The 89,765-nt window shown below is 67.7% G+C and carries 76 protein-coding genes and 1 pseudogene (1 of these 77 only partly in view); 33 read left to right on the top strand and 44 right to left on the bottom strand.

Annotated elements, in window-relative coordinates:
- Positions 1-96 precede the first annotated feature (96 nt).
- From ACWDSI_RS13285 to ACWDSI_RS13210, 16 genes and pseudogenes are all read right to left on the bottom strand, one after another.
- The gene (locus tag ACWDSI_RS13285; RefSeq protein ID WP_449756825.1) at positions 97-1,113 is read right to left on the bottom strand and encodes a DUF6158 family protein; all 1,017 of its coding nucleotides are present in this window, start codon (positions 1,111-1,113) and stop codon (positions 97-99) included.
- Positions 1,110-1,439, bottom strand: coding sequence for a ferredoxin (fdxA, locus tag ACWDSI_RS13280; protein ID WP_449746588.1), 330 nt, complete (start codon positions 1,437-1,439; stop codon positions 1,110-1,112). The genes ACWDSI_RS13285 and fdxA overlap by 4 nt, the downstream gene beginning before the upstream one ends.
- A 10-nt stretch (positions 1,440-1,449) precedes the next feature.
- Positions 1,450-2,472 carry an NAD(P)/FAD-dependent oxidoreductase gene (locus tag ACWDSI_RS13275; RefSeq protein WP_449756824.1) on the bottom strand — a complete coding sequence of 341 codons (1,023 nt, stop codon included), beginning with the start codon at positions 2,470-2,472 and terminating at the stop codon, positions 1,450-1,452.
- The gene (locus ACWDSI_RS13270) at positions 2,469-4,085 is read right to left on the bottom strand and encodes a benzoate-CoA ligase family protein (protein ID WP_449756823.1); all 1,617 of its coding nucleotides are present in this window, start codon (positions 4,083-4,085) and stop codon (positions 2,469-2,471) included. Before ACWDSI_RS13270 ends, ACWDSI_RS13275 begins: the two co-directional genes overlap by 4 nt.
- Before the next feature lie 4 nt (positions 4,086-4,089).
- On the bottom strand, positions 4,090-5,508 hold the full coding sequence (gene boxC / locus ACWDSI_RS13265; RefSeq protein ID WP_449756829.1) for a 2,3-epoxybenzoyl-CoA dihydrolase: 1,419 nt from the start codon (positions 5,506-5,508) through the stop codon (positions 4,090-4,092).
- A complete protein-coding gene (locus ACWDSI_RS13260) occupies positions 5,448-5,837 on the bottom strand; it encodes a hypothetical protein (RefSeq protein ID WP_449756822.1) in 390 nt (129 codons plus the stop codon). The genes boxC and ACWDSI_RS13260 overlap by 61 nt, the downstream gene beginning before the upstream one ends.
- Positions 5,838-5,935: 98 nt before the next feature.
- Complete coding sequence (gene boxB, locus ACWDSI_RS13255; protein WP_449746592.1) at positions 5,936-7,429, bottom strand: benzoyl-CoA 2,3-epoxidase subunit BoxB; 1,494 nt, start codon at positions 7,427-7,429, stop codon at positions 5,936-5,938.
- Positions 7,430-7,466: 37 nt separating this feature from the next.
- A complete protein-coding gene (locus ACWDSI_RS13250) occupies positions 7,467-8,297 on the bottom strand; it encodes an SDR family oxidoreductase (protein WP_449756821.1) in 831 nt (276 codons plus the stop codon).
- An 11-nt stretch (positions 8,298-8,308) separates the two neighbouring features.
- Positions 8,309-9,847, bottom strand: a pseudogene (paaZ, locus tag ACWDSI_RS13245) (phenylacetic acid degradation bifunctional protein PaaZ); the annotation flags it as partial.
- 29 nt (positions 9,848-9,876) lie between these two features.
- Complete coding sequence (locus tag ACWDSI_RS13240) at positions 9,877-10,611, bottom strand: enoyl-CoA hydratase/isomerase family protein (RefSeq protein ID WP_449756820.1); 735 nt, start codon at positions 10,609-10,611, stop codon at positions 9,877-9,879.
- Positions 10,608-11,465, bottom strand: a complete 858-nt coding sequence (locus tag ACWDSI_RS13235) for a 3-hydroxyacyl-CoA dehydrogenase family protein (protein WP_449756819.1) — start codon at positions 11,463-11,465, stop codon at positions 10,608-10,610. The genes ACWDSI_RS13240 and ACWDSI_RS13235 overlap by 4 nt, the downstream gene beginning before the upstream one ends.
- A complete protein-coding gene (locus ACWDSI_RS13230; protein WP_449756818.1) occupies positions 11,462-12,382 on the bottom strand; it encodes an amidohydrolase family protein in 921 nt (306 codons plus the stop codon). Before ACWDSI_RS13230 ends, ACWDSI_RS13235 begins: the two co-directional genes overlap by 4 nt.
- Before the next feature lie 46 nt (positions 12,383-12,428).
- A complete protein-coding gene (locus tag ACWDSI_RS13225; protein ID WP_449756817.1) occupies positions 12,429-13,739 on the bottom strand; it encodes an NAD(P)/FAD-dependent oxidoreductase in 1,311 nt (436 codons plus the stop codon).
- On the bottom strand, positions 13,739-14,059 hold the full coding sequence (locus ACWDSI_RS13220) for a 2Fe-2S iron-sulfur cluster-binding protein (RefSeq protein ID WP_449756816.1): 321 nt from the start codon (positions 14,057-14,059) through the stop codon (positions 13,739-13,741). Before ACWDSI_RS13220 ends, ACWDSI_RS13225 begins: the two co-directional genes overlap by 1 nt.
- Positions 14,060-14,109: 50 nt before the next feature.
- Positions 14,110-15,315, bottom strand: coding sequence for a cytochrome P450 (locus tag ACWDSI_RS13215; RefSeq protein WP_449756815.1), 1,206 nt, complete (start codon positions 15,313-15,315; stop codon positions 14,110-14,112).
- A gap of 80 nt (positions 15,316-15,395) precedes the next feature.
- A complete protein-coding gene (locus ACWDSI_RS13210) occupies positions 15,396-15,782 on the bottom strand; it encodes an SRPBCC family protein (protein ID WP_449756814.1) in 387 nt (128 codons plus the stop codon).
- A 448-nt stretch (positions 15,783-16,230) separates the two neighbouring features.
- On the opposite strand from ACWDSI_RS13210, the gene ACWDSI_RS13205 reads away from it, so the two are divergent.
- The 6 genes from ACWDSI_RS13205 to ACWDSI_RS13180 all read left to right on the top strand — a co-directional run bounded on the left by ACWDSI_RS13205 (position 16,231) and on the right by ACWDSI_RS13180 (position 23,796).
- Positions 16,231-17,289 (top strand): AraC-like ligand-binding domain-containing protein, encoded by a 1,059-nt coding sequence (locus ACWDSI_RS13205; protein WP_449756813.1) that lies wholly within the window; start codon positions 16,231-16,233, stop codon positions 17,287-17,289.
- 147 nt (positions 17,290-17,436) lie between these two features.
- Entirely contained in the window at positions 17,437-18,348 is a 912-nt protein-coding gene (locus ACWDSI_RS13200) for a PaaX family transcriptional regulator (RefSeq protein ID WP_449756812.1), read from the top strand.
- 37 nt (positions 18,349-18,385) lie between these two features.
- Positions 18,386-20,041 (top strand): sigma-54-dependent Fis family transcriptional regulator, encoded by a 1,656-nt coding sequence (locus ACWDSI_RS13195; protein ID WP_449756811.1) that lies wholly within the window; start codon positions 18,386-18,388, stop codon positions 20,039-20,041.
- A 145-nt stretch (positions 20,042-20,186) separates the two neighbouring features.
- Positions 20,187-21,665, top strand: a complete 1,479-nt coding sequence (locus tag ACWDSI_RS13190) for an aldehyde dehydrogenase (protein ID WP_449756810.1) — start codon at positions 20,187-20,189, stop codon at positions 21,663-21,665.
- Positions 21,666-21,707: 42 nt separating this feature from the next.
- The gene (locus ACWDSI_RS13185; RefSeq protein WP_449746604.1) at positions 21,708-22,820 is read left to right on the top strand and encodes an NDMA-dependent alcohol dehydrogenase; all 1,113 of its coding nucleotides are present in this window, start codon (positions 21,708-21,710) and stop codon (positions 22,818-22,820) included.
- A 154-nt stretch (positions 22,821-22,974) separates the two neighbouring features.
- The gene (locus ACWDSI_RS13180) at positions 22,975-23,796 is read left to right on the top strand and encodes an alpha/beta fold hydrolase (RefSeq protein ID WP_449746605.1); all 822 of its coding nucleotides are present in this window, start codon (positions 22,975-22,977) and stop codon (positions 23,794-23,796) included.
- On the opposite strand, the gene ACWDSI_RS13175 is transcribed toward ACWDSI_RS13180, so the two are convergent.
- Together ACWDSI_RS13175 and ACWDSI_RS13170 are read right to left on the bottom strand one after the other, a co-directional pair.
- Positions 23,783-25,183: a carboxylesterase family protein gene (locus ACWDSI_RS13175; protein ID WP_449746606.1), complete on the bottom strand. Its 1,401-nt coding sequence runs from the start codon at positions 25,181-25,183 to the stop codon at positions 23,783-23,785. The genes ACWDSI_RS13180 and ACWDSI_RS13175 overlap by 14 nt on opposite strands.
- Before the next feature lie 20 nt (positions 25,184-25,203).
- On the bottom strand, positions 25,204-27,012 hold the full coding sequence (locus ACWDSI_RS13170) for a pyruvate kinase (protein ID WP_449746607.1): 1,809 nt from the start codon (positions 27,010-27,012) through the stop codon (positions 25,204-25,206).
- A 122-nt stretch (positions 27,013-27,134) separates the two neighbouring features.
- Between ACWDSI_RS13170 and ACWDSI_RS13165 the strand changes: the two genes are divergently transcribed.
- The gene (locus tag ACWDSI_RS13165; RefSeq protein ID WP_449756809.1) at positions 27,135-27,932 is read left to right on the top strand and encodes a hypothetical protein; all 798 of its coding nucleotides are present in this window, start codon (positions 27,135-27,137) and stop codon (positions 27,930-27,932) included.
- Here the strand turns inward: ACWDSI_RS13165 and ACWDSI_RS13160 are convergent.
- From ACWDSI_RS13160 to ACWDSI_RS13115, 10 genes are all read right to left on the bottom strand, one after another.
- A complete protein-coding gene (locus ACWDSI_RS13160) occupies positions 27,905-30,058 on the bottom strand; it encodes an FUSC family protein (RefSeq protein ID WP_449756808.1) in 2,154 nt (717 codons plus the stop codon). The two genes, ACWDSI_RS13165 and ACWDSI_RS13160, sit on opposite strands and share 28 nt — an antisense overlap.
- A 28-nt stretch (positions 30,059-30,086) precedes the next feature.
- Positions 30,087-30,632: a TetR/AcrR family transcriptional regulator gene (locus ACWDSI_RS13155; protein WP_449746760.1), complete on the bottom strand. Its 546-nt coding sequence runs from the start codon at positions 30,630-30,632 to the stop codon at positions 30,087-30,089.
- A 161-nt stretch (positions 30,633-30,793) separates the two neighbouring features.
- The gene (locus ACWDSI_RS13150; RefSeq protein ID WP_449756807.1) at positions 30,794-31,633 is read right to left on the bottom strand and encodes an enoyl-CoA hydratase family protein; all 840 of its coding nucleotides are present in this window, start codon (positions 31,631-31,633) and stop codon (positions 30,794-30,796) included.
- Positions 31,634-31,646: 13 nt separating this feature from the next.
- Complete coding sequence (locus ACWDSI_RS13145) at positions 31,647-32,804, bottom strand: acyl-CoA dehydrogenase family protein (RefSeq protein ID WP_449756806.1); 1,158 nt, start codon at positions 32,802-32,804, stop codon at positions 31,647-31,649.
- A complete protein-coding gene (locus ACWDSI_RS13140; protein ID WP_449756805.1) occupies positions 32,801-34,888 on the bottom strand; it encodes an acetyl/propionyl/methylcrotonyl-CoA carboxylase subunit alpha in 2,088 nt (695 codons plus the stop codon). Before ACWDSI_RS13140 ends, ACWDSI_RS13145 begins: the two co-directional genes overlap by 4 nt.
- Before the next feature lie 10 nt (positions 34,889-34,898).
- On the bottom strand, positions 34,899-36,497 hold the full coding sequence (locus ACWDSI_RS13135) for an acyl-CoA carboxylase subunit beta (protein ID WP_449756804.1): 1,599 nt from the start codon (positions 36,495-36,497) through the stop codon (positions 34,899-34,901).
- The gene (locus ACWDSI_RS13130; RefSeq protein ID WP_449756828.1) at positions 36,494-37,675 is read right to left on the bottom strand and encodes an acyl-CoA dehydrogenase family protein; all 1,182 of its coding nucleotides are present in this window, start codon (positions 37,673-37,675) and stop codon (positions 36,494-36,496) included. The genes ACWDSI_RS13135 and ACWDSI_RS13130 overlap by 4 nt, the downstream gene beginning before the upstream one ends.
- A 2-nt stretch (positions 37,676-37,677) precedes the next feature.
- On the bottom strand, positions 37,678-39,414 hold the full coding sequence (locus ACWDSI_RS13125; RefSeq protein WP_449756803.1) for an acyclic terpene utilization AtuA family protein: 1,737 nt from the start codon (positions 39,412-39,414) through the stop codon (positions 37,678-37,680).
- Positions 39,411-40,247 carry a TIGR03084 family metal-binding protein gene (locus tag ACWDSI_RS13120; RefSeq protein ID WP_449756802.1) on the bottom strand — a complete coding sequence of 279 codons (837 nt, stop codon included), beginning with the start codon at positions 40,245-40,247 and terminating at the stop codon, positions 39,411-39,413. Before ACWDSI_RS13120 ends, ACWDSI_RS13125 begins: the two co-directional genes overlap by 4 nt.
- 78 nt (positions 40,248-40,325) lie before the next feature.
- On the bottom strand, positions 40,326-41,246 hold the full coding sequence (locus tag ACWDSI_RS13115; protein ID WP_449756801.1) for a PaaI family thioesterase: 921 nt from the start codon (positions 41,244-41,246) through the stop codon (positions 40,326-40,328).
- Between the two features lie 77 nt (positions 41,247-41,323).
- Here ACWDSI_RS13115 and ACWDSI_RS13110 point away from each other — a divergent pair, with 77 nt between their 5' ends.
- The 6 genes from ACWDSI_RS13110 to ACWDSI_RS13085 all read left to right on the top strand — a co-directional run bounded on the left by ACWDSI_RS13110 (position 41,324) and on the right by ACWDSI_RS13085 (position 48,597).
- Positions 41,324-41,815, top strand: coding sequence for a hypothetical protein (locus tag ACWDSI_RS13110; RefSeq protein ID WP_449756800.1), 492 nt, complete (start codon positions 41,324-41,326; stop codon positions 41,813-41,815).
- Between the two features lie 1,107 nt (positions 41,816-42,922).
- Positions 42,923-44,509 (top strand): fatty-acid--CoA ligase FadD1, encoded by a 1,587-nt coding sequence (fadD1, locus tag ACWDSI_RS13105; RefSeq protein WP_449756799.1) that lies wholly within the window; start codon positions 42,923-42,925, stop codon positions 44,507-44,509.
- Entirely contained in the window at positions 44,502-45,611 is a 1,110-nt protein-coding gene (locus ACWDSI_RS13100; RefSeq protein WP_449756798.1) for a TIGR03857 family LLM class F420-dependent oxidoreductase, read from the top strand. The genes fadD1 and ACWDSI_RS13100 overlap by 8 nt, the downstream gene beginning before the upstream one ends.
- Positions 45,608-46,675 (top strand): phosphotransferase family protein, encoded by a 1,068-nt coding sequence (locus tag ACWDSI_RS13095; RefSeq protein ID WP_449756797.1) that lies wholly within the window; start codon positions 45,608-45,610, stop codon positions 46,673-46,675. Before ACWDSI_RS13100 ends, ACWDSI_RS13095 begins: the two co-directional genes overlap by 4 nt.
- The gene (locus ACWDSI_RS13090; RefSeq protein WP_449746621.1) at positions 46,672-47,670 is read left to right on the top strand and encodes an NAD-dependent epimerase/dehydratase family protein; all 999 of its coding nucleotides are present in this window, start codon (positions 46,672-46,674) and stop codon (positions 47,668-47,670) included. The genes ACWDSI_RS13095 and ACWDSI_RS13090 overlap by 4 nt, the downstream gene beginning before the upstream one ends.
- A 96-nt stretch (positions 47,671-47,766) precedes the next feature.
- The gene (locus ACWDSI_RS13085; protein WP_449756796.1) at positions 47,767-48,597 is read left to right on the top strand and encodes a DUF4396 domain-containing protein; all 831 of its coding nucleotides are present in this window, start codon (positions 47,767-47,769) and stop codon (positions 48,595-48,597) included.
- 10 nt (positions 48,598-48,607) lie between these two features.
- Here ACWDSI_RS13085 and ACWDSI_RS13080 read toward each other — a convergent pair whose 3' ends face one another.
- The 8 genes from ACWDSI_RS13080 to ACWDSI_RS13045 are packed head-to-tail and all read right to left on the bottom strand — an operon-like array spanning position 48,608 to position 55,592.
- Positions 48,608-49,492 carry an SDR family NAD(P)-dependent oxidoreductase gene (locus ACWDSI_RS13080; protein WP_449756827.1) on the bottom strand — a complete coding sequence of 295 codons (885 nt, stop codon included), beginning with the start codon at positions 49,490-49,492 and terminating at the stop codon, positions 48,608-48,610.
- A complete protein-coding gene (locus tag ACWDSI_RS13075; RefSeq protein ID WP_449756826.1) occupies positions 49,492-50,760 on the bottom strand; it encodes a hypothetical protein in 1,269 nt (422 codons plus the stop codon). The genes ACWDSI_RS13080 and ACWDSI_RS13075 overlap by 1 nt, the downstream gene beginning before the upstream one ends.
- A gap of 8 nt (positions 50,761-50,768) precedes the next feature.
- Positions 50,769-51,326, bottom strand: a complete 558-nt coding sequence (locus tag ACWDSI_RS13070; RefSeq protein WP_449746624.1) for a nuclear transport factor 2 family protein — start codon at positions 51,324-51,326, stop codon at positions 50,769-50,771.
- A 5-nt stretch (positions 51,327-51,331) separates the two neighbouring features.
- On the bottom strand, positions 51,332-51,553 hold the full coding sequence (locus ACWDSI_RS13065; protein WP_449756795.1) for a ferredoxin: 222 nt from the start codon (positions 51,551-51,553) through the stop codon (positions 51,332-51,334).
- 10 nt (positions 51,554-51,563) lie between these two features.
- Entirely contained in the window at positions 51,564-52,913 is a 1,350-nt protein-coding gene (locus tag ACWDSI_RS13060; RefSeq protein WP_449756794.1) for a cytochrome P450, read from the bottom strand.
- Positions 52,910-53,710, bottom strand: a complete 801-nt coding sequence (locus ACWDSI_RS13055; RefSeq protein ID WP_449756793.1) for an SDR family oxidoreductase — start codon at positions 53,708-53,710, stop codon at positions 52,910-52,912. The genes ACWDSI_RS13060 and ACWDSI_RS13055 overlap by 4 nt, the downstream gene beginning before the upstream one ends.
- A complete protein-coding gene (locus ACWDSI_RS13050) occupies positions 53,710-54,945 on the bottom strand; it encodes a cytochrome P450 (RefSeq protein WP_449746628.1) in 1,236 nt (411 codons plus the stop codon). Before ACWDSI_RS13050 ends, ACWDSI_RS13055 begins: the two co-directional genes overlap by 1 nt.
- Before the next feature lie 56 nt (positions 54,946-55,001).
- The gene (locus ACWDSI_RS13045) at positions 55,002-55,592 is read right to left on the bottom strand and encodes a TetR/AcrR family transcriptional regulator (RefSeq protein WP_449746629.1); all 591 of its coding nucleotides are present in this window, start codon (positions 55,590-55,592) and stop codon (positions 55,002-55,004) included.
- 64 nt (positions 55,593-55,656) lie between these two features.
- On the opposite strand from ACWDSI_RS13045, the gene ACWDSI_RS13040 reads away from it, so the two are divergent.
- The 8 genes from ACWDSI_RS13040 to ACWDSI_RS13005 all read left to right on the top strand — a co-directional run bounded on the left by ACWDSI_RS13040 (position 55,657) and on the right by ACWDSI_RS13005 (position 62,694).
- Complete coding sequence (locus tag ACWDSI_RS13040) at positions 55,657-57,123, top strand: aldehyde dehydrogenase (RefSeq protein WP_449756792.1); 1,467 nt, start codon at positions 55,657-55,659, stop codon at positions 57,121-57,123.
- A gap of 71 nt (positions 57,124-57,194) precedes the next feature.
- On the top strand, positions 57,195-57,932 hold the full coding sequence (locus tag ACWDSI_RS13035; protein WP_449756791.1) for an SDR family oxidoreductase: 738 nt from the start codon (positions 57,195-57,197) through the stop codon (positions 57,930-57,932).
- Positions 57,929-58,810, top strand: a complete 882-nt coding sequence (locus ACWDSI_RS13030; protein ID WP_449756790.1) for an NAD(P)-dependent oxidoreductase — start codon at positions 57,929-57,931, stop codon at positions 58,808-58,810. Before ACWDSI_RS13035 ends, ACWDSI_RS13030 begins: the two co-directional genes overlap by 4 nt.
- Positions 58,807-59,193: a carboxymuconolactone decarboxylase family protein gene (locus ACWDSI_RS13025; protein ID WP_449746633.1), complete on the top strand. Its 387-nt coding sequence runs from the start codon at positions 58,807-58,809 to the stop codon at positions 59,191-59,193. Before ACWDSI_RS13030 ends, ACWDSI_RS13025 begins: the two co-directional genes overlap by 4 nt.
- Before the next feature lie 10 nt (positions 59,194-59,203).
- A complete protein-coding gene (locus ACWDSI_RS13020) occupies positions 59,204-60,592 on the top strand; it encodes an alpha/beta hydrolase domain-containing protein (protein WP_449756789.1) in 1,389 nt (462 codons plus the stop codon).
- A 4-nt stretch (positions 60,593-60,596) separates the two neighbouring features.
- Complete coding sequence (locus tag ACWDSI_RS13015; RefSeq protein WP_449746635.1) at positions 60,597-61,244, top strand: PaaI family thioesterase; 648 nt, start codon at positions 60,597-60,599, stop codon at positions 61,242-61,244.
- A 337-nt stretch (positions 61,245-61,581) separates the two neighbouring features.
- A complete protein-coding gene (locus ACWDSI_RS13010; RefSeq protein ID WP_449756788.1) occupies positions 61,582-61,764 on the top strand; it encodes a hypothetical protein in 183 nt (60 codons plus the stop codon).
- Positions 61,765-61,773: 9 nt separating this feature from the next.
- Positions 61,774-62,694: an amidohydrolase family protein gene (locus tag ACWDSI_RS13005; protein WP_449756787.1), complete on the top strand. Its 921-nt coding sequence runs from the start codon at positions 61,774-61,776 to the stop codon at positions 62,692-62,694.
- 4 nt (positions 62,695-62,698) lie between these two features.
- On the opposite strand, the gene ACWDSI_RS13000 is transcribed toward ACWDSI_RS13005, so the two are convergent.
- Together ACWDSI_RS13000 and ACWDSI_RS12995 are read right to left on the bottom strand one after the other, a co-directional pair.
- Complete coding sequence (locus ACWDSI_RS13000; RefSeq protein WP_449756786.1) at positions 62,699-62,968, bottom strand: DUF2277 family protein; 270 nt, start codon at positions 62,966-62,968, stop codon at positions 62,699-62,701.
- Between the two features lie 283 nt (positions 62,969-63,251).
- Positions 63,252-64,220, bottom strand: coding sequence for an NADPH:quinone oxidoreductase family protein (locus ACWDSI_RS12995; protein ID WP_449746643.1), 969 nt, complete (start codon positions 64,218-64,220; stop codon positions 63,252-63,254).
- A gap of 49 nt (positions 64,221-64,269) precedes the next feature.
- Here ACWDSI_RS12995 and ACWDSI_RS12990 point away from each other — a divergent pair, with 49 nt between their 5' ends.
- The 10 genes from ACWDSI_RS12990 (at position 64,270) to ACWDSI_RS12945 (ending at position 78,782) form a co-directional block, all read left to right on the top strand.
- Positions 64,270-64,968 carry a class I SAM-dependent methyltransferase gene (locus ACWDSI_RS12990; RefSeq protein ID WP_449756785.1) on the top strand — a complete coding sequence of 233 codons (699 nt, stop codon included), beginning with the start codon at positions 64,270-64,272 and terminating at the stop codon, positions 64,966-64,968.
- A gap of 171 nt (positions 64,969-65,139) precedes the next feature.
- On the top strand, positions 65,140-66,603 hold the full coding sequence (locus ACWDSI_RS12985) for a nitrate/nitrite transporter (RefSeq protein ID WP_449756784.1): 1,464 nt from the start codon (positions 65,140-65,142) through the stop codon (positions 66,601-66,603).
- On the top strand, positions 66,600-69,161 hold the full coding sequence (gene nirB, locus ACWDSI_RS12980) for a nitrite reductase large subunit NirB (protein ID WP_449756783.1): 2,562 nt from the start codon (positions 66,600-66,602) through the stop codon (positions 69,159-69,161). Before ACWDSI_RS12985 ends, nirB (ACWDSI_RS12980) begins: the two co-directional genes overlap by 4 nt.
- Positions 69,158-69,532 (top strand): nitrite reductase small subunit NirD, encoded by a 375-nt coding sequence (gene nirD, locus ACWDSI_RS12975; protein WP_449756782.1) that lies wholly within the window; start codon positions 69,158-69,160, stop codon positions 69,530-69,532. The genes nirB (ACWDSI_RS12980) and nirD overlap by 4 nt, the downstream gene beginning before the upstream one ends.
- The gene (locus tag ACWDSI_RS12970) at positions 69,529-70,713 is read left to right on the top strand and encodes a uroporphyrinogen-III synthase (RefSeq protein WP_449756781.1); all 1,185 of its coding nucleotides are present in this window, start codon (positions 69,529-69,531) and stop codon (positions 70,711-70,713) included. The genes nirD and ACWDSI_RS12970 overlap by 4 nt, the downstream gene beginning before the upstream one ends.
- Positions 70,703-71,482, top strand: a complete 780-nt coding sequence (locus tag ACWDSI_RS12965; RefSeq protein WP_449756780.1) for a sirohydrochlorin chelatase — start codon at positions 70,703-70,705, stop codon at positions 71,480-71,482. The genes ACWDSI_RS12970 and ACWDSI_RS12965 overlap by 11 nt, the downstream gene beginning before the upstream one ends.
- The gene (locus tag ACWDSI_RS12960) at positions 71,479-75,594 is read left to right on the top strand and encodes a molybdopterin-dependent oxidoreductase (RefSeq protein WP_449756779.1); all 4,116 of its coding nucleotides are present in this window, start codon (positions 71,479-71,481) and stop codon (positions 75,592-75,594) included. The genes ACWDSI_RS12965 and ACWDSI_RS12960 overlap by 4 nt, the downstream gene beginning before the upstream one ends.
- A gap of 31 nt (positions 75,595-75,625) precedes the next feature.
- On the top strand, positions 75,626-75,979 hold the full coding sequence (locus tag ACWDSI_RS12955; protein WP_449746650.1) for a molybdopterin oxidoreductase: 354 nt from the start codon (positions 75,626-75,628) through the stop codon (positions 75,977-75,979).
- The gene (gene nirB / locus ACWDSI_RS12950; protein ID WP_449756778.1) at positions 75,979-78,450 is read left to right on the top strand and encodes a nitrite reductase large subunit NirB; all 2,472 of its coding nucleotides are present in this window, start codon (positions 75,979-75,981) and stop codon (positions 78,448-78,450) included. Before ACWDSI_RS12955 ends, nirB (ACWDSI_RS12950) begins: the two co-directional genes overlap by 1 nt.
- Positions 78,447-78,782: a Rieske (2Fe-2S) protein gene (locus tag ACWDSI_RS12945; protein WP_449746652.1), complete on the top strand. Its 336-nt coding sequence runs from the start codon at positions 78,447-78,449 to the stop codon at positions 78,780-78,782. The genes nirB (ACWDSI_RS12950) and ACWDSI_RS12945 overlap by 4 nt, the downstream gene beginning before the upstream one ends.
- Before the next feature lie 39 nt (positions 78,783-78,821).
- Here ACWDSI_RS12945 and ACWDSI_RS12940 read toward each other — a convergent pair whose 3' ends face one another.
- From ACWDSI_RS12940 to ACWDSI_RS12930, 3 genes are read right to left on the bottom strand one after another with little or no spacing between them, the layout of a single operon-like run.
- The gene (locus tag ACWDSI_RS12940; protein ID WP_449756777.1) at positions 78,822-79,574 is read right to left on the bottom strand and encodes an SDR family NAD(P)-dependent oxidoreductase; all 753 of its coding nucleotides are present in this window, start codon (positions 79,572-79,574) and stop codon (positions 78,822-78,824) included.
- Positions 79,571-80,554: an alpha/beta hydrolase gene (locus ACWDSI_RS12935; RefSeq protein WP_449756776.1), complete on the bottom strand. Its 984-nt coding sequence runs from the start codon at positions 80,552-80,554 to the stop codon at positions 79,571-79,573. Before ACWDSI_RS12935 ends, ACWDSI_RS12940 begins: the two co-directional genes overlap by 4 nt.
- On the bottom strand, positions 80,551-81,945 hold the full coding sequence (locus ACWDSI_RS12930) for a flavin-containing monooxygenase (RefSeq protein ID WP_449756775.1): 1,395 nt from the start codon (positions 81,943-81,945) through the stop codon (positions 80,551-80,553). Before ACWDSI_RS12930 ends, ACWDSI_RS12935 begins: the two co-directional genes overlap by 4 nt.
- Positions 81,946-82,083: 138 nt before the next feature.
- Here ACWDSI_RS12930 and ACWDSI_RS12925 point away from each other — a divergent pair, with 138 nt between their 5' ends.
- Entirely contained in the window at positions 82,084-82,938 is an 855-nt protein-coding gene (locus tag ACWDSI_RS12925; RefSeq protein WP_449756774.1) for an SDR family oxidoreductase, read from the top strand.
- Positions 82,938-83,540 carry a TetR/AcrR family transcriptional regulator gene (locus tag ACWDSI_RS12920; RefSeq protein ID WP_449756773.1) on the top strand — a complete coding sequence of 201 codons (603 nt, stop codon included), beginning with the start codon at positions 82,938-82,940 and terminating at the stop codon, positions 83,538-83,540. Before ACWDSI_RS12925 ends, ACWDSI_RS12920 begins: the two co-directional genes overlap by 1 nt.
- 23 nt (positions 83,541-83,563) lie before the next feature.
- Here the strand turns inward: ACWDSI_RS12920 and ACWDSI_RS12915 are convergent, their stop codons facing one another.
- The 3 genes from ACWDSI_RS12915 to ACWDSI_RS12905 form a co-directional block, all read right to left on the bottom strand.
- Positions 83,564-84,424 carry an LLM class F420-dependent oxidoreductase gene (locus ACWDSI_RS12915; protein ID WP_449756772.1) on the bottom strand — a complete coding sequence of 287 codons (861 nt, stop codon included), beginning with the start codon at positions 84,422-84,424 and terminating at the stop codon, positions 83,564-83,566.
- 86 nt (positions 84,425-84,510) lie between these two features.
- Positions 84,511-88,503, bottom strand: coding sequence for an nSTAND1 domain-containing NTPase (locus tag ACWDSI_RS12910; protein WP_449756771.1), 3,993 nt, complete (start codon positions 88,501-88,503; stop codon positions 84,511-84,513).
- Positions 88,504-88,957: 454 nt separating this feature from the next.
- Positions 88,958-89,765: the 3' portion of a prenyltransferase gene (locus ACWDSI_RS12905; protein WP_449756770.1), read on the bottom strand. It continues 221 nt past the right edge of the window; only the last 808 of its 1,029 coding nucleotides appear in the window; its start codon lies beyond the right edge, outside the window; its stop codon occupies positions 88,958-88,960.

The following is an 89,765-nucleotide window of genomic DNA, read 5'->3' as shown; positions in this document are numbered from 1 at the left end:
GGTCGACCCACACCGTCACCAGCTACCGTGAGAACCCGGTCCCCGCAAACGCTGGAACCAACTAACCGAGCCTCCAGCAAACCCGGGGCGATTCAATCAGTACTGCTGGAACTCGGGGTCGACGTAGCCGCCGGCCTCCTCACCGCCGGGACCGCGGTCGGACGAGCGGTCGAACACCGGCGCGTAGAGCGGGTGCGCCGGGTCACGGATGATCCGTCCGCCCACCCGCTTTCGCAGGATCTCCCCGCCCGGGTCGGCAGCATAGCCGCGTCCTGCGAGCCATCCCCGCACCCGCGCCCGATGGGCCCGGTCGCCGCGGACGGTGTTGTACACGTAGTTCACGCCGCGTGCGGCCGCCTCGCTCTCGAGGTGATCGAGGATGAACGTTCCCGCGCCGTGAGACTGCCGGTGGGTTTCCACGGCGAGCAGTATCTCGGCGTCGCCCCAGGCGCTGTCCATCCAGCCGTACCCGACCACGCCGTCGGCGTCCTCGGCACGCCACCACTCGCCTGTCATCCGGTCGCCGGGACGCGACGCGAAATCGAAGACGCCTTCGGGTGCATGCCCGATGATGCGTTCGCGGTCGGTGTCCCAGGTGGGCGACTGCTCGTGAATCCACGACAGCGCCACCGATCCGGACGGGCCGTCGGCCTCACCCCCGCGGGCCACCATGCGTCCCGCTTCGGTGAGCACGCGGTCGGCGCGGTCGGCCGCGAGATAGCCGCCGGTGCCGTAGAGGGAGGCGAGCGTCTCGCGCGTGACGCCGCATTCACGCGCGGCCTGATGCAATTCGAGCTTGTGCATCCGTCCACCGGCGGTGTCGATCATCATCAGCAGCGCCCGCACCGGGTCGTCGCTGCGCGGTGGCGCCGCATCGCCCGCGCGGCCCTGCCACGTCCGTTTGGGGTGTCGGCGAAGGTACTCCTGCTCGAGGGCCAGCATGCGCCGGGTGTGGGTGGCGAACTGTTCGGCGGTGCCGTGCAGGAACACCCAGTTGCGGGTGTCGTGTGCCCGCTTGCCCTGCACTTCGAGTTCGGTATCCGACAGTTCCTCGACGGGACGGCCCACCATGCGCGGCGCGGTGTCGGCGACGACGCCGAAGTCGGTGCTCATTTCTCCGCCACCATCGGGGTGTCAACGCCGATCGGTCCCGTCTTGTGTGAGCCGCCGGGCGCACCGAGCGGTTGCGCACGCCCGGGAAGCAACTCGGTGAAGAATCGGCGTGCGTCCTCCACGAACTCCTCGTCCTCGGGTGCCACCCGGCGATCCTGGCTGATGGCCTCCACCGGGCAGACGGGTTCGCAGGCCCCGCAGTCGATGCATTCCTTCGGGTTGATGTAGAGCTTGCGTTCACCCTCGTAGATGCAGTCGACCGGACACTCCTCGGTGCACGACTTGTCCATCACGTCGATGCACGGACTGGCGATCACATAGGGCATCGGTACCTCCTCATGCCGGGACCGGCGCGGGCTGAGCGTCGGTCGAATGTCCGGGAAACAGTTGCGCCGCAGGGTCGATGTACACCGCGGCGTTGTTCACGGCCGTCGCCACCTCGCCGAACCCGACGGCGATGAGCCGCACCTTGCCGTCGTGGTCGGCGATGTCGCCGGCGGCGTAGATGCCGGGCCGTGTGGTGCGCATCGCCGGATCGACGACGATGTGCCGGTTGTCGTGCAGTTCGAGTTCCCAGTCACGCAGCGGCCCGAGGTTGGCCATGAATCCGAGGGCTGCCACGACACGCTGACACCCGACATCGCGGGTGGTGCCGTCGGCCTTGAGCGTGATACTGGCGGCCTGCAACGCGGCGTCACCGGTGAGCGAGCTGACCTCGGCATCGGTGATGACTTCGACCGACGACGCCATGACCTGCTCGACGGTGCCGTGGTGTGCCCGAAAAGCCTTGCGCCGGTGCACGACCGTCACCGATCGGGCGATCGGCTCGAGCATCAGCGCCCAGTCCAGGGCCGAGTCTCCCCCACCTACCACGAGTACGTCGGCGCCGGTGTACGGCGCCGCGTCGGGGACGAAGTAGTCCAGTCCCCGGCCGAGGAAGTCCTCGCCGGCGGGCAGCGCGCGCGGGGTGAAGGTCCCGATCCCGCCGGTGATCACCACCGCACCGCAGTCGATCCGGTCGCCCGCGGAGGTGGTCACCAGGTGCCTGCCATCGGACCCGGTGGTACACGTCTGCACCTCACGGCCGAGAAGGAAGAACGGATCGTACTGCGCGGCTTGCTGTTCGAGCCCGGCGATCAGGTCGCGGCCCTTGATCGCCGGAAAGCCGGCCACATCGAAGATCAGCTTCTCCGGATACATCGCGGTGACCTGCCCGCCGATCTGCGACAGCGAATCCACCACCACCGTCGACAGTCCGCGCACCCCTGCGTAGTAGGCCCCGTACAGCCCGACCGGTCCCGCGCCGACGATCACGAGGTCGGTGCGGCGGTCGACGATGGCGGTCGGTGTCATCGTCATGCTCCTGTCACGGTCGGCAGCATCTGCTGCCGGACACGGAATCGTTGCAGCTTACCGGTGGCGGTCTTGGGCAGTGTGTCGACGAAGATCACGTCCCGCGGCCGTTTGAACGACGCCAATTCCTCTCTGCACCAATCGATCAGGTCGTCGGCGGTGACCGTTCCCCTGGCGTCGTCGGTGAGCACCACCGCGGCGATGGGTTTGTCGAGGCCGGCCGCATCGGGCAGCCCGACCACCGCCGCTTCGGCAACCGCGGGGTGCGCGAGCAGCCGTGACTCCACCTCCGACGGTGACACCCAGATCCCACCGGCCTTGAGCAGGTCGTTGGAGCGTCCGAGGCATTGGTAGTAGCCGTCCTCGTCGCGCAGGTACGTGTCGCCGGTGGACAGCCACGATCCCTCGAACACGCTGCGGGTGGCCTCGGTGCGATGCCAGTACCCGAGGGCGATCGATTCGCCGCGGACGAAGAGCCGTCCCGGTGTGCCCGCTGACACCAGGTTGCCGTCGGCGTCGCGGATCTCGAGTTCGTAACCGGGCACGGCCTTTCCGGTGGTGCCCGGCCTGATGTCACCGGGTTGGTTGGACAGGAAGATGTGCAGTGCCTCGGTGGAGCCGATGCCGTCGAGGATGTCGACGCCGAATCGCCGCCGGAAGTTCTCCTGCAGCGCGGGTGGCAACGCCTCGCCCGCCGACACTCCCCACCGCACCGACGCGAAGGCGTCGTCGGGCAACGCCGAGTTGACGATGGTCGCGTAGAAGGTGGGCACGCCGAAGAACAGCGTCGGTTGTCCCTGGGCGAGGCGGTCGCCCACCGACTCCACCGTCGGCCGCAACGGCATCAGCAGTGCGGTCGCACCGGCCGCGAGCGGGAAGAACAGGCTGTTGCCGATCCCGTAGGCGAAGAACAGTTTCGCCACGGAGAAGCAGACGTCGTCGGGGCCGATCCCCAGCGTCTGCCGCCCGTAGGTCTCGTAGACCCATTTGATGTTCTCGTGCCGGTGCATCGCGGCCTTGGGGCTCCCGGTGGTGCCCGAGGTGTAGAGCCACAGTGCCCACGAGTCGGTCATGGTGGAGGCGATCTCAATCGGGCTGCGGTTCAACAGTTCTCGCCAGTCGTGGCGTGTCACTCCCGCAGGCGATGTTTCTGTCACGTCGCCCCCCGTCACATCGCCCACCGTCACATCGCGCACCGCCCCGTCGCGCACCGTCACGAGATGTGCGAGATCGGGTGCGTCGACCACCGCGGCGGCCACCGTGTCGGCGAACTCGGGGGTCGCCACCAGTGCCCGCGCGCCGGAGTCGACGACGAGCTTGTGCAACTCGGCGCCATTGAGCATGGTCGAGACGGGCACGGCCACCAGCCCGGCGTGGAACGCCGCCAGGATGGTCACCGCCATCTCGACGTCGTCGCTCATCACCAGCATCACCCGGTCGTCGGCATGCAGACCGATGGCGCGCAGCCCGGACGCGACCCGCGCGACCTCGTCGGACAGCTCCGCATAGGTGACCGTTCGCGTGCCGATCAGGGCGGTCTTGTCGCCCAATCCCTCGGCGACCCGCGCATGTACCAGATACTCGGCGGCGTTGAATCCCGCCGGAACCGTTGCCACCATCCCGCTACACCCGCTTCACGTCGAACTCGGCGCGATGGCCGGTGCCGTAGCGCCGCAGCGCACCGTCGGGTCCGGCCGCGTTGGGCCGGATGAAGATCCAGTTCTGCCATGCGGTCAGACGCCCGAAGATCTTGGTTTCCATCGTCTCCGGACCGACGAAGCGGTGATTGGCCTCCATCCCGGTCAGCGCGTCGGGCGACAACGATGCCCGCTCCTCGAGCACGATCCGCAGTTCGTCGGCGAAGTCGATGTCGTCGAGCGCCGAGGTCAGCAGCCCGAGTTCGTCGGCGGCGGGTGCGTCGAGCAGTATCCCGGCCGACTCGCGCACCGCGGCGAGGTCGCTCCCGTGCCCGTAGAAGCGCGACTCGAGCCGGGTGAGCCCGTTGCCCATCGGGTAGCTGCCGAAGTTCGCCGCGGTGAGCCGGATGACGGCCGGGTCGGCATCGGGGTCGATGTCCTCGTACACGCCTTCGAGCATGTACTGCCGATCACCGGCGTAGGCGATCTCGGCGAGGAAGCCGGCAAACGCGCTGCCCGGTTCGATGACGCTGATGAGGCTGCGGCTGGTCACGTCGAGACGTTTGAACGTCCGCTTGAGGTAGTGCCGGATCTCGTTGACGAGCCAGTCGCCGGCCAGTTCCTCGAGCTGCGCATCGTAGGCGGTGGCCACCTCGATGTCCCCGGTGACGCGAAACACCCAGGTGCCCAGGTCATTGTGGTTGGTACGCAGCCGGAGGATGGCATCGTCGAGTTCGCGGGCCAGTTGCAGCGGGAAGTAGGCGGCACCCTGTTCCCGCACGCCGTCGGCATCCGGTGGTGGTGGTGCATCGGGAACCGCGATGGTGAGGTCGACGCGGCGTGCGTCGGCGTCGAGGAGCGCGCTCACGTACGTGTACTCCAGTTGCGTGTCGGTCTCGGTGCGCCCCAACGGTGTCAGCGCCACGCCCGGGACACCGGAGGGACGCGATGAGCCGTCCACCGCCGCCTGCGCGCGACGGGCGACGGCCGCGTCGAAGTCCGATCGGGCGACGGTCTCGTCGACCAGGCCCCAGCTCACCGCCGTGGTGCCGCGGACGCCCTCGGCGCGGGTGGCGAACACGTCGGCGCGGTCCTTGCGCACCTTGCGCTTGTCGACGACACGGGTGAGGCCGCCGGTACCGGGCAGCACCCCGAGCAGCGGCACCTCGGGCAGCGACACGGCCGATGATCCGTCGTCGACGAGCACGATCTGTTCGCACGCGGCGGCCAGTTCGTAGCCGCCACCGGCCGCGGTGCCGTTCACCGCGGCGATGTAGGTCTGGCCGGAGTTCGCGGTGGCGTCCTCGATGCCGTTGCGCGTCTCGTTGGTGAACTTGCAGAAGTTCACCTTCCACGAGTGTGGCGACCCGGCGAGCATCCGGATGTTGGCTCCGGCGCAGAACATCCGCTCGAGGCCGCCGGTGACCACGACGGCCTTGACCCCGGATGCTCGAAACGCAGGCGCTGCACCGCGTCGTAGAGTTCGATGTCGACGCCGAGGTCGTAGGAGTTCATCTTCAGTTCGTAACCCGGGACGAGTCCGCCCTGCGGATCCACGGCGAGGGTGAGTGTCGCGACAGGTCCGTCGATGTCGAGTCGCCAGTGCCGGTACCGGGACGGGTCGGTGTCGAAGTCGACCGACGGTACAACGGCGGGCGGTACGACGTCGGGCTGGTGCGGGTCGTTGGCGTCGGGGACGATCTGGCCGACGGGAGAAGCTGTGGTGGCGGTCATGGAGAATTCACCTCTTGGGGGCTGGACGGTGAGGGTGTGGGGACGGGGATCGGGAACCCGCGATCGCGGGCGCGGGTTCCCGACCGGCAGGGACACGCTCAGAGAAGGGCCTCTTCGCGCAGATGGACGTAATCGAATTCCACCGGCTGATCGTTGATCCCGGTCTTGGGTGGCGCGATCCAGCCGGCGAATTCGCCGTACTCGTAGTGCGGGATCATCAGCGCGGCCACCCGCGCCCGGTCGTGGGCCAGCGGCAGCCATCGGGCCACGTTCTCGTCCCACTCCTTCTCGCTGATCACCCGTCCGTCGGGTGAGATGAAGTGCTCGGCAAAGGTGCCGACCTTGCGGTGGAATCCCTCGTGCGGCAACGTCAACCGATCGGGCAGGCCGGCGTCCTCGAGTGCCTGATTCCAGCGACGGACGCCGTTCTCGCAGTCGGCCATGTACTCGTCGCGCAGGTCGAGGTTCAGTGCCGTCAGGTAGGGCACGCGAATCTCGACGATCTCGCCGTCCTGCACGGTCCGCATCGGATAGGTCATGTCGGCGAGCACGTGATCGTCCTTGCGGCGGGTCTCCTGCCACCGTCCCTTGAGCCCGCCGGTGAAGTAGGCGGCGGCGTTGGTGGACTGCTCGGAGCCGAACAGGTCCATCGACACCGAGAACTGGAAGTTGAGGTACTTCTGCACCACCGAGAGCGGGATACCGCCGTGGTCGAAGATCGCCTCGTCGTCGGCGCCTGAGATGCCATGTTGCACCATCAGTTCCGCGGTGCGTTCCACGGTTCGCTGCACGCCGGTGGTGCCGACGAACATGTGGTGGGCTTCTTCTTTCAGCATGAATTCGCAGGTGCGGGCCAACGGGTCGAAGGCCGATTCCTTGAGGGTGCCGAGCTGATACTTGCCGTCCCGGTCGGTGAAGTAGGTGAACATGAAGAACTGCAGCCAGTCGGTGGTCTCCTCGTTGAAGGCGCCGAGAATGCGGGGCGAGTCGAGATCCCCGGAGTTGCGCTTGAGGAGCTGCTCGGCCTCCTCACGACCTTCGCGACCGAAGTACGCCTGCAGCAGGTAGACCATGGCCCACAGGTGTCTGCCCTCTTCGACGTTGACCTGGAACAGGTTTCGCAGGTCGTAGATGCTCGGTGCGGTGTTGCCGAGGATGCGTTGCTGTTCCACCGATGCCGGTTCGGTGTCGCCTTGCACCGTGATCAGACGCATCAATTCGGCGCGGTACTCCCCCGGCACCTCCTGCCACGCAGGCTGACCCTTGTGCTTGCCGAAGGGGATGATGCGCTCCGGGTTGCGGTCGGCGAGGAAGATGCCCCACCGGTAGTCCTCCATCGGCACGTGGTCGAAATGCGCCCACCCGTCACGGCCGACCGCGATGGCGGTGCGCAGATAGACATCCTTGGTCGGCAAGGTGGGCCCGAGGGTCTTCCACCAGTCGAGAAACTTTGGCTGCCAACGCTCGAGCGCCCGCTGGAGTCTGCGATCCTCGGCGAGATTGACATTGTTCGGGATGCGTTCGGAGTAGTCGATAGGACTCAGCGGTCCGGTCGGTGCGGGTGCCGCACCGGTGCGATCTTCCACGGTCACAGGGTTTCCTCTCATGGACTGGCTGCCTCTCCACATTCTACGTAACTATTGCGATACGTCTAGTGTTTTGTAGAACAAAGACGGTCGATTTCGTGCACTCCTCAGAAGAGTCCACCGTTCGCATCGACGACGGACCCGGTGACCACCCCGATTCGGGCCCCGCGAGCCACGTCACCACGGCGGCGATGTCATCGGCGGTGCCCAAGCGCTGCAACACGTTCGATGTCGACATCGCGTCGATTGCCCGCGCCGCGGTGGATGTCCGCAGGCGATCGGTGTCCGTGGCACCCGGCCGTACGACGTTCACCGTGATCCGCCGTCGGCCGAGTTCCTTGGCGGCAACCCGCGCCGCCGCCTCCAGACCCGCCTTCATCGCGGCATAGGACGCCTGGCGTGCCGGAGCCAGAAACGCTGCGGCACTGGACAACAGCACCACACGACCGTCGTCGGCGACGTGGTGTGCGCACCCTGCCAGGGTCAGCAGCGCCGATTCCAGGTTGGTCGCGAAGTCACGCTCGACGATCTCGGCGGTGAGCTCGCCGACCTTGGTGAAATCCCACGCACCCGCGGTGTGCACCACGGTCCGTAGTGCGCCAAGTCCGGTCGCCGCCGCGAATGCCTCCGCGACGCCCGCATCCGTCGACACGTCGGCGCCCACCGCTTGCGCCTGACCGCCTCCCTGCACGATCGACGCGGCGACGGCTTCGGCGCGGGCGGCGTTGTCGCGGTACCCGACCGCGACCGCATGGCTGTGCGCGAGCCGGCGGCTGATCGCGGCACCGATGCCGCCGCCACCGCCGATGACCAGCGCACTCGGGAGTCCGACAGCCCCGCCGACGCCCGAACTCGCCGGTTCGGGAGTGTTCACGCGAGTCCGCCGAGGAAGTCGGGGGTGCCCTGCACCGCGGTGCGCGCGAGGTGGTGATGCATGCCGCGGATTCCACCGAGTTCCTCGCCGCCGCCGGCGCGGCCGGGGCCACCGTGCACCGCGTGCGGAATGGCGGCGCCGTGCCCGGTCGATTCGCCCGCGTCGGCCCGGTTGAGGACCAGAAGCCGGCCGTGCCACGGCGCGAGCGCGGCCACCAGGGTCGTGGCCACGGTGTCGTCGGCGGTCACCACCGATCCGGCGAGGCTGCCGCGGCCCCGGGCGGCGAGCGTGATGGCGTCGTCGAGCGTGTCGTACGGCATCACCGTGCTGACGGGACCGAACGCCTCGACGTCGTGCAGATCGTCGGCGGCGGGATCGTCGGCCCTCAACAGCACCGGCGACATGAAGGCGCCCGAGGCGAAATCCGAGCGCGCGGCGAAGACTTCCGGCTGCGTGGACGGGTTACCGAAAACCGTTGTCGCGGACTTCTGCAGCCGTGCGACCGCGTCGCGGACGTCATCGCGCTGGGCGGTGCTCACCAGCGGGCCCATCCGCACGGACTCGTCGGCCGGGTCGCCGACGGTGACGGTGGCCAGCCGTTCACACAGCGCCGACACCACCTCGTCGATGCGATGGCGCGGAATCAGGGCGCGTCGGATGGCGGTGCACTTCTGTCCCGCCTTCTGGGTCATCTCGGTGGCGATCCCCTTGACGAACAGTGCGAATTCGGGGTCGTCGGGTGTGACGTCGGGACCGAGGATGCTGACGTTGAGCGAATCGGCCTCGGCGGTGAACCGGACGGCGCGCGCGGCGACCGCCGGGTGCACACGTAAGGCCGCGGCGGTGTCGGCGGAGCCGGTGACGGCCAGCGAATCCTGTTCGCCGAGTGCGTCGACGAGACCGTCGGGTCGGGCGCAGACCAGTTGCAGTGCCCCGTCGGGCAGCAGCCCGGACGCCACGATCTCGGCGACGACGGCGCGCGTGAGGAACGAGGTCTGCGTGGCCGGTTTGACCACACTCGGCACGCCCGCGAGGAAGGCGGGAGCGAATTTCTCGAGCATGCCCCACACCGGAAAGTTGTAGGCGTTGATCTGCACGGCGACTCCTCGCCGCGGCGCCCAGACGTGGCGTACCCCGAAGGTGCCGCCCCGGCCGACCGGATCGATGTCGCCGTCGGCGAGCAGGGGCCCGTCGGGCAGTGTCGCACCGAGTTTGGCGTACACGAACAGCACTCCGATGCCGCCGTCGATGTCGACGGCCGAATCACGGCGGGTGGCCCCGGTGTGTAGGGAGAGGTCGGTGAAGGCGGGGACGTGTGCGCTCAGGTGCTTGGCGAGGTCCTTGAGGATGTGCGCGCGCTGCGCGAAGGTGAGCTCGCGTAGCGCCGGGCCGCCGACGTCGCGGGCGTGGTCGAGGATCGCGGGGTAGTCGAGGGCGCGCACGGTGGCGCGTGCGACGGGGCTGCCCGTCGACGGGTCGAGCAGTTCGCGGCCTTCGTCGTCGGGCTGGTACCACGCCCCGCGGATGTAGCTGGGAAGGATCTCGGTCATGAATGCTCCTGTGGGTTTCGCGAGCGCCGTCAACGGCGTCGTTCGAGGAAGGCGGTCATCCGGTCGTGTTTGTCCGGATCGGCGAACAGCATCGCCTGGATCGCGAGGTCGAGTTGGGGATGGGCGTCGGGGGCTGCGTCGACGGCGAGTTTGGTCATGCGCATGGCGATGGGCGAACTACGGCCGATCCGCTGTGCCAGAGATGTTGCGGCACCGAGCAGTTCGTCGGGATCGACGATCGAATCGAGCAGTCCCACCGCATGGGCCCGTTCGGCGTCGAGGATTCGTCCGCCCAGCAGGATCTGTTTGGCCACGCTCTCCCCGACGAGCCGGGTGAGCCGGTAGCACGCACCCGCACCGGCGATGATCCCCAGACCCGGCTCGGGCTGGCCGATACGCGTTCTGGGCGTGCCGATCCGGATGTCGCATGCATAGGTCAGTTCGGCGCCACCACCGAGTGCGTGCCCGTCGATCGCCGCGATGGTCGGCATCGGCAGTGCGCGTATGCGTTCGAACAGCCCTAGGTTGATACCGGCCAGCGCGTCGTCGCGACCGCGCTCGCGCAGTGCGGCGATGTCGGCGCCGGCGGCGAAGAAGCCGTCGGTGCCGCCGGTGATGACGGCGACGCGCGGCGCGCGCTCCAGTTGTTCACAGACCTCGTGCAGTTCGCCGATCATGGCGGTGTCGATCGCGTTGCGCTGGTCGGGGCGGGCCAGCCTGATGTGGGCGACGTCGCCGTCGAGATCGACCTCCAGCGTGTTCACGCGTCGCTCCAGTCGAAGAAGCCGCGGCCGGTCTTCTTGCCGAGGTCACCGCGAGCGACCATGTCGCGCAACAGTTGCGGCGGCTCGAACCGGGGGCCGAGCTCGCGGCTGAGATACTCGGCGATGCCGAGTCGGACGTCGAGGCCCACCAGGTCGGAGAGCCGCAGCGGTCCCATCGGATGGCGGTAGCCCAGTTCCATGGCCCGGTCGATGTCGGCCGCCGAGGCGACCCCGTCCTCGAGCATGCGGATGGCCTCCAGCCCGATCGCGACGCCGAGGCGGCTGGTCGCGAATCCGGGCACGTCGTTGACCAGGATCGTCTCCTTGCCGATCTCCGCGCCGATCCGCAGTGCGGTGTCGACGGTCTGCGGCGAGGTGGACTCCGATCGGATCAGCTCCAGCAGCGGCATCGACCAGACCGGGTTGAAGAAGTGCATGCCGATGAGCAGTTCGGGAGTACTCAGCGCCCGGGCGAGCCGACCGATGGCGATCGAGCTGGTGTTGGTGCCGATCACGCGCGGCTCACGGGTTTCGATGTCGCGCAACACCGTCGCTTTGAGGTCCGGGATCTCGGGCACCGCCTCGATCACCACGTCCAGGCCCGGCGCGAGGTCGGCGGCCTTCTCGGCCACGGCGACACGTTCCACCACGGCGGACGCCTCAACGCTCTCCATCCTTCCGGCCGCCACGAGTTTGTCGGTCCGTCCGGCGATGGTCGCCACCACGGCGTCGGCGCGGCCGGCGTCGGGCTCCACGACGGTGACACCACGGCCGGCCGCAGCGAAGACGTAGGCGATGCCGACGCCCATCGTGCCGCCCCCGACCACGCCGACGTTCCCGCGGTCCGCGCTCATACCGCCATCCCCTGCGCCGTTGCCGACCGCGCAGCAGTGGTCGGCGGGGCGGGCCGCAGTTTCGTGGCGATGCGACCGAACACCCGCAGCGCGTTCCCACCGAGCACGCCGGCGAGTACGTCGTCGTCCAGGCCAAGGGCCGCAACGGATTCCGCGTTGCGGGCAACGCCCGGCACGCCGGGCCAGTCAGTACCGAAGATCATCTTGCGAGCCAATCGGTTGAGGTCGAATCGGGCGTAGTACTCGGGGAGTTTGCGGGGTGGCAACCCGGCGAGATCGAGCCACACGTTGGGTTTGGCCTGCGCCATGAACGCCGCGACGTCGTACCACCACCCACGCCCGCCGTGCGCGAAGACGAACTGGAGATCACCGAAGTAGTCGACGGGTTCCAGCAGCAGTTCGGGGTTTCCCATACTCGTCTTGGACCCGGGGAACGTGGAGGTGCCCGAGTGCAGGATCACCGGGATACCGAGGTCGGCGCACCTGGCGTACACGGGGTAGAGGTCTCGGTCGCTCGGGTCGAATCCGCCGTGCACGGGGTGCAGTTTGAGCGCCACGGCGCCGAGGTCGAGTTGCCGCTGCAACTCGTCGACCGGCGGGTAGTGCAGGTGGGGGTTGATGTTGGCCACCAACGAGAATCGGTGCGGATTCGCCTCGACAATCGGTAGCAGGTCCTCGATCCGCTGCATGCCCGTGGCCTTGGGGCTGTACTCGCAGAACAGCAGCGCGTGGTCGACCCCTTCCTCGGCGAACAACTCGTCGAGGCCTGCGGGATCCGGGCGGCCGTCCCGGTGGTACCCACGCTGCCACCGGTACCCCCGGGCGAAGTCGTCGGCCCACTGGCGCCATGCCGGCGAGAGTGTGCCGAGGACCGGCGCGTGCACGTGTGCATCGATCAACGGGTGGGCGTTCATCATGGCAATATGCTACGTGTCTCTGTCGTTTCTGTATATATAAGTAGAACTACAAGTGCGCTTCCGCCCTACCCGGTGCGGCGCGCCGGGCGAACTCCTTGAGAGTGAAGTCGGACGCCGCAGCCTCCGCCGGGGTGAGTTCCACGCCGGCGCCCAGAATCTTTCGCGCCGCCATGTGGTCGGCAGGGCAATTGACCGATTCCACACAAGCGAGCCGCCCGTCGCGGAATCGCAGGACCGAGAACTTCCCCACTGCACTGCCCCCTCTTGCACTGCTCCTTTCTGCACTGCTCCTTACTGCACTGTCCCCTGTTGCGACGATCTCGTCGTCAGGCCTGCCGATCCCGGCGATCTGCACGTTGAGATCGAATTGATGGGTCCAGAACCAGGGCAGTGCCGCGTAGCGGTCGGTGCTCCCGTGCGCGATCCGCGCGGCGACGCACCGCGCGTGATCGGTGGCATTCTGCACGGACTCCAGCCGCACCATGCCGGCGGTGTGCACGCTCGGGTAGGCCGCGCAGTCGCCGATGGCGCTGATCTTCGAATCGACGGTGCTCAGAGTCTCGTCGACGACGATCCCGTTCTCCACCGCGAGCCCCGCGGATCGCGCGAGTTCCGTATTCGGCACGACGCCGACACCGATCACCACCAGGTCGGCCGGCAGTACAGATCCGTCGACCAGTTCGACGCCGCGCACGTGCCCGTCGTCGGTGCGCAATCCGGCGACGGCGGTGTCGACCAACACTGTCGTGCCACGCATCTCGTGCACGCCGGTGACGAAGGCCGACAACTCCGGGGAGACCACCCGGCCCATCACCCGGTCGGCGGCCTCCACAACCGTCACCCGGCATCCGGCGGTGATGGCGGCGGCGGCCACCTCCAGACCGATGAAGCCGCCGCCGACCACCACCACTCGCTGTGCCGATCCCAGCGCGGCCCGCACAGCACGTGCATCGGCAACGGTGTGCAACGTGTGCACACCCGATGCCCGGACACCGGAGAGCGCAAGCCGCCGAGGACGCGAACCGAGTGCCAGAACCAGTGCGTCGTACTCGACCGCCTCACCCGTGCTCAGCCGGACCCGCGAATCGGGCCGTTCGATGACGTCCACCGCACACCCGGTGCGCAGGTCGATCTCGTGCCGCTCATAGAACGACTCGGGACGGAACGGCAGAGAGGCGTCACCGGCGTCCTTGGCGAGATCCAGATACGCCTTGGACAGCGGTGGGCGTTGATACGGCATGACACCTCCGGCCTCGACAATCGTGATTTCACCACCGAAGTCGTTCTGCCGCAACGACACAGCGGCCTGGAAACCGGCCTGCCCACCGCCGACGATCACGACCCGCCCGTTGACCATCACTGCTCCTCGGGCAGTTCGACGAGGAGACCGTCGTGGTCGTCGGACACCACCAGCTGACACGAGAGCCGGCTGTTGTCGCGCCGCTCGGTGACGGCGCAGTCGAGCATCTCGTCCTCATCGGCGGCCATGGCCGAAAACTCTTCGAGGCGTCCGGGATCGACGAAAACGTGGCAGGTCGCACACATGGCGTTCCCACCGCATTCGGCGACGATCCCGTCGAGACCGGCCGACACCGCGGCCTGCATCACGGTGGTTCCCGCGGTGGTGTCGACATAGTCTTCGGAGCCGTCGGCAGAGCGATAGATGATCTTGGGCATGGGCTGGTCCCTCGGTCTGGGGTGAGATGAGCTCGGGTGCGCCGGAGCGGTCAGCGCGGGTGGATTCGGACCGGCTGTGACTCGAGGCTGCGAATCAGGTTGTTGACGTGGCGAACCGGCTCTCCGGTCGGTTCGATCCGGTCCACCTTGGCGGTAAGCGCGGTCATCAGGGAGAAGATCTCCAGGTTGGACAGCGATTTGCCCATGCACGTATGCACGCCGAAGCCGAAGGCCAGGCTGTCGGCGGGGTTGCGCCGGACATCGAAGCGAGCCGGGTCGGGATATTTGCGCTCGTCGCGGTTCGCCGCACCGTAGGAGTGGTACATCCGGGTGTGTTCGGGCACGGTCACCTCGCCGAACTCGACGTCTTGCGTGGTCACCCGGGTGAACCATTGCGCGGGCGATTCCACGCGGACACCCTCGAGCACCGCCGACGGGATCAGGGACGGATCGTCGCGCACGATCTCCCATTGGTCGGGGTGTTTCGCGAACAGCATCATCAGGCTGCCGATGGCACTGGCCGTGGTGTCCAGCCCAGCCGTCGCGTACCCGCCGAGGATGCCGAACGCCTGCTCCGGGGTGATCATGCCCTTGTGCGCGGCCTCCCAGGTCTGCGCACCGATACTGCCGGGCCGGAAACCCTCCTCGCCCATGTTCTCCAGCACGAAGCCGTAGAGCTTCTCCATGCTGGGCAGTGTGTCGTCGAAGGTGCCGTCCGGGCCGCAGCAGTTGTAGGAGTCGGTGGCCCAGTGCAGAAGGTTGATGCGCATCTCGGAGCCGGGGTTCAGGCCGATGAGGTCGAGGATCACCCGGGTGGGCAGTTGCTGTGCGAAATCGGTCACCGCGTCGAACTCACCCTTGGCCACCACCTCGTCGACCAGCTGGTTGGCGGCGGCCTCGATCGTGTCCCTGTACTGCGACGCGGCCTTGGGGCCGATGGTCTGCATCATGACCCGGCGCAGTGGCGCATGGTCTGCGCCGTCGAGGCACGGGGCGAACGGCGCCCAGGCGGTGTTGAGGATGTCGTTCATGCCGATGCCGTCGCCGGACTTGAAAATGTCCTGATTGCCGAGCACTCGTTTCACACCGTCATATCGGGTCACCGCCCACATGTCGTACTTGGTCAGGTAGGCGATCTCGCCGATGTCGTGCAGGGCCCTGTAGTCGTCGTAGGGATCCAGGAGGGACTCTTCGCTGAACAGATCGATGTCGGTGCCGTACTGGATTCTCGGATCGACGGATGTGGATGCGGTCATGAGGGATTCACCTTTCGGTGTCGGGGGGTGTGGTGTCGGGGCAACGGTGAACGAGGTGATGTGTTGCCGTGCAGAAGATCTCAGGAGAGACGCTGTCGCAGTCCGGTCAGCGAATCGGCGATCGCCGGTCCCATCACCTCTCCGATGGCTGCCGGTTCGATTTCTGTGCTGTACACCACCAGGCTCGAATTGTCTTCGAGGACAATCACATCGACTGTGCCCAGATGATGTTCCACCGGGAGATCGCCACCGACCACCTTGTACTGGAAACGGCGCAGCGACGGATCCCGCGTCACGATCGCCTCCTCGACCTTGGTGCCGTCCTGCAGCACGATGGTGCGGCTCGACCCCTCCACGACGGAGTTCTCGATGAGCGGGAACCAGTTCTCGATCGGATCGTCGACGACGGCCCGCCATACCGCGTCGGCGGGCTGTTCGATCGTGATCTCGGAACGGAGAGTGGCCATGATGACTCCTCGGTTGGCGTACTGGACGATGCATCGGCCACGAGCCGATGTATGCCGCGGATCACATCCGGACTGGTTATGTGATTGACGACATGGCACTCATTGAAGTTCTCCGAGGTCGTTCGTGCTGTCACCCCAGCGCCGCCCGATTGTCACTTCCGCGCACGACTTGAGGGGTCCGACGCCGCGCCAATACCCACGACGGGGGAGCACAGCGGCGGATGGGCACCCGTCGCGCGGCACGATGCCGATAGTGGCCGTGCACGGATTCGACAGCCGCACCCGGCCGTGGGTGTAACGTCCATCACACTCCGGCGTGACGAGGACACGACACGCCGGCGCCAACGTCCACATCCCACGACAGCGTGACGACGCTCGAATCCCCAGCCCCCCAGCCCGGTTTGACCCCCAGCCCGGTTTGACCCCCAGCCCAGTTGGACCCACAGCGATGACGCCGACCCACATGACGATGGACCTACGCGGCCACCACGATCAATCGACTATCCCGACCGTTTCCGAGGTCGTCGATTCCGCTGCGCCCGTCCTGCAGCGCGAACAACTCGACGCCTGGAAGGAAGCTGTCAACGAGACGTTCTTCCCGTTACGCGTGGACGCGGCGGAATCGTCCCGATTCAGCTGGCGGCTACACACCGGATTCATCGGGTCACTACAGGTGACGCGGGCCGACGCCGATCCCGAACTCGTCGTTCGCACACCGAGACTCGCCGCGTCCGACGACAACGACCACTACCTCATCGCGCTGCAGATCCGGGGATCGTGCCGGTTCCGGCAGGACGGGCGCGACGTGGAGATCAAGCCGGGCGAGTTCACCATCTACGACTGCACCCGTCCGTTCGACGTGCAGTGGAACGCCCGCCACCGCACGATCGTGGCGATGTTCGACCGGTCGTCGCTGGAATTGAGACCCGACGAGGTCTCCCGTGTGACGTCGACACCGGTGTCGGGCGCCGCCGGCACCCCCGCACTCGTGCGCTCGATGCTGGGCCAGCTCTCGCGCGACCCCGAGGCATATCAGGGATTGTCGGCCAACCGTGTCGCGTCGACCTTCCTCGATCTGGTCTCCGCGGTCTACAGCGACCGGATGGAGTCGGAGACCGCGCACTCCGACGCGGCGGCACGCACACTGCTGATACGAGTCAAGGCCTACATCGAGGACCATCTCTACGACCCCGAGCTCTCGGTCGAGTCGATCGCGGCGGCGCACTACGTGTCGGTGCGCTACCTGCACCGGCTCTTCGAAGGCGAACAGATGACCACCGCGCGGTGGATCCGGCATCTGCGCCTCGAACAGTGCCGGCGAGATCTCGTCGACCCGTTGCAGGCAACCCGGTCGGTGAGCGAAATCGCCGCACGTAACGGAATTCTCAACGCGTCGCACTTCAGCCAGATGTTTCGCTCCGAGTACGGCGAGAGTCCCAAGGATCACCGTCGCCGCGCACTGGAGGCATACGCGAGAATCGCACACTCGCGGCGGTCAGAGGGTTGATCCCCACCCTCACCCCACGCGTGCTGCACAAACACCATATTCTACACAATCGAGTAGAATCAATAGTATCGTGTCACACATGCCTCGTCTCGGTTTCTCCCGTGCGGCCCAGTACTTCTTCTGTGCGGCCCAGTACGTTGTGGAATCGTGCACTCCCCTGACGCCGACGGCCCGGACATCGAGCGAGACGCAACCATGACGGTCACCACAGATCACCTCGACGCGCTGGGCGCGGTGGGGTCACGACGCAGGCAGGTGTCGGCCGCGAGCGCCCGCGCGCTGCTGCTCACCATCCTCGGCGAGTTCGTGTATCCACGCGGCGACGCGGTGTGGACGTCAACCTTCACCGGAGCGCTGGGCGCACTCGGCATCGAGGAGAAGTCGGCCCGCCAGGCGATCGCGCGTTCGGCCAACGAGGGACTGCTCGAATCGCACCGCGCCGGCCGGCGCGTCCGCTGGACCATCACCGACCCCGGCCGACTTCTCCTCGATGAGGGAACCCGGCGGATCTACTCCTTCTTGACCGACGACCAGTCCTGGGACGGGCGGTGGCTCGTCCTGTCCACCGCCATCCCCGAGACCCAGCGGCAACTGCGCCACAAACTGCGCACCCGCCTCACCTGGGCCGGCCTGGGTTCACCGAGTCCGGGTATCTGGATCACCCCCGACACCACCCACGAGACCGAGGTGCGCCGGGTCGTCGACGAACTGGGTCTCGACGATCGCGCCTACGCGTGGATCGGACCGCTGTCCTCGATCGGCTCACCGCAACGCCTCATCGCCGATGCCTGGTCGCTGGACGAGGTCGAGAGCTCCTACCTCGACTTCATCGACACCTACGCCACGATGACGGCCGACACCGGGTCGGCGGCGTTCACCGCGCAGGTCCGCCTCGTCCAAGATTGGCGACGATTCCCCTTCCTCGATCCCGACCTGCCGCGCGAATTGCTCGACCACGCGTGGCCGGGGCGGCGGGCGGCGCAACTCTTCCACACCAAGCACGCCGAATGGCATCAACCGGCCCAGGAATTCTGGGAGGATCTGTCCCACCGCGAGTGACCGCGATCGGACTCACCACCGACCGAGAGGAGTGCGCATGCGCAGTTCCACCACTCCTGCGCTGCGTACCGAGATCGTCACGTCGTGGCGCCGGTCGGCGGGTAGCGGACTGGCCCCGGACACAACCCCGGATATGGTGGTCGACGAGGATCTGGGCAACTGCGACCGATTGTTGCGGGTGGCTCGCCCCATCCTCGATCACGCCGGCGACCAATTGACCGACACCGGCGTCGCCCTGCTTCTGACCGACAGTGAATCCAGGCTCATTTCAAGAGTTTTCGGTGGCACCACGGTCGAACGGCACATCGATCGACTCGGCGCCGTACACGGCTCGTTCATGAACGAGGACGCGGTGGGCACCACCGCTCTCGGCACGCCGGTGGAGATCCGCAAACCCATCGCGGTCAACGGCGGCGAACACTACCTCGAGCGCTTCAAACACCTCAGTTGCTACGGGTACCCCATCCTGCATCCGGGCACCAACAGACTCGAGGGAATCCTCTGCATGACCTCGGTCAGCGACACGATCCACCCGTTGTTCGCGCCCTTCGTCCATCGCATCGCCACCGACATCCAGAGCAGTCTGCTCGACCACGCACGCAGCTCCCACCAGCTGCTCCTCGACGCCTTTCATCGCATCGGTAAACGCAGCATCGCGGCGGTCGCGATCGGCGACGACCTGCTGCTGACCAACAACACCGCCGGAGCACTGCTCGATCCGATCGATCTCGCGGTGTTGCGGTCATTCGCCGACTCGACCGAGACCATCCCGCCCACGTTGACGCTGAGTTCCGGCGCCACGGTGGACGTCGCGGTCGAGCGGGTTGCCGGCCCGGGCTCCGCGGTGTTCGCACTCACCCCGGAGACCGCGCACCGGCCGTCGATACCGCGGCGAACCGTGCACGAGGAGCCGTCGGCCACGCAGGTGTTCACCACGAGTCGTTTCGTCCCCGCGGCGGGACGGTCGCTGGCGATCACCGGTGAACCAGGTACCGGACGATCCGTCCTCGCCCGCTCGGCCACCGAGGGCTGCACGGTCGAGTTGGTGGACGTCGCGCGAGCGGTCGCCACCGGCTCTCCCGTCGACATCGCCGGAGCCGCGCAACGGGCACGGGACACCGGAGCGGTGCTCGTCGTCGACGACGTCGACCTCCTGTCAGCCACCGATACGACCACGCTGCGTCGCCTGCTCATCGACAAAGATCCACCGATCGTGATCGTGGCCGGTGCGGGCGATTCCGTGTCCGGGGCGGTTGCCGCGCTGTGCGCGCTGTGTGATGAACGCACCGACCTGGCTCCTCTCCGGCACCGGACACAACACATCGCGGCTGCCGCAGCATTCTTCGTGGACCGCCACGCCCCCGGCACGCACATACGTCCCCGAGTGATCGATGCACTCGCCGCCCACGTGTGGCCGGCGAACTACACCGAACTCGGCCACGTCATCGCCGACGCGGCTTCCCAGGCGCGCAATCAGGGTCGCAGCCACACGATCGACGTCGAGGATCTGCCGGCACACCTCCGCGAGGCGGGCAGGGCAGCACGGCTGAGTATGCACGAACGCGTGGAGCGCCAAGGGATCATCGACGCGCTGGCCGAATGTCGCAACAACAAGGTGCACGCCGCACGACGACTCGGAATCAGCCGAAGCACGCTCTACGCGCGCATTCGCGCCCTCGGCATCGACACCTGATCCGCATCGCCGAATCGGGCGTCGCCGTGTGGCGACTCCACCGGTGTCCGGATTCCGGACAGTTAACCACCCCACTTCAGTGTGAGGATGGCCACCAGAGCATCACTTGGTGACTCCAATCACTGTCATGGAGGTTCGTTGACATATGAGTACCGCTATCTCGCCCGGAGCGCTGCCCACCGGAACGGCTCGGCTCGACAAGTTGTTCATCGGTGGCGAGTGGGTCGACCCACAGGGGACCGGGCACATCACCGTCGTCTCACCCAACACCGGTGAACCGATCGGTGAAGTGCCCGACGGCACCGGCGCCGACATCGACAACGCGGTCCGCGCGGCGCGTATCGCCTTCGACAACCCCGCCACATGGTCGGGCCTGCCCGCCGCCGAGCGCGCCGCCCACCTGCGCCGCTTCGCCGACGAGATCGATGCCCGGAAGGACGATTTCGCCACCCTGGTGTCCTCGCAGAACGGAATGCCGATCGGCGTGGCCGGGCAGCTGGAGGCGGTGTACCCGGCCACCCTGCTCCGCTACTACGCCGGCCTCATCGAAGCCGCAGCGCCCGACATCCGCGAGGGGATGTTCGGCGGGCACATCGAGGTCCGCCGCGAACCGGTCGGCGTTGTCGGCGCGATCGTGCCGTGGAACTTCCCGCAGACGCTGGCCGCCTTCAAGTACGCGCCCGCTCTCGCCGCGGGCTGCACGCTGGTGATCAAGCCGTCGCCGGAAACCGTGCTCGATTCGTACCTGCTGGCCGAAGCCGCCCAGGCTGCCGAACTACCCGCGGGCGTGATCAATTTCGTTCCCGGTGGCCGCGAAACCGGAGCTCACCTCGTGGAGCATCCCGGCATCGACAAGGTGGCGTTCACCGGTTCCACCGCCGCGGGCAAGTCCATCGCCGAGACGTGCGGTCGGCTGCTGCGCCCGGTCACCCTCGAACTCGGCGGCAAGTCGGCGACGATCGTCCTCGACGACGCCGAACTCGACCTGGCGACCATCGGCAACGAGTTGTTCGTCGCGACACTCGCCAACAACGGGCAGACCTGCTTCCTGGGTACCCGGGTACTGGCGCCACGCTCCCGCTACGACGAGGTGGTCGACGTGCTGACCGCGTTCGCCTCGTCGATGAACATCGGCGATTCCCGCGAAGCCACCACCCAGATCGGCCCGATGGCCAGCAGTCGGCATCGCGAACGGGTGGAGGGCTACATCGCGAAGGGCAAGGCCGAAGGTGGCCGGATCACCACCGGCGGCGGACGTCCCGACGGCATGGACAGCGGATGGTTCGTGCAGCCGACGGTGTTCGCCGGGCTCGACAACAACGCCGTCATCGCTCGCGAGGAGATCTTCGGTCCCGTGCTCACCGTCATCGGTTACGACGACGACGCGGATGCGGTGGCCATCGCGAACGATTCCGATTTCGGTCTCGGCGGAACGATCTGGAGCACCGACGACGACCGTGCGCGCGACGTCGCCGCCCGCGTGCAGACCGGCACCATCGGGATCAATCGCTACATCCCCGATCCGGTGGCCCCGTTCGGCGGGGTCAAACACAGTGGCATGGGACGCGAGCTCGGCCCCGAAGGCCTGGCCGCCTACCAGAACCTCAAATCGGTCTACTGCTGAAAAGCGAAGCACACCAACACAAGAACAAGGGAGACAGAACTCATGAAGACCAAAGCCGCCGTCCTGTTCGAGGCGCACAAGCCGTTCGAGATCGTCGAGCTCGATCTCGACGGACCCAAGGAGGGGGAGGTACTGATCAAGTTCTCCGCCGCGGGGCTGTGCCACTCCGATCTGCACCTCACCGACGGTGATCTACCGCCGCGCTTCCCGATGGTCGGCGGCCATGAGGGTTCGGGCATCATCGAGGAGGTGGGCCCCGGAGTCACCAAGGTGAAGCCCGGCGACCACGTGGTGTGCAGCTTCATCCCCAACTGCGGCACGTGCCGATACTGTTCCACCGGACGACAGTCCCTGTGCGACATGGGTGCCACCATTCTCGAGGGCATGCTGCCCGACGGAACCTTCCGTTTCCACCGTGACGGACAGGATTTCGGCGGCATGTGCATGCTCGGCACCTTCTCCGAACGCGCCACCATCAGCCAGCACTCGGTGGTCAAGGTCGATGACTGGCTTCCGCTCGACAAAGCCGTCCTCGTCGGCTGCGGCGTCCCCACCGGTTGGGGATCGGCGGTGTACACCGGCAACGTGCGCGCCGGTGACATCGTGGTGATCTACGGCATCGGCGGCATCGGCATCAACTCGGTGCAGGGCGCCGTGCACGCCGGCGCGAAGTACGTCGTGGTGGTGGATCCGATCGCCTTCAAACGCGATACCGCCGTCAAATTCGGTGCCACGCATGCCTTTGCGACGGCGGCTGAGGCTCAGGAGAAGATCACCGAACTCAGCTGGGGTCAGGGCGCCGACTGCGCGATCGTGACCGTCGGAACGGTCGACGAGGACGTGGTGTCCGCCGCGATCGGTGCCATCGGCAAGGGCGGATCGGCCATCATCACCGGTCTGGCGAATCCGGAGAAGTTCACCGTCCACTGGCCCGGCATCGACCTCACGCTCAACGAGAAGTCGATCAAGGGTTCGCTGTTCGGCTCGGCCAACCCGCAGTACGACATCGTCCGGTTGCTCCGCCTCTATGATGCCGGACAGCTCAAACTCGACGAGCTCGTCACCCAGACCTACACCCTGGAGGACGTCAACCAGGGTTACCAGGATCTGCGCGACGGCAAGAACATTCGCGGCGTCATCATCCACGACGCCTGAGCGATCCCGCGCACACCTACCCGACCATCGGGCAGGTGTGCTTGCGGGCCAACCGAACCCGGCCCGGGTGTGGTGGTCGTCCCCGCCACACCCGGGCCGTTCCAACACACGACGAAACAGATGACCAGATCATGAAGAGAGCAGAGGTGAGCCGATGCCGACACTGCAACTGCGGGACCGGGCGTCGCTGAGCTACACCGTCCACGGCTACGGCGCTCCCCTGGTCCTGGTACATGGTTCGGCCACGGATTCCACCACGTGGGAACCGGTGATCGACATGCTGTCGGCGCGGCATCGGGTGATCACCTACGACCGCAGAGGTTATGGCCGGTCGGCGTCGCCGCCGGTGCGCGATCATCGCGTGCACACCCGCGACCTCGCCGCGATCCTCGGCATGGTCGGCGAACCGGCGCACGTCGTGGGGTGGAGCGCCGGCGGCAACATCGCGCTCGGGCAAGCCGTGGCCCACCCCGACTCCATCGCGACGCTGTGCATCGTCGAAGCACCGTTCCACGGACTCCGGCACGCCGACAGGTCGGTGCTCGCCGCGGCGTGCCGGATCAAGTACTCCCAGTTGCGGGGCAGACGGACCGCGGCGGCAGAGAACTTCCTGCGGTGGGCCTCGCGGCTGCGGCAGGGCTCCAACTCCTACGACTTACTCGACGACGAGCACCGTGAGGCACTCGTGCAGTATGCCGACAACATTCTGGCCGAATGGGATCCGCACCCGTACGGCATCATGATGGAACACGTCGACGCCGGTGCGGTCGCCGGGCTCGACCTGCCGATGACGTGGGTGCTCGGCTCCGACAGCCTGCCGTGGCTGCACGGGTTGGCACAGCGGGTGGCAACCGAACGCCCGGACATGTTGGTGCACGTGGCCCCGGGATCCGGCCACCTCGTGCACCACGACAACCCCGAGGCGTTCGTGCGCATCGTCGAGGACTCGATCCGCGCTGGGATCAGTTCGCGCTGACGGCCCTCTTCCGGGCCACGCGCCCTCCGGAGTCGCCCCGCCGGACTGCCCAATAGGTGAGTACCCCTGCGGCGGAATCGGGTTCGCGCTCACCGAGATCCTCGCCGCGGATGAACCGCCCCCACACCGCGCGCATCTCACGCCCGGCCGCAGCCACCTGTGGCCACGACGCCCCCGCCAGTATCCCTGCTCGGGTCCACTGCTCTTCGACGCCGAACAGCAGGGGCAGGTCGATGCAGTGGGTGGCCCCGAGTCCGCTGTCGGGGGCATTCCAGTGCAGGCGGTACTCCACCGCTGATCCGCCGGCCCGGACATGTCGTCGGGCCAGGCGGGTGGCCGGCTCGGAGTAGATGACGTGCGTCAGGGTGTCGGTGACGGCGGTCGTCACGGGCCGACCGAGCACCGGGACCCGGCTCATCCGCTCGGCGGCCGGAAACGCGGGCACGAACATGGCCATCTCGTCGCGGGTGTGCCCGATGAGCAGGTCGATATCGGCGGCCGATGTCTCCCAGGCCCGCTCCACCTCGTGCTGCGGCGGCAGCGGCGCGAAACCGTACTGCACACCGAACGGCATACCGCCCACCAGTCCGTGCCGGATTCCGGCGGCGATCAGCCGTTGTTGCACGCCGAGGATGTCGGTGATGCTCGACCTGGAATCGAAATGCCTTGTGCGGGCGAACATGTGATGCGCCATGGCGCGCCGGTGTTTCCGGATGCCCAACGGCGCACTCTGCACGATCGCGCGGCGAAAGCATCGCGCCGCCTCGGGTACGGCCATGAGGTGGGCCACCGCGTCGCCACCGGCCGATTGCCCCGCGACCGTCACCTGCCGGGGGTCACCGCCGAAGGCGGCGATGTTGTCGCGCACCCAGCCGAGCGCCAGCATCAGGTCGAGCAGGCCGAGATTGGCGGGACGGGCGTCGCTGCCGTCGCCGAGGAAACCCAGCACTCCGAGGCGGAACGTCACCGCGACGATGATCACGCCTTGCTCGATCACCAGTGGCGCGGGCTCGTGATGGGGTTCGTCGCCGGCGCCGAGAACGTAGGCGCCCCCGTGAATCCACACCATCACCGGCAGTGCGGCGGCGCCCGGTTCGGTCGGGGTGGTCACCGTGAGACGCTGACATTTCTCGTCGGTGGGCAGTTTGGTACCCGGCCCGCCGAGCAGGTCGTCGAGCAGTTCGCTGGGCACCTGGGGGCATGCCGGGGCGGGTTCATCGCTGCGATGCGGCACCGACCAGGGCTCGATCGCGTGCGGGACGGCGAAGCGGTCCGCTTGCGCGTAGGGGATGGCCCGCGAGCGGACCACCGCTCCGTCGACCACCCCCACGACGGGCCCGCACGGCGGCCGGAACACCCGTTCCTGCCGATCCGCGGACGCACTCATCGTTCCACTGTAGAGGGCGTTTACTCCTCGAGGTCCCAGGCCGACATACGACGCAGCAACGGCCGCTTCTTCTCGATGTGCCGACGCATCCGCGTCAGGATCACCACCAGCGCCTCGATTGCCTCCACGATGTGCGGACCCTTGTTCAGCATCACGCATTCCGCGCGGTTACCCGCCGCGGCGTCGGTGATCTCCGCGCGTGTGGGCAGTCCGCGGTCGGCGAGCGAATCGAGCACCTCGGTCGCCCAGATCACCGGGACATGCGCCGCCTCGCACAGCCACAGGATCTCCTCCTGCACCTCCGCGAGACGCTCGAACCCTGCTTCGACGGCCAGATCGCCGCGCGCGATCATCACGCCCACCCGCCGGTTCCGCATCAGTTGCAGCAGGATCTCCGGCAGCGCGTCCACCGCGGCGACGGTCTCGATCTTGACCACCAACCCGAGCTCGGCCGCGTTGCGGGCGGCGAGTTCACGCTGCGCGTGCGCCACGTCGTCCCTGCTGCGCACGAACGACACGTTCACCAGATCGGCGATCTCCACCACGCTGTCCAGGTCGGTGACGTCGTCGTCGGTGAGTGCGGGCAGCGGCAGGTACGTGTCGGGCAGGTTGATCCCCTTCTCCGCACGCAGCTTGGTTCCGTTCAACGCGGCACGGACCACTTCCACCCGGGCCTGCGAGGAGTCCTCGGCCACCGAGGACACCACGCCCTCGATCTTGCCGTCGTCGAAGAAGACGCGGTGACCCTCGCGCATCGCGGCCAGCGCCTCGGGGAGACTGCAGCCGAGCCGGTGATGGCCGTCGTCGGTGGGTTCGGCCGGTGTGAGGTCGGTGGTCAGCACGATCGAGTCGCCGCGAAACACCCGCAGCGCCTGCGGAAGCGGCGGCATCGGCCCGATCCGGGTGCTCGACCCGCCGTCGGCGCGCAGCGTGAGACCGGGGGTCAGGTACATGGTGCGGTCGGTGCCCAGCAACACGGCCGCCGACGCGATCTGCAGAACGGTGAGAATGCGCCGGCGCCCGCGTGCGTCGACAAGTCCGACGGTGTCGCCGAGGCCGAGCCCGGCGAGCCAGCCCTCGTCGACCACCCCGACCGCGTCGAGGACGTCCGAACGCAGCGGCGCGCGACCGGCCCAGAACCGGGCGGGCACCAGTACCTCGCCGAGCGCACTGCGCGTCGGCCGGACCTTGAGCACTTCGGGTCCCGGGGCGATCGGGCCGGTACGCAGTTTGGGACCGGCCAGATCCATCGCGATCTTCGTCTCGGGTCGCACCGCCCGCACGTGCGCAGCCATCGCCCGCCACGCCGTCGGGTCGTCGTGCGCACAGTTGATACGGGCCAGATCCATGCCGGCCGCGGCGCACCGCGCCACCAGTTCGCCGTCGACGGCTGCCTGACTCGGCATGGTCACCATCACGCGGGTGTTGCGCCCCGACGGTTTGGGTCCCAGCAGGGCGAGCGTGCTGGCGGTGAGGATGTCGCGACCGGAGTTCCATTCCGCCTGATCGACCACGGGTTCGTCGTTGCCGAGCGCATCGTCGACGATGCGGATCACGGCGTCGAGGTTACGCAGCACTCCCGATTCCATCCGACCCAGCGAGGAGAGCCCTTCGTCGGAGAGTTGGGTCTGCAATTCGCGTAGGTCGTGGGCGCGCAAGGCGCAGTAGTGCACCACATTCGCGGCGCTCTCCCGATGGCTCGGGTCCACCGACGCGATCTCGGCGGCCAGCGCCTTCTCCGCGGCGAGTGCCTCGTCGCGGAGCTCCGTGAGCCTGCCGCGGAGTCGGTCAAGACGTGTGCGTCGTTCTTCGACGATCGTGGCGGTCATCCAGCGAGGATAGAAGCGCACCGGTCGCCGGTCCACGTGGCGAAGGTGAACGCGAGACGTCGGGTCGGTTGCCGCAGTCCCCACCCCCATGACCGCCCGCCCCGGCGACTATTCTCGCGATCATGCGGTTGGCGCCCACCGAGCCCGATCCGGCCCTGCGCATCGAACTCCGACGCATCTGGCGGTACCCCCAGGACACTCTTGCCCTGTTGGCGTTCAATGCCGTGCTCGTCCTGGTGCTCTGGTACACCTTGCCGCGGTCGTGGTTCTTCACGTTCACCGGCCCCGAGGGCCTGCCCTATGCGCTGGCCGGGTGGATGTATGCCGACGTGTGCGCCACCAATGTGCTCGCCCCCGACCGCGACCGTGCCCTGTCGACCCTCGACGATCCCGACGCGTTCGCGCGACTGCTCCGGGCCAAGGCGATCGCATTGTGGTTGCTGATCGGGCCCGCCTGCACCGTGGTCGCCGTCGCGATAGCACTGACCACCCACGCGCACTGGCGTTTCGTGGTGGAGGTGATCCTGTCGGTGGCGGTGGTGCCGTTCGGCGCGCTGGCGGTGAGCAGCCTGGTGGGCCTGATGTTTCCGTACCATCAGCGTTCGCTGCGCTGGCGCTGGGAGAATCGACACCGGTTCTGGCACGTGATCGTGCGCTGGTCGATCCTGCTGGTGATCCCCTACGCCGTGTACCCCGTCGCATTCGGGATGATCGTGCTCATTCCGGTGGCGCTGTGGAAACTCGTCCGGCGGGTCGGCTGGGGTTCGACTCTGTCCGACGCCGAGTTCGCGGCCTGCGCGCTGTTGGCTGTCGCGATGACCGCTGCCATGTGGTACTTCTCGCAGCGTTTTGCGATGTGGTGGGTCCGCACGCACCGCGAACGGATCCGTGCCTATCTCGACGACGTCGATCTCGGCTGACGGCGCACTCTTCTCTCGCGGTGCCGGGCCCGGATCAGGGTGATGGCGTCGCCCATACTCCGCGTCTGCGACACCAACGTCTCGGCGTCGCGCACCGGGTCACCGGTCACCATCGCGACCACCGCCGGTTCGGGCGTCGCCGTGGTGCTCCCGGGGTTGTCGCCGTCGATCCGGTCGAGTACCCGGGTGACCATGTCACCGAGGCCGTCGACGGCGGTGTCGAGACGCCGGAGTCGGGGGTCGCGCGCTGCGGCCGACCGTGCCGAGGTCAGCAATGGTTCGGTCGCCGCCCACGCCATCGACCGCCCGAGCAATGTCGCCAGGTGCACCCGCGGCCGCATCTCACGCAGCATCGCCCGATGCAGCGGGCTCAGCGCGGCGACGTTTGCCGCCGCATCGCCGAGGATTGCGGCCTGCGCCGCGTCGAGTGCTCTGGCATCGGCCAGGATCTGGGCCCGGCCGCAGTTGTCGTCACCGCTGGCCGGATGGCGCAACTCCCCGGCCGACCGGGTCACCAGGGCGGTCAACGAATCGAAGTACGCCGCCAGCCGATGTCGCAGTTCCGGACTTGCCGGCCGGGACATGACCAGATAAACGACGACCACGCCGACCACCACTCCCGCGGCCGTCTCGGTGATGCGGGTGCCGAGGACGCGCAACTCCTCGTGGCCCACGAGGTCGAGCAGGATCACCACCATCACGGTGATGAAGAACGACAACCACAGGTAGGACACACCGGCCAAATAGAAGGCCAGCCAGACGAAGACGACGATCAGCACGTACTTGACCGCGGTGTCGTCGCCGGTGGCGAATGCGACCGCCGCGCCGACGACGACTCCGGCGACGGTGCCCCCGATCCGCTGCAGGCCTCTCGTCACGATCTCGCCACGCGACTGCACCCCGAGGACCACCACGAACGCTGTGAGCACCGCCCAGTACCACCTGGTGTCCGACACGGCGACACCGACGACGGTCGCGATCGTGATCGCGGCCATCATCTGGATCGTCAGACGGTCCCAGGACGCGCGCATCGCGGACGGGTGACCCCCGGCGTCCGGGTCGCGGCGTTCACCGTGGGGCCCGCCGCCGCGGCACACGGCGATCTCACGGACGTCGATACCCGCCCGCACCGCGCCGAGCAGCGCCGCACTCACCCGATCGGCCCCGACACGTGGGGCAAGCGCCTCGGCCCGCCCCCGGATACCGATCAGCGCCGCGCGATCCATGTCGGGTTCGAGGGTCTCAAGCAGCAGGTCGGAGGCTTCCGGCGCCACCGCTGCCGGGGAGATCGGGTCGCCGGCGTGTACGAGCAGCGCCGCCTGAGCGGCACTCAGGTGCCAGGCCAGCAGTCGCTCGTCGAAGAGGTGTCCGTTGACGTTCAGACAGGTCTCCGCGTGATACAGGGCATTCCATCGCACACAGGACAGGACGGCACCGGCGAATCGGTCGACGAGGTTGCCCATGCGTTTGTCGGAGGCGGGCCGTTTGTCGGAGGCGGGCGGTGTTACCCGACCACTCAACCCCACCACCATCGCCCCCTCCACCATTACCTTCGCCGATACCCGGACCCCGGTCAGCAACTCGTCGATCTCCGCCGCGGGACGGTCCCGCATCACCACGGTGCGCATCACCAGCGCCACCACGACCGCGATGAGGATCACCGCGTACATCACGGGCAGGTCATGCACGTCGATGCCGAGCAGCACCCCGCAGAAATACGAGAAGAAGGCGTAGAAGCCGAGCGCCACGCCGCGCACCCCGTATCGGCCCAGCCAGGAGGCCAGTCCGCAGATCAGGACGAATGCGATGGCGCGGGCGATCGGCCACGGATGCAACACGGCGACCAGTGTTATCGCCATAATGCCCGGTACCGGCAGCCAGAGCGTGGTGATGACGCGCTCACGATGGGTGCCGTCTTTCACCCGGGCGACGCCGAACAGGGCCAGGAATCCGGCGGGGATCTCGGCGGATGCGGGCACATGCCACCAGATGCGCAGCAACGCCACCGCGGCGACCGCCACAGCCACCGCCGCCGCGCACGCGGTGGCCTTGCGGAATCGGATCAGGCCGGGGTCCGCCCGGTGCGCCAGCACGGTGAGGCGCTCGCGAACGGTGACCGGGGACATCGCTCGAGATTAGTGCGTCCCGGCGGTCTCACCCGTCGATCGAGCGTGTGATCATGTCCACCCAGGTGTCGACCACCTGTGCACGACGCCGGGAATCGTCCGACAGAGTGTCGGCGAGTCCGAGGCCGCGAGCGAGATCGAGGGTCACCTGCGCCACCCGGTGCGCGTGCGGATCGGTTCCGGTGGGATCGAGGATCGACACCGTCACATGGTGTGCGGCACGGGCAAATCGGGCCTCCATCGGCAGGATGAGTTCGCGTAGTGCGTTGTCGGAGGCGGCAGCCGCCCACACCTGCAGCGCCGCCTTGAACTCAGTGCCGGTATAGGTGGCAACGGCGCGGTCGACGGCGATCCGGATGCGATCGGGCGTCTCGCAATCGGGTACGACCATGGTCTCGGCATCGAGCGTGAGGTCGTCGAAGATCTGCTCGAGGGTCGCGGTGATCAGCGCCTCCCGGGTCGGGAAGTGGTGTTGCGCGGCACCGCGTGACACGCCTGCGCGCTGCGCCACCGCGGCGACCGTGGCCGTTGCCCACCCTTCATGCGCGAGGACCTGAATCGTGGAGCGCAGCAACCGTTCCCGAGTCTGGCGGGATCGCTGCTGCTGCGGTTGCCGGCCGGGTGATTGCCTGCCCTGAGGGTGCCGGTCCTGCGGTTGCCGGTCCTGCGGTTGCCGGTCCTGCGGTTGCCGGTCCTGCGGTTGCCGGTCCTGCGGGACGGCGCTCGTGTCGGTGGTCACGAGTTGTCGCGATCGGTGAGATCCCAGGACGGCCGCCGTTTGGAGAAGAACGCGGTCATCCCTTCGCGTGCGTCGTCACCGGCGAAAAGCTCGGCCGACTGCGCGGCCCGACGTCGGGCGTCGGCGCTGAAGCCGCGCAGGATCGCGTCGGTGGTGAGCGCCTTGGACGCGGCGAGCCCGGTCGCCGACGCGCGCCGAACGCCGTCGAGCACGGTTGCCAGGGTGTCGTCGAGTGCCTCGGCACTGTCGAGCGCCGCCGTGACGACGCCGCACCGCTCCGCGGCCGTGGCATCGAAGGTCTCCCCGGACAGGAAGTAACGCCCCGCCGAGCGCGCGGTCATCTTGGGTAGCAGCACCAGCGAGATCACCGAGGGCGCCAGACCCAGGCGTGACTCGGTCAGCGCGAAGGTGCAATCGGGTCCGGCGAGCGCGATGTCGGCGGCGCCCACCAGGCCGAATCCGCCGGCCCGGACATGGCCGTTGATCCGGGCGATCACCGGAGTGGGCAGTTCCAGCATCGTCCGCATGAGGTCGACCATCGACTGCGTACCGGCCGCCGACGCCTCTTCGACGGATGCGCCGCGGCTCAGTGCCTCACCGAGATCGGCTCCGGCACAGAATGTTCCACCTGTGTGGGTGAGCACCACCGCGCGTACGTCCGGATCGTCGCCGGCCGCTCGCAGTCCGGCCAGGAGTTGTTCGACCAATGCGATGCCGAGTGCGTTCCGGTTGTTCGGCGAGTCCAGCGTCAGCGTCATCACACCGCGCTCGATCCTCACGTGCACCACCTCGGTAGAGCTCACATCGGCAGCGGAGACTCCCGTTGGTGTGCCCATCGTCGTCACCTTTCTAGTAGGACTTCGGCAGCCCGAGGCTCGTCTGTGCGACGAAGTTCAAGATCATCTCACGACTCACCGGCGCGATGCGGGCGATTCGGGCGAGACTCAGCATGGGTGCCAGTCCGTACTCGCTGGTGAGGCCGTTGCCGCCGAGCGAATGGACAGCCTGATCGACGATCTTCACGCACGCCTCGGCAGCGGCGTACTTGGCCATGTTCGCCGGCTCGGCGGCGGCCCAGTCGTCACCGGCGTCGTAGAGCGTCGCCGCCTTCTGCATCATCAACTTGGCCATCTCGAGCTCGATCTTGCCCTGCGCCAACGGATGTGCGATCGCCTGGTGCGCGCCGATCGGTGTCTTCCACACCGTGCGGTCCTTGACGTAGTCCACCGCCTTGCCCAGCGCGAAACGTCCCATGCCGATCGCCGACGCCGCCCCCATGATCCGCTCCGGATTCAAGCCCGCGAAGAGTTGACTGATCGCGGCGTCCTCGGAGCCCACGAGGGCGTCGGCGGGAAGCCGGACGTCGTCGAAGAAGAGCAGAAACTGCTTCTCCGGGTTCTGCAGTTCCATCTCGATCTGGCGGTACTCGAAGCCGGGCGTATCGGTGGGCACGATGAACAGCGTCGGTTTGAGCCGGCCGGTCTTCGCGTCCTCGGTGCGTGCGACGATCAGCACGGCCTGGGCCTGATCGACCCCGGAGATATAGATCTTGCGCCCGTTGAGAATCCAGTCGGAGCCGTCCCGGGCCGCCGTGGTGGCGATGTTGTGGGAGTTGGACCCCGCGTCGGGTTCGGTGATGCCGAAGGCCATGGTGGTCGAACCGTCGGCCAGGCCTGGAAGCCACCGGTCCTTCTGGGCGTCGGTGCCGAAACGCGCTATCACGTTGCCGCAGATGGCCGGTGAGACCACCAGCATCAGCAGGCCGGCACCCGCCGCGGCGAGTTCCTCCATGACGATGGACAGTTCGTACATGCCCGCCCCGCCCCCGCCATATTCCTCGGGCAGGTTGACCCCGATGAACCCGAGTTTTCCTGCCTCCGACCATAATTCGTCGGTCTTGCGGCCTTCTCTGGCGCATTCACGGAAGTATTCCTGCCCGTACTTGCCGGCGAGTGCGGCGACGGCTGCGCGCAGTTCGGTGCGTTCGGGTGTCTCGACGAAGGTCATGCGTGAGTCTCCTGTGCTGCTGGATCGGGTTCACTCGAATCCGCGCCGATGACGGCGAGTACGTCGCCAACGGCGAGTTGGCGGCCCGGTGCGACGGCGAGCGTGGTGACCACCCCGTCGGCCGGAGCGTGGACGGTGTGTTCCATTTTCATCGCCTCCAGCCAGATCAGCGGCTGTCCGGCGGAGACGCGGTCGCCCTCGGCGACGGCCACCCGGATCACCGATCCGGGCATCGGGGCGAGCAGCGATCCCGGGCGGGTGACCGCCGTCGGATCGACGAACCGCGGCAGGCGCCGCAGATGGACCGACGCACCGGCAACGTCGACGTAGACCTCGTCGCCGTACCGCGACACCCGGAACCGCCGCTGCACACCGTCGTCGGCGAGAACAATTGAGCCGCCCCACCCGCTGGTTGAGCCACCCCCTCCGCCGGTAGAGCCACCCCCTCCGCTGGTTGAGCCGCCCCGCCCGCTGGTTGAGCTTGTCGAAACCACCTCCAGCCCCGGCACATCCGGCAGCTCCACGCCACCGCGGGTGAATCGGTAGCGCACTGTGAACTCGCTGTCGTCGGCGCCCGCGAAGGTCTTCTGCTGGTAGCCCGACACCAGGTTGCGCCAACCGCTGCCGAGACTGCGCTGCACCGTCGCCGATGCGCGGTTATCGGCCACGTCGGCAAGGGCGGCCGCCACCGCGGCGGCCGTGCGCGTCCGGTCGTCGGCCAGCGACCGTGACAACACGTCGAGCCCGATCTCGTCCAGATACCCGGTGTCGGTCTCGCCGGCCAGGAAGCGGCGTTCGCGCAGGATGTTCACCAGCAGATCGCGGTTGGTCACCGGGCCGTGAATCCGGGCCTGCGACAACATCCGAGCCAGGATCGACGCGGCGCCGCCACGGGTGGGTGCCCACGAGATCACCTTGGCGAGCATCGGATCGTAGAACGTCGAGATCTCCGACCCTGATTCGATGCCCGCGTCCACCCGGATCCCGGGGCCCTCCCCGGGGAGCTCACCGAAACGCGCATCGTCGTCGATGTGCAGTTCGTGCACCATGCCCGACTGCGGCTGCCAATCCGCGGCCGGGTCCTCGGCATAGAGGCGCACCTCGATCGCGTGACCCCGAGTGGAGGGCGGATTCGGGTCGAGCCGATCACCCATCGCCACCCGCAACTGCCACGCGACGAGGTCGGCGCCCGTGGTCAGTTCGGTGACCGGATGCTCCACCTGCAGACGGGTGTTGGTTTCCAGGAAGTAGAAGCGCCCCATCTCGTCAGCAAGGAACTCGACGGTGCCCGCACCGGTGTAACCGATGGCCTGCACCGCATGGCGGGCGGCGGTGAACAGTCGCTCCCGCAGGTCTGCACCGAGCCGTTCGACCAATGGTGCCGGCGCCTCCTCGATCACCTTTTGGTGCCGACGCTGGATGGAGCATTCACGTTCGCCGACCGCCCACACACCGCCGTGGGTGTCGGCGAGCACCTGCACCTCGATGTGGTGCCCGCGTTCGACGTACGGCTCGCAGAACACGGTGGGATCGCCGAACGCCGACTGGGCCTCGCGGGCGGCGGCAGCCAGCTGGTCGGGCAGGTCGGCGAGATCTCGCACGATGCGCATCCCCCGGCCACCACCTCCGGCGGAGGCCTTGATCAGCAGCGGCAGGTCCGTCTCGGTGACCGCGGCGGGGTCGAGGTCACCGAGCACCGGCACCCCCGCGTCGGCCATCAGCTTCTTGGCGTTGACCTTCGATCCCATGGCCGTGATGGCCGCAGGGGGCGGCCCGATCCACACCAGACCGGCATCGATCACCGACTGCGCGAATTCAGCGTTCTCCGAGAGGAATCCGTAACCGGGATGGATGGCATCGGCGCCGGCTGCGCGTGCCGCGGCGATGATCGCGTCACCGCGCAGATAGGTCTGCGCCGACGTCGATCCCGGTAGCCGCACCGCGAGGTCGGCGCCCCGCACGTGCGGGGCGTCGGTGTCGGGGTCGGAGAACACCGCAACAGTGCCCAAGCCCATATCGCGGCATGTCCGGAACACCCGGCATGCGATCTCGCCACGGTTGGCGACGAGGACTCTGGTGATCATCGATCGCCTCTCACATCCGGAAGACGCCGAAGTTCGACGTCCCCTCCACCGGACCGCTGTGGATCGCCGACAAACACAGTCCGAGAACGGTTCTGGTGTCACGCGGATCGATCACACCGTCGTCGTAGAGCATCCCGGACAGGAATGCCGGCACCGACTCCGCCTCGATCTGCGCTTCGATCATCTGCCGCATGGCGGCGTCGGCGTCCTCGTCCACGGTGCCGCCGCGCGCCTCGGTGGCCGCCCGCGACACGATCGAGATCACACCGGCGAGCTGCGCGGCGCCCATCACCGCCGATTTCGCGCTGGGCCAGGCGAACAGGAACCGCGGATCGTAGGCCCGACCGCACATCCCGTAGTGCCCGGCGCCGTAGCTGGCCCCGACGAGCAGTGAGATGTGCGGGACCGTCGAGTTCGACACGGCGTTGATCATCATGGAGCCGTGTTTGATGATGCCGTTCTGCTCGTACTCCTTGCCCACCATGTAGCCGGTGGTGTTGTGCAGGAACAGCAGTGGCGTGTTGGCGCGGTTGGCGAGCTCGATGAACTGGGTGGCCTTCTGAGCCTCCTGACTGAACAGCACACCCTGCGCGTTGGCGAGGATGCCCACCGGGTAGCCGTGGATGTCGGCCCATCCGGTGCACAGCGAGTTGCCGTACTCGGGTTTGAACTCGTCGAAGTCGCTGTCGTCGACGATGCGGGCGATCACGTCGCGCGGATTGAACGGGATCTTGAGATCGGGTGGCACGATGCCGAGCAGATCGTCTGCGTCGTAACGCGGTTCGAGTACGGGGGTGCGCGGGTCGGGTCCCGCCTTGCGCCAGTTCAGCCGCGCGACGATCCGACGTCCGATGCGGATGGCGTCCTGTTCGTCGGCGGCGAAATAGTCGGCGAGGCCGGACTGGCGTGCGTGCATCTGCGCCCCGCCCAGTGATTCGTCGTCGCTCTCCTCACCGGTGGCCATCTTCACCAGCGGCGGACCACCGAGGAACACCTTCGACTGCTCGGCAATCATCACCACGTGGTCGCTCATGCCCGGCACATAGGCTCCTCCCGCAGTGGAGTTGCCGAACACAAGCGCGATGGTGGGGATACCCGCCGCCGAGAGCCGGGTGAGGTCGCGGAACATCCGGCCGCCGGGGATGAAGACCTCTTTCTGGGTGGGCAGGTCCGCGCCGCCCGACTCCACCAGTGAGATCACCGGAAGCCGGTTCTGCAGCGCGATGTCATTGGCGCGCAGCGTCTTGCGCAGCGTCCACGGGTTGGAGGTCCCACCCTTGACGGTGGGGTCGCTCGCCACGATTAGGCATTCGGTGCCTTCCACCACGCCGATGCCCATCACCACCGATGCGCCGACATGGAAGGCGGATCCATAAGCCGCCAGCGGGCAGAGTTCCAGGAAGGCCGAGTCCTCATCGATGAGCATCTCGATGCGCTCACGGGCGAGCATCTTGCCGCGCTTGCGATGTCGCGCAACGTACTTCTCGCCGCCCCCGGCGACCGCCTTGTCGAACTCGACCTGCAGTTCGTCGAGTTTGTCGAGCATCGCCGTGCGCGCGGCCGCGAAATCCTCGTCGGCCGGGTCGATGGTGGACCGCAACACTGTCATCGTGAATTCCCCTGTGCTGTGGGCTGATACCCGAGTCGTTTGGCGGCGAGCCCGGTCAGAATCTCGGTAGTGCCACCGCCGATGCCGAGGATGCGCATGTCGCGGTACTGGCGTTCGACTTCGGTGCCGGTCATGTAGCCGAGGCCGCCGAAGAGCTGCACGGCCTTGTCGACCACCCGTTCGCCGGTTTCCACGGCGGTGTTCTTGGCGAAGCACACTTCGGCGATCAGGTCATCGTTCGAGGTCACGCGCCGGTTGATCACCGCGCGCACGTACGTGCGGGCCACGTCGATCCGGCGGGCCATCTCGGTGAGCGTGTCCTGAACGGCCTGCCGCGCGATGATCGGCTTGCCGAATGTCTCACGCTCGCGCGCCCAGTCCAGCGTGAGATCGAGGCAACGCTGGGCACTCGCGTAGGCCTGCACCGCGAGCGCCGCCCGTTCGGTGACGAATGCGGCTGCGATCTGGGCGAACCCGGAGTTCTCCGCGCTCACGAGATTGCTCGCGGGCACCCGGACGTCGACGAAGGAGAGTTCTGCGGTGTCCGAGCATCGCCACCCCATCTTGTCGAGTGCGCGGGTCACGGTGAAACCTGGTGTGTCCTTGTCGATGACGAGCAACGACACACCAGAGGCGCCCGCGCCACCGGTCCGCACCGCGGTGACCACGAAGTCCGCGCGGACACCGGAGGTGATGTAGGTCTTGGCCCCGTTGACGAGGTAGGCGTCGCCGTCGCGCACCGCGCGGGTACGCAGATGTCCGACGTCGCTGCCCCCGCCCGGCTCGGTGATGGCGAGGCTGCCGATCTTCTCCCCGGCGAGAGTCGGTCGCACCCAGCGGTCGATCTGGTCGGGATCGCCTGCGGCGATGAGATGGGGCAACGCGATGCCGTGGGTGAACAGGGAGGCGAACACGCCGCCTGCGGCACCGCAGTAGTGCAGTTCCTCGGCGAGGATCGAGGCGTCGACGAGGTCGCCGCCGCTGCCGCCGACATTCTCGGCAATGCCGAGTCCGAACAGTCCGAGTTTTGCCGCCTCGAGGTGGATGTCGCGCGGGATCAGCCCGTCGCGTTCCCACTCGTCCTGGGCGGGCAGCACGTGGCGGTTGGTGAATGCGCGGACGGTCTCACGTAGCGCGAGGCGTTCGGGGTTGTCCCACAACGGGTCCGGAATGGGCACGGTCACGATCTCCGATCGTCGAGGAAGCTCAGTGGAATCGGCACCGGTCGGGAACGCAGCCATTCGCCCAGGCCCTTGGCCTGCGGGTCGAATCGCACGTTGTCGGCGACGCCGCGACCGAGCACTCCCTCGATGACGAAGTTGACCGCACACAAGTTGGGCAGCCGGTACCGCGACACCTCGAGGTCGGCGACCTCGGGGAGCAGTTTCTTGATGAGATCGACGTCGAGGGTCTCGTCGAGCCAATCGAAATGATCCGGATTGGGCACCCACACACCGATGTTCGCGCTGCCGCCCTTGTCGCCGCTGCGGGCGCCGGCGATGGTGCCGAGCGGCGCCGCGGCGGTGGGTCCACGATCGGTGGCGTCGGCGCCACGATTATCCGGTTCGTCGGTGGTGACCGTGGCGCGCAGCGGACTCGGTTCGACACGCTCGGTGACCCCGTCGGCGAACGCCACACGATGCTCGATCTTGTCGGCGTCGACGTACCCGGGCTCGAAAACCCCATACGGCGAACCATTTCCGGGCGGCGCGGTCATGGTGAAACCGGGATAGCTGGCCAGTGCGAGCTCCACGGCGGTGCTGCTGAATCCGCGGCCGACCTTCTTCGGATCGGTATCGCGGGCCACGCAACGCAGCAACGCGCTGGCCTGTTCCTCGGTGTTCGCGTCGGCACGGTCGAGCCGGGAGAGCTCCCAGGTCATCTGTTGAGGCTCGGTGGGCAGTGCGGCGCGGAACTGGTCGCGGAAGAGTTCGGCCTTCGCGTCGATGTCGAGTCCGGTGAGCACCAGCGTGATCTCATTGCGCACGCCGGCAAGGTGATTCAATGAGACCTTGGTGGTCGCCGGCGGTGCTTCGCCACGCACCCCGGTGATCGAAACGCGGTCGTCGCCGGCCTGCGCCAGGGTGATGGTGTCGAGTCGGGTGGTGACGTCGGGTCCGAGGTAGCGCGGACCGCCGACCTCGTACAGCAGTTGAGCGGTCACGGTTCCCACGGTCACTGCTCCCCCGGTGCCGGGATGTTTCGTGATCACCGACGTCCCGTCGGCGGCCACCTCGGCGATGGGGAATCCGAGGTGTCCCATCCGTGGGAGTTCGGTGAAGAAGGAGTAGTTTCCTCCGGTCGCCTGGGCACCGCATTCGATGACGTGTCCGGCGACCACCGCCCCGGCCAATGCGTCGAGATCGCTGTATTCCCAGTCGAAGGCGCTCGCGGCGGGACCCACAGTGAGAGAAGCGTCGGTCACGCGACCGGTGACCACGATGTCGGCGCCCGAGTCAAGCGCCGCCTTGATGCCGAAGGCACCGAGGTAGGCGTTCGCGGTCAGCGGGGTACCGAGCCCGAGATCGTCGGCGCGGTCGAGCAGGTCGTCACCGTCGATGAAGGAGACTGCGGCCTGCACACCGACGGTGTCGGCGAGTTCGCGCAGCGCGACGGCCAGACCGTGCGGGTTGAGGCCACCGGCATTGGTGACGATCTTGACACCCTTGTCCAGGGCAAGGCCCAGGCACTCTTCCATCTGCCGCAGGAATGTCTTGGCGTATCCGAGTTTCGGGTCCTTGAGTCGGTCGCGGCCGAGGATGAGCATCGTCAGTTCGGCGAGGTAGTCGCCGGTGAGGTAGTCGAGGTCGCCGCCGTCGAGCATTTCGCGCATGGCACTGAACCGGTCGCCGTAGAAGCCGGAGGCGTTGCCGATGCGAACGGGCCGGCCGGTGTCGGCGGGATCGGGGTGAGTCATCGGGCCTCCTCCTGTTGCGAAGCGTGGTCGTGGTGTGTGCGGGCGACGGGTGCGCGACCGGCACCCGGCAGTCCGGCGAAACACTGTGCGATGGCAGCCCATTCGTGGGCGTGCTGACCGGATAGCTGGAGGTCGAGGTCGTCGAGAGCGCGGCGCTGGGTGACCAGTTCGCAGAAGTCCAGCGCCGGGCCGCGTACGGTTCCGTCGATGGCGTCAGGATCGTCGGGTCCCCAGGTCCACACCGCGCCCGACGGAGCGACGATCTCGTAACGGAAGGGGCGTTCGGGCGGGGTGCGGCCGTTGACCGCGTACGCGTAGTCGCGGGTGCGGACCCCGATGTGCACCACCGCCTTGATGCGGTCGGTCACCGGTAGCCGCACGCCGAGGGTGTCGGCGATGTCGAGGCCGTGGGCCCAGACCTCCATGAGTCGCGCGGTGGCCATCGACGCCGCCGACATCGGCGGCCCGAACCATGGGATCTTCGCACCGTCGGGGACGTCGACAAGGGCGAGAGCCAGGTCGTCGCGGGCGACGCGCCAGTCGTCGAGGATCCGCGCCGGCTCGTGAGCGGCGCCCTCCTCGGCGGCCAGGTCCACGTATCCGGCCGGGTTCTGCGCGGCCTCGGCAAGCACCTCCGCGAACGCCCCCGGGTCGGTCGCCGCCATGGCTGCGATCCGATCGGTCCAGCTCAGATGCGCGATCTGGTGAGCGATCGTCCAGCCGGCGGCCGGGGTCGGCGTCGCCCAGTCCGCGTCGTCGAGCGGGGCAACGAGGTCGTCGAGCTCGGCGTTCGCAGCGGTGAGATCGGCGACGAGTTCGGTGACGATCGACATGAGACCAGCGTCACACACCGCTCCCCAGAAAGCAATCACTCGTGATTGTTTTTGCCTCCGGCAACTCGCACCGGTCCCTTATCCGTAGTGCACATCCGCAACACCCTCGGCCAGCAGAGTGCCGTCGTGCGCGATCATCCGGCCCGTGAAGGACGCCACGCGCCTGCCCACCTTGATGGCCTCGACGTCGACGATCACTTCGGCGCCGTGTACCGACGGCGAGCGGAAGAAGCCGACCGACATGTCGGCGAGCCGGTAGTCGACGCCGGGCGCCGTGTGCGCCTGACCTGCAAGCGAGAACGCCTGTCCCACAATGGCGCCGATCACGCCACCGTGCATGGTCCCGAAAGTGTTGGCCATCCACGGGTGCGTCTCGACGATGAACCGTAAGGTGTCGCCGGCAACGTACGGCACATCGACCCGGCCGCGCAGCAGATCCACGATGGGGCCGGCGGGCCGCACACCAGCCGCGATCTCTTCGACGATCCGTACTCCACTGAGGGCGGTGGTGATGGGTTCGGGAAGCCGAATGCCTTGTGCTCGAGCACAATCGGGGATCGGCACCATCATCTCCAGCTCGTCTGTCGCCGACGCCCGGCTCACCGCCACATTGCGCGCGGTGCCGACGCAACAGGCGAGGCCGGTATCCGATGCGATACGCACGGCGCCGACACCGGTCACGTCGTCGTGCAACTGGAGTTCTGCTGTCGCGGTGAGTCGGTCATCCACCGCGACGTAGCCGATCGCGGAGATGTTGAGTCGGGCCTGCATACAGGGGCCGACGGTCCGGTAATACGGGATTCCGCAGAGGTGGTCGAAGAGCACCGCGAAGGCGGGCAGGTCGATGCGCCCGCGGTGGTCGGCGAACTCGGCACAGAGTTGCTGCTCACACCGGGCCCGGTTGCCCTCCACCTCGAGGTTGCCAACGTGGAACACCGCCATCGGATCGGCGGGCCACCCGACGTCGAATCGTGCGGCAGAGCGGGCGCGATCGGTCATGTCACAGTCCTATCAAGCGATTCGCGGCCCCTCTTGGTCGCTGGTACCTTGTGTGACGAAAGGGACTGGTGATACTGATGGGACGAACTCTGGCTCGCGGCGGCGTTTCGTTGATCGTCGCTGCCGCCGCCACGACGGCAGCTCTGACGGGGACCGCAAACGCTTCGGCCGCGCCGACGCCCCCGACCACAACCGACATCGCGAAACTGTCGATCACGCAGACGCCGAATGTCGGCGTCGCCATCAAGAACAACCTGCCCACCGGCGCGTTCGTGGCACCACTCGCCGCGGCGTCGTCCGGCGCGGACACAACACGCGTCTGGGTGGAACCCATGCCCGGCAACGCATGTCTGACCAGCCTGTCAGGAGCACGGATCGGCATCACCTGGCGCAACGAATCATCCGGCCGTACAGGCACTTCGGTGTTCGCAGCCTGCCGCGGCGCCACCCCGGTGGTCAGTCCCGCGCTGTCGACCGGCACCGGCAAAATCTCCTTCACCACCAGCGTGGTGGGTCGCGGTGGACAGACCTTCACACTCAGCCCGGGGAGCGGCACCATCGATCGGTGACCGCGCCGTCGCTGGTTGAGCGCCCGTCACTGGTTGAGCTTGTCGAAACCACCGTCGCTGGTTGAGCGCCCCGTCGCTGGTTGAGCGCCCCGTCGCTGGTTGGGCGCGCTTCTCCGCTGGTTGAGCGCCCCGTCGCTGGTTGAGCTTGTCGAAACCACCGCCGCTCGTTGAGCGCGCTTCCCCGCTGGTTGAGCTTGTCGAAACCACCGCCGCTCGTTGAGCGCCCCGCCGCTGGTTGAGCGCTTCTCCGCTGGTTGAGCTTGTCGAAACCACCCTTGCTCGTTGAGCGCGCCCCGCCGCTGGTTGAGCTTGTCGAAACCACCGTCGCTCGTTGATCGCGCTTCTCCGCTGGTTGAGCTTGTCGAAACCAACGCCACCGGGCACGCTCGACGCGAAAGTGGGCACGCTCGACCGGCGTCGTGTGCGCTATGCCCTTTGTGCCGTAGATCGGTGTCACCAGGTGACACCAAAGTACGGCACAGCCGGAAGGCGGACCTCGGCTCAACCGCTGGCTGAGCGCGCCCCGTCGCCGGTTGAGCTTGTCGAAACCACCGTCGCTGGTTGGGCGCGCTTCCCCGCTGGCTGAGCGCGCCCCGCCGCTGGTTGAGCTTGTCGAAACCACCGCCACCGGGCACGCTCGACGCGAAAGTGGGCACGCTCGACCGGCGTCGCGTGCGCTATCCCCTTTGTGCCGTAGATCGGTGTCACCAGGTGACACCAAAGTACGGCACAGTCGGTAAGGCCGCCGACGGCACAACCGCTGGAGAAGCGCGCCCCGCCGCTGGTTGAGCTTGTCGAAACCACCGCCACCGGGCACGCTCGACGCGAAAGTGGGCACGCTCGACCGGCGTCGTGTGCGCTATGCCCCTTGTGCCGTAGATCGGTGTCACCAGGTGACACCAAAGTACGGCACAGTCGGTAAGGCGGACCTCGGCTCAACAGCTGGCTGAGCGCGCTTCTCCGCTGGTTGAGCTTGTCGAAACCACCGCCACCGGGCACGCTCGACCCGAATCTGGGCACGCTCGACGGAACGCGGACCCCACCAGCGGAGTAGACAATATTCCAGATCTGTACACTCCTAGGTGAAACAGGTTCTAGATTTGGGCCATGGCCCAGACAGTCACCGAGCTCCTCATCGAACGCTCCGACGACGACTCCGTCGCGGTCCGGTACAACGACCGGCAATGGACCTGGCGGCAGCACATCGACGACGCCCGACACACGGCCGCCGCGGTACTCGCGCGAGCCGACGACACCCGGCCCATGCACATCGGCGTGCTGCTGGGCAACACTCCCACGATGCTCACCGCGCTGGCGGCCGGTGCGCTCGGCGGGTACGTGACCGTCGGGATCAACAACACCCGGCGCGGCGAGGCGCTCGCGAGCGACATCCTGCGCGGCGACTGTCAGATACTGCTCACCGACCCCGAGCACCTCACCCTGCTCGACGGCCTCGACCTGCCCGGGGTCCTCGTCATCGACACCACATCCGACGACTGGGCCGCCGCGCTCGCCGCTGCCGGTGAACTGACCCCGTACTCGGTGCCCACCGCCACCGACCCCTTCATGCTGATCTTCACTTCCGGCACCAGCGGCAACCCCAAGCCGGTTCAGCTGGCGCACATGCTGATTCCGTTCGCCGGCCCTCCGCTCGCGGAGAAATTCGAGATCACCTCCGACGATGTCTGCTATTTGTCGATGCCGTTGTTCCATTCGGCCGCGCTGCTCGGCGGATACTGTGTCGCCACCGCCACCGGCGCCTCGATGGTGCCCGCACAGTTCTCCGCATCGTCGTTCCTCGACGACGTTCGCCGCTACGGGATCACCTACATGAACTACGTCGGCAAACCCCTCGCCTACATTCTGGCCACCCCCGAGCGACCCGACGACGCCGACAACCCGCTGCGTGCGGCGTTCGGCAACGAGGCCACCGACCGCGACATCGACCAGTTCTCGCGACGCTTCGACTGCAAGGTCTGGGACGGTTTCGGTTCCACCGAGCTCGCCATCATCATCACCCGCGAACCGGGCACACCCGCAGGTTCGATCGGTAAGGGGTTTCCCGGTGTGGCGGTGTACAACCCGGCCACCGGCACCGAATGTCCGCCGGCCCAATTCGACGCGAACGGTGCCATCGCCAACGGCGACGATGCGATCGGGGAGATTGTCAATACGAGCGGCCCGGGCATGTTCACCGGGTACTACAACGACCCCGGTACCACCTCGGAGCGGCTTCGCGACGGAATGTACTGGTCGGGCGATCTCGCCTACAAGGACGCCGACGGGTGGATCTACCTCGCCGGCCGCACCGGCGACTGGATGAGAGTCGACGGGGAGAACATGACCGCGGGCCCCATTGAGCGCATCCTGCAACGCATTCCGGAGATCAGCCAGGTCGCCGTGTACCCGGTTCCCGACGAGCATGTCGGCGACGCAGTAATGGCCGCGCTGGTGCTCAACGACGACACCAAACTCACGCCCGGCGGCTTTGCCGACGCACTTCGCGCGCAACCGGATCTGTCACCCAAGGCCTGGCCGACCTTCGTGCGGATCTCGCGGGCATTGCCCACCACCGCCACCAACAAGATCATCAAGCGCCAACTCCGCAACGACGGGATCAGCACCGCCCCTGGAGATCAGTTGTGGGTCCGTCCCGCACGCACCACCGAGTACCGGGCCACCGATAGTGTCTGACCACACGAGCAACACCCTGCCCGAGCTGGGCTACTACGCACTTTCCCGGCATCCGGTCACACCGGCGGAGCTCGTCGCCGAGGCCCAGTTCGCCGAAGGCATCGGTCTCGGCGCGGCGTTCGTGTCCGAGCGTTTCAACGTCAAGGACGCAGGCGTCCTCAGCGGGGCCCTCGGCGCGGCCACCACCCGCATGGGGGTGGCAACGGCCGCGACCAACCACAACACGCGACACCCGATCATCACCGCCACGATGGGCGCCACCCTCGCCGAACTCACCGGTGACCGGTTCGCCCTCGGACTCGGTAGGGGCATCACTCCGCAGTGGCAGATCCTCGGCCTCGATCCGGTCACCGGCGCCCAACTCGCCGACATCGCCGACATACTCAGAAGACTGTGGCGCGGCGAGATGATCATCGGGCACGACGGCCCCGCAGGCACCTACCCGCTGCTCAATCTCGGTGTGACCGTGACACCTTTACCAATCCTGTTGGTCACGATGAGCCCGCGCACACTGGCGCTTGCCGGCCAGATCGCCGACCGCGTGGTGCTGCACACCTTTCTCGGTGACGAGGCCACCACGACGGCGGTGCGAGCGGTACGCGACTCCGCCGAACGAGCAGGGCGCGATCCCGCCTCGATCCGAATATGGTCGGTGATGGCCACCGTCGGCGACGACCTCGCCGACGACGACCGACTGCGACGGCTCTACGGCCGGCTCGCCGCGTACCTTCAGGGCTACCCCGACGTGCTGATGCGGGCCAATGGGTGGAGTCCCGACGACCTCGAGCGGGTGCGTGCCACCGATGCATTCACCGGAGCACACGGCCCCATCGACGCCACCGCGTCGACGGAGCAACTGGTGGAACTCGCAGCCGCGATTCCGCCGCACTGGGTCGCCGACAGCGCGGTCGGCTCGGCGGCGCAGTGCGCCGAAACCGTTGCACACCAGTTTGATCTGGGTGTCGACTCGGTGATCCTGCACTGCGCCACACCCACCGAACTGGCACCGGTCGTCGACGCGTATCGGGCGGTGCGGCCCGCGGGTCGCGACCACCTGTCGGCCAATCCGGGCCGGCTTCGATCACGAGAGGCAGTGGCATGACCACACATGTGCCCGTTCCCGCGGACATCCCCACCGACATCCGCGGCCTCACCCCCGCCTGGATCACCCAACTGCTCCGATCGCACGGTCACGACGTCGAGATCGACGACGTGACCGCCGAACCGATCGGTACCGGCCAGATGGCGAGTTCCTATCGCCTCCACCTCCGCTATTGCGCACCCACGCCGCTGCCCGGCACCATGGTCGCCAAACTGGCCACCGGACCGGAGGCACAGCGCGAATTCGGTTCGGGCGCATTCCGAAACGAAGTCCGTTTCTACCGTGAGCTCGCGCATACCTTCCGCGTTCCGGTCCCCCGATGCCACGCGGCGTTGAGTTCGGCGTCGGGCGCCGAATTCGTGCTTCTTCTCGAGGACATCGCCGAGGCTGCACAGGGCGACCAGATCGCGGGATGTTCGGCCTCCCGGGTTCGCGACGTCGCCATCGCGGCGGCGGGTCTGCACGGACCGCGCTGGAACGATGCCGGACTCCTCGCCGACTACCCGCTGCCGACCGACGAGGACCGGGCGCTGATGGAGTCGGTCACCGAACCGATGGCCGACGTCTTCAGGTCCCGCTTCGAACTCACCGCACTGGAGTCGGCCACCGTCGACTGGCTGGTCCGTGATGCCGGCGCCTGGCTGATCGCTCCGATCGAGCACTTCGCGTTGATCCACGGGGATCTCCGCGTGGACAACGTGCTCTTCGGGCCCGACGACGCAGTGACGGTGATCGACTGGCAGACCATCACCACCGGGCATCCGATGCGCGACATCGCATTTCTCGTGAGCACCAGCCTCACAACCGATGACCGGCGGATCAACGAACGCGCCATCGTGGCCGACTACCACCGCGCACTGACCGACTTCGGGGTGGATTCCTCCGCGTACGGACTCGACCAGTGCTGGCAGGATTACGTGACCTCACTCATCCAGGCTCCCCTCATCATCGTGTTCGGTTGCGCAGCAGCACAACCCACCGAACGGGGTGACGCGATGTTCCGGGTCATGTTGCAGCGCGCGGCAGCAGCGGTCGACGACCTTAATCCAGGTGCACTCCGGTGACGAGCCTGGTCATCGGGGCGAGTGGTTTCCTGGGTTCCACACTCACCCGGCACCTGGTCGCCACCGGAGAGGACGTCCGCGTCCTGGTCCGGGAGTCGAGTGACACGAGTGCGATCGACGATCTCGACGTGACGCGGGTGGTGGGGGAACTGTCCGATGCGTCGGCCATCACCGAAGCGATGCTGGGTTGCGACGACGTCTATCACTGCGCGGTCGACACCCGGGCCTGGCTCACCGATCCCGCGCCGCTTTATCAGACCAACGTCGAACTGCTGCGGAACGTACTCGAGGTGGCATCACGGCTTCCGTTGCATCGCTTCGTGTTCACCAGCACCCTGGCCACCATCGGCCGTCGTCGAGGTCGCGTCGTCGACGAGTCGGTGGCGTTCAACTGGAACAGGGCGGCCACCGACTACGTGCGCTCGCGCGTGGCCGCGGAGAACCTGGCCCTGCGATACGCCCGCAAGCACGGGGTGCCGGTGGTCGCCATGTGCGTCTCGAACACCTATGGTCCCGGGGACTTGGCGCCCACCCCGCACGGCGCGTTCGTGGCCGGCGCCGCATTGGGAAAGCTGCCCTTCGGGATTCGGGGGATGCGTTGTGAATCCGTGGGAATCGACGACGCCGCCGACGCGCTGATCCTGGCGGCCGCGCACGGACGCAACGGCGAACGCTACATCGTCTCCGAGCGCTTCATCGATCTCGGCGACGTGATCAAAGTGGCCGCTGCGGCCGCCGGACGCGAGCCACCACGACCCGTGCTCAATCGGCCGACCCTCTACGCCCTGGGTGCGCTGGGTTCGATGCGGTCCACTCTGACGCGTTCCCCCGGGCGGCTGCGGTGGGGCACCGTGCGGCTCATGCATTACATGTCGGAGATGGACCATTCCAAGGCCGAGCGGGAACTGGGCTGGCACCCGCAACCGGTCACCCACGCCATCGCCGCGGGCGCGCAATTCTGGGTGCAGCGCGCCAAAGCTCGCCGGCGTGCCTGACGGCCGGGCGGTTTGCGCCGGATCCGGGGCCGATGTCGGTGGTGGCCGGTTCGCGTGTTCGCGCCTGGCCCTGGACCTCTGGAATCATGACCGTTCATGAGGACGCTTCACAATGCCGACATCCCCTCGTGGCTCGTCACCATCTCGTGGATCAGCGTCGCGCTGGCAGTGTGTTGCGCCGTGCTCGTCACCATCGACATCGTGCGCAGACCGCAACCGATGCCTGTGATGAATCTCGTGTGGCCGATCGTCACCCTGTTCGGCTCGGTGGCCTGGGCCGCGGCGTACCTCTGGTGGTCGCGCGCCCAACCGCGCACCGCGACGGCCGACGACAAGCCCGACGAGTCCATGGACGACATGGACATGGGCAACGGGGACACGGGCAACGGGGACTCCATGCCGGGCATGACGATGACACCGGCTCTCGGCCTGTCGGGCAAGGAGCATTCGATGCGGGTGTCGACATTCGTCGGTACCTGCCACTGCGGTGCCGGTTGTTCGCTCGCCGACCTCATCGTGGAGTGGGCGGTGTTCGCGGTCCCGGTGGTGGCGGTGCTCGGCGGATGGCATTGGCTGTTCGCCGACTCGATCTACGCCGAGTGGGTGCTGGCCTACATCGTCGCCTACATCATCGGCATCGCCTTCCAGTACTTCTCCATCGCGCCGATGCGCGGCCTCGGCGTGGCCGACGGACTCAAGGCCGCCATCAAAGCCGACACCTTGTCGATCACGTCCTGGCAGGTGGGCATGTACGCGACCATGGCCGTGGTGCAGTTGGCGATCATGCCCGCCTGGCTCGACGGACGTCTGGCCGTCAACACGCCGGTGTTCTGGGCGATGATGCAGATCGCGATGGTGGTCGGTTTCGCCACCGCCTACCCGGTCAACTGGTGGCTCATCGGCACCGGCATCAAGGAACGCATGTAGCCAGGAATGTTCAGCGCAGCAGACCGGCGAGTTCGGTGAGGCTGTAGGGCGCCGCCTCCTTGTGGTCGCGGTAGGCGATGAAGGTGGGTTGCTGCGGATCGAACCGCCCGATGAATCCGCCGGAGACACTGAAGATCTGACCGGTGATGTCGGCGGCGGCGTCACTGGCCAGAAACGTGTACATGGGGGCCACGTAGTCCGGCGGTGCCGGGTCGAGCGCGGCGTCGCGAGTGAACTCGTCGAGAATCCCCCTGCTGTGCAGGTTCTCGATGTGGCGGACGTAGTCGTCGCCCGACGACAAGCGCGACTTGGCGCCCGGCATCACCACGTTCACCCGTACACCTGTGCCCCGTAGATCGCCCGCCGCGGCCAGCGCGAGCGCGTTCACCCCGCCCTTGGCCGCCGGATAGCCACTGCCCCCGAAGGTTCCCAGCGACGCCGCCGAGCCGGTCAGCACGATCGAACCCGTCCCCTGCTCGACGAACACGCGACCGGCGGCCCGGGTGAGGAAGAACGCGCTCATCAGATGCGCGTCCACCTGCGCCCGGAACTCGTCGGGCTCGATCGTCAACACCGTCGACCCGGCGGGCTCGGCGATGCCCGCACAGTTTATCGCGATGTCCAGCGCACCGAATTGCGCCAGTGCGGTGTCGACCATCTGCTGGGCGACACCCTCGTCACCGGCAGAACCACAGACGCCCACCGCATACCCTGCGCCGCCGACGATCTCGGCGACCGTATCGTCGACGGCCGTCTTGTCCCGCCCGTTGATCACCAACGACACACCGCGACCCGACAACGCGTAGGCCACTGCCAGGCCGATGCCCCGGGTGGCACCGGAGATGACGGCCACCCGGCCGGCGAGCCGGGCGTCGACCGGCATGTCGGGTGTCATCACACCGAGCTGCCGACAGGAGTGATCGGCAACGACGTGCCCCGGTCGACGAATTGGAAGTCGGCTCCCGAGCTGAATCGCACCAGTGCCACCTCACCCGACTCCTCGAGGGACTCGTGCGACACCGAGAATGTGACCACCAGGGCTGTGCCGTCGTCGACGGCCGACGCCACCACCCAGTGCGGATCGACCGCGGTGGCGATGGCCTGCAACGGCTCGGTGTGGTCCTCGTCGAACAAGGCGATCCATCCGCCGTCGGCGCGGGCCGGCGATTCGTGCGGAATACGCACGGTGACACCCGAACCCGTCGCCTCGGCGGTCACCCCGGTGTACTGCACCGGGCCGAGTACCGGATGCAGTGACATCACGCCGGCCAGTCCGGCCGCGTCCGGGGGAAGCCGCAGCGCCGCGCGCAGCCGGTCTGCGGCCAGCCCGGCGATACCGGTCAGCTGCTTGCGATAGATCGCGGTGACCTGTTCGGCGTCGGCGGCGTGACGACGCAGCGACACCAGAAATCCCAGCGCGAGCAGTTGGTGTTGCAGTGCCACCTCTTCGGCGATCCGCACCAGCGCGGTCGCCGACCATTCGCGGAACTGCAGGTCGTCGCGCAGCGCGCCGCGGTAGTCGATGTGTCCGTCGGTCGCGCCGGGGTCGATGTCGCTCAATTCCACGGTCGCGGCGTGACGGCTGAACATCTCCTCCGCATCGGCCGGCAGCGGCAACTCCTCGCGGTCGGGTTCGATGGTCACCGTCCACGCGCAGTGCGGATGCCGGTCGGCGGGCCGTCGCGGTGGCCGGTGGATGGGCCGGATCCGGGCGCGCCGGTTGGTGGCGATCGCGGTGGCGTCGAATGTCGGGTCCTCGATGTCGTGGCACATCGCCGTGACGTACTCGTCGCCGAGAGGTTCCACATCCATCAGTGCGCCACAGTGATTCAGCACAAAAGCACCGTGATAGCGGTCGGTGATCTCATAGCGGAAGTCCATGAATTGCGGCGGCGCGCCGATATCGAGTTGCAGGCACTTGAACATGTCCTCGACACCGTCGCCGTCGATACCGAGGGCGGTCCGCATCCGCGCGGTATACACCGGGCTGGCCGCCATCCACTCCTCGATGGCGACCCGGGTCATCGTCTCCCGACCGAAGGCACTGATCAGGTGCGCCATGCCGCTGCGGTCGATGAGCTGACCGGACAACAGCAGTTCCGGGACGATGGTGGCGAGTTGATTCTCGGTGAGGTCGGAGTACGTCCGGGCCGGTGACGTCATCTCGATGGTCACCAGAATTCGACAGGTGACTTGCCGAAGGGATACCAGCCCGGCTGATCCCCGGTGGCCTTCTCGATCCGCTTGAGCATGCCGTCGCTCATCGCGTTGTCCTTGAGGAGTTCGATGAACAGCGCCGACACGTTGCCGTAGTCGAAGAAGTCACGCTGCCAACGGAACTGGAAATTGCCACCGTACTTGAACCAGCTGCCCTGGATGCCCTCGAGCGCGTAATGGGTGCCGTCCTCACGGGTCCGGTCATAGACCTGCTTCCAGAAGCCGATCATGTCGCCGGTCGTGTCGTCGATCACCCATTGCTGATACGGATAGGTCCACCCTTCGAGACCCTCCATCTCCTGCCCGAGTGCGATGTCGCGGATCTCATCGCGGCCGACGGCCATGAAATCCTTTTCGGGACCATAGTTCCAGCCGTAGGTGGCGTCCTCGGTGTAGAAGTCCGCCAACGGTTTCCAGTCACCCGCCTTTTCCGCTTCGATGTTCGCGGCGAGCCACCGTTGCTTCATCTCCTCGAGTTCGGCGCGATCGAACGGCCCGGTGTTCTGTGTCATGTGCATTACCTCTGTTCGTCCCTGTGTTCGTCGTCGACGGTCTCGACGATTCTCAGCGCCTGGGTCGGGCAGTACTGCACTGCCGCTTCCACCTCGGCGCGTTGACTCTCGTCCGGATGGGGATCGAGGATCTCCACGTGATCCTTCTGCGCGGAGAACACATCCGGGGCCTCCAGCTCGCACATCCCGTGCCCTTGGCAGATATCGAGATCCACCTCGATTCGCATACCGGCGCTCCTACCGAACCCGCCTGCGGTACCGCACCACGCATGGCTGCTGGAGTTGGACCACCATCTTCGAATGGTCGTTGCGGTAGGTGTCGGCCGGCTGAGCCATCTCGAAGTCGTAGTTCTGGAACAGCACCGAGAAGATCGCCTTCAGCTGCATGATGGCGAACTGCGCACCCACACAGCGATGTCGACCGGCGCCGAAGGGGATCCACGTCCACCGGTTCACCAGATCCTCCTGCCGCGGCTTGTCGTACCGCGTCGGGTCGAAGCTGTTCGGTTCGGGAAAGTCCTCGGGCAACCGGTTGGACACCGCGGGCGACACCGCGATTGTCTGACCCGCCTTGATCTCGAAGTCCTCGATGTGAAAGTCCTCCTGCACCAGCCGCATGAGGATGATCAGCGGCGGGTGCAGACGCAGTGTCTCCTTGAACGCGTTCTCCAGCTTGGGCATCTGCCGGGTGTGGGCGAACGTGTATTCGGGCCGCTCCCCTTCCGGGGTATCGCCGTAGATCGCGTCGAGCTCCTCGTACACCTCGCGCATGTAGTCCGGATTGCGCAGCAACTCGATCAGCGTCCACGCCGAGGTGCCCTGCGTGGTGTGGTGGCCCGCGAACATCATGGAGATGAACATGCCGGTGATGGTGTTGGCATCGAATCCCACCGACACCAGCACATCCATCAGATCCCGATCTTCCTTGTTCTCCGGAGGATTCGCGATGCGCTCGGTCATCACGCCTTCGATGAACGTCACCAGTTCTGCGCGCGCGGCATCGCGCCGGCGGAAGCTGTCGATGTCGGCGTGCATGTCGACATAGGCCATCGGGTCGGTGCCGCGTTCGAGGTCATGGAAGAGCTCGGAGATGTGCTTGTCGAGCTGTTCGCGGAACTTTCGTCCGATCAGGCAGGCCGAGGAGGTGTACATGGTGAGTTCCCCGAAGAACTCCAGGAGATCGATCTCACCCTCGTCGCCCATCCGCTCCACCATGCGCTCCACCTCGTGGGGGATGGTGACGGCGTGCAGTTTCATGTGCGAACCCTTGAGGGCCGCATTGTGAATCGCCTCGGAGCGCTTCTCGGGACTGGTGTCGAATACCACCCCCTCGCCGAACACCGGCGTCATGAACGGATACGCCGCGGCCTGATCGAGCAGCTCGTCGGGCGCCCGGAAGAACTCCTCGTTGGCCAGCGCGCCGGACACCAGCACCACCTCGCGGTCGGCGAGCTGGAACTGTCCCACGTCGCCGCACTCTTCACGGACGCGCCAGAACAGAGAGATCGGATCGGTCGCGAGCTCGTGGAGGTGGCCGTATTCGCCGTCTCCTCCGGAAACCCGCTTGGGGGTGGTCAGGGTGGTCACTGGTTGTCTCCTTCGCCGTTCTTGTCGCGCTTGATCGCGCCTTCGGCCTCGACTTCGACGACACGCATGTGCGCGCCGCGGGGCATGCCGACGACGGCCGAGATCGCCTGTGCAATGTGTTCGGGCTGAAGAAAATTGCCGTGCCGGGCCAATCCGTGGGAGATCCACGAATTGAGCATCTTCTCCATCACCTCGGGTTCGAGGTTGAAACCCATCCCGGTGATGGTCTGGCCCGGCCGGACGATGCTGGCGCGCACGCCGGTCCCCTCGAGTTCGAGTTGCGCCGTGGCGACAAGTCCGTCGACACCCATCTTCGCGGCCACGTAGGCCGACGACCAGGGCCGTGGGTGGACGGCCACATCCGAGCCGATGAACACGAAATCGCCACGGCCCCTCTCGATCATGCCCGGCACGATGGTGCGGTACAGCCGGTGGGCGCCGACGAGGTGGATGTCGACCTGCGACGCGAAGTCGGCCTCACTCATCTCGTAGGAGAGCCCCACGTCGAGGTCGCCGGCACCGGAGATCGCGATCTCGATCGGACCGAGCGCGGCTTCGGCCTTGGCGACGCAGTCACGCACCGCGACCTCGTCGGTGACGTCGAGCGGCACCGCGACCGCTTCGCCACCGGACGCGGTGATCGCCTCGGTCAGTTCCTGCAGCTTCTCCACCCGGCGTGCCGCGAGCGCCACCGGATAGCCTGCGGCGGCGAGGTATTCGGCGGTGGCGGCGCCGATTCCCGAGGATGCACCGGCAACCAGGACGGGTCTGCGTTCGGGATGAGGAATGTAGGCCATCAGCGCACCGTCACCTTCACCGGGAGCGACGCGAAGCCGCGCACATTCACCGAGTGCACACGTTCGGCGTTGTCGGCGTCGATCTCCACGGCGCGGATCGAGCGCATCACCTCGCCCAGACCGATGTTGGCCTCCAGTCGCGCCAGATGCGCGCCGAGGCAGAAGTGTGTTCCCATACCGAAACTCATCAGTGCCTGCCCGCAATCCCGGCCGATCTGATACCGGCCCGCGTGATCGAACACGTCTTCGTCGCGGTTTGCCGACCCCACGAGCAGCAGCACGCGTTGACCGGCGGGGATCACGTGGTCGCCGTACTCCACGTCGGCGGCGACCTTGCGCAACACCATCTGGGTGGAGTTGTCGTAGCGCAGCGTCTCCTCCGTCCATCCCGGGACCGCGTCGGGGTCGGCGAACACCTTGGCCAGTTCGTCGGGGTTGCGCCACCCCCAATACAGGGCATTGGCAAGCAGTTTGGTGGTCGTCTCGTTTCCGGCCACCACCATCAGCACCATGAACCCGACGATCTCGTCCTCGGTCAGCGCCGTCGTACCGCCGGCCTCGTCGTCGATCTCCGCGGTGATCAGCGCCGAGAGCAGATCCTCGCCGAGGTTCTTGCGTCGCTCGGCGATCATGGCCGAGTAGTACTTGTGCAACTCGAGGTAGGCGTAGACCGCCGCATCGGGAATGTCGAGGACTCCCTCCTCGCGATGCAGCAACAGATCGGACTGGTGGCGCAGATGTGCACGATCGGATGCCGGCACTCCGACGAGTTCGGAGACTACGTCCATCGGGAGCAGCCCGGCGAAGTCGGCGACGTAGTCGAACTCGCCCTTGTCCAGGCATTTGCTCCAATGTTGTTGCGTCAGTTCGGCGATCCGCCCGGCGAGATCGTTCACCCGGCGCGGCGTGAATCCCTTGGACACCAGCTTGCGGATACGCATGTGCTTGGGATCGTCCATCGCGAGGAACGACATCGACTTGTGCGCGTCCGGCCCGTACGACGACGGGTCCATCGACACACCCCACGCGTTGGACAGATTCACGCTGTCGCGAAACGCGTTGCGCACGTCCTCATGCCGGGCGAGTGCCCAGAAGTCGAGGTCGGAGTTGTAATAGACCGGCGCCTGCTCGCGCAGCTGAGCGTAGGTCGGGTACGGGTCCTCGTGAAATGCGTAGGCGTACGGGTCGAATGGGACCCGTTGCTGCATTCCCGCTACCGCAATGGTGTCGGTCATCGATATTCCTCCGTTGCTGGTACTCACCCCGACGCCGGCCACGGCCCGGGGTTGAATCAGGGCTGGGTTCGGTTGAGGATGAGGCGCGCCGCGGCAACGAGCCGCTCCGATGTCTGTTCGTAACTGAGGTGTCCCATGCCGGCGTGCACAAGACCACCCGCGTAGAGCATCTCGATCGCGTCGACCACCGGCCCGGGGTCGACCGGATCGACGTTCAGGGCATGCGCGAGTCGCTGGCGGATGAATCCGCCGATCCGCAACCGCAGGTGTTCGACGTCGGGATCGGTACCGAGAAGCGCCACGGTGACCGCACCGCCGAGCTGCCCCTCCCCCGCCACCACCATCGACACGTCGCGCAGCACCTGCGCGACCCGTTCGTCGGCGGGCAGTGCCGGGTCGGATTCGGGAACCCCGTCGGCCAGGCGGCGCCAGAACACCTCGGCCACGAGGTGGCTCTTCGACGAGAAGTACGTGTACGCGGTGGCCGGTGCCACCCCGGCGCGCTTGGCCACCGACCGCACGGTCAAACCGTCGAAACCGTCCGTGTTCAGCACTTCCACCGCGGCGTCGGTGAGCCGGGCAACCGTTTCGGCCTGCTGTTGCGTCAGGCGTCGGCGGGTCGATTCCTGCGACACGGGGCTGGACATGTGGTGGACGTTACACTAGCGTCGAACGGGAGTCCAGGCACCTGTCCAGATGGAGTTCCAGCACATGCCCCTCAGACCTGAATCCGCGTCGGATCTACTCATCGATGGCAAACTCGTTCCCGGTGGCGGCGGGACTTTCGAGATCCTCAACCCGGCCACCGAGGAAGTCATCGGGCGGGCCGCCGACGCCACTGCCGCCGACATGGACGCCGCGATCGGCGCGGCGCGGCGCGCCTTCGACACCACCGACTGGGCGCGTGATCATGCCCTGCGCGCCCGCTGTCTGCGGCAACTGCGCGACGCGCTACGCGGCCACATCGACGAGCTGCGGGAGCTGACGGTGGCCGAGGTCGGGTGCCCGGTGTTCCTCACCCACGGACCCCAGCTCGAGGGCCCCATCGACGACCTGGGCTACTTCGCCGACCTGGCCGAGAGTTACACATGGACAACAGATCTCGGCGAGGCCAAGCCGATGGGTCTGAAGAATCGCCGCGAGGTGCGTGCCGAGGCGGCCGGTGTGGTGGGCGCGATCACACCGTGGAACTTCCCGCACCAGATCAACTTCGCCAAGATCGGGCCGGCGCTGGCCGCGGGCTGCACGGTGGTTCTCAAGCCCGCACCCGACACCCCGTGGTGCGCAGCCCTGGTGGGCACGGTGATCGCCGAGGAGACCGACTTCCCGCCCGGCGTGATCAACATCGTCACCTCCAGCGATCACGCGCTGGGAGCACAGCTCGCCGAGGACCCGCGTGTGGACATCGTGTCGTTCACCGGATCCACCGCGACCGGCAAGAAGGTGATGGCCTCGGCCGCGACCTCACTCAAGAAGGTGTTCCTCGAACTCGGCGGCAAGTCGGCGTTCATCGTGCTCGACGACGCCGACCTCGCCGCCGCCTGCTCGATGGCCGCGTTCGCCGTGGTCACCCACGCCGGGCAGGGCTGCGCCATCACCACCCGGCTCCTGGTGCCCCGCAACCGGCTCGCCGAGGCCATCACCGCCACCCGCGATTCACTCGCCGGACTGGCCGCCGGGGACCCCAGCGACTCCGGAACCATCTGCGGCCCACTGATCTCCGCCCGGCAGCGCGACCGCGTCGAGTCCTACATCGCACTCGCGCGTGACGAGGGCGGCACCATCGAGATCGGCGGCACCCGTCCCGGCGACAAGGACAAGGGCTACTTCGTGTCGCCGACCCTGATCTCCGGGGTCGACAACTCCAGCCGCGTGGCGCAAGAGGAGATCTTCGGCCCCGTTCTGGTGATCATCGGCCACGACGGCGACGACGACGCGATCCGCATCGCCAACGATTCGCCGTACGGATTGTCGGGGGCGGTGTGGGGCACCGATCCCGATCGGATCGACAAGGTGGTCAACGGCGTTCGCACCGGCACCATGTCGATCAACGGTGGCATCTGGTATTCGGCCGACGTGCCGTTCGGCGGCTACAAGCAATCCGGCATCGGGCGCGAGATGGGGGTGGCCGGTTTCGAGGAGTACCTCGAGACCAAGGCCGTGGCCACCCCCGCCTGATCGTCCACCCCCATCACGCAAACACCCTTCGCACCCGACATCATTCGACATACAGAGAGCAGGCATCGCACATGGACTCACTTCGCTTCAGGGACAAGACAATCATCGTCACCGGCGCCGCCGGTGGGATCGGCGAGGCCTACGCGCGGGCGCTCGCGGGCGAGGGCGCATCGGTGGTGGTTGCCGACCTCAACGACGAGGCGGGCGAGAAGGTCGCCGCCGACATCGGTGGGCGGTACGTCCACACCGATGTCTCCGACCCGGACTCGGCACTCGCACTGGCCGAGGCCGCCGCCGAAGCCACCGGACGCGTCGACGGCCTCATCAACAACGCGGCCATCTACGGCGGCATGAAACTCGACTTCCTCATCACCGTCCCGTGGGACTACTACAAGAAGTTCATGAGCGTCAATCTCGACGGCGCACTCAACGTCACCCGCGCGGTCTACCCGAAGATGACCTCGGGCGGCGCCATCGTCAACCAATCCTCCACCGCCGCATGGCTCTACAGCGGCTTCTACGGGCTGGCCAAGGTGGGGGTCAACGGCCTGACCCAACAGCTGGCCGTGGAACTGGGCGGACAGAACATCCGGGTCAACGCCATCGCTCCGGGCCCCATCGACACCGAGGCCACCCGTACCACCACGCCCAAGGAGATGGTCGACGACATCGTGAACCGGTTGCCGCTCAAACGTTTCGGCACCCCCGAGGACCTGGTGGGCATGTGCCTGTTCCTGTTGTCCGACGAGGCGTCGTGGGTCACCGGGCAGATCTTCAACGTCGACGGAGGACAGGTCATCCGCTCATGACCGAGACCGTCGCCCCACCGCGACTGGGGTACGTGGGCCTGGGCAACATCGGTGGCCCGATGGCGGGCCGCCTCGCCAAGGCGCCCGGTGGCCTCACCGTGTTCGATCTCGCCCCCGACGCCGTCGCAAGGCTGATCGACCAGGGCGCCCGCGCGGCCGGCTCCCTGGCCGAGCTCGCCGACGCCGCCGACATCATCGGCATCTGCGTGGTCAACGACGACCAGGTGCGCGCGGTGGTCGCCGGCGACGGTGGACTGCTCTCGGCGGCACGCCCGGGCACCATCATCACGGTGCATTCCACGATCAGCCCGGCCACCGCCGTCGCACTGGCCGCTACCTGCGCCGAACACGGGGTGACACTGCTTGATGCGCCGATCTCCGGTGGTGCGCCAGGTGCGGAGCAGGGCCGGCTCGCGATCATGGTCGGTGGACCGCGCGAGGCCTACGAACGCCTCAAAGAACCCTTTTCGGCGGCCGCGGACATGCTCGTGCACGCGGGCAGCGAGGTGGGTTCGGGAACCAAGATGAAGCTGGCGCGCAACCTGCTGCACTTCATCTCGTTCACCGCGGCCACCGAGGCATCGCGGCTGGCCGAGGCCGCAGGCATCGACATCGCGAAACTCGGCAAGGTGGTGCGCCACACCGATGCCATCACCGGCGGGGCCGGTGCGATCATGCTCCGCGACACCACGGCGCCCATCGATGCCGACGATTTCTGGTACGGCGTGTTCACCCACGTGCGAGCCTTGGGCGAGAAGGACCTGTCGCTCGCACTCGATCTCGGGGCCGAACTCGGCGTGGACCTGCCGCTGGGCACCCGTGCCCGCGCCGATCTCGCCGCCGGCCTCGGGGTTCCGCATCGCGAAGGAGAGAAATGACCAACGTCGAAGAATCCGCCCCCACCGACCAGCGTCGCCGTGGCCTGGAGATGATGTCGAAGGTGTACGGCTGGGAGATGTCCGACGGCCCGGGTCTGCACTTCGCGCACACCGCCGACCAGCTCTTCGCCGAGGTGTGGTCGCGGCCCGCGCTGAGCATCCGGGACCGCCGGCTCATCCTGCTCGGCGCGCTGGCCGCGTCGGGTCAAGTCGACGTCGCCGAGATCCAGGCGGGCGCCGCGCTGACCAATGAGGAACTCACCCCCGAACAGCTCGAGGAGATCGCACTGTTCCTGTGCTACTACGTGGGCTGGCCGATCGGCACCAAGATGAACATGATGTTCGGCCAGGTGATCGGCAAACACCGCAGTGGAAGGGGCTAGCCTTCGGGATATGTCCCAGGCCATCACCTTCACCGAACTCACCGGCGGACAGGGTCATTCGATCATGTCGGCCACCCCCGGACCGGATCTGGCCCGTCACGGCTACACCGAGACCGAATACTCGGCTCGGGGGGTGGCGCGACGTTTCGCGACCGTCGACGACACGGCCACAGGTATCGAAGAAGCGGGTACGGCCCCCTTCGTGACGCGAATCCTGGTGCGCCGCCCCGCCGCCGATTCCGCCTTCGACGGTCACGTCGTCGTCGAGTGGTTCAACGTGAGCAGCGGCAACGACTCGGCACCGGAGTACACCTACCTCGCACCGGAGATCATCCGTGCCGGCTCGGCGTGGGTCGGGGTGTCCGCGCAGTACACCGGGATCGCCGGCGGTCCCGATTCGGTGGATCTGGAGACCACCGGCACCGGCGCCGCGGGAGTCTCCCAGCAGGGCCTGGCCGCCAAGGATCCCGATCGCTACGGCGAACTCTCCCACCCCGGCGATGCCTACTGTTACGACATCTTCGGAACGGTGACCAAGGCGTTGCGCGACAACGGTTCCCTCGGCCATCCGCTGTCCGGACTGTCGGTACGACGCGTGATCGCCGCCGGGGAATCGCAATCCGCGATGGCACTCACCACCTACGTCAACCTGTTCACCCGCGTACACCACGCCATCGACGGCGCCCTGATCCACTCGCGGCCGGTGGGCGCACTCCCGGCCCACCCCGACTCGCCGGCAGTGGACATCTCGTCGGCGTATCACGGCGCGCCGGTGCCCATCTCCGCGGATTGCGGCATTCCGGTGTTCGTGGTGCAGACCGAGACCGACGTGCTCACCGACTTCGACTACGTCCGTGCCCGACAACCCGATTCGGAGGTGCTGCGCGTGTGGGAGGTGGCCGGTAGCTCCCATGCCGACATCGTCCAGATCTGCGAGTATGAACATCTGCTCGGCTGCCCCAATCCGGTGAACCGCGGGCAACAGGTCTTCGTGCTGCGTGCGGCCCTGCACCACCTGCGCGGCTGGATCGACGAGGGCGTCTCACCACCGACGGCCGAGCCGCTCGCGGTGCTCCTCGATCGCACACCGCCCCGCTACGCTCTCGACGAGGCCGGAAACGTCCGCGGCGGGGTGCGGACACCGTGCGTCGACGTGCCCACCGAGGTACTCAGTGGCGTGTTGACCGGCGACGCACCGCGGATCTGCATCCTGTTCGGCTCCACCACGGTGATGTCCGAAGATGCTCTACGGCAACGCTATACGGACCCCGACGACTATCTCCACCACTACGTCGCCGCCACCGATACCGCGATCGGGCGCGGCATGATCCTGCCCGCCGACCGCACCGCGGTGCTGGCCGACGCCCGGCCCGACCCGATCCCAACCGAAAGCGAGTAGGCCCATGAAGTTCACCCTGGAGGACATCTCGCAGGAGGAGATCCTTCGGCGCCACACCACCTTCGAACCACTGGTGGACTCCGTGCGCGACCTGATCGACGCGGTGATCCGCACCGAGGTGGACGACGAGGTGCTGCACGACGCGCGCGAGGTGATCGCGGAAGTGGTGGATCGGCTGCGCAGCAGGCAGATCGACGGACCGTACGGGGTCCGCCACACCAGCGACTACGTCGGGATGCCATGGGGCAACGCGGTGATCGGAATGCGCAACGCGATCGCGCCGCCGCTGCGCACCGTCAAGGCCGACGGCGAGGCGAGCGCGACATTCACCCTCGGGGCCGCCTACGAGGGCCCGACCGACCACGTACACGGCGGCGTCTGCGCGATGGTGCTCGATCACGTCCTCGGTGAGGCGGCCAGTCTCGATCACGTGCCGTGCTACACGGGCACCATCTCGGTGCGGTACCTGCGGCCCACCCCGCTCGGCGAGCTGCACGTCCGTGCCTCCATCGTCGAGCGCGACGGCCGCAAGAAGATCGTGCGCGGCACGATTTCGGACGCCGACGGGGCCACCGCGGAGGCCGAGGGCATCTTCATCGTGCCCAAGGAGTGGACCGGGCCGATGCCGCATGTCTTGCGCGAGGACAACTGAGCGCAAGCACCGAACCGTACGTACGGCGCCCGCTGGAGGTCGAGCGTGCCCACTTCCGCGTCGAGCGTGCCCACTTCCGCGTCGAGCGTGCCCGGTTCCGCGTCGAGCGTGCCCACTTCCGCGTCGAGCGTGCCCACATCTGGGGCAGCTCAGAGGCTGGGGGATGTGAAAGCACTCGGAGATGTCGTCGAGTCGGCGCCCAGAGGGAGCGGCCGGCGAGTGTGTGGGAGGCCCTGAGCTGCGAGCGCCCGACCGGTGACTACGTTGCCGAATTCCGGCCGGGTCACACGTGGTCGCGTTTGGTGGGGCCAACCGAACTCGACGAGCTCAAGCAGGGGTGGGCACGCTCGACAGGGATCTGGGCCCGCTCGACGGGATTCTGGGCACGCTCGACACGGAACCGGGCACGCTCGACAGGGATCTGGGCACGCTCGACGGGGATCTGGGCACGCTCGACGGGGATCTGGGCACGCTCGACGGGGATCTGGGCACGGCTCGATCCGGCAGTGGCAGGCGGTAGCGTGGACGCGTGACCGACGACGCGCACGACGCCACCCCGGTACCGTTCTCCGTGGACGAGGCCAGGCGGGTACGAGAGCTCTGGCAGTCGCTTGGTGTGCCGGGGATGATCGACGTCCACACCCACTTCATGCCGCGCTCGGTGATGGACAAGGTGTGGGCCTACTTCGATTCCGTCGGACCCCTCGTCGGCCGCGAATGGCCGATCACCTATCGGGCCGACGAGGATGTGCGCGTCGCCGGACTCCAGGCATTCGGGGTGCGCGCCTACTCGTCGATGATCTATCCGCACAAGCCCGACATGGCGGAATGGCTGAACGGGTGGGCCACCGATTTCGCGGCGCACCATCCCGACTGCCTGCACACGGCGACCTTCTATCCCGAGCCGGACGCACCGGCGTATGTGGCCCGCGCCATCGCGGGTGGAACGCGAATCTTCAAGTCGCACATCCAAGTCGGTGATTTCTCGCCGCTCGATCCGCTTCTCGACGGGGTGTGGTCTCAGATCGCCGACTCCCGGGTACCGGTAGTGATCCACTGCGGTTCCGGACCCGCGCCCGGCCGGTTCACCGGGCCGGAACCGATCACCGCTCTGCTGCAGCGCTTTCCGTCGCTCCCGCTGATCGTGGCGCACATGGGCATGCCTGAATACAGCGAGTTCCTCGATCTCGCCGAACAATTCGAGAACGTACGCCTCGACACCACGATGGCGTTCACCGACTTCAGCGAGGCCGGCATGCCGTTCCCCACAGACCGTCGCGGTCAGCTCGCCGACCTCGGCGCCAAGATCCTGTTCGGCAGCGACTTCCCGAACATCCCGTACCCCTACCACGACGCGATAGCCGCCCTGATCCGACTCGACCTCGGCGACGACTGGCTGCGAGGCGTGCTCCACCACAACGCGGCCGCGCTGTTCTCGGTCGGGGATTGAGCGCTCAGCCGCGCGCGGCGATCCTCGCCTGCACCTCCGGGCGACGCAGCGGTGGCACGGTCTTGGGCGGCTGACGACGCTCGGGAAGCTGGTCGAGCAGCACCCGGGTGGTGGCGGCCACCGCGGCGACCGCGGCCTCGAAGGCCTCGGCACTGGTCGCCGAGGGATGCCGGATGCCGCTCACCTTGCGGATGTACTGGCGCGCGGCCGCCTCGACCTCCTCTTCGGTGGCCGCGGGCTCGAGCCCGCGCAACTCGGTGATGTTTCGGCACATGGATGTACCCCTCTGGGTCGGACGAGCCGCACCGGCGGCGGCGGCGTGGGCACACCGCTCCCACCACGATCCGCGCGTATCCCGTGCGCGTCAATCAGCGGCAGCGGCCGCGCCACCGCACCGCCGACCACCACACCGTCGACCACCACACCGTCTCAGTTCGGCCGCCGCGGATCGGGTCAGGGGTCGGGTCCGTCGGACTCGTCGATCGTCTTGTTGGCCATGCCGTCGCCGCGGCATGCCACCCGGGCGTCAGGCCGCCACCTGCGCACTCGCGAAGTACTCAGTCGGCGATGTGAACGACGGCCTTACCCAGGACTCGGCCCTCGGCCAGGTCGGTCAGCGCGGTGGGCAGGTCGGCCAGGGGGTAGGTGACATTCACCGGTGGCCGCATCCCGGCAGCGATCATCTCGGTGAGTTCCTCGTGCAGCAGTGCGGGCACGTCGGGATGGGTGCGGACGTACTCGCCCCACGCGGCGCCGACGATCGAGATGTTGCGGAACAGCACCCGGTTGAGTTTGACCGTCGGGATACCACCCGCGGCGAATCCGATCACCACGTAGCGCCCGTCGGGTGCCACCTGCCGTAACGCCTCGTCGAAGACGTGTCCGCCGACCGGATCGATCATCACGTCGACCCCTTCGGGCGCGAATTCGCGCAGCCGATCGCCCCAATCGTCGCCGAGTTGGACGACGTGGTCGGCCCCGAGGTCGCGCAGCATCTGCTCGGCACCGGTGCGATGCACGATCGCGACCACCTGTGCGCCCATTGCCTTGGCCACCAGGATCGAGGCCACGCCCACGCCGCCGGCGGCGCCGAGTACGCCGACGATCTCGCCCGGACCGGTGTGCGCGCGCAGTTTGAGCGCGAAGAGTGCGGTCTGGAAGTTGATGCCCATCGCAGCGCCCTGATCGAACGTCAGTCCGTCGGGCAGCGGCAACAGTTGTTCGGGGGAGGCGGCCACCCGCTCTGCGAAACCGCCCACGATCGACGCGACGAGCACCTTGTCGCCGGGCTGCACCGACGAGAACTCGGGCGCGTCGCGCACCACCCCGGCCACCTCGGTGCCCGGGGTGAACGGTGTGGGAATGCGGAGCTGATACTTGCCCTGACTCATCAGCAGGTCGGGAAAGCAGATTCCGCACGACTTGATGTCGACGACCACCTGGCCGTCGGCGGGGACGGGATCGGGAACGTCGGACAGTTGCAGCGCCTGGGGACCGGTCTCTGCGGTGAGCACCTGAGCTTTCATGCGCACAACCCTACGCGGACCGAGCGATCGCACGGTTAGGATCAGGGGCATGTCCGCACCCTCGGCGCCCCGACCGCTCTCTGCTCCGTCTCATGCGCGGCAGAAGGTGGCCGACGAGACACCCGGCTTCATGCCTCTCGACGAGGCCCAAACGCTGTTCGAGATCGCCGGAGAGTATCTGTCCCAACCTGATTCGACGGGCATCGGCATCGAGATCGGCACCTACTGCGGCAAGTCGACCGTGTTCCTCGGCGCGGCGGCCGAGCCGCTGGGCGCCACCATCGTGACCGTCGACCATCACCGTGGTTCCGAAGAGCATCAGCCCGGCTGGGAGTATCACGACCCCGCACTGGTCGATCCGCACACCGGCACCCTCGACACCTCCGCGCGGTTCCGGCGCACCATGTTCGACGCCGGATTGGAGGGTACGGTGATCGGTGTGCTCGCACCGTCGACGGTGGCCGCGCGTGTGTGGGGTTCGCCCGCCGACTTCGTGTTCATCGACGGCGGACACAGCATGGCCGCCGCCCAGAACGACCTCGACGGCTGGGCTCCCTGGGTTCGTATCGGCGGCGCACTGATGATCCACGACGTGTTCCCCGACCCCGCCGACGGCGGCCGCCCGCCGTACGAAATCTATTGTCAGGCAACGAATACCGGGCAGTTCACCGAGGTGCGGGCGGAAGGTTCGCTGCGGGTGCTGCGACGCGACTCCGGCGTGCCCGGCGAACCGCTTCCCTCGGCCTGACGCCGCTGCGGCTTCCTCACACACCCGCACACTCGCGGGTGAGCAGACCGTGACCGATAGGTCACGTCACGAAAACTTCTCGCAACAGCAGTTGCCTAATGTCGGTTTCGCACGGGTCGCGCCACCGTCCGCCGCGGCCTCACAGCTCCCCCTCCACGAAAGCGCCGACACATGAGCTATGTCTACACCCGTAAACACCACATCACCGGATGGGATCCGGAGGACCGCGAGGCCTGGGACAGCGGTGGTGCACAGATCGCCAAACGCAACCTGACCTGGTCGATCATCTGTGAGCACATCGGCTTCTCGATCTGGTCGTTGTTCTCGGTGATGGTGCTGTTCATGTCGCCGGAATACGGCATCAGCCTGGGCCAGAAGTTCACCATCACCGCGACGGCGACCTTCGTCGGCGCCTGCCTGCGCATCCCTTACACCCAGGCCACCGCCAAGTTCGGCGGCCGCAACTGGGCCGTCTTCTCCGCGATCGTGCTGCTCATCCCGACCAGCCTGGTGATGATGTTGATGATGAATCCGGGGAAGTTCGGATTCGGCTGGTTCCTGTTCGTCGCGGCACTCACCGGCCTCGGCGGCGGCAACTTCGCGTCGTCGATGACCAACATCAACGCGTTCTATCCGCATCGGCTGAAGGGCTGGGCGCTGGGACTCAACGCCGGCGGCGGCAACATCGGCGTTCCGGTGATCCAGTTGATCGGTCTGCTGGTGATCTGGCTGGCCCCCGGCAGCCCGGAGATCGTGTGCGCGATCTACCTGGTGCTGCTGGCGCTCGCCGGGATCGGCGCGTCGTTCTACATGGACAACCTCGACCATCAGACCGCCAGTTACCGATCGATGGTCGACTGCCTGAAGTACCGCGACACCTGGTTGATCTCGCTGCTCTACATCGGCACCTTCGGCTCGTTCATCGGTTTCAGCTTCGCGTTCTCCCAGGTCCTGCAGATCAGTTTCAAGTCGTCCGGCTCGGCCACCCCCGCACTGGCCGCCGCGCAGATCGCCTGGATCGGCCCGTTGCTCGGATCGATCTCGCGTCCCTACGGCGGCAAGCTCGCCGATCGCTTCGGTGGCGGCCGGATCACCCTGATGTGCTTCGCCGGGATGATCGCGTCGTCGACGATCCTGGTGATCGCCGGCATGGTCGCCGACGGCCACCCGAACAACAAGATCGAGTCGCCGCAGCTCATCGCGTTCGTCGTCGGATTCATCCTGCTGTTCCTGATCTCCGGCATCGCCAACGGATCGGTCTACAAGATCATCCCCACCGTCTTCGAGCACAAGGCCCGCAACATGGCCGGCCTCACCGGAATGGGCAAGGTGATCTGGTCGCGCAAGATGTCGGGCGCCCTCATCGGTATCGCAGGTGCCGTCGGCGCGCTGGGCGGCGTGGGTATCAACTTGGTGCTGCGATCGAGCTACAAGGCGAATCAGTCTGCCACAGCGGCGTTCTGGGTGTTCCTCGGATTCTATGTGCTGGCCGCGGTGATCACCTGGTACTTCTACGCTCGCCGCGAGATCGTGCTGCACGACACCACCACCGACGTCGCCGTGCCCGCCGAGACCGCCGGGAGCGAGCCCGCGAGCACCGACAGCGGTGACTCCACTTCGGAGGCTCGCGTATGACCACCTCGACGACACCGCGCCCGACGACCGTGGTCATCGGCCACGGCATGGTCGGTCACCGATTCGTCCAGGAACTACGGGAACGCGACGCCGACAACAGGTTCCATGTGGTCGTGCTCAGCGAGGAACCGATCGCCGCCTATGATCGCGTGGGCCTGTCGAGCTACGTGGGATCGTGGGACCCCGCGACGATGGCCCTGGCCGGCAACGCCTACCCCGACGACGACCTCGTCGAGTTGCGGCTCGGCGAGTCGGCCGTCGCCATCGATCGTGAGGCACGGTGCGTCACCACCTCATCCGGTGACCGGATCGGTTACGACGCACTGGTTCTGGCGACGGGTTCCTACCCGTTCGTGCCGCCGGTGGAGGGCAAGGACAATCCGCGCAGCTTCGTCTACCGCACCCTGGCCGATCTCGACGCCATCCGGGCGGCGGCCGAGGCCGCCGGCCCCGGTGCGCCCGGCGTGGTGGTGGGTGGCGGACTGCTCGGCCTCGAGGCCGCCAACGCCTTGCGGCTGCTCGGCATGACACCGCACATCGTGGAGTTCGCGCCGCGGCTGATGCCGCTGCAGGTCGACGAGGGCGGCGGTGCCCTGCTGGCCTCGCTGGTCGGTGACCTCGGGCTGCACGTGCACACCGGGGTCTCGACCACTGCGATCGCCGACTCCGGCTCCGATTCCGGTCCGCTCGCGGTCACGCTGTCCGACGGCATCGTCCTCGACGCGGCACTGGTCGTGTTCTCCGCCGGGGTGCGCCCGCAGGACGCACTCGGTCGCGAGTGCGGTCTCGACATCGGCGAGCGCGGTGGAATCATCACCGATACCGGTTGTCGCACCAGTGATCCTGCGATCTGGGCGATCGGCGAGGTGGCCGCGGTCGAGGGGCGCTGCTACGGACTCGTGGCACCGGGCTACACGATGGCCGAGATCGCCGCCGACGGCGTCCTCGGCGTCGACGACACCCTGTTCCCCGGCGCCGACATGTCCACCAAACTCAAGTTGCTCGGCGTGGACGTCGCGAGTTTCGGCGACGCGATGGGTGTCACCGAGAACGCACTCGAGATCGTCTACTCCGACCCGGTGGCCGGCACCTACAAGAAGCTCGTGCTCTCCGACGACGCGTCGACGCTTCTCGGCGGCATCCTGGTGGGCGATGCGGACGCCTACGCGATGCTCAAACCGATGGTGGGACGTGAGATCCCGGGCGACCCGTCCGCGATGATCGCGCCCGCAGCCGGGGAGGGCGGTGGGATCGGTCTGTCCGCGCTCCCCGACGACGCCGAGATCTGTTCGTGCAACGCCGTTTCCAAGGGAACGATCTGCGGCGCGATCGCCGATGGCGCGTGCAGTGTCGCCGAGATCAAGAAGTGCACGTCGGCCGGCACCACGTGCGGCGGCTGTGTGCCCTCGATCACCCGGCTGCTCGCCGATTCCGGTGTGGAATTGTCCACGGCGCTGTGCGCGCACTTCACCCAGTCGCGCGCCGAACTGTTCTCCATCGTCGCGGCGACGGGTATCCGGACCTTCTCCGAACTGATCTCCCGGTTCGGCACCGGACAGGGCTGCGAGATATGCAAACCGACCGTGGCGTCGATCCTGGCATCCACCTCGAGCGACCACATCCTCGACGGCGAGCAGGCCGCACTGCAGGACACCAACGATCACTTCCTGGCCAACCTGCAACGCAACGGCACCTACTCGGTGGTGCCGCGGATGCCCGGCGGCGAGGTCACCGGGGACCAGCTGATCGTGATCGGTCAGATCGCCAAGGATTTCGGGCTCTACACCAAGGTCACCGGGGGCCAGCGCATCGACCTGTTCGGCGCCCGCGTCGAACAGCTTCCGCAGATCTGGCGTCGCCTCGTCGACGCCGGGATGGAGTCCGGCCACGCCTACGGCAAGAGCCTGCGCACCGTGAAGAGCTGCGTCGGATCGAGCTGGTGCCGCTACGGGGTGCAGGATTCGGTGGCGATGGCGGTGCGGCTCGAACATCGGTATCGCGGCCTGCGGTCGCCGCACAAACTCAAACTGGGCGTGTCGGGGTGCGCCCGGGAGTGCGCCGAGGCGCGCGGCAAGGACGTCGGCGTGATCGCGACCGAGCACGGCTGGAACCTGTATGTCGGCGGCAACGGAGGCCAAAGCCCCAAGCACGCCCAGCTGCTGGCGTCGGGCATCGACGACGACACACTGATCCGCTACATCGACCGGTATCTCATGTTCTATATCCGCACCGCGGACCGGCTGCAACGCACCGCACCGTGGCAGGAGAGCTTCACCGGAGGACTCGATCGGTTGCGAGAGATCGTGTGTGACGACATCCTGGGTATAGCGGGAGACCTCGAAGCCGCCGTCGCCCGACATGTCGACGGCTATCGCGACGAGTGGGCCGCCGTCCTCGACGATGAGGACAAGCTCCGGCGGTTCGTCTCCTTCGTCAACGCCCCGGATACACCCGACCCGACCATCGCGTTCGACGATTCGTCCGGCCGCAAGGTACCGGTGTTGCTCGGCTCGCCCACCTTCGGTTCCTCCGCTGCGCCCCAGGAGGCCACATCATGACCGCACTCGACGACGCACCCACAACCCAGCGCGGCGCGTGGGTGCGCGTGTGCAGACTCGACGACCTCACGGTGGGCCGCGGGGTGGCCGCTCTCGTCGGCCCCACCCAGGTCGCGGTGTTCCGGCTGTCGGCCGATGCGGCCGACCCACGGTTGCGCGCGGTGGACAACATCGACCCGTTCGGCCGCGCGGCAGTCATCTCGCGCGGCATCGTCGGCGACCGAAACGGTGTGCCGACGGTCGCCTCACCGCTGCTCAAGCAGGTGTTCTCGCTCGACAGCGGGGAATGCCTCGACGACGAGACGGTGGCGCTGAACACCTATCCGGTTCGGGTGGTCGACGGAGTCGTCGAGGTGTGCGCCAACCGATGACTCACTCCGCCTCCTCCACCGCGCCGACCGCGAATGTGGAGAAGACACTCACCGGATTCACCATCGGGGTGACCGCAGCCCGGCGCGCCGACGAGTTCGCGGCACTGTTGGAGCGCCGTGGCGCCGAGGTGCTGCACGCACCGGCGATCCGCATCATCCCCCTCGTCGACGACGACGAACTCGAACGTTCCACCGAGTCGGTACTCAAGGACCCGCCCGACATCTTTGTCGCGACCACCGGTATCGGTTTCCGCGGCTGGGTGGAGGCCGCCGACGGTTGGGGGCTCGCCGACCATCTCGTCGAGACGCTCGGCGGGGTGCGACTGCTCGCCCGCGGCCCCAAGGCCAAGGGCGCCATCCGTGCCGCGGGGCTGCGCGAGCAGTGGTCGCCGCCGAGCGAATCGTCGAGTGAGCTGATCCGCGAGTTGCTCGAGGAGGGCGTCGCGGGCCGCCGGGTGGCGGTGCAACTGCACGGCGCCACCACCGACTGGGAGCCGCTGCCCGATCTGTGCGAGGTGCTCCGCGAAGCCGGTGCCGAGGTGATCCCCGTGCCCGTCTACCGGTGGGTTCCGCCGCAGGACACCGAACCGATGAACCGCATGATCACCGCGGTGGTCGATCACGACCTCGACGCCATCACCTTCACCAGCGCACCGGCGGTGGCCTCGATGCTCGGGCAGGCCAACCACATGGGGGCACTCGAGTTGTTGCTGCATGCGATGCGCACCGCGGTGCCGGCCATGTGCGTGGGCAACGTGACGGCCGGCCCGCTGCACGCCCTGCAGGTGCCCACCCTGCAACCCACCCGCTTCCGATTGGGAGCACTGGTGCGGCTGATCGCCGAGGAGTTGCCCCGGCGCGCACTCACGCTGCGGGTGGCCGGCCACGACGTGGGTTTCCGCGCCGCCGGCGTGGTGGTCGACGGTGACCACCGCCCGGTCACCGGAGCGAGTATGGCCCTGCTGCGGGTGCTGACGCGCGTTCCCGGACAGGTGATCTCGCGCCAGTCCATGCTCGACGAACTGCCCGGCGGCGGCTCCGACACGCACGCGGTGGAGATGGCGGTCACGAGACTGCGCTCCGCCCTGGGGGATTCGAAGATGATCCAGACCGTGGTGAAACGCGGGTACCGCCTGGCGGTGGACCTCGAATACGACGAGAACGATATCGATGACAACTGACCCCGCATTCACCACCGGCCCTGCACGCATCGACGACCGGGAACCGGCTCGCCGGCAGCCGTTGCTGGTGGCGCACGGTACCCGCTCCGCGCACGGCGTTCGGACCGTCGGCCGCATCACCGACCAGCTCAGCGCGCTGATCGGCCCCACCCGCACCGCGTTTGTCGACGTGCTGGGGCCGAGCCCGAGCGAGGCCCTGGGCGCAGATACCGCCGCCTCGGTGGTGTTGCCGGCGTTCCTGGCCGCGGGCTATCACGTGCGCCGCGACATTCCCGAGCACATCGCCGGCAGTGGCCACCCGGACGTGACGGTGGCACGCAACCTCGGACCGGACCCCGTCCTCGCGGAGATCGTGATCGACCGGCTCCGTGCCGCGGGCTACCACGACGGCGACGGCGTGGTACTGGCTGCGGCCGGGTCGTCGGATCCGCATGCGCGTGCCGACGTTCAGGTCGCGGCGCAACTGGTGGCCGAGCGCCTCCACATCGAGGTTCCCGTCGGCTATATCGCGACCGGGCAACCGCACATCGCCGACGTGGTCCGGGCCACCCGCCGCCGGGGTCGGAGACTGTTCATCGCGTCATATCTCCTGGCTCCCGGCCTCTTTCACGACCGGCTGGCGGGTTGCGGCGCCGACGGTGTGGGCGCGCCGCTCGGTGCCGATCCCCGCATCGCCGCGCTCATCGCGATGCGGTATGTGCACGCGGTCACCGATGCCGTGCTGCGCTCGGCGGTGCCCGCGCAGCGTCCGACGGTGCCCGCGCGATGACCGACACCGTGAACACCCTGTGCGCCTACTGCGGAGTGGGCTGCGGCATGGTGCTCCACCTCGCCGACGATCCCGCCACCGGTCGGCGGCGGGTCACGAAAACCGTTGGCCGCAAGGATCATCCGACGAACTTCGGACGCCTGTGCACCAAGGGTTCGACCACCGTGGATCTGCTCGGCGCGTCGGGCCGGATGGAGAAGGCATCCCTGCGGCGCAGCCGTGACGAGCCACGGGAGTCCGTGGACGTGACGACGGCCATCGACTATGCCGCCGAACGGATGCGCGCGATCGCCGACGAGCACGGCCCCGACTCGGTGGCCCTGTACGTGTCGGGGCAGATGTCGCTGGAGTCGCAGTACCTGTCCACCAAACTCGCGAAGGGCTTTCTGCGCACCACCCACATCGAGTCGAACTCGCGGCTGTGCATGGCCAGCGCGGGCACCGGGTACAAGCAGAGTCTCGGCGCCGACGGGCCTCCTGGGTCGTACCAGGATTTCGACCACGCCGACCTGTTCGTGCTGATCGGATCGAACATGGCCGACTGCCACCCGATCCTGTTCCTGCGCATGATGGAACGCGTGAAGGCGGGGGCGACTCTGATCGTCGTCGATCCGCGGCGGACCGCGACCGCGGCCAAGGCCGACCTGTTTCTGCAGATCGCGCCCGGCACCGACCTCGCGCTGCTCAACGGCCTGCTGCATCTGCTCGTCGAATCCGGTTCGGTCGATGAGGATTTCATCGCCGATCACACCGAGGGCTGGGAACAGATGCCCGAGTTCCTGGCCGACTACCCACCCGCCGAGGTCAGCCGCATCACCGGCCTGCCCGAATCCGACATCCGGCGCACCGCCGAACTCATCGCCGGTGCCGACAACTGGATGAGCTGCTGGACGATGGGACTCAACCAGAGCACGCACGGCACCTGGCACACCAACGCGATCTGCAATCTGCACCTGGCCACCGGCGCGATCTGCCGGGTGGGCAGCGGACCGTTCTCGCTGACCGGACAGCCCAACGCGATGGGCGGACGCGAGATGGGATACATGGGTCCGGGTCTGCCCGGCCAACGCAGCGTGGCATCCGCCGACGACCGCGCGTTCGTGGAACAGAAATGGGGGCTGCCGGCGGACACCATCCGCACCGATGTGGGGCCCGGCACCATCGCCATGTTCGACGAGATGCGCAGCGGAGCGATCCGCGCCTGCTGGATCATCTGCACCAATCCCGTGGCGAGCGTGGCGAATCGGTCGACGGTGATCGAAGCGCTCGAGCGATGCGAGCTGGTGATCGTGCAGGACGTCTTCGCCGACAACGAGACGATGGCCTACGCCGACGTGAGCCTGCCGGCGGCAATGTGGACCGAATCCGACGGGGTGATGGTCAACTCCGAGCGCAACCTGACGCTGTTCGAGCGCGCGGTGGACCCGCCGGGGGACGCCCTGGCCGACTGGGAACTGCTCGCTCGGATCGGTTCTCGCATGGGGTATCCCGAGGCGTTCGACTACGGCTGCGCCGAGGACGTCTTCGCCGAGATCCGCGAATTCTGGAATCCGGCAACCGGATACGATCTGCGCGGCGCGAGCTACGAGCGGCTGCGCACCACACCGCTGCAGTGGCCGTGCCCACCGGACGACGACGCCGACCGGCACCCGGTGCGCTACCTCAACGACGGACGCAGCCAGCGCAAACTGATCGGTGCGGACGGCACCGAACCGGACTTCGTCTTCGCCACCGGAAGCGGGCGGGCGGTGTTCCATGCGCGACCGGCCCTGCCGCCCGACGAGCTCCCCGACGACGCATTCCCGTTCGTGCTCAACACCGGCCGGCTGGCCCATCAATGGCACACCATGACGAAGACCGCGCGCGTGGCCAAACTGATGAAGCTCAACCCGGATCCGTTCATCGAGATCCACCCAGACGATGCCGCGCACGCACAGATCTCCGCCGGCGACCGGGTGTGCGTCGCGTCGCGACGCGGCAGCGCGATCCTGCCCGCGGTGGTGACCGACCGTGTGCGCCCGGGCAACTGCTTCGCCCCGTTCCACTGGAGCGACATGTTCGGCGAGGATCTCGCCATCAACGCGGTGACCAACGACGCCGTCGACCCCACCTCCCTGCAACCGGAGTTCAAGGCGTGTGCGGTGTCGCTGACCCGTGTCGGCCCTGCCCCGGTGCCGAGTACACGGGCCGCGGAGTCACCGCCCGCATCGTCGCTCGCCGGTTCGTCGCTCGCCGCGACGCTCGGAGTGACGGAGTCGTTCGCACCGCCGGTCCTCGAGGCCGCCGAGCAGCGTTACCTCGCAGGTCTGCTCGCCGGATTGAACAGCGAGGTGTCCCTGCCGGGCACTCCCGTCCTTCCCACCGGCGCGCCGCTGCGCGCGGAGGTGGCACAGTGGGTCGCGGGCGTGCTGGCCGGCGCGTTCGCCCGGGTGGGCGACGACGGTGGCGCCGGCACGCCGGACGCCACGTCCGGTGCCGCGCAGACCGTCGAGATCCTGTGGGCATCACAGACCGGCACCGTGGAGGATTACGCACCCACCGTGGTGGAACGGTTACACGACAACGGGATCGACGCCCGCATCCGATCCCTCGACGACGCCGGGCCGGACGCGCTGCGATCGGCGGGCACCGCACTGGTGTTGACCTCGACCACCGGCGACGGAGATCCGCCCGACAATGCCGCGGAGCTCTGGGAGTCGCTCAGCGCCGACGATGCGCCCGCACTCGACGGATTGCAGTATGCGGTACTCGCGTTCGGCGACCCCTCCTACGACGAATTCTGCGGATTCGGACGCAAACTCGACGCACGGCTCGCCGAACTCGGCGCCACCCGGCTGCTCGACCGCGTTGACTGCGACACCGACTACACCGCTGCCGCAGCCGGATGGGTCACATCGGTCACGTCCACGCTGGCCGATGCCGGGGCGGCCGGCACCGCAGGCAACGGCACCGCAGACACCGGCACCCGCGATGCGCCCACCGAACCGGCCACCCGGGCATACGGCCGGTCGAACCCGTTGCCGAGCAGGCTGATCCGCAACGAGCGGCTCAACGGTCCGGGTTCGATCAAGGACGTCCGTCGCTTCGGCTTCGCCCTCCCGCCGGACACCCTCGGCTACGAGGTGGGCGACTCACTCGGCGTGTGGCCGCGCAACAGCCCACTGCTGGTCGACGCCTTCCTCGAGGCCACCGGCATCGACGGCGACACCGAGGCGGGACTCGGCGGTGACTCGATCTCGCTGCGCGAGGCCGCGCGGACGCGACTCGAGATCGCCAGGATCACCCCGTCGGTCCTCGAATTCGTCTGCGCCCGATCGGGGTCGGAGGATCTGAGTATGCTGCTGGCGCCGGACAACAAGCAGGCCCTCGACAAATGGCTGTGGGGTAGGCAGATCCCCGATCTGCTCACCGCCCACCCGATCCGGGCGAGCGTGGACGACTGGCTCTCGGTGCTCTCACCGCTCGCGCCGCGTCAGTACTCGATCTCGTCGAGCCCGCTGGAGAATCCGGACGAGGTGCAGCTCACGGTGTCGGCGGTCCGCTACAACGTGCACGGCATCCCGCGTCACGGCGTGTGCTCGACCTATCTGGCCGATCACGCTGCCGACGACGACATCGGGATCTGGGTGCAACGCGCCGCCCACTTCGCTCCGCCCGACGACCCGGACACACCGATGATCATGGTGGGCCCGGGCACCGGGATCGCGCCGTTCCGCGGCTTCCTGCACCATCGTCGCGCCCTGGGCCACCGCGGCCGCAACTGGTTGTTCTTCGGAGAACAGCACGCCGAGACCGACTTCTACTACCGCGACGAACTCGAGCAGATGCTCGCCGAGGGCACATTGACCCGCCTCGACGTCGCCTTCTCCCGCGACCAGCCGTCGAAGATCTACGTGCAGGACCGGATGATGGAGCACGGCGCGCAGATCTGGTCGTGGCTGCGCGACGGTGCGCACTTCTACGTGTGCGGTGACCGAAACCGGATGGCGCGCGATGTGGACGCCGCGCTCACCGGGATCGTCGCCGAACACGGCAAATTGTCGGGACCCAGCGCCGAGTCCTATGTCAAATCCCTGGCCGCCGACAAGCGTTACGTCCGTGACGTCTACTGACCGACCCTTCGATGAAAGGTGACCGACCCTCATGAGTGACACCAGCACCCCGCATTTTCTCCAGGGGCGTTTTCCGTTCAAGGGCGCCGGCTTCGACACCCTCACGGTGATCGACGACTCGCTTGCGATCTCCGTGCCCGACGGCTCCACACTCCAGGCGGTCTACTTCCGGGGCGGCAACAGCAGCGACGAGATGATCACCGTGGCCCTGATGCATGACGGAGAACCGGTGCGCTACTTCCCGATTCCGGCGCAGGGCGCCACCCACATCCCGCTGCGCCTGGTCGCGGACTTCCTGGAGGGTGCCGAACTCTCGCTCACCCTGGCCGCGCCCACATCGGCGTCGGGCACGGTGATCATCGACCTCGGCCTGGTTGAGTTCTGATGGCACCGCGATCGCTGGTGGTGGTGGGCAACGGCATGGCCGGTGCCCGCACCGTCGAGGAGATCCTGGCCCGCGGTGGCGGCGAACAGTTCTCGATCACGGTGTTCGGCGATGAACCGTACGGCAACTACAACCGCATCGCCCTGTCGCACGTCCTGGCGGGGTCGGATGTGCCCGACGACATCTATCTCAATCCGGTGGACTGGTACCGCGACAACGCCATCGACCTGCGCGCCGGCGTCCGGGTGGTGCGCATCGATCCCTACGCCAAGGTGGTGCTGGGCGACGACGGTGCGCGCGTGAGCTACGACAAGCTGATCATCGCCACCGGCAGTCGCGCGTTCTTCCCGCCGATCGAGGGACTCTGGGTGGACGACACCACCTTGCTGTCGGGGGTTTTCGGCTTCCGCAGCCTCGACGACACCACCTCGATCATCGCGCACGCCGACGGCGCCGAACGCGCCGTGGTGATCGGCGGCGGCCTGCTGGGCCTCGAGGCCGCGCACGGTCTGTCCGGGCGCGGGGTGTCGGCGGCGGTGGTCCATTCGGGCCCGATCCTGATGAACGCACAACTCGACGAGACCGGCGGCTCGGTGTTGCGCAAGGCGATCGAGCGGACCGGGGTGGACGTGGTCACCGGCAAACGCACCACCCGGGCGTTCGCCGACGACCACAACGCCCTCACCGGAATCGGATTCGCCGACGGCGACCGGATGGACTGCGACCTGCTGGTGCTGGCCACCGGAATCCGACCCAACGTCGGGCTCGCGCTCGGCGCGGGCCTCACCGTGGAACGGGCCATCGTGGTCGACGACCACATGCGCTCGATCGACGACGACGACATCTACGTCGTGGGCGAATGTGCGCAGCACCGCGGCCAGGTGTACGGCCTCGTCGCCCCGCTGTGGGAGCAGGCGACGGTGCTCGCCGACCACATCACCGCCACCGACCCGGCCGCCGCCTACCACGGGTCGCGGACCTCGACGAAACTGAAGGTGGCCGGCGTCGACGTGGCCCAGATGGGTGTCAAGGCACCCGAATTCGCCGACGACGAATTCGTGCAGTTCTACGAGCCGCGTCACGGCGTCTACAAGACCGTCGTGATCCGGGAGAACAAACTGGTGGGTGCCACGCTCGTCGGCGACCTCGGCAAGGTCTCATTCCTGATGCAGGCGTTCGATCAGGGCACCGAACTGCCCGACGAGCGGATCTCGCTGATGTTCGACATCGGCACCCCCGATGCGGCGACCGGTGTGGCCGAACTGTCCGACGACGCGCAGGTGTGCAACTGCAACGGCGTCGACAAGAAGACCATCGTCGACTGCGTCGCCGGCGGCACCACGTCGGTGGCCGGGGTGATGGCCGCCACGCGGGCAGGCAAGGGATGCGGCTCCTGCAAGGGTCTGGTGGCGCAGGTCGTCGAGTGGGCCGCCGGCGACGCGGTCACCGTCGATCCGTCGGCGAACTGGTACGTCCCGGCCATCCCGTACGAGAAACCCGAACTGATGCGCCTGATCCGGGAACTGAAGCTGTACTCGGTGCGCTCGGTGTTCGCCGCGCTCGCCCCGGACGGCAAGGAGGACGCGAACTCCAAGATGGGCCTCTCGTCGCTGTTGGAGATGATGTGGGGATCGGATTTCATCGACGAACGCGCGAGCCGGTTCATCAACGATCGGGTGCACGCCAACATCCAGCGTGACGGCACGTTCTCGGTGGTGCCGCAGATGAAGGGCGGGGTGACCTCCGTCGAGCAATTGCGCGCCATCGCCGATGTGGCGGAGAAGTACTCGGTGCCGCTGATCAAGCTGACCGGTGGCCAGCGGATCGACCTGCTCGGTATCCGCAAAGAGGATCTACCCGATGTGTGGGCCGACCTCGACATGCCGTCGGGTTACGCCTACGGCAAAAGCTTCCGCACCGTGAAAACCTGTGTGGGCAGCGACTTCTGCCGATTCGGTGTGGGCGATTCGACGGCGCTGGGCATCGCGCTGGAGGAGCGGTTCCAGGGTATCGCCGGACCGGCCAAGATGAAGCTCGCCGTCACCGGCTGCCCACGCAACTGCGCCGAGGCCCTGTGCAAGGACCTGGGCGTGGTGGCCATCGACGGCGGCAAATGGGAAATCTATGTCGGCGGCGCGGCCGGTGCGCACATCCGCAAGGGCGATCTGCTGGCGACGGTGGACTCCCCCGCCGAGGTGATGACGCTGGCCGGACGCTTCCTGCAGTACTACCGGGAAAATGCGAAGTGGTTGGAACGCACCTACGCGTGGGTGCCGCGCCAGGGTATCGAGAAGATCCGGGCGGTGGTGGTCGATGACGCGGAAGGCCTTGGCGCCGAACTGGATGCGAACATGCAGAAGTCGGTGGACGCCTACCGCGATCCCTGGCAGGACGGCAAGGAGCCGGTGACGCCGGGACAGTTCCGCTCGGCGCTGCCGCTGCTGCCCCTGCCGCAGGTGCCGGTCCGATGAGCGCTCCGGGAGTGGCCGAGTTCGTGGTGGGCAACGTGTCCGACATCCCGTGCGGCGAGGGGCGGACCTTTGCGGTCAACGGCACCCAGATCGCGGTGTTCCGCCTGCCCGACGGGTCGCTGCGGGCGCTCGACGCGGTGTGTCCGCACCGCGGCGGCCCCCTCGCCGATGCCCTCATCGACGACGGGGTGGCGGTGTGTCCGCTGCACAACTACACCTACGACCTGACGACCGGTGCCGAAAAGGCGTACGGCGGAGTCGGTGTCCGCGCCTACCCGGTGCGTGCGGACGAGTCCGGCGCCATCACCGTCGAGTTTCCCGACACCCCCTGACGTGTGGGCGCCCGTGCGGGTGCTCACCCGTCGGGCCCTTTATCCGTCGGCGAGCGCCCGCACCCTGCCCAGCACGTCGGGATAGCGTTTGAGGTGCGCACCTCCGTTGAGGTCGATCGCGGCGCCCGTCATCCAGCCTGCCGCCGGGGAGGCCAGGAAGGCGACCGTCGCGGCGATGTCCTCGGGGGTGCCGCGCCCCAGGGGTGTGTTGTCCAGGTACTCCTCGGTGAGCCCGGGTACGTAGGCGATTCCCGCGGTCAGCGGCGTGTCCACCAGCCCGGGAGACACCGCGTTGACCCGGATGCCGCGGTCGGCCAGTTCGAGCGCGGCCACCTCCACCAGCATCAGCACACCCGCCTTCGCCGCGCAGTACGACCCCATTCCGGCGCCCGGCTGCCGACCGTTGAGCGATGCGATGCACACGATCGACCCGCCGTCGGCGATGCGACGGCCCGCGTACTTGAGCACCAGGAAGGTGCCGGTGAGGCAGACGTCGACGGTGGTGCGCCAGTGGTCGAGTTCGAGGTCGACCAGCGCGCCGGGCATCGACAGTCCGGCACAGTTGACCACGATGTCGGGTGTGCCGACGGCGTCGAATCCGGCCGACACCGACGTCTCGTCGGTCACGTCCATGGTGAGTGCGTCGGCGCCGGAACCGAGTTCTGCGGCGACGTCGTCGGCAGCAGTGCCGTTGATGTCGGCGACGGTGACAGTGTCACCGCGCGCGTGCAGCATGCGCACCGTGGCCAGGCCGATTCCCGACGCTCCACCGATCACCAGTGCCCGGCTCACGCCGGACTCCCTTGATCCACGGAATGGTTTTCGCGTGCGAGATGTCTTGTCAGGAAACCGATCTGGTGATCGACCACGCGGCCGAAGGTTTCCTCGTCGATCTCCTCGAAGACCCCGAAGTGGTCGCACGGATAGTGACGCACCTCGGCGCGCGCCTTGAATGCCGCCTTTGCCGCGGCGTGGGGTGGGGCGCCGCGATCGAGGTCGGCGATCTGTACGAGCACCGGGCCGGTGATCTTGCCGGCATGGCGGTCGGCGCGGTAGGAGCCGAGTTCGGTGGCGATCGAGGCGTCCACCTCGTTGCGCCACGACGGGCCGGAGATGGCGAGGTAGCTCTCGTAATAGCCCTCGCTGGTCAGCGCCGCCCGCGTCCCGGGCCGCCCGACCACGGGGATCATGGTCGGGGAGCCGCCGAGTCTGGTGGCGATGGTGCTCGCTGCGCCCGACATCGCCGAGCGCAGCATCGACACCGCGCCCACCTGCGGATAGTGGTGTCGCCCCGCGGCCAGGCCGCTGACCAGCGGCACCACCGAGATCACCGCCGCGACGTCGTCGCGTTCGGCGCCGAGAGCCAGGACGTGACCGCCCGACTGGGATAGTCCCCACAGCACGACGCGATCGGCATCCACGCCGGGTTGGCCTTTGGCCGCATTCACCGCGGCGTGGAAGTCCGCGATCTGGCCCGACATCGAAACCCGTTGTCGCACCGCCCCGCCGGAGAGCCCGAATCCCCGGAAATCGAAGGCGAACACGGCCAGGCCGGCCGCCGCGAGGCGGGCCGCGAACGGTTCCAGACCCGAGTCCTTGGTGCCGCAGAACCCGTGGGCCATCACCACCACCGGCACCCCGGCCGATGTGGCGAACGGCGATGCGTCGGCCAGGCCCTCGGGGGGCGTGAAGAACCAGGCGTCGCAATCGGTTCCGTCGACCTCGAAGGTGACGCTGCGTCGCCGCGCCGAGCCGATCTCGCTGACGGTCATCGTGCCTCCTGCAACTCGGTGGTCTCCTCGACGGTCCGGTCGGTGACCCCGGCCCACCGCTGCGGCCCGAGGACGGCGGCGCGGCTGCGCCCGGCGGGAATCTCCCTGGTACGCATGTCGTGTTCGTAGAGGTGGAAATCGACCTGCTGGGTGTTGCGCGGCCGGTCGAGCAGAAAGCCGGTGTAGAACTCCTGGTCGGCGACGATCGCCTGTCGCATCTCGTCGACCGGGGGCAGCCGGTACTGACCTCGCGCCCACGCCCCGATCAGCCTCGACTGCGCCTCGACGAACGGGAACAGCGTCGGCGTCGGCTGGGCGAACCCGACGAACACCAGATCGTCGATGCCCGGATAGAACATGCGCTTGTACAGGTCGATCCGGTTGTCGGGCGCGCTGATGAAGTCCTCGTCGAAGAACGGGAAGGTGATGTTGTAGCCGGTCGCGTACAGGATGACGTCGAAGTCGGCGGCCGATCCGTCGTCGAAATGCACGGTGGCACCATCGAGCCGGCTGATGTTCGGTTTGGCGGTGAGGTCACCGGAGCCGAGGCGGAAGGGCAGCTCGACCGACTGCGTGGGATAGGACTCGAAGAACTTGTGGTTGGGGGTGGGCAGCCCGAAGTTCTCCGGGCGGCCCGCGGAGATCGGCTGGAAGGTCTGCATGAACTTGCGCTGCCAGGAGTACGGGATGTGCGGACTGAGTTTGAAGTACTTGTCCGACGGTTGCCCGGCAACGTATTTCGGTACGATCCACGCTCCCGAGCGGGTCGAGATCACCACGGTGTTGCCCAGCGTCCGCGACGACAGTTCGACCGCGATGTCGGCGGCGCTGTTGCCGATTCCGACGATGAGTATGCGTTTGCCGGTGAGGTCGAGCGGCGCGTGCGGGTCGATGTAGTGATGCGAGTGGATCGTTTCGCCGGTGAATTCGCCGGGGAAGCGCGCGAACCGCGGATCCCAGTGATGCCCGTTGCCGACGACGAGCAGGTCGAAACGGCGGGTCTCGCCGCGCTGTGTCTCGAGTTCCCAGCCCCCGTCGTCGAGACGTCGCGCGTGGGTCACCGCGTTCTCGAACTCGATGTGCCGGTTCAGGTCGAAGGCCTCGGCGTAGTCGTCGAGATACTTCTTGATCAGCGTGTGGTGCGGAAAATCCGGGTAGTCGTCGGGCATCGGGAAATCTCGGAACGACAGCTGATGCCGCGAGGTGTCGATGTGCAACGACCGGTAGGCGCTGCTGAGGCCGTTGGGATTGTCGAACGCCCAGTTGCCGCCGACGCGGTCGGACATCTCGAAACAGGTGAAGTCGACGCCGTTGTCGGTGAGCATCTTGCTGGTGGTCAGGCCGCTGATACCGGCACCGATCACGGCGGTGCGGGGTGGACGAGAACCCATGATGACCTTCCGGGAAGTGAACAGATTCTGGGATCTGTCTACTCCGCTCCGGCGTCGGGAGTGAACACTTTTGAGAATTTGTCTACCGGAGTTGTTAGAGTCGCCCCCATCACACCCGCGACGTCCTCGGAGGTATGCATGGCACCGGTGCTCACCGTGATCGGCGTCGGCGGCATGGGCGAGTGCATCGCACGACGGCTCGGCTCCGGGCGGCCGCTGCTGATCGCCGATCACGACGCCGACCGCGTCGATCGGCTCTCGGCAACCCTGCGCCGGCAGGGTTACGACGTCACCGCGCGCGTCGTCGACGTGTCCGACCGCGATCAGGTGGATGCGCTGGCCGCGGCGGCGGCGCACCTCGGCGAGGTGACCTCGGTGGTCCATACCGCCGGGGTGTCGCCCGCACTCGCTGCACCCGAACGCATCATCGCCGTCGACCTCGTGGGCACCGCCCATGTGCTCGACGCGTTCGGCGAGGTGATCGCCCCCGGCGGCGCCGGCGTGGTCATCGCCAGTGTTGCCGGGCACATCTTCGCCGATGCGGTGAGCCCGGAGCAGGCCACCGCGCTCGCCTCATTACCCGCCGCCGACCTGCCCGATCTGCCGCTGTTCACCTTCGACTCGATGCCCGACGATCTGGCCAGTGCGATGGCATACGGATACTGCAAGCGCGGCAACCACTTCCGCGTGCAGGCCGCGGCACCGGCATGGGGCGACCGCGGCGCCCGGATCAACTCGGTGAGCCCGGGTGTCACCGCCACCGAGATGGGCTGGACGGAGTTCGAGGCCGACTTCGTCCACGACAGCTACGAGGCGATGATCGCCCAGTCGGCCGCCGGCCGATTCGCGACGGCCGAGGATGTGGCCGCGGCGGTGGAGTTCCTTCTGGACCCGGGACGGTCGGGATTCATCACCGGCACCGATCTGCTCGTCGACGGCGGCGTGGTCGCGGGCGTGCGGCACGGCCGCATTCAGCTGGTCCCCGAATCGTGATGACCAGTGCCGCCGACTCGGTCAGCGTGAGCGATCGTCTGCTCGATGCCACCGCGAAACTGCTGGCCGACAAGGGTATCCGGACCACCACGATGCAGCAGGTGGCCGAAGTCGCCGGAGTATCGCGGGCGTGGTTGTACCGGCACTTCCCGGACAAGGCGGCGATGGTCGGCGCGACCATCGTCCGTTTGACCGAATCGTTCTGGACCGACGCACACACCGAACTGGGTGCGATCGACGGTTTCGCCGAGCAGCTGGTGGCCGGTGTGCGCATCGGTCGCGGCGCCTACGACGACCCCGGCGCGTTGCTGCTCCGGCTGCGCACCGCCGAACCCGAGGAGTTCGCCGCGTGCGCGGGGGTGGGGTTGGCGGGGTTGGTGCCCGACCTGGCCGCGTTTTGGCGTCCTTACGTCGAGACGGCGATCGCATCCGGCGAGATCCATCGTGCGCACGACCCGGAGGCGACCGCCGAATGGGTTGCGCGGGTGTTGATCAGCTTGGGCACCGTGGGTGGGCGGACCGTCGATCCGGACGACCCGGCGTCGCTGCGACGCCAGATCGACCACTACGTGATGCCCGCGCTGCGCGCGGCACCTCGTTGAATCGTTGAGCAGGTGAGGCGCCGCTATCCGGCGGGTACCGGAGCGATCCCCAGCTTGCCCGCCAGCTTCGCGAGGTAGGCGGTGGCCCGCTCGACGCTGTCGTCGGGCAAGCCGTAGAGGACCGTGGTGACGCCCAGATCCCGGAACTGCTCCAGTCTTTCGGGGATCGGCTTGAAGTCGAGGACCACGATCTGCGGACGCCCGGAGCGTCCGGCCTCGGTCCAGATCCGGTTGAGCAGACCCACCGAACCCGCGATGTCCTCCTCGCCGGGCGTGGTGATCCACCCGTCCGCGCTGCGCGCGATCCACCGGAAGTTCTTCTCCGTGCCCGCCGCGCCCACGAGCACCGGGATGTGTCCCTGCGGCGGCTTGGGCCACGCCCAACTGGAGCCGAAATCGACGAATTCCCCGTGATATTCGGCCTCGTCCTCGGTCCACAGGGTGTTGATCGCCTCGAGGTATTCACGCAGCATGGTGCGTCGTCGTTTCGGTGGCACCCCGTGGTCGCCGAGTTCGTCGAGATTCCATCCGAAGCCCACCCCGAGGGTGAGTCGTCCGTCGGAGATGTGATCGACGGTGGCGAGCGTCTTGGCGAGGGTGATCGGATCGGACTGCACCGGCAGCGCCACCGCGGTGGCCAGCCGGATCCGGTCGGTGACGGCCGCGGCGGCGGCCAGCGACGTCCACGGATCGAGGGTGCGCATGTAGCGGTCGTCGGGCAGGGACGAATCGCCGGTCATCGGGTGCGCGGCGTCGCGCCGGGTGGGGATGTGGCCATGTTCGGGCACGAAGTAGGAGGCGAAGCCGGCCTCTTCGATCAGCGGCGCGAGCACGTGCGGTTTGAGCCCACGATCGCTGGTGAACTGCACGATTCCGAACTCCATGACTCTCCTCCGGGGTGTGACGTGACCCACGTATCACCATAGACACTCGCCTGGACACTTGTCCATCGAGTGCGGGAGGTGAGTGCTCAGTTCGCCGGGCAGGGGTTGCGGTAGGGCACTCCCTGCGCGAATTCCCGCCACGTGGCGGCGTCGAGTCCGTCGCCGGCCCGGCACACCCGGTCGGCCGCGGCGGTCGGGTCGATGGACCACCACCGCAGGTCCGTGCTGCCGCCGGCGTAGATGGTGTCGTTCCGGTCGATCGACGCGTTCCGCACGAAATCCGATGCAGCGGTGAGCGATTCATCCGCCGCATGCGGCCGGGGATGGCCCGGGTCGGAGTTGTCCCAGAGTTGTATGGTGCGACTGCCGCCCACCACCAGCGTGCGTCCGTCCGCGGAGACCGACAGCGACGACACCCGTCCGCCGACCGGCACCGCGAGCGCCTGCGCGGCGTCGGTGTCGGTGGTTGCGGGGTCGGGGGTTGCGGTGTCGGTTGTTGCGGGGTCGGGGGTTGCGGTGTCGATCACCCACATCCGCTCATTGTCGGCACCGGCATACAGGTAGTGGCCGTCGGCGCTGAACGCCACGGTGTTCACCGCACCGTCGTGGACGTCCACCTGCGCAATCCGGCGCGGGGCCGCCGGATCGGTGAGATCCCAGCGGCTGATCCGGTGCGCGGCGTCGGCCACCGCGATGCTCTGCCCGTCCGGGGCGAACTGCACGTCCTCCACGAAACCGGTGGCGGCGTCGAACGGTGCGCCGATCTGTCGGGGACGTCGCGGATCGGCGACGTCCCACACCCGCAACCCGTTGTCGGTGTCGCCGGTCACCAACAGGTCGCGGGTGGGGTCGAAGGCCAGCGGAAAAACGTGCCGGGTGCCGAGCCGCAGCGTGGCGGTGCGCACCGGGGAACGCCGGTCGGTGATGTCGTAGAGCTCCACCTCACCACCGCCGGTGAAGGCCGTGGCCAGCACGGTGCCGGTGCGATTGAACGCGGCCACGTAACCGCCGCTGGCCCGAGGTTGTGAACGCATCGACGACAGGCGCGTCGGGGTGGCGGTGCGCAGATCCCACAGATTCACCACCTGGTCGGCGCCGCTGGTCGCCAACGTCGTGCCGTCGCGCGACACCACCGTCTGGGTGATGGGCAACTGGTGGGCGGGCAGCGGCGAGGCCGGTAGATCCCATGCCTGCACCGCGCCTTCACCGCCCGCGGTGAGCACCGTGTTCGGGCCGAGCGGCCGAGCGGTGAAGAAGGCGCCGCCGACCGTGCGCATCGGCTCGCCGATCTCGGTGAGCACACCCGGAGTGGCTGTCGAGTCGTCGACATTCCACTTCTTGGCCAGCCCGTCGAGTCCGGCGGTGATCAGCGCGCGGCCCTGATCGGAGAAACCCACCGACCAGATCGCGGCGCCGTGCGCGTGGACGCGCCGCACCTGCCGGGGGCGGGTCGGGTCGGAGATGTCCCACACCGCCACCGTGCCGTCGTCGCGGCCCGCGGCGAGCAACCTGCCGTCGGGTGAGACGGCCACCGAGTGCCAGCCGCTGTCGACGCCGTCGCCAATGCGGGCGAGTTGCTGCGGCGCCGATGGGGTGGCGATGTCGCTGAGGGTCAGCGTGCCGTCGTCGGACCCGGCCACCAACACCGGTGCCGTGGGGCTGATGGCCACCGTGCGGACCGCACCCTCGTGTCCGCCGATCATCCCGACCGCGCGATACGGTCCCGGTCCGGTGGTGTCCCACAGCGTGACGACACCGTTGTCGTGCGTGGACGCCAGCAACGTGCCGGCCGAGTTGTAGCGCAGGATGTACGAGGTACCCGTCCCGTAGGGCGAGGCCATGGTGGCGATCCTCACCGGATGTGCACGGTCGTGCACATCCCATACCGTCACGTGCCCCGTGCCGTCGGCCGAGGCCAACCGTGATCCGGACGGATCGAAATCGACGGAGGTCACGAAGCCGTCGTAGCCACCGAGCACGGGGGCGGCCGCGGTGATCCGGCGCGGGTCATGGGCATCCCACAACCGCACCGTGCGGTCGTAGCTGGCCGTGGCCAGCAGACCCGACGACGTGGCCGCGATGTCGTAGATCGCGCCGGAGTGCGCCTGCCGCGCGGCCGCGGGCAACGGCAGCTGCTGGGTCTGCAGCACCCGCATCGCGGCCAGCGGGTCGTCGGGGCGGATGCGCCAGGCACCCACCGCCAGGCCGGCGGCCACCCCCGGGTCACTCTGCTCGAGCCGGCCGATGGTGGACAGCAGCGCGGAGAAACGGGCGTTGTCACCCTCGCGGGCCAACGCGATGTTGGAGATGATCGCGACGGTGGCGGCGACCAACGCCACCACCAGCAGCAGCACCACCGCGGCGATACCCTTGCGGCGGCGGCGCCGCTGAGACTCGATCTGGCGGTCGGCCGCGTCGAGGAACTCCTGCGCGCTGGCCGGCAGCATCGCGTCCTCGGCGACCTGTGCCGCCCACATCCAGCGCCGCAGGTTGTAGAGCATCGACGGATCGCGGCCGCTGAGCTGCCACTCCCGGGCATCGGAGGCGACGCGCTCGAGGATCGGCGCCAGATCGCGGTGACGCTCGATCAGCTCGCCCAGTCGCGGCCACGCGGTGAGCACGATGTCGTGGATGATCTGGACCTGCTCGCCGGCAATGGTGACCAGCCGGGAGCCCGCCAGCGCTTCGATCACCGCGAGAGTGGTGTCCCGGTCCTTTCCGGCGTCGGCGAGTTCGTCGAGGGTGCGTGGCATCCGCGTGACACTCCGGTCGGAGACGTGCACCAGCGCGAGCAGGAGTCGTTCGGCCACCACCTGCTGGTTGTCGTCGAGGGTGTCCCAGGTTTTTTCGGCGGTCGCCGCGATCGCCGACGCCACGCCGCCCGCGGCGTGATAGCCCGCGACGGTGAGCATGCCGCCGCCGCGCTGCGCCCACATCACCGACAACACGTGCGCCACCAGCGGGAGCTGACCGGCGCGGTCGTCGGTGGAACCGCGCAGCGGCGTCATCGACCTCAGGTCGGACAAGATGGTGGCGGCCAGTCCCCGGTCGACGCGGATACCCGACCGCCGTGCCGGTGCCGCGATCACATCCTCGAGTTCGCGGTCGGTCATCGCCGGCACGATGAGCGAGTGCCGCTGCCACGCCGACGCGAGCGGTTCGAGGCCCGAACTGATCTCGTACATGTCGGCGCGGATACCCGCGACGACCACGTGACCCCGTACCGCTGCGAGCGCACCGAGCCGCTCGGCGAGGCGCGCGACCTCGGCGCTGTGCCGCGGGTATCCCACCAGCACTTGTTCGAGCTGATCCACGACGTGCACGGTCAGCCCGGGCGAGGCGCCCGCGTCCGTAACCGCGTCGGTCTCGGTTTCGGTGTGAACGTCGGAATCGGTATCGGCGTCGGCAAGTGTGGTCCCCGTCGTGGCCGTCGGGTCGGACTCGCCGGCGAGATCGGTGGCGAGCAGGGTGTGCACGGTCCAGGGGGCGTCGGCAGCGGCCGACAGGCGGGCGATGCCGGCTCGCAGCAGTGAGGATTTGCCGGCTCCGGAGACACCGGTGACCACGACGATCGCGGGCGCGGTCTCGCGGTGTGCCGACGCGGAGACGATCAGCCGCCGCAGATCGTCGAGTACGGCGTCGCGACCGAAGTAGACGTCGCGGTCGGCGGCGGTCAGCGCGGCCAGTCCGCGGTAGGGCGAGCGGACGCCGGGGACGCGGGTATCGCCGCGCGGGGGACTCGACTCCGCCCCGCGGCCCGCTGTTGCGCCGCCGGCGCGGCCCAGCTCCCACCATTCGCGCCACCGCGTCAACGGCGGCACGTCGACCTCGCCCCGAGCGCGCGATTGCAGGATCAGCCAGGCGAGGGCGGGTTCGAGCGTTTCGAACCGGGCAGGCAGGTGCCGGCCCCGGCGCCAGTCGCTGAGCCGCTGCACCGTGATCTCGGCGCGACCGCCGCTCACCCGGCGCGACCCGCCGGCCACCGCCGCCAAGGTGGGTGAGCCCGCCGAGGCGAACAGTTGTCGCAGCTGTGCCCCGAACCGGGTTGCCGGATCGCTCGTCGAGTCGGGCTCGTCCACGATATTCACGTTCTTCACCGCTCTGGACGCCCCCGTGTACTTCGCCGTCGCGATCGGACCTCTCGTGAGGGTCGCGACCGGACCTCACGCAGAGAATGTACGAACGGCGTGTCGCCTGCGCAACGCGGGTACGGGGTCGGGATGCGACCAATTGTCCGGTCCGGAAAACACCTTGCGGTACTTGATCAGGTCAAATGACCGAAATTCCGGTGCGGCCCGGACACACCCCACTGCGACCGGTTTCACTGAGAGGGCGACGAGGGAGACACGTCGACGAGGTGGGAACAAGCCATCGATCCCCCCTGATGGCCACCGTTCCCATGTCGGGGGGCGCGTTCTCGCTGCCGATCCCCCCCATTACGGCAGCGAGAACGCGCTGACACAACCGGGGCACCAACCACCTGGGCGCACCAGCCACCTGGGCACACCGCCACCGCGAACAGCGCGGACGTGCTCACACATCGCGGAAGATCCCGTTGCCGGGGCTGGTGCGGGTCACCGCGTCCACCGCGAGCACCACCGCCGCCGACGTCCAGCAACTCTTCTCCACCGGCCACCGCTTGCCGTCGGCGTACACGAGCCCGGTCCAGTAGGAGCCGTCGGGGTCGCGCAGATGCTGGATCGAGGCGATCAGTTCCACCGCGGCTGCGGTGTCGCCGAGGGTGTCGAGGGCGAGCGCGAGTTCGCACGTCTCCGCCCCGGTGACCCACGGACGATGATCGACGCAGCGCACGCCGCGGCCTTCGACGACGAATTGCGCCCAGCGCCGCGCGATCAACTCCTGGCCAGCCCGGCCGCGCACCGCGCCGCCGAGCACCGGGTAGTACCAGTCCATCGAGTGCTCCGACGGTCTCTCGAACACCGACGGCCGCGCCGCGAAAGCCTCCGCGAGCGCCGACTGCGCGCGGATCCACCCGTCGTCGGGTTGTCCCACCTCGGCGGCGATGCGGTTGGCGCAGTCCAGCGCCTGGTAGATGCTCGAATTTCCGGTGATCAGCGCCTCGGAGAACATCGCACCGGTGTGGTGGTCGCCGCCCCACCGGAACGCGCCGTCGGAACGCTGGAAGCGGGTCACCAGCTCGATCGCCGACCACACCACCGGCCACATCCGGTCGAGAAACGCCTGGTCACGGGTGATCAGGTAGTGATGCCACACTCCGACGGCCACGTAGGCACAGAAGTTGGCGTCCACCCCGTCGTCGGTGACCTGCCCGCACACCGTCCGGATGGGCCACGACCCGTCGGACCGTTGATGCCTGCGC

The sequence above is a fragment of the Gordonia sp. NPDC003429 genome, from assembly GCF_053588575.1.
The sequence above is the reverse complement of the archived record's forward strand: the minus strand, read 5'-3'. Positions and strand labels throughout refer to the sequence as shown.

Excerpts from the sequence above, each read along its gene's own strand:
- ACWDSI_RS13285 (WP_449756825.1), bottom strand. The coding sequence starts at position 1,113 with ATGAGCACCGACTTCGGCGTCGTCGCCGACACCGCGCCGCGCATGGTG.
- fdxA (WP_449746588.1), bottom strand. The coding sequence starts at position 1,439 with ATGCCCTATGTGATCGCCAGTCCGTGCATCGACGTGATGGACAAGTCG.
- ACWDSI_RS13275 (WP_449756824.1), bottom strand. The coding sequence starts at position 2,472 with ATGACGATGACACCGACCGCCATCGTCGACCGCCGCACCGACCTCGTG.
- ACWDSI_RS13270 (WP_449756823.1), bottom strand. The coding sequence starts at position 4,085 with ATGGTGGCAACGGTTCCGGCGGGATTCAACGCCGCCGAGTATCTGGTA.
- boxC (WP_449756829.1), bottom strand. The coding sequence starts at position 5,508 with ATGTTCTGCGCCGGAGCCAACATCCGGATGCTCGCCGGGTCGCCACAC.
- ACWDSI_RS13260 (WP_449756822.1), bottom strand. The coding sequence starts at position 5,837 with ATGACCGCCACCACAGCTTCTCCCGTCGGCCAGATCGTCCCCGACGCC.
- ACWDSI_RS13235 (WP_449756819.1), bottom strand. The coding sequence starts at position 11,465 with ATGAGCGCGGACCGCGGGAACGTCGGCGTGGTCGGGGGCGGCACGATG.
- ACWDSI_RS13230 (WP_449756818.1), bottom strand. The coding sequence starts at position 12,382 with ATGATGAACGCCCACCCGTTGATCGATGCACACGTGCACGCGCCGGTC.
- ACWDSI_RS13225 (WP_449756817.1), bottom strand. The coding sequence starts at position 13,739 with ATGGTCAACGGGCGGGTCGTGATCGTCGGCGGTGGGCAGGCCGGTTTC.
- ACWDSI_RS13220 (WP_449756816.1), bottom strand. The coding sequence starts at position 14,059 with ATGCCCAAGATCATCTATCGCTCTGCCGACGGCTCCGAAGACTATGTC.
- ACWDSI_RS13215 (WP_449756815.1), bottom strand. The coding sequence starts at position 15,315 with ATGACCGCATCCACATCCGTCGATCCGAGAATCCAGTACGGCACCGAC.
- ACWDSI_RS13210 (WP_449756814.1), bottom strand. The coding sequence starts at position 15,782 with ATGGCCACTCTCCGTTCCGAGATCACGATCGAACAGCCCGCCGACGCG.
- ACWDSI_RS13205 (WP_449756813.1), top strand. The coding sequence starts at position 16,231 with ATGACGCCGACCCACATGACGATGGACCTACGCGGCCACCACGATCAA.
- ACWDSI_RS13195 (WP_449756811.1), top strand. The coding sequence starts at position 18,386 with ATGCGCAGTTCCACCACTCCTGCGCTGCGTACCGAGATCGTCACGTCG.
- ACWDSI_RS13190 (WP_449756810.1), top strand. The coding sequence starts at position 20,187 with ATGAGTACCGCTATCTCGCCCGGAGCGCTGCCCACCGGAACGGCTCGG.
- ACWDSI_RS13185 (WP_449746604.1), top strand. The coding sequence starts at position 21,708 with ATGAAGACCAAAGCCGCCGTCCTGTTCGAGGCGCACAAGCCGTTCGAG.
- ACWDSI_RS13180 (WP_449746605.1), top strand. The coding sequence starts at position 22,975 with ATGCCGACACTGCAACTGCGGGACCGGGCGTCGCTGAGCTACACCGTC.
- ACWDSI_RS13175 (WP_449746606.1), bottom strand. The coding sequence starts at position 25,183 with ATGAGTGCGTCCGCGGATCGGCAGGAACGGGTGTTCCGGCCGCCGTGC.
- ACWDSI_RS13170 (WP_449746607.1), bottom strand. The coding sequence starts at position 27,012 with ATGACCGCCACGATCGTCGAAGAACGACGCACACGTCTTGACCGACTC.
- ACWDSI_RS13165 (WP_449756809.1), top strand. The coding sequence starts at position 27,135 with ATGCGGTTGGCGCCCACCGAGCCCGATCCGGCCCTGCGCATCGAACTC.
- ACWDSI_RS13160 (WP_449756808.1), bottom strand. The coding sequence starts at position 30,058 with ATGTCCCCGGTCACCGTTCGCGAGCGCCTCACCGTGCTGGCGCACCGG.
- ACWDSI_RS13150 (WP_449756807.1), bottom strand. The coding sequence starts at position 31,633 with ATGGGCACACCAACGGGAGTCTCCGCTGCCGATGTGAGCTCTACCGAG.
- ACWDSI_RS13145 (WP_449756806.1), bottom strand. The coding sequence starts at position 32,804 with ATGACCTTCGTCGAGACACCCGAACGCACCGAACTGCGCGCAGCCGTC.
- ACWDSI_RS13140 (WP_449756805.1), bottom strand. The coding sequence starts at position 34,888 with ATGATCACCAGAGTCCTCGTCGCCAACCGTGGCGAGATCGCATGCCGG.
- ACWDSI_RS13135 (WP_449756804.1), bottom strand. The coding sequence starts at position 36,497 with ATGACAGTGTTGCGGTCCACCATCGACCCGGCCGACGAGGATTTCGCG.
- ACWDSI_RS13125 (WP_449756803.1), bottom strand. The coding sequence starts at position 39,414 with ATGACTCACCCCGATCCCGCCGACACCGGCCGGCCCGTTCGCATCGGC.
- ACWDSI_RS13120 (WP_449756802.1), bottom strand. The coding sequence starts at position 40,247 with ATGTCGATCGTCACCGAACTCGTCGCCGATCTCACCGCTGCGAACGCC.
- ACWDSI_RS13115 (WP_449756801.1), bottom strand. The coding sequence starts at position 41,246 with ATGACCGATCGCGCCCGCTCTGCCGCACGATTCGACGTCGGGTGGCCC.
- ACWDSI_RS13110 (WP_449756800.1), top strand. The coding sequence starts at position 41,324 with ATGGGACGAACTCTGGCTCGCGGCGGCGTTTCGTTGATCGTCGCTGCC.
- fadD1 (WP_449756799.1), top strand. The coding sequence starts at position 42,923 with ATGGCCCAGACAGTCACCGAGCTCCTCATCGAACGCTCCGACGACGAC.
- ACWDSI_RS13095 (WP_449756797.1), top strand. The coding sequence starts at position 45,608 with ATGACCACACATGTGCCCGTTCCCGCGGACATCCCCACCGACATCCGC.
- ACWDSI_RS13085 (WP_449756796.1), top strand. The coding sequence starts at position 47,767 with ATGAGGACGCTTCACAATGCCGACATCCCCTCGTGGCTCGTCACCATC.
- ACWDSI_RS13080 (WP_449756827.1), bottom strand. The coding sequence starts at position 49,492 with ATGACACCCGACATGCCGGTCGACGCCCGGCTCGCCGGCCGGGTGGCC.
- ACWDSI_RS13075 (WP_449756826.1), bottom strand. The coding sequence starts at position 50,760 with ATGACGTCACCGGCCCGGACGTACTCCGACCTCACCGAGAATCAACTC.
- ACWDSI_RS13070 (WP_449746624.1), bottom strand. The coding sequence starts at position 51,326 with ATGACACAGAACACCGGGCCGTTCGATCGCGCCGAACTCGAGGAGATG.
- ACWDSI_RS13065 (WP_449756795.1), bottom strand. The coding sequence starts at position 51,553 with ATGCGAATCGAGGTGGATCTCGATATCTGCCAAGGGCACGGGATGTGC.
- ACWDSI_RS13055 (WP_449756793.1), bottom strand. The coding sequence starts at position 53,710 with ATGGCCTACATTCCTCATCCCGAACGCAGACCCGTCCTGGTTGCCGGT.
- ACWDSI_RS13050 (WP_449746628.1), bottom strand. The coding sequence starts at position 54,945 with ATGACCGACACCATTGCGGTAGCGGGAATGCAGCAACGGGTCCCATTC.
- ACWDSI_RS13045 (WP_449746629.1), bottom strand. The coding sequence starts at position 55,592 with ATGTCCAGCCCCGTGTCGCAGGAATCGACCCGCCGACGCCTGACGCAA.
- ACWDSI_RS13040 (WP_449756792.1), top strand. The coding sequence starts at position 55,657 with ATGCCCCTCAGACCTGAATCCGCGTCGGATCTACTCATCGATGGCAAA.
- ACWDSI_RS13035 (WP_449756791.1), top strand. The coding sequence starts at position 57,195 with ATGGACTCACTTCGCTTCAGGGACAAGACAATCATCGTCACCGGCGCC.
- ACWDSI_RS13030 (WP_449756790.1), top strand. The coding sequence starts at position 57,929 with ATGACCGAGACCGTCGCCCCACCGCGACTGGGGTACGTGGGCCTGGGC.
- ACWDSI_RS13025 (WP_449746633.1), top strand. The coding sequence starts at position 58,807 with ATGACCAACGTCGAAGAATCCGCCCCCACCGACCAGCGTCGCCGTGGC.
- ACWDSI_RS13020 (WP_449756789.1), top strand. The coding sequence starts at position 59,204 with ATGTCCCAGGCCATCACCTTCACCGAACTCACCGGCGGACAGGGTCAT.
- ACWDSI_RS13015 (WP_449746635.1), top strand. The coding sequence starts at position 60,597 with ATGAAGTTCACCCTGGAGGACATCTCGCAGGAGGAGATCCTTCGGCGC.
- ACWDSI_RS13000 (WP_449756786.1), bottom strand. The coding sequence starts at position 62,968 with ATGTGCCGAAACATCACCGAGTTGCGCGGGCTCGAGCCCGCGGCCACC.
- ACWDSI_RS12995 (WP_449746643.1), bottom strand. The coding sequence starts at position 64,220 with ATGAAAGCTCAGGTGCTCACCGCAGAGACCGGTCCCCAGGCGCTGCAA.
- ACWDSI_RS12990 (WP_449756785.1), top strand. The coding sequence starts at position 64,270 with ATGTCCGCACCCTCGGCGCCCCGACCGCTCTCTGCTCCGTCTCATGCG.
- ACWDSI_RS12985 (WP_449756784.1), top strand. The coding sequence starts at position 65,140 with ATGAGCTATGTCTACACCCGTAAACACCACATCACCGGATGGGATCCG.
- nirB (WP_449756783.1), top strand. The coding sequence starts at position 66,600 with ATGACCACCTCGACGACACCGCGCCCGACGACCGTGGTCATCGGCCAC.
- nirD (WP_449756782.1), top strand. The coding sequence starts at position 69,158 with ATGACCGCACTCGACGACGCACCCACAACCCAGCGCGGCGCGTGGGTG.
- ACWDSI_RS12970 (WP_449756781.1), top strand. The coding sequence starts at position 69,529 with ATGACTCACTCCGCCTCCTCCACCGCGCCGACCGCGAATGTGGAGAAG.
- ACWDSI_RS12965 (WP_449756780.1), top strand. The coding sequence starts at position 70,703 with ATGACAACTGACCCCGCATTCACCACCGGCCCTGCACGCATCGACGAC.
- ACWDSI_RS12960 (WP_449756779.1), top strand. The coding sequence starts at position 71,479 with ATGACCGACACCGTGAACACCCTGTGCGCCTACTGCGGAGTGGGCTGC.
- ACWDSI_RS12955 (WP_449746650.1), top strand. The coding sequence starts at position 75,626 with ATGAGTGACACCAGCACCCCGCATTTTCTCCAGGGGCGTTTTCCGTTC.
- nirB (WP_449756778.1), top strand. The coding sequence starts at position 75,979 with ATGGCACCGCGATCGCTGGTGGTGGTGGGCAACGGCATGGCCGGTGCC.
- ACWDSI_RS12945 (WP_449746652.1), top strand. The coding sequence starts at position 78,447 with ATGAGCGCTCCGGGAGTGGCCGAGTTCGTGGTGGGCAACGTGTCCGAC.
- ACWDSI_RS12935 (WP_449756776.1), bottom strand. The coding sequence starts at position 80,554 with ATGACCGTCAGCGAGATCGGCTCGGCGCGGCGACGCAGCGTCACCTTC.
- ACWDSI_RS12930 (WP_449756775.1), bottom strand. The coding sequence starts at position 81,945 with ATGGGTTCTCGTCCACCCCGCACCGCCGTGATCGGTGCCGGTATCAGC.
- ACWDSI_RS12925 (WP_449756774.1), top strand. The coding sequence starts at position 82,084 with ATGGCACCGGTGCTCACCGTGATCGGCGTCGGCGGCATGGGCGAGTGC.
- ACWDSI_RS12920 (WP_449756773.1), top strand. The coding sequence starts at position 82,938 with ATGACCAGTGCCGCCGACTCGGTCAGCGTGAGCGATCGTCTGCTCGAT.
- ACWDSI_RS12915 (WP_449756772.1), bottom strand. The coding sequence starts at position 84,424 with ATGGAGTTCGGAATCGTGCAGTTCACCAGCGATCGTGGGCTCAAACCG.